This window comes from Tabrizicola caldifontis (genome assembly GCF_004762095.1).
GTDB classification, from domain to species: domain Bacteria; phylum Pseudomonadota; class Alphaproteobacteria; order Rhodobacterales; family Rhodobacteraceae; genus Tabrizicola; species Tabrizicola caldifontis.
The window spans coordinates 53429-161722 of the sequence record NZ_SIJH01000009.1 but is presented as its reverse complement, the minus strand read 5'-3'; the positions used below and the strand labels follow the sequence as shown (position 1 = coordinate 161722).

The window sequence follows — 108294 nt, the reverse complement described above, 5'->3', positions numbered from 1 at the left end:
CGGTCGGCTGAAAGACTGGCGCAGGGTTGCCACCCGCTATGACCGCTGCCCAAAGGTCTTCCTCTCAGCCGTCGCACTCGCCGCAACCGTCATGTTCTGGCTATGAATGGAGAACGAGTCCTGACCCGAGCGCATTCATGGTCTATTCTCCCGTCCGAGGAACGATCTCGCGGGCGGTCTCTCGTTATCGCGTGCAACAAGTGACCGCTCATCGACCGGACCATGTCTGATGATTTGCATTCAGAGTGCTTGCAGAAGTTACAGGCCACCGGACCCGGACAGGCGCTCTGCGCGTCTCCGGGACGAGTTGACACCTGTGATCAAATATTGACGTTCAGCCCACCGCACACAATTTGCGGAAGTCCTGTTTGCATTGGAAATTGGCCAAAATTTGAAACGAGCCACGCCGCAGACTTTCGCGACATTTATCTCTGCCTTTGGCCTCGTCTGACGACGGCCGGCCCCTCCCTGGCCTTCCCTCCACCCTCTTTGTCTTTTAGATCATTTTCAGAAAATTCTCAACTTTTTCGCCAATCAGAGTTGCCTCTTGGAAGAAAATGACAGGATAAGGCCAGTTTTGTTGAAGACCAACCGCCCAATGCCATCACCCCCCCGACACGCTTCACGAGACCGGGCAGACAACGAATTCATCTCAAGATTGAAGCGCCATGCAGCACAAGGCCGAATCAGCGGGCGTAACCCAAAAATGATGAATGTGTCAGAATCCAGGCCGCTTCGCGCCATCCTGGTGGCGAAGCGGCCTGGCGTTGACCGCAGATCATCCCAGGCAGGAACATCATGATCCTGCCCGACGATGAAGGTGCCCGTGGGGATGACGCCACCCCGCACCAGCCGATCCGTTGTCAGCCTGTTTGGCCCGATCGGTCTGGGCTGGACGGTGTCGGACTTCGGCACGCTCGGCCACCGCCAAAGAAACTTGAAGGTGAGCAGTTCCCGTCCTGGTTCGCATCGAGGCAAGATCGGTCTCGCCGCACGAAAGGGTGCGGTTCAAGGCACGATGGACACGGAATGCACTGACTTGGGCCTGACGGACAGACCCTTGCGCGCTGCGGCGGGCGAATGATCTGGCCTTGGATGATTATCCTTGCAGGCGGCGAGGCTGGCGCAGGCGGCAGCACCGGAGGGACCAGCCGAAAGCTGTGCGATGGGTCAAATGAGCTTGTCCTGACGCCGCGTCGCGTGGACAAGAAGGGCCCGCGATCAGGGCAAGGCGCACCTTGGGCTTGGGGTGCCCTGCCAGCCGGGACTGTGGGCAGCACGCGACGGAGGGCGCCGCCGCGCTGCTCGCATCGTCCAGCGCAGAGCCAGACGCGGATGACCGCAACCGCTCTGCACGCCAGACGGCAGACGGCGCGCCATGCGCCCGAAACGCGGCATTCAGATCGCAGTCAGGGCGAAGCCGAGATGCGTGGCCATATGGGCCAGGATGGCCGCTTCCAGCCCGTGACGCTGGAAGCCAACGCCATAGGCAAGACCGAGAAGCCCGTTCCAGATCAAGGTGCGAGCCATCAGGGCCGGCGTGATCGTGCCTGCCTCAATCATGACGGTCGGCAGATGCGCGACGGCGAAGGCCAGGGCGGCAAGGACGGCAGCCACCCAGAGCGACAGGGGCCGCGGCAGAAACCGCATCAGACCAAGGGCGAGCAGGCTCATCAGCCCCCAGCGAAGCAGCACCTCCTCGGTCAGTCCGCCGTAGATCACCCCGAGGGCGAGATCCGCCGCATCCCGCCCTTCGCGCAGGGTGGGAAGGGCGACCGTGTTCCAGACCGGTGCCGTCGCATGGTCCGAAATGGCGATGGCAGCGCCCATGATGATCCCCGCAAGGGCCCAGGCCGCCAATGCCCTGAGCCGCAGGGACGTGCCGAGGATCAGGGCGGAACCCAGCCCCGCCTTCGGGGCGGCCCATGCACCCGCAAGCGCCGCAAGGGTCAGCAGGCCCAGCGGGTTGACGACAACGGCGGCAAGCGGAATGCCCTCGGGAACCGGCAGGACGAAGGGAAGCAGGACCACACCTGGAAGACCAGAAAGCAGCGCGCGCCCGGCGCGGACCGTGTAGCGAGAGGCAAGAAGCATGGGGCGGGTCGCCTTTGATGAAGTGATTCGTATTTGACGGCGATCATTTGCTGTTTTACGTTAACTTCGTCAATCAAGAGATGAAGAAGTCCTGCCATGATCGAATCGCAACCCCTGGCGCGCGTGCAGCGCCTGTCCCGCATCTTGTCACGCCTGGCCCTGGTTTTCATGGCGCTCATCCTCCTGCTCGACCTGCTGCTCTGGATTGACCGGCCCGCACTGGAACGCAGCGCTGCGATGCTCTTGCCCGCTGGTACCCCGCACGACCTGACGACAACCGCGCTGATCGGCGGTTTCGTTGTGGCGCATATGGTGATGGGCCTTCTTCTCTACGCGCTCTGGCAGGCGCACCGACTGTTTGCGGCCTTCGCAGGGGGAGCGATCCTCGTGCCCGAAACGGGTCGTCGGCTGTTCCGCATCGGTCTTGCCTTTGCGCTGGTCCTGCCTGCGCAGCTTGCAGCCTCCGGGGCAACCTCGCTTCTGCTGACCTGGCGCAACCCGGCCGGAAGCCGCGCGCTGACGCTGTCGGCCGATCCGGTGCATGCGATGCTTGCGGTCGCCGGCCTGCTGATCCTGACGGTCGGCTGGGTCATGGCCGAGGCCGCGCGGATCGCCGAAGACAACGCACAGATCGTTTGAGGGCCGGCCCATGCCGATCAACGTGACACTGGATGTGATGCTGGCCCGCCGGAAGATGAAGTCGAAGGAACTGGCCGAACGCATCGGCATCACCGAGCAGAACCTGTCGCTTCTGAAGTCCGGCAAGGTGAAGGGGGTGCGGTTCGAAACCCTTGCCGCCATTTGCAGGGCCCTCGACTGCCAGCCGGGCGACCTGCTGGAATACCTGCCGGAGGACGACGCATGAAACCGCGCCCCTCTGCTCGCCTCCTCGTCGTTGATCCCGAGGACCGGGTGCTGCTGTTGCGGTTCAACCATCGGGAAGGGCCGCTGGCCGGGCAGGTCTACTGGGCCACCCCGGGCGGTGCGCTCGAGCCGGATGAAAGCTGGGAGGCGGCAGCCCTGCGCGAGCTGGCCGAGGAAACCGGGATCGTTGCCGCAGATCCCGGCGCACCGATCCATGCGCGCGACTTCCCGCAGCAGATGCCGGATGGTTCCTGGGTAGAGGCGCGCGAGAGGTTCTTCCTGATCCGCGTCCCGACCGCAGATGTGGACACCGACCGCCGCACGGCGCACGAGGTCGATGTGCTTGATCGGCAAAGATGGTTGTCGCTCCCGGAACTCGCCCGGACGGCGGACCTCGTCCATCCCGGTAACCTGCCGGACATCTTGCAGCCCCACCTGACTGCCGCCATCACAATCGGACTGCGCCCGTATAACGCCCTTCGCGACCTTGAGCGCTGCATGGCCCTGTGGCGTGCGGCATCCGAGGTCGGGCATCCTTTCCTGGATACAGCGACGCTCGTCGCCGATGCGGTGGTCGTGCGCGACAGCTACATGCCTGCTGCCGAGATCACCGTGGCAGAGCGGGCTGGCGCCGTGGTCGGCTTCATCGCACTTCTGGGCGGTCTGGTCGCGGGTCTGTTCGTCGATCCGGCTGCACATCGTTCGGGGGCGGGTCGCGCCCTGATCAGCGACGCGCTGCGTCGCAAGTGCCGGTTGGACGTCGAGGTCTACGCCGCCAACGCAGGCGCGCGCGCCTTCTATGCCGCCTGCGGCTTCGTCGAGACGGGTAGACGGGGCACCGACGATCGCGGACGTGCGCTGCCGCTGATCTGCATGACGCTGACGGAAGGAGGCCTGACATGACCGGACTGGACGCGCTCGATGCAGCCACCTGGCTGAACCCGCCGCCCGCCTGGGACCGGACACCCGAGGCGCTGACCCTCGAGACCGGAGAGGGCACGGATTTCTGGCGCGATACGCTTTACGGCTTCCGGCGCGACAGCGGTCACGCCTTTCTGGTGCCGGTGATGGGGGATTTCACGGCCCATGTCGGCTTCGAGGGTGACTATCGTGCGCTTTACGACCAGGCCGGTCTGATGCTCCGGCAGGATGAGGCCCACTGGATCAAGGCCGGGATCGAACTGTCAGACGGGGTCGCGAACCTTTCGATCGTGGTCACGCGAGGGGCTTCAGACTGGTCCACGCTGGCGCTCGGCGCGGAACCGGGGCCGCAACGGCTGCGGATGACACGGACGGGTGGCGCCGTGGTGATCCAGGCGCGCAACGCTGCAAACCGCTGGCAGCTTCTGCGCGTGACCCCATTCCCGCCGGGGCCAGCGCGAGTCGGGCCGACGGCCTGTTCGCCCGAGCGTGCGGGCTTCAGCGCCCGGTTCACGGAATTCACCTTGGGACCCGCCGTGGCCAAGGCGCTGCATGACGAAAGCCCTGCTGCATGAGCGAGACAATCACGGATCCGGCCGCGCTTCAGGCCCTGTATGGCCCCGCACTGCCGGTGGCGCGTGACAAGGTGACGGATCACCTGACGGATCCTGCCCGCGCCTTCATCGCAGCCTCGCCCTTCCTGATCCTTGCAACAAACGGTCCTCTTGGACCCGAGGCGAGCCCGCGCGGCGATCCTCCGGGCTTCTGCCGGGTCGTGGGCGACCGCCGCCTGCTGCTGCCGGACCGGCGCGGCAACAACCGGATCGACGGCTTGCGCAACATCCTTGCAGACCCGCGTGTGGGCCTGATGTTCCTGATCCCCGGGATCGGCGAGACCCTGCGCGTCCAGGGCATGGCGCGCATCCTGCGCGACGAGAGCCTTGCCCGAAGCTTCGCAATCGCAGGGACGCTTCCGGCCACGATCCTGGAAATCGAGGTGCGTCAGGTGTTCTACCACTGCGCCCGCTCGATCACCCGCGCGGCCTTGTGGAAGGCCGCGGCGCAGGTTTCCCGCGCGGTCGTGCCTACGGTGGGCGACTTTCTTGCCGCCGCGACCGCAGGGCGCCGTTCTGCCGCGGCCGAGAACGACGGCTATGCGGAACGGCAGCGCGATCTTTACTGAATTGACCCAAAGCCCCTCAGACCACCCGCCGCAGCAGGGCGGAGCGGCGCAGCCCTGCTGCCATGCCGGAGGCAATGGTCGCCGTTGCAGCCACGGATATGGGCAAGGCCGCGGCGCCCGGCGTGCCGACGGCATCAAGGGCACGGCTGACGGCCACAAGGATCGGCGCATGCAGGATGAAGGCGCCGTAGCTGTTTTCGGATGCCCAAGCCCAGAAAGCTGCCGCGCGGTTGTCGCGGCGCTGGCTCCAGCAGGTCAGCGCGGCGACGGCGCCAAGGGCGACCAGCGGCTCCCACAGGGCATAGACGACAGCGGCCGGCGAAAGGCCGGTCTCGAACCGGGGGGCGTCGGTCGACAGCAACGCCACCGGCAGGATCGGCAGCGCAACAAGACCCACCGCCATCGCCAGCCGCAGGCTGCGCGGCGGCAGGCGGTCAAGCCAGCCGTTCCGTCCGGCCCGCACGCCGACGGCAAAGAGCACGACGTAGGAGGCGAAATAGCCAAGCTGGAAGCCCGCAACCGTGAAGCCCACCGGCACGGCCTGCCGGATCAGCAGGGCCGCGAGGCCTGTGCCGAAAGCGATGGCGAGCCATTCTGCGAAGGGCGGCACGGGGCCGACGGCGACACCGTGCGCTGGCCAAACGGCGAGCACGACCGAGAAGACCAGCAAGGCCGCCGGGAACCAAAGCGGGCCAAGGATGAAGCTGCCGCGCAGGATCCGTGCGGCCGTGTCCGCGAGGATCTCGCCCACGGGTGCCGATGCCAGCGCGACGGTCAGCGGGCCGATGAGGAAGCCGAACACCAGCACCGGCACCCCGAGGCGGATCGCGCGATCGCCGAGGAAGGCCGTCGCCCCCTTGCGCTCCAACGATACTGGTGCGAGCGCACCCGAGATCAGGAAGAGCAGCCCCATGAAGAAGGCCTGGTTCACGGCGGCAAGGAAGGTCAACGGCAGGTTCGTCGCCTCGGTCGCTCTGAAGAACCAGCTGCCGCTTGCGCCGTGGGTGATCGCGGCGTGGTGCAGGATCACCAGCAGGGTCAGAACCATGCGCAGCCGGTCGATCCAGACGGCGCGCGGTCGGGCACTGGCAGGCTTGTCTGCGCCTTCGTCGGTCATGGTTTCGCTCGGCTTGTTGACTGGCCCGGTTCATGCACCGCAACCGAAGCTGCGAACAGAACCAGTTCACGACAATCTCAAGGGGCCGCCCGCCGGTCAGGGCTGGTCGCGGGCCTCCAGAAGCCGGGTAAGCGCCGCGGCAAAGCGGCGGGCATCACGCTCGGTCGCGGTGCCGAAGCCGATGACGAGGCCCTGTTCCGGCCGGTCAATGAAGTAGTCCGACAATGAGGACACGGCATAGCCCGCAGCATTCAGGGCGGCGCGCAAGGGCCCGTCGTCGGTGAGCTCCGGCAGGCGGGCCGTCAGTTGCAGGCCGCCGTCGGGGGTGGACAGCTGCACCCGGTCGCCCAGCGCCTCGGTCAGGGCCGCCCCCACGAACCCCAGGCGCTCACGATAGGCGGACGAGATCGCGGCGACATGCGCGCGCCAGGCACCCTGTGCCATGAACTCGGCCAGCGCCGCCTGGGCATGGACATTCGCCGCGAGGCCCAGCCGCCGCTGCACGGCGCAGAGCGCCTTGGCGCATCCCGGCGGCGCCACCATCCAGCCGATGCGCAGGCCCGGCAGCAGGCTTTTGGCGGCACTACCCAGATATACCACATGACCCGCGTCCGGCTGTGCGGCGAGCGCCGCGATGCCGCGCCCTTCCCAGACGAATTCGCTGTCGTAGTCGTCCTCTACGATCACGGCGCCGATGGCGCGGTCGGCGTCCAGCAGGGCAAGACGGCGGGCCATCGGCATCCGCACGCCGGTCGGATACTGGGTCGAAGGGGTGACGTAGATCAGCCGCGCCCCGGCCATCTCGGCGCGCGCGGGGTCGGCGCCGCGGGCATCCACGGGCAGCGCCCGGCAGGTCAGCCCTGCCGCCTGGAACGTCGCCCGGGCGCTCATGTAGCCCGGGCTTTCGACCAGTGCGACCTCGCCCGGATCGGCAAAGGCGGCGGCGGCGATCATCAGGCTTGCCTGTGTGCCTAGGGTCACGACGATGTCCTCGGGCGCGCAGACAAGGCCGCGGTGGCGGTGCAGCTGGTCGGCCAGCACCTGCCGCAGCTCGGGCAAGCCTTCGAAATGGGCATAGCCCTCGGCCCCGTCCTGCCGGTGGCGCGCGGCGCGCCGCAGCACCCGCCCCCAGGCATCGGCGGGAAACAGCGCCGGATCGGGCGAACCGGGGGCCAGCCGCCCCTCGGCCAGACCGCGCCGAAGGATGACGGCGGCCATGCCGGCGCGCTGCGACAGGCGGACGGGGGCGACCGCCCCCGGCGCCCTGCCGACCTCCAATGCCGCCACGCGCGGCGATGTGCCGGGACGGACCTCGATCACGCCTTCGGCCGCCAGAAGTTCGTAGGCGGCGTTCACCGTGTTGCGCCCCACGCCCAGAAGGGCCGCGGCCGCGCGGGACGAGGGGAGCGCCTCGCCCGGCACAAGCCGCCGGTCCAGCACTGCCGTGCGGATGCTGCGATAGAGCTGTGCGACCAGTGTCTCCGCCCCGTCCGGGTCGAGCGTCACGAGGCTGGCAAGGACGACTGGTTCCATGAAATCCCCCGCTACTGGCTCCTCCATGGGGCAGGATCATGCGGCAAAAGGCGCCCGTCCGACAGAGGAAGTTGCGCCATGACCGACCAACCCCGCTTCAACCGCGCCCGCAACGGCAAGCGCGCCCTTTATGACGAGGCGACCGTCCACGCGATCCTCGATGCCGGGCTGGTCGGTCATGTCGGCTTCGTCGCCGAGGGGCGGCCGATGGTGATGCCCATGGCCTATGCCCGCGGCCCCGGCTGCATCTGGCTGCACGGTGCCTCCAAGGCGCGGATCGTGAAGCTGGCCGAGGGTGCGGCGCTCACCATGACCGTCACGCTTCTTGACGGGATCGTGGCGGCGCGGTCGGGGTTCCACCATTCGGTCAACTACCGCTCTGCAGTCGTCCACGGCACGGGCCGGGCGGTGACCGACACCGACGAACTGGACACCGCCCTGCAGGCGATCACCGAGCATCTGCTGCCCGGCCGTTCCGCGGAAATCCGCCCGATGACCGCGCAGGAGCGCAAGGCGACCGGCGTCATCGCCCTGGCCGTCGAGGCCGCCTGCGCCAAGGTCCGCAGCGGACCGCCGGCCGACGACGCGGGCGACCACGCCCTCTGCCTCTGGGGCGGGGTGGTGCCGGTCGTCACGGCGCTCGGCCGCGGCGTTGCCGATGCCCATACCCCCGAGGGCCTGGCCGAGCCGCCCTCGATCAGCCGTGCCCGCGCGCGCTTTGCACTCTGACCATCCGAACCTTATTTCAAGGCCTTCCTCCCATGACCCTTGTCCTTCCGTCCCGCGCGCGAACCTCGCGACTCCGATCCCTGCGCCAGATCATCGCGGCCTTCCGGCGCCAGATCCGAATTCGGTCGGAGACCGCCCATCTGGACGACCACCTGCGCGCCGATATCGGCCTGCCGCCCCTGGCGGAACGACCACTGGAGCCGCACGAGGTCGCTGCGCGTCTTTTCCTGATGGCCGCGCGCTGAGGCCGTCCGATGAAGAGGCTTTCCGCGATGACCCGATGCCTGATCCCAGTCTGCCTCGCCGGTGCGGCCCTTGCCGCACTGCCGGTGGCCACCCTTGCCGAGGAAACCCCCATGCGCCCACGAACCGACCCCGCAGGCCGCTTCTCGCTGGTCGCGCCCGAGGGATGGCAGCGCGACGATGCCGGGCCCCTCGTGCGCCTGACCAGCCCCGAGGGCGACATCGCCCTGTGGTTCGGCCTGTCCGACATGAACGTTCCGGCCGAGGCCATCGCCGCCTGGACCGCCGCGGGCGAGCCTGCCCCCGCCCCGCAAGCCATCGTCCCCGCGCACCCGCGCCCTGGGTTCGAGGCCGCGACGGCCTTCGTCTATCCGGCGGAGGACGGGATCTTCCGGCAGGCCGTCGCCGAAAGCCACGGCGGCCGTCTGCATGTCACGCTGATCCGCGGCGCGTTGGCCGCGCTGGACCGGCGCGGCGCGCAGGTCAACATCGCGGTGACGGGGTTCCGTCCCGCGGATGCAGTGACCGAAACGCTTGCCGGTTTGTCCCCCGCCGCGCTGGAGGCCGCAGACCTCGCCGCGCTTTCTGCCTATGTCGAGGAGAACCTCGGCCGCTTCGACGTGCCGGGCGCCGTCGTCGCCGTGGTGCAGGGGGGTGAGGTGCGGATGCTCTCGGGCTTCGGCCGGCGCGCCCGCGGGGCGGACGATCCCCTGACGCCGGAAACCCGGATGATGATCGGCTCGGTCGGCAAGACCATGACGACGCTTCTGTTGGCGCGTCTGGTCGAGGAGGGGCGCCTGTCCTGGGACAGACCGGTGCAGGGCCTCCTGCCGCGCTTTGCCGTGGCCGACCCGGAACTCTCCGCGACGATCACCGTGCAGAACCTCGTCTGCGCCTGTTCAGGCGTGCCACGGCGTGACATGGAGTTCCTGTTCCACGCCAGCGACCTGGATGCCGAGGCGGTGATTGGCTCGCTGTCGGAATTCGAATTCTTCACCGGCTTCGGCGAGGCGTTCCAGTATTCCAACCAGCTCGTGGCTACGGGTGGCTGGGTTGCCGCGGCGGCCGACGGGGCCGCATGGGGCGGGCTGGATGCGGGCTATGCCCGCACGATCGAGGACCGCCTGTTCGCGCCGCTCGGCATGACGCGCTCGACGCTCGACTTCGTCGCGGTCATGGCCGACCCCGACCACGCCATGCCCCATGCGCCCCATGGGGCGGGCATCCGGGCCATCCTGCCGGTCGAGACCGAAGGCGCCCTGCTGCCCGTAGCCCCGGCGGGGGCGCACTGGTCCACCGGTGCCGACATGGCGCGCTATCTTCAGGCGCTGCTGGCCATCGGCGAGGGGAACGGCATCGTCTCGCCCGAAAGCCTCGCGCATCTGACCACGCCGCAGGTGCCGGTCAGCGCCACGATATCCTATGGCCTTGGCTGGTTCGTCGAGGACTGGCGCGGCCACCGCCTGATCCACCACGGCGGCAACACCTTCGGCTTCACGAGCGACCTTGCCTTCCTGCCCGAGGCCGGGGCGGGCATTGTGATCCTGACCAATGCGGGGCGGGCCAACGACTTCGTGCAGGCGGTCCGCGCGCGGTTCCTGGAACTGCTGTTCGACCTGCCGCAGGATCATCACGCAGGCGCGCTGCTCGCCCGCGCCGAGGCCGACCGCCGCGCATCCGACTGGGCGGCGGCCCAGCCGGTTCCCGCCGAAACGGCAGTGGCGGCCGAGGGGCGCTATCGCTCGCCCGTGCTGGGCGAGGTCGCCCTGCGCCGCACGGACGACCGGCTGATCTTCGACATCGGCGAGATGGCGGGCGAGATCCGGCCGGACCCGGCCCGACCCGGCCGCTGGATCGTCTGGGAGGGGCCGCTCTTCGCCATGCCGCTGGCGTTCGATGCGGCGAAGGGAACGCTCACCTTCGGCGAAGGCGCTGCGCAATATCTGTTCGAGAGGGTCGAATGATGACCGCCGGAAAGTCTGGTCTGCTGCTTGTCGTTCTTGCGCCGATGGCGTTCGCCTGGCTGGTGACCCCCGTCCATGCCGACCCGATCCGGCCCGGTGCCGAACACTGCGTCGTAGGCGTCGCGCCAGACGATCCGCTGAACCTGCGCGCAGGCCCGGGAACCGGGCATCGGGTGGCGACCCGTCTGCCTTACGCACGCTGCGGGCTGATCGTGACGGCCAGCTGCCGGGGAAACTGGTGCCCGGTGGAGGGTGGCCACCATGCCGGCTGGGCGCACCGCCGCTTCATCGCGGCGGTCTCGCCAGGGACAAACTGCCTGCGGCCGGGGCCGGCCGGGGCGCTGCGGGCCTGGCCCGCCGAACAGTCGCGCGCGCTGACCCGGCTGGCCCCGCAAGGCTGCGACATCGCCCTGCTACCCTACCAGGTGGCGGGCTGGCAGAAGATCCGACAGGGTGGATGGGAAGGCTGGGTGCGCCTGTCGGACCTGCTGTCCAACGAGTGACGACGCTCCTTGCGGCCCTGCGGCAGCTTCGCCGGGTTTGCGCACGGCGCACATTCGGGTTCGGGTCCGCAGCGGCACCACGGTCGATCTTCCTGGTATCCCCGGCACGGACCGGATGAGTACCGGTCTGCGAAAAGGAGGGGTGGATCAGGGATCCCACCGTCAAGCCTGATCTTGTCCGGATAGACCGTATCGACCTTGCTACAGGCGTGCCTGGCCCACTCCGACAAAGGTCCGTGGCCCTGCCACTCTTGAACCGCGGACAAGGCACCGTGGCTGAGCACCGCTTGCTGCGCGCGGCAGATCGCCTCGAGCGGCAGCAGTGCAACCCGCACATGTTGGCGCCTCGGTCCGGGTCGATTTCAAGGAGTGCCCTCTCGAGCAGAAGTCGATAGTCGCTCTCCCTCGCGTGCCGGCGGAAGACCTTGCAGTGGTAGCAATTGGCGCGGTCGACCTTGGCGGCGGCCTTCACTTACCCTGGCACTGTGGTGGAACCGGCCCACTGCCCCGACAGCGCCCGGTGGGAACCCGCGGCATCTTGCATCTGTCTTCCGTCCCACGAGCAGAGCAGAAACAAAAATCCCGGCGGATCCAGCCGGGCACCGGCAACGGTCTGCATGAACGCTATACGACCAAGCGAGGAAATCATGATGCAGCCTGAACCAGAACCTGCTGCCCTCCTGCCATGATCGAGGCCGTTCGGGCGGCCAGCTCCATCATAAGGGCCGAGTTCCATCGCCCCGTCGGTCCAAGAGGCTGCGGATCGAAGACGGCCCCGATCGACACGGAAGTCACGCTGGCCCTGAAGGACCGCCTGCCCGGCCTGGATGCCTGCGGCTTCCCCGGCCAAAAGACCAGGGCCATCCTGCCTCGGGCAGCGACATCTGGGGGTGGGCCCTCATGACGGGACAGCGGGCTTCCTTTCCGGTCGCCGGAGATCGGCCATCTCGGCCGGCTTGCTGCGTCCGGGGCGCGGCGATCATCCGGTGCCGGCTGCGACCTGATCACCTGCGGCAAAGCTACACCGCTCACGCACAACCGCGTGGTGTCGCGCTGCTTGCCTGTTCAGGGGCGCAAGGCGATCCCACCACCGTTGCACAACGCCGCACTGTCGTGCCGCCCCGTCGCGGCCCCCAGCATCTGCCATCCCTGCCCACAGGAATACTGGCCCGACAATGCGCTGAACCTGGCCGGGGCCCTGCTCGCCACCGGCGCGGAAATGGCAGCGGCGCCGGGCATCGGCCAGGAGGCAAGCACTTGATAACGACCTCGTTCCGGACAGGCCCGGCCGTCACGCGCAATCCGGCAGCCGGTCATTCCGCAGCCCCCAGGCTCTTGCGTGCAACCTCGGCGGCGTCGCGCAGATGGTCGTTCACGGCCCTTGCAGCCGCCGCCGCGTTGCCGGAACAGATCGCGTCGCAGATCCGTTCCATGTGCGCCTGACCCGAGGTGCTGCGGTCGCTGCTGGCCAGGGTCAACGCCCGAAGCCTGGAGATCCGTCCGTTCAGCCGCTGGACGATCTCCCAGGCGATGTCGTGCCCTGCGGCGGTGAAGATCACCTCGTAGAACGCGGTCGTCGCCGCCAGAAGTTCTGCCGGAGGTGCACCGGCGAAAGCCGCCCTTATGCGGGCAAGGGCAGATCGCAGACGTTGCTTCACGCTGTCATCTGCGCGCCGGGCGCAGGCGGCGGCGGCATCTGCCTCGAGCAGGCGGCGGATGTCGTAGATCTGGCGCGCGCGTGGCCAGTCCAGCGTGGCGACGACCGGGCCGACACGCGGCAGGATCTCGACCAGCCCCTCGGCCTCCAGGTAGCGGATCGCCTCGCGCACGACAGACCGCGACACGCCCAACTGGTCGCAAAGCGTCCGCTCGACCAGACGGTGCCCGCCGGGAAACCGCCCCTCGACGATCGCCTGCCTGAGCCGGCCGACCGCCAGTTCCCGCAGGGTGGTCGGCGCGTGGTTGATGCGAAGATCCAGAGTGTCGTTCATTCTTGCACTCTACGGGTCAATCGGGCACCGCCGCAAGGGATATTGACAGATGGTATTCTGGTATACCAAGCTTCGCAGCAAGATCGGAGACCCACATGCCCGCACAGATTCGCAAGACATGCACTTTCGTCGAGACGCTTCTGATCGAAGGCGGTCGCGCCGCACCTGTGCCGCTTAAGCTGATCGCCGCGGCCGCGGTGCTGCGAAACCCGTGGGCCGGCCGAGGCTTTGTCGTGGACTTGAAGCCCGAGATCCACCAGATCGCGCCCGAACTGGGCCAGCTTCTGACCGGCATGATCCTTGAGGCCGCCGGAGGAGGGAACCGGGTGGAAGGCTACGGCAAGGCCGCAGTCGTCGGCCTGTCGGGCGAGCTGGAACATGCCAATGCGCTGATCCATACCCTGCGCTTCGGCAATCATTACCGGCAGGCGGTCGGGGCCAGAACCTACCTTGCCTTCACCAACGTGCGCGGGCCGGCAAACTGCCCCGTAATGATCCCCCTTATGGACAAGCACGACGAAGGCCGCAGGTCACATTATCAGACCGTACACTTCTCGATCCCCGACGCGCCGGCCGCGGACGAGATCGTCGTCGCTCTGGGCGCCTCGACCGGGGGGCGGCCGCATCACCGGATCGGTGACCGCTACCAGGATCTCAGGGACCTTGGCCATGACGTCTCGAACCCTGCGGCTGTCTGACGGCCGCGCCGTCCGCGTGCTGGACCACGGCGCCGGACCGCCGGTCCTTCTTCTTCACGGCGTAGGCCTGCGGGCCGAGGTGTGGGAGCCTCAGATCGCCGCACTTTCGGCCACGCACCGCGTGATCGCTGCCGACCTGCCGGGCCATGGCGAAAGCGACGCGCTGGCAATCCTGCCCGACCTGCCGGACTATGTCGCCTGGGCCGCCCGACTGGCAGAGTCCATCGGAGGCCCCATCGCGGTCGCCGGTCATTCGATGGGTGCCCTGATCACCATGGGTCTTGCGGTCGAACGTCCCGACCTTCTGACGCGCGCCGCCCTGCTGTGCCCCGTCTTCCGCCGGACGCCCGAGGCCCGGGCCGCGGTTCTGGCGCGGGCTGAGGAGATCGCGGTCGGGCGCGGCGGCATCGACGGGCCGCTGTCGCGCTGGTTCGGGGATCAAAACGGCCGCCTGCGCACGCGTGTGGCCGGCTGGCTGCGGTCGGTGCCGCAGGCAGGCTATGCCGCGGCCTATCGCGCCTTTGCCACGGGGGATTCGATCTACGCCGACCGGATCGGCCTGATCAGGCGGCCACTTCTGGTGCTGACCGCCGATGGCGACGCGAATTCCAGCGCCGAAATGGCCCGCCAGATCGCCACGGCCGCACCAAGGGGGCGGGCCGTCGTGATCGAAGGTCACCGCCACATGGTACCCCTGACCGCCCCCGAGGCGGTAAACCTAGCCTTGATTGAGTGGCTGGCCACCGGACAGAAGGAGGCTGCGGCATGACCCCTTCTCCCCGCGCGCTGCGCGATGCCTTCGGCTGTTTCATGACCGGCGTCACGGTCGTCACGACGCTTGACCAGGACGGGCGGCCTCTGGGCTTTACCGCGAATTCCTTTGCTTCTGTATCGCTTGATCCGCCGCTGCTGCTGGTGTCGATCGCGAACAGTTCGGCCAATCGGGCAAGCTTTACCAAAGGCGCAGGCTTTGCGGTAAATATCCTGTCCGAGAACCAGAAGGATATTTCCGCCACCTTTGCCCGCCCCTCTGACGACCGCTTCGCCGGGGTTTACTGGAGGCGCGGCCCTGTCGGCTTTCCGCTGATCGCCGGTGCCTCGGCCTGGTTCGACTGTACGCTGCACCAGGTGATCCCGGCGGGCGACCACAGCATCCTGATCGGGCTGATCGGGGCCTTCGAGGCCACCTCCCACCCTGGCCTTGGCTACTATCGCGGTGCCTATGTCACCCAGGCTGCAACTGCGGCGCAGATGCCGGCAGGGCCGGATGTCGTGATCTCGGCCATTCTGGAGGCCGAGGGCCGGGTGCTTCTGGTCGATGACGGACGCGGCGGCCTTTCGGTGCCGATGGCTAAGGTCGGACAGAAGGGCGTGCAGGCCACGCTGATGGACCTGATCGACGGCCTTGGCCTTCAGGCAGAGGCCGGCATGATCTATGCGGTCTATGAGGACAGCAGGCTGGGCACCCAGCATATTGCCTTGCGCTGCCCCACTGTCCTGTCGCAGCCGAAGCGCGGCGCCTTCGTGGAACTGTCCTGCGACGGGGTCTCGGACATCACGGACCCGGCGCTGCGCATCATGCTGGAACGGCTGGCCGGGGAATCGCGCCTGGGCAACTACGGAATCTATTTCGGCACGCACGAAACCGGGCGTGTGCAACGCGGCTCAGAGGGGCTGATAGCATGAAATTCTCGCTTTTCATCCATATGGAGCGCGTCTCGGCCAAGGATGACGAGCGGCGGCTCTATGACGAAATGATCGAACTGTGCCACATCGCAGACGAGGGTGGGATGCATGCCATCTGGACGGGCGAACACCACGGCATGAGCTTCACCATCGCGCCGAACCCGCTGCTTAACCTTGTCGATCTGGCACGGCGCACGAAGAACGTCCGCCTTGGCACCGGCACGGTGATCGCGCCGTTCTGGCATCCGATCCGGCTTGCGGGCGAAGCGGCCATGGCCGACATCATCATGGACGGAAGGCTCGAGCTTGGCATTGCGCGCGGCGCCTACAGCTTCGAATATGAACGGCTCATGCCCGGACTTGACGCCTGGAACGCAGGCGGCCGGATGCGCGAGCTTATCCCGGCCGTCAAGGCGCTGTGGCAGGGCGACTATGCGCATGACGGGCAATACTGGCAGTTTCCCCGGACGACCTCGACGCCGAAGCCGGCCCAACAGCCCGGGCCGCCGATCTGGGTCGCCGCGCGCGATCCGAGCAGCCATGACTTTGCCGTGGCCAATGGGTGCAATGTCCAGGTCACGCCGCTGCATCTGGGCGACGATGAGGTCGTCAGCCTGATGGAGCGATTCAACACAGCCTGCGCCGCCCACCCCGAGGTACCGCGGCCGAAGATCATGGTCCTGCGCCACGCCTACGTCGCATCGGACGAGGCCGATGCACGCACCGCCGCCGAAGAAATGACCCGGTTCTATTGCTATTTCGGCGCCTGGTTCAAGAACGAGCGCCCGATCCAGCAGGGCCTGATCCAGGAATTGACCGAAGATGAGATCGCGGCCCATCCCGTCTATTCCGCCGCCGCAATGCGTCGCAACCAGATCATCGGCGAGCCGGACGAAGTGATCGCCCGCCTCAAATCCTACGAGGCACTCGGCTATGACGAATTCAGCTTCTGGATTGACTCGGGCATGAGCTTCGAACGCAAGAAGGCCTCGCTTCAGCGGATGATCCGCGACGTGATGCCGGCCTTTGCCTGAGGGGGCCGGTCATGGAACGGTTCCAGCATTACATCGACGGGCAGTTCGAGGACGGGAAGGACAGTTTCGCAAGCCTTGATCCCGCGACGGGCGTCCCCTGGGCCGAAATGCCGCTTGCCTCGGCCCATGACGTGGACCGTGCGGTTACATCGGCGCACCGGGCCTTTCTTTCTGCCCCCTGGGCAACGATGACCGCGACGGCGCGCGGCAAGCTTCTGTACCGGCTTGCCGATCTGGTGCAGGCCGCCGCCCCGCGTCTGGCGGCGCTGGAAACCCGCGACACCGGCAAGATCATCCGCGAAACATCAGCCCAGATCGCCTATGTCGCTGAATATTACCGCTATTACGCCGGTCTCGCCGACAAGATCGAAGGCGCGCATCTGCCCATCGACAAGCCCGACATGGAGGTGTGGCTGCGCCGCGAACCGGTGGGCGTGGTCGCGGCCATCGTGCCTTGGAACAGTCAGCTCTTCCTCTCTGCGGTCAAGCTGGGGCCTGCCCTCGCTGCCGGGTGCCCGGTGGTTCTGAAGGCATCCGAAGACGGGCCGGCGCCGCTGCTGGAATTCGCCCGCCTGGTGCATGAGGCCGGCTTTCCGCCCGGCGTCGTCAATATCCTGACCGGTGGGCCCGAAGCAGGACAGGCGCTGACCACCCACCCCAAGATCGCGCACATCGCCTTCACCGGCGGGCCCGAGACCGCGCGGCACATCCTGCGCGCCTCGGCCGAGAATCTTGCCCGCACCTCGCTGGAACTGGGCGGCAAGTCACCCTTCATCGTGTTCGATGATGCCGATCTGGACAGTGCGGCCAATGCCCAGGTCGCAGGGATCTTCGCCGCGAGCGGGCAAAGCTGCGTCGCGGGATCGCGCTTGCTGGTGCAGCGGAGCGTGAAGAAGCCGATGCTGGCCCGGCTGATCGCGAAGGCCGGGGCCGTCGCCATCGGCGCGCCGGACCGGATGGAGACCGAGGTCGGCCCGCTGTGTACGGCCCGGCAACGTGACCGCATCGTGCGCCTGGTCGAACGGTCAGTCGCGGCGGGGGCGCGGGTGGTGGCCGGCGGGGTTGCGCCGGATGGCCCAGGTTTCTTCTTTCCACCGACGATCCTTGATTGCTCTGACGCCCCCGAGGCACCGGCGCTGCACGAGGAATTCTTCGGCCCGGTCCTGTCCGTCGTGACCTTCGACACCGAGGACGAGGCGCTGGCCATGGCCAACGGCACCGATTACGGCCTTGCTTCGGGCGTATTCACCCGCAGCCTGACGCGCGCCCACCGCATGATCCGTGGCATCCGCGCCGGGATCGTCTGGGTCAACACCTACCGCGCCGTGTCGCCCATCGCGCCCTTCGGCGGACATGGGTTATCGGGCCACGGCCGCGAAGGCGGGATGGCGGCGGCATTGGATTACACGACGATCAAGACGGTCTGGTTAAGGACGTCGGACGATCCGATCCCCGATCCCTTCGTGATGCGCTGAACCACTGCCCGGGCGGCGGGGCAGCAAGGCGGCGGAAGACAGCGATCCGTCCCTGTCCGGGGCGGCACTTGGCCGGGGCAGCCGCCCCGGCGCTGACCCGCACCCATGCCGACAAGCGTCGCACCCACATGCATGGCCGGATCTGCTTCGGCCCCCATCCCGGTAGAGGCCACGCGCATCCTGGTCGGCACGAAGCCCGTGGCGGTCTGGTCCGGCTTTGATGCGCCCCCTGCCGCGGCGGCAGCTTCCCCCTAGACAGCAGCGGCCCGGCGATGCCCCTATGCAGGAAGGAACCCGGGCAAGCGATACGGCGTCAGGATCGCGACCAGCCCCGGACAGGAACTGCACACTTGCAGAAGGAGCCCTTCGCCTCGTGCCGGACACCCCCGCCTCTGCCAGACCGCCCTTTCTTGCGCCATTGTCCGCGCCAGGACTTCTGTTTGCGGCGCTGTTGTTCGGCCTGTCGATCACGCCCTCGATGGTGCCGCGCGCGCCCGAGATGCAGGGCATTCTTGGCGGGGTCGTCGCTGCAGTCGGCTATCTTCTGTGGTGGGGCCTTGCACGATCAGTGATCTGGCTGGGCCAGATCCCGCCGCGCGACCTGGCACCATCGGTGCGGCGGGGCATGCTGCTGCTGGGGGGCGGCGTCGGGGCGCTTTGCCTGTGGAAGGGTGCGGAATGGCAACAGTCGATCCATGACGCCTGGAACCTGCCGCCCGTACAGGCGACAGCACCGCTGCGGGTTGCGCTGATTGCTCTGGCCGTCTTCCTGGCCCTGCTGGCCTTGGCCAGGGTGTTCCTGATGCTGTCCGCCAGCTGGCAGCGGCGTAGCCGAAGGGTCCTGCCCCCAAGACTGGCGCATGTCGCGGGCATTCTGGTGGCGCTGGCCGTCTTTGCCGCCGTGATCGACGGGATAGCCGTGCGCGGGCTGCTGCGCGGTCTCGACAACACGGCGCGGCTGGCCGACAGTCTGATACCGCCCGATCTTGACGCCCCAGCCTCTCCACTGGTCGCCGGCGGCCCCGGCTCGCCGCTCAGATGGAAGGACATGGGCCGCTGGGGACGCAGTTTCGTGGCAACCGGACCCGACGCTGACGCCATCTCTGCCTTCTGGGGCAACCCGGCGATGCAGCCGATCCGTGTCTATGTCGGGCTGAACGCAGCCGACACGCCCGAAGCCCGGGCCCGGCTTGCCTTCGACGAACTGGCCCGACTGGGCGGGTTCGACCGGTCGGTGCTGGTCGTCGCGATGCCGACCGGGTCCGGCTGGCTGGACCCCGGAGGGATGGATACGCTCGACTATATCACCCGCGGCGACGTGGCGACAGTGGCGGTGCAGTATTCCTACCTGCCCAGCCCTGTTTCGGTGGTCGTGGACCCACGGAAGGGTGTGGCCGAGGCGCAGGCCCTATTCGACATCGTCTATAGCCACTGGACCACCCTGCCCGCCGGGAAACGGCCCAGGCTTTACCTGCACGGCCTCAGCCTGGGAGCCTTCCTGTCGCAGGAAACAGTGCCGCTGCTCGATCTTTACGCCGATCCGATCCAGGGCGCACTCTGGACCGGGTCGCCCTATCTCAGCGAGTTCTGGCGGATGGTGCAGACCCGCCGCAACGCCGGCAGCCCGGCCTGGCGACCGGCCTTCGGCAACGGGTCGCTGATCCGCACGATGAACCAGGACGGAGGTCTGGACAGGTTCCAGACCGACTGGGGCCCGATGCGTTTCGTGTTCCTGCAATACGGCAGCGATCCGATCGTGTTCTTCGACTGGTCGCTCGCCTGGTCGCGGCCGGACTGGCTTGCCGGGGATCGCGCGCCCGACCTGTCGCCGCGCATGCGCTGGCTTCCGCTGGTCACCCTGCTTCAGGTGGGTCTGGACATGGCTTTCGCCGTGGGCACCCTGGGTTACGGGCACGACTACATGGCCCGCCATTACATACCTGCCTGGGCTGCGACGCTGGACCCGCCAGGCTGGACGGTCGAGGACGAGGCCCGGCTGATCGCCCACCTCGACGGGCTAGTTCCGCGCTAGGCAAGACGCCCATGACCACGAGGGACTCACGGGGTTTCGGGAGCAAGGGCAGACGATCAGTCTGACGGCTGAAAGGCAAAGGGCGCGGCCGCCTCGAAACTGGCCGAGGATTCGCCCGCAAGGATCCGCTCCATGTCGACACCCAGATCCAGCTTCTTGACCGGCGCACCTTCCGACAGGTCGAGTTTTGCCAGATCGACCCAGAAGACGCTGGGCGAGGTCACTGACTCGACATAGTAGCGCAGATCCCGCTGGTCTGCGACGACACGCCAACGGGTCGTGGACAGGTTCGGCTGCTCGGCGATGCTGATGCCCCAGGGAACTGACACCTGCCGGATTACGCTGAACACCGAAGCCGCCGCCACGCGGGCATCGGCACTCTGCTCCACAGCATTGATGTAGAAGCTGGCGCGCACGAACCGGTCGGTGGCGCGGACGGTGCCGGGCATGAACTCGCGCGGGTTCACCCCCTGCCAGTATTCGCGGATCGCAAGCTGTCGATCAAAGGTCGGCTCGTTGGTCATCACCTGATAGCTGCGGTCATGCCAGATCACCATCTCGCCATCGACGAACTCGATGATCGCACTGTCCCCCGTCGCATCAGACATCGAGACATGCACCGTTGCGGCCTTTCCCGGCGGCCCGACCGGAACCTCGCCCCCCTGGACCAGAACCGGGTTGGCGCGCAGGTCGGCCACCGCCTCGGCCACGGTGCCATAGCGGTCAAGCAGATACTGCGGAAAGACAGAGAGCGAGATGCGCGGCGTCACGCCATCGTCCTCGGGATAGGTGGCCTCGACCTCCCACAGAAGGTTCACGACAAGGCCCGCCTCGTTCATGCCGTCGGCGGTCGCGATGTCATAGCCCGATACCACAAGGCTTCCGTACTTCGCGGTCCATTCCGCCGAACGATCACCCGCCGCGCCATTACGCACAATACCCCGTGGAAAGGCCCAGAGATTGCTGACCATCGGCAGTTTCCAGTCCATGCTGCGCCCGGTCAGGATGCGCCCCTCGGGGCCCAGATAGACAGCACGGGTGCAGGCTTCGGCCACGGGGGCCGCGGCCATGATCACCGCAGCGGCCATGGCGACGGCAGATCGCGCAAACCAATACATTCGGACCTCCCGACTCCTTTGGAAAAAGGGGCTGGCCTCAGTCGCCCCTGCTGATTTGCCCCAACCTCTCAGAACCTCCAGGTCGCGCCGAGCAGCGGCCCCGTCATGGAACCCTTGAACACGGTTCCGCCATCGGAATAGTCGACGTAAAGGTGGCGCCAGCCGACAGAGAGATAGAGACTGTCATTCATCTGATAGTTTGCGGTCACTGCCACCTGATAGGTGAGATCCGACCCCACCCCGAAACCGCCCAGGTCAAGATACCCCAGCAGGGACCAGCGGTCGGCAAGCGGGGTGTTGACCCTGAGGGCAAGGATCGGATCCACGAAATCGGCCGTCGGCGCGATGCTGATACCCACCAGCGGAACCGAAACCTGACCGTCCAGGCGCCAGGCGCGCAGACCTCCCATGGCATCCACTGTCGTCCCGCCACCTACGTCGAAACGCTGCCCTGCCGCCAGCGTCAGGGACCGGATCGTCACCTCTCCCGAGGCCGGCGCACCGACCGGCGGCAGCAGACCTTCGCGGGACGAGGCCGAGTAGGTGAAGTCTGCGAAGAGCACCAGGTCGCCGCGTCGGGCAAGCCCCGTGACGAAGAACGCGCCATCAAGATCCTGAAGCACCTCGGACAGCGACTTGTCGAAGGACAGTGTCGGCCCGCCGGTGAACGGCGTGAAGTCACCGGTGACGCCGGCACCCCAGCCATAAAGCGTGACCTGACCCGACCAGTCCTCCGCTGCGGCGGGCATCGGGGCGAGCGTTGCAGCACCGGCAAGCATGCAACCTGCAACCAGCGAGGCAAGAGAAATACTCGGTTTCCGGGGCATCACAGGGTCTCCTTGAACACGCGCCCGCCCTTCATGATGAGGCGCAGGTTGTTTGCGGGATCGCCGAGGAAAGCGAGATCGGTTTCGGGATCGCCATCCCATACGAGAATGTCGGCATGGGCCCCTTCGGCAATGACGCCGAGACGGCCCTGATAGGGGTCGCGGGGGCCAGAAAGGGCAAGAAGACCTCCGGCCTTGCCCGTGGCCATACTGAGCGCTTCCAGCGGAGACATGAAGCGCGCCAGCTTGGCAAGCTGGCGTCCCTGGCTTTGCGAAGCGCCGGGGTTCATCAGGATATCGGTTCCGAAGGCCATGTTGACCCCTTCGGACCTACCCATTTCGAAGGCGTTCACCGTGCCCCGCGCAACTTCCTCGGCCTTCTGCTGCTGGATGGGGTTGCTGCGAGGGTTGGAATCCTCGTCCTGAAGGAACGGCTGGATCGACCACCATGCCCCTTCCTCGCGCATCATCCGCACCGACTCGAGGTCCGCCAACTGGCCATGCTCGATCGATTTGACCCCGGCCCGCAGCGATCGCTGGATGCCTTCGGGCGTGTAGACATGCGCGCAGGCATAGGTGCCCCAATCGGCAGCGGCGCGCACGGCGGCCTCCATTTCCTCCTGAAGGAATTGGGCGGTGTCGAGAGGATCGTAGATCGATGTCACCCCGCCACCCGCCATGATCTTGATCTGGCTGGCCCCCTTCATCAGTTGCTCGCGGGTGCGGCGCAGAACCTCGTCCGCACCATCGGCGATGGCGGCAACCCCGGTCCTTTCGGTGTAGTCCGGCGCATCGCCCGGCATCCGGGGCAGGGTATTCAGAAGCCGGAAATCACCATGCCCGGAGGTCTGGGAGATCATCGCACCCGACGGAAAGATGCGCGGGCCGGTCACAACGCCGCTGTCGATGGCCAGTTTCAGCCCGAAGACCGGACCGCCCGTGTCACGCACGGTCGTGAAGCCGCGCATCAGGGTCGCGCCCGCCTCTTGCCCGGCGACAAGATGAACGAAGGCAATGTCCTGGGTCAGTGCCGCTATCTGGCTGACACTGACCAGCGTGGCGTGCCAGTGGCAGTCGATCAGGCCCGGCGTCACCGACCGGCCGCCGCAGTCTATCACATCGGCGTCCGCAGGGCCGGTGCCTGCCGCAGGGAGGCCGGTAATTCGGCCGCCTTCGATCACGATGTCGCGACCGGTCTGCATGGACAATGTGGAACCATCGAAAAAACGCAGATTAGTCAGCACCGTCGGGCGCCCCGGCGTCTGCGCCCGCACCTCGCGCGGGGCAAGGCCGAAGCCCGCAAACATGCCGATCACGGCGGCGCTTCCGCCAAGGAACTGACGGCGGGAAATATCCGCCTCGATCCGGTGCATGGCCGCCTGTGTCTTGGGCGCGCCGCAAAGACAGGGATTGATCGACGCAGCCCCGGTTTCGATCGCTTCGCAACACGCCATGCACATACGGAAAATTCCTTTCCCGAAGTAAAAGTTGCGTTAATGCTATATTGATCCCGTTGTCGGGCAACCGTTTTCCTGCCCGCGCCGACATTTTTTTGGTGATGGCGGGTTCCAGGCGGCCCGGAATGGGTGACACAGCCATCGGCCAGCCGTCAGGCAACTTGCGACACCACATTCGCAGGGGGTGCGGCATGGCCGCTACTGCGCGCCTGGCCGGACCAGGCCACGTTGACCCGTCGGCGGCGGCACGTTCCAAGGGGGTCGGCCAGAAATTCCCGCAACAGGGCCGAGCCGGGCAAGGTCGTTTCTCGCCCCGCTTTGCTACGGATCGGCCAGGCCCGTGGTGCCCGCGGCACGGCCCCGCATGGGCTGGCGTTCGCGCGGACCGGGCATAGACCACCACATCGGGTCAATCCGATCCCGGGTGCCGAACAGGGAACCAGCTTCAGATGCAACGGATCAGGGCATCACCTCGAACCGGTCCACATCCACCATCCCCTTGTCCGTGATCTTCAGATACGGGATCACTGGCAGGGCCAGGAAGGCCAGTTGCAGGAAAGGCTCGTCCAGCGTGACCCCTAGCGACCGCGCCGCCGCGCGCAGGGCGATCAGCTGCTCGCGCACCTCCTCGAAACTGCCAAGGCTCATCAGCCCCGCGACTGGCAGGGGCAGTTCGGCCAGAACCCGCCCGGCCTCGACCACGACAAAGCCGCCCTCGATCTCGCCCAGCCGGTTCGCGGCCAGAGCCATGTCGGCATGATCCACCCCGACCACGGCGATGTTGTGATGGTCGTGGCAGACGGTGGACCCGATCGCCCCTCGTTTCAGGCCGAAACCCCTGACGAACCCCGTCGCCCGGTTGCCGTTGACCCCGTGCCTCTCGATCACCGCGATCTTCACCAGGTCGCGGGCCAGGTCGGGCTGCTTGTCGCCGTCTTGCGGGGCGATGTCGAAGGTCAGGTGCTCGGTAATGATCTTGCCGGGCAGGATGCCGATCACTGGGGTCTCGACCCGGTTGCCGCCGGTGCGGAAGTGTTCTGGACGGACCGGGGGCGCCTTCACCGAATGCCGGGCAACGGGCGCTGTCGTTGCCCGTGCGGCAAAGGCCGCATCGTCGGCTACGACGCCCCCAGCCAGCACCAGGCTGGCATGGCAGCCCTCCAGACTGTCGATCACCGCGATGTCCGCCCGCTTTCCGGGCGCGATCAACCCACGGTCCTTCAGGCCGAACCCCTCGGCTGCGGAAAGGGATGCAGCCCGATAGACCGCGAGGGGCGGCGCCCCCAGCGCAATCGCAGTACGGATCATGTGGTCGAGATGCCCGTGCTCGGCGATGTCCAGCGGATTCCGGTCGTCGGTGCAGAAGGCGATGTAGGGCGAAAAGCGTTCGGTCAGCAGCCCGGCCAGCGCGTGCAGATCCTTCGAGACCGACCCCTCGCGGATCAGCACCCGCATCCCCTTGCGCAGCTTCTCCAGCCCTTCGTCGCAGGTGGTCGCCTCGTGCTCTGTGCGGATTCCGGCGGCGATGTAGCCGTTCAGGTCGTGGCCGCGCAGCAGGGGGGCGTGCCCGTCGATGTGGCGCCCCTGGAAGGCCTGAAGCTTCTCCAGACACCCCGGATCCTTCATCAGAACGCCCGGATAGTTCATGAACTCGGCCAACCCGATCACCTTGGGGTGGTCCATGAACGGCACCAGATCGGCCGCGGCAAGCCGCGCACCGGTTGTCTCCATGTGGGTCGAGGGCACGCAGGAAGATAGCTGAACCCGCAGGTCCATCACCAGCTGCACCGCCGAATCAAGGAAATAGCGGATGCCTTCCACCCCGCAGACATTGGCGATCTCGTGCGGGTCGCAGATCGCCGTGGTCACGCCCCGCGGGGTCACGCAGCGGTCGAACTCGTGCGGTGTCACAAGGCTTGATTCGACATGTAGATGTGTGTCTATGAAGCCCGGGACCAGCACCCGGCCTGCCACGTCGATCTCGCGTCGGCCGCTGTAGCTGCCGAAGACGCCAACGATCGTATCGCCGCAGATCGCCACGTCGCTTTCGACAAGATCGCCGGTGATCAGGTCGAAGACGCGACCACCCTTCAGCACCAGATCGGCGGGCATGACACCCCGGCCCTGATCAATTCTGTCGGAAAGCGGCGCTTTGGGCATGGCATTCTCCTTTCCGATCAGGGAACCTGAAACCGCCTGCGGCGTAAAGATGCCGCGACCTGCCCGGACCTTCCCATGCGCCCGTTGCGCGGAATTGCCCTGAAACTCGCCTCTGTCCTGGTCTTCATCGTCATGGCCTCGATGATCAAGGCCACTGCGCCGCATGTTCCCGCCGGGCAGTCGGTGTTCTTCCGCTCGCTCTTCGCGATCCCCGTGATCGTCGCATGGCTGGCCTGGCGGCGGAAACTGGCCACGGGGTTGAAGACGGCCAATCCGATGGGCCACCTGTGGCGCGGGATCGTGGGCACGCTGGCCATGGGCCTGGGCTTTGCGGGCCTTGGCTACCTGCCGCTGCCCGAGGTCACCGCCATCGGCTATGCCGCGCCGCTTCTTACCGTGATCTTCGCCGCGATGTTTTTGGGCGAGGAGGTGCGGGCCTTCCGCATCTCGGCGGTGGTTCTGGGCATGACGGGCGTGCTGATCGTGCTTGCACCCCGCCTGTCGCTGACCCCCGATGCCGCCGGCATGGCCGAGGCCTTCGGGGCCATGCTGGTGCTTGGCGGTGCGGTCTTTGCCGCTTTGGCACAGGTCTTCGTGCGCCGACTGGTACAGACCGAGGCGACGGCGGCCATCGTCTTCTACTTCTCGCTGACCGCCACCGCGCTGTCGCTGGTCACCCTGCCCTTCGGCTGGGTCTGGCCGACCCCGCTTGAGGCCACGCTGCTGGCGGGCGCGGGGCTTCTGGGCGGATTGGGCCAGATCCTGCTTACCTCAAGCTACCGCGAGGCCGACGCCTCGCTGGTTGCCCCCTTCGACTATGCCTCCATGCTGTTCGCGCTGGCGATCGGGTATTTCATCTTTGCCGAAGTGCCCACCCTGGCGATGCTGGGCGGTGCGGCGCTGATCGTGACCGCCGGAATCCTGATCATCCGGCGCGAACGCAAGCTGGGCCTGGAACGCGCGCGACAGCGGAAGGCGATGACGCCGCAGGGCTGAGAGGCCGCTTGTTCCGCGCATTCGACGTGTTCTCTCCGGGCGCGCGGCAAGGGAATGAAATGCCACGATGGCCAGTTCCTAGGCCTCGCGCACCGTAGCATTCTGATCGATCAGATAGCGCTGCGCCAGCGGGATCGCCGCAGCCCCCAGGGCCCTGGCTTCGGCCCCGACCGTGCCTTCCCGGATCACGGGTGGCTCGATCCCGGACAGGTCCAGGCGGTAGAAGGCAGCTTCCGTCCGCCGCACCACCTCGGCCCGGACGGATACGGGCATCCAGCCGTCGATAAGCACCGCCTGCATCTCCAGCAGCGTGGCGGCGCTGAGGATCGCGCTCGCCAGCCCCTCGGCCGCGCTGGTCATCCACTGGTCTAGCACATCTTCCGGCACCTCCCAGTGGTCGGGCCGTTCCCACAGCTGTTCGGCATCGCCGCCCGCTGCCTCGATCGCCCGCGCCAGAACCGACAGCGAGGCCATGGTCATCAGCCGCCGCATCCGGCCGTCCGGGCCCGGAACCGGCATCGGGCCCACGCCCGCGGCATTTCCGAACTGGCCGGTGAAAAGCTGGCCGTTCAGCACCAACCCGCCGCCGATGAAGTAGCCGAAGTAGAAATACAGGAAATCCTTGGACTTTTCGCCGGTTCCGAACACCAGTTCCGCCCCGCAGGCCGCAGTCGCGTCATTCTGGACAAAGACCGGCAGGCCCGACAGGGCCGCCAGTTCAGCCTGGATGTCGCGCTCGCGCCAGGCGTCCATCTCGGATTGCGGGGCGCCGATCTCCTGCACCCAGGACCAGAGCTGGAAGGGCATCGCCACGCCCAGCCCGCCCACACGGTCGCGGCGGTTGGCCGGCAGCGTCGCAATCAGGGCCGGCAGGGCCTCGGCAACAAAGGCAAGCACCGCGTCGGGCGTGGGATAACGGTAGATGCGCCGCCGTGCCCCCCGCACCCGGCCAAGGAAATCGACCAGCGCCAGATCAGCCGAGCGGCGCCCGATCTTCAGCCCCAGGAAGAAGGCTCCATCCGAATTCAGCGACATCGGCACCGAGGGCTGGCCGATCCGCCCCCGGATCGGCTCGCCGCGCACAAGAAGCCCGTCCTGTTCCAGCGAGCGCATGATCACGCCGATCGTCTGCGCCGAAAGCCCGGTCATCCGCGCGATGTCGGATTTCGCAAGTGCCCCGTGCTGACGCACCAGGCTGAGGACCAGCCTTTCGTTCCAGGCCCGCATCCCCGACTGGTTCGACCCGCGCGGCCCCGCGGCCTCGGGGCCCAGGCGGGTCTCAGGGCGGGCATCGGCGCTGGGATCGACAAGAAGTCGCAAGGGACAGGCTCTGCTAGCGAAGGCGGACCCTTTGCAGAGTGCTTAGGAAAAAGGCACTCTGTCAATAATAATTCAGAGTGATTTAATTATCTTGACGCAAGGAAGGGAATCGGCTTTCCTCGGCTGCGGCGCAGGACAGGCAACAGCCTGCGCGAAAGTTCGCTGCAGGGGCGCAAGGCCCCGATCCTTGGGAGGAACCACATGAAAACGATCACCAAAGCCCTTCTGGGCGCCGGTGCCCTTGCCCTGTCGGCAGGCATCGCTTCGGCCGAGACCTCGGCCTGCCTGATCACCAAGACCGACACCAACCCGTTCTTCGTGAAGATGAAGGAAGGCGCAGAGGCGAAGGCGGCCGAACTGGGCATCACCCTGAAAGCCTATGCCGGCAAGGTGGACGGTGACCATGACAGCCAGGTTGCCGCCATCGAAAGCTGCATCGCCGATGGCGCCAAGGGCATCCTGATTGCCGCCTCCGACACCAAGGCCATCGTCGGCCCGCTTGCCAAGGCGCGCGAGGCGGGGCTTCTGGTCATCGCGCTGGACACGCCGCTTGACCCGGCGGACGCTGCGGATGCGACCTTTGCCACCGACAACCTCGAAGCCGGCCGCCTGATCGGCGCCTGGGCCGCCGCGACGCTGGGTGACAGGGCGAAGGACGCCCGCATCGCCTTCCTGAACCTTACCCCGTCCGAACCCACCGTGGACGTGCTGCGCAACCAGGGCTTCATGATGGGCTTCGGCATCGATGTGAAGGATCCCAACGACATCGGCGACGAGGATGACCCGCGCATCGTCGGCCATGACGTGACCAACGGCAACGAGGAAGGCGGCCGCAAGGCGATGGAAAACCTTCTTCAGAAGGATCCGGGCATCAACGTCGTCCATACCATCAACGAACCCGCCGCCGTGGGTGCCTATCAGGCGCTGAAGGCCGTGGGTCTGGAAGGCCAGGTGCTGATCGTCTCGGTCGATGGCGGCTGCCCGGGCGTGGCGGCGGTGAAGGATGGCGTGATCGGCGCCACCTCGCAGCAGTATCCGCTGCAAATGGCCGCGCTGGGTGTCGAAGCCATCGCCAAGTTCGCCGCCGACGGCACCAAGCCGGAGCCGACCCCCGGCAAGGCCTTCTTTGACACCGGCGTGGCCCTGGTGACCGACAAGCCGGTGGAGGGCGTTCCCTCGATCGACACGACCAAGGGCACCGAACTCTGCTGGGGCTGAGCATCGCCCGACGCATCGCCCGCCGCTGACGGCGGACCGGGAAAGGGCGGCCAACGTGCCGCCCTTTCTTCAAGACACAGGTTGAGGCAGGATCGTTTCACGCCTTAGGGGAGGGGAAAAGGGCATGAGCCAGACACAGGATTTCGAAAGCGCCGCCAGAGAGGCCGATCAGACCGTGGCGCATTTCGAGGAACGCAAGTCACCGCTGGCGCGGTTGCAGCATGTGTTGCATTCGAATCCGGCGCTGGTGCCCCTGATCGTTCTGGTGGCGCTGATCGCCTTTTTCGGCATCTTCGCTGGCGAACGCTTCTTCCGCGCCTACACCCTGACGCTTGTGCTGCAGCAGGTGGCCGTCGTCGGTATCCTGGCTGCGGCACAGACGCTGGTGGTGCTGACTGCGGGCATCGACCTCGCCATTGGTGTCGTGATGGTGTTTTCCTTCGTCATCATGGGCAACATGGTGGTCAGCTACGGCATGCCCGCAGGCGTGGCGCTGCTTGCGGGATTCCTGGTCGCGGCCGGCTGCGGACTGGTGAACGGCCTGCTCGTCTCGCGCCTGAAGCTGCCGCCCTTCATCGTGACGCTCGGCACCTGGAACATCGTGATGGCGATCTGCCTGATCTACTCCCAGAATGCCACGATGCGCGAGGCCGACGTGACCGCCGCAACCCAGTGGCTGCATGTCTTTGCCATCAACTTCCGTGTAGGCCCTGCGGTGGTGACGCTGGGCGTCATCGCAATGATCCTGCTGTACATCGGGCTGTGGTTCATGCTGAACCATACCGCCTTCGGCCGCCACATCTATGCCGTAGGCGATGACCCCGACGCCGCCGAACTGGCCGGCATCAGCACCAAGAAGGTTCTGGTCGCCGTCTATACCCTTGCCGGCGTGATCGCCGGGCTTGCGGCCTGGGTCTCCATCGGCCGCAACGGCTCGATCTCGCCCTCGACGGTGGTCACGGACTTCAACCTTCAGGCCATCACCGCAACGGTGATCGGCGGCATCTCGCTTTTCGGCGGGCGCGGCTCGATCCTGGGGGTGCTGTTCGGAACGCTGATCGTCGGCATCATGTCGATGGGGCTGAACATGATGAACGCGGACCCGCAGTGGAAGGTGCTGCTGACCGGCATGCTGATCATCGGCGCCGTCGCAGTGGATCAGTGGATCCGCAAGGTTTCGGCCTGAGGGGAAGGAGAAAGCCATGGAACCCATCCTGACCGCACGCGGCCTGGTCAAGCGCTACGGCAAGGTTACCGCGCTGGACCACTGCGACTTCGACCTGATGCCGGGCGAGATCCTCGCCGTGATCGGCGACAACGGCGCAGGGAAATCGACGCTGATCAAGGCGATCTCGGGCGCCGTGATCCCGGACGAAGGCGAAATCCGCCTCGAAGGTCAGCCCGTCCATTTCCGCACCCCGATCGAGGCGCGGCAGGCGGGGATCGAAACGGTCTACCAGACGCTGGCGATGTCACCCGCGCTTTCGATCGCCGACAACATGTTCATGGGGCGCGAGATCCGCAAGCCAGGGTTCATGGGCAAGGTCTTCCGCCAGCTCGACAAGCCGAAGATGCAGGCCTTCGCGCGCCAGAAGCTGAACGAACTCGGACTGATGACGATCCAGAACATCAACCAGGCGGTCGAGACGCTGTCGGGCGGGCAGCGCCAGGGGGTGGCGGTAGCCCGCGCCGCCGCCTTCGGCTCCAAGGTGGTGATCCTCGACGAACCGACCGCAGCGCTGGGGGTGAAGGAAAGCCGCCGGGTGCTGGACCTGATCCGCGACGTTCGCGCGCGCGGCATTCCGATCATCCTGATCAGCCACAACATGCCCCATGTGTTCGAGGTCGCCGACCGGATCCACATCCACCGCCTCGGCCGCAGGCTCTGCGTCATCAGGCCATCGGATTACACGATGTCGGATGCGGTGGCCTTCATGACCGGGGCAAAACTGCCCGAAGGCGTGACCGAGGCCGCCTGACCCCGGCAGGCGCCACTTCACAGGCGGCGGCCAAATTGCGCGGCTGTCGCCGCAGGCCTTTGCGGCCACCTGAGCGCGCAAGGACCGCTTGTCCCTGAGTCCGTCGGTTGCCCGATCCCCTGTGCAGCCGCCGTTCCGGGCCCGACCGCAGGACGCCTACGGCGGGAGTATTGGGCAAGCAGCAAGTCAGGGGGCCAGGTTGCGCGCCCCACTCGACGAGACGGCGATCTTCAGGGCATGGTGTCCCACGCCGGGCGGGGCGCGACTTGCTCCTTGCGGTCATCGGGACTCCTCCCTGTACCGCGCGTCGATCCTGCCCGATTCGGGGTCAAGCAAGTCCCAATGGACTTGCTTCTTGCCCAATACTCCCGCCGGAGGCGAACACGCCCGTCGCCCGCGCCCGCCATGCCAAGCCGGGACGCGGCAGCGCTGTCCGCAGTGGCTCGATGCCCCAAGGACGGCATCCCTTTCGGAAAAACCACCGAATCCGGGGCCTCAGGCCTTGAAACCCTTGACGAAAGGCCCACATCGCCCGAAACCCGCCGCGACGCAACCAGCGCACCAGAACGCCAAGCCACGACGAGGAACGCCCCCGCATGTCCCTAGCCCTGATCGCAGCCCTGCCCTTCCTGGGCGCGCTGCTGCCCGGCCTGATGATCCGCGCGGGCCGCGACGCCTGCGCCGCCATGACCGGATCGGTCACGCTGCTTGCGCTTGTCCTGCTGGGCCTGCATGCCCCGGCCGTCCTGTCGGGCGAAGTTGTGCAGACCCGCATCGAATGGCTGCCCGCACTGGGCCTGAACGCGACATTCTTCCTGGACGGGCTGGGCCTTCTTTTCGCCGGGCTGATCCTCGGGATCGGCCTTCTCATCATCCTCTACGCCCGCTTCTACCTGGCGAAGTCCGACCCGATGGGGCAATTCTACACCTATCTCATGCTCTTCCAGGGCGCGATGGTGGGGATCGTCCTCTCGGACAACATCCTGCTGCTGCTGATCTTCTGGGAGCTGACCTCGCTCTCCTCCTTCCTGCTGATCGGCTACTGGAAGCACCTGCCCGAGGGCCGCCAGGGTGCGCGGATGGCGCTGGCCGTCACCGGCGGCGGGGGCCTCGCCATGATCGCCGGCATGCTGATCCTCGGCAATATCGCGGGCAGCTATGATCTGACGGTGATCCTCCAGCACAAGGACGCGATCCAAGCCTCGGACTGGTATCTGCCCGCGCTGATCCTGATCCTTCTCGGTGCCTTCACCAAGTCGGCGCAGTTCCCCTTCCACTTCTGGCTGCCCCATGCCATGGCCGCGCCGACCCCGGTCTCGGCCTATCTGCATTCGGCGACCATGGTGAAGGCGGGGCTGTTCCTGATGGCGCGGATGTGGCCGGTGCTGGCCGGCACGCCGGAATGGTTCTGGATCGTCTCGACGGCGGGCCTTGTCACCATGGTCATGGCCGCCAAGATCGCCTTCTTCAAGGACGACCTGAAGGCGCTTCTCGCCTTCTCGACCGTCAGTCACCTCGGCCTCATCACCATGCTCCTCGGCTTCGGGACGAAGGCCGCAGCGACCGTCGCCGTCTTCCACATCATCAATCACGCCACCTTCAAGGCCGCGCTCTTCATGACGGCCGGGATCGTGGATCACGAGGCGCATACCCGCGACCTGAAGCGCCTCGGAGGCTTGCGCACGCTGATGCCGATCACCTTCGGCATCGCCCTGCTGGCGAGCCTCTCCATGGCCGGCATCCCGCCGCTAAACGGTTTCCTGTCCAAGGAACTGATGCTTGAGGAAGCCGCCCACACCACCTGGATCACCCCCTGGGCGATGGGCGTCCTGGCCACGATCGGCGCACTGTTCTCGGTCGCCTATTCCTTCCGCTTCCTCGCCCACGGCTTCCTTGGCCCGGTGCGCAGCGACTATCCGCACAAGCCCCACGACCCCGGCCCCGCCCTCTGGGGCGCGCCTGCTGCCCTGGCCCTGCTGGTCGTCGTCATCGGCCTCTTTCCCATGGCCTCGGTCGCCTGGCTTGTGAACGCGGCTGCCTCTGCCGTCACCGGCGAGGCTGTCGCAGTGAAGATCTATCACTGGCATGGGCTGGAAGCCGTGGCATTGTGGATGTCGATCGCGGCCGTCGGTGGTGGCCTTGCCATGCTTGGAGCCTATCCTCGACTTCGGGCGATCTGGGACGCCGCCCCCCGCCCCGAGGCGAAGCACATCTTCGACGGCATCATCGGGTCACTCGCCGCGACCGCCCGTGCAAGCAACGATGCGCTGCACAACAGTTCTCTCTCCCGCGCCATCGCCGTTGCGGTCCTGGCCATCGCCGGGGCTGCGGCCTTGGCGTTCTCGGGCGGGATGCACCTGCCCGGATCGCGCGATCTGATGCCCGTTCCGCCACTGGTCGCAGTGATCTGGGCCGTGATGCTGCTGGCGGCCGTCGCCGTGCCCTTCCTGCACCGCGAGCGGGTGGTGGCCCTGATCCTGGTCGGGGTCGTGGGTCTGCTGATCGCACCGTTCTTCGTGCTGATGTCGGCCCCGGACCTGGCGCTGACCCAGCTGTCGGTCGAGGTGGTGACGATCCTTCTGATGCTGCTCGCACTGAACTTCCTGCCAAAGACCACGCCCGTCGAAAGCCCAGCGTCCCGGCGTCTGTTCGATGCCGGCATCGCGGGCATCGCGGGCACCGGCATCGGCTGGCTTGCCTGGGAAATGATGACACGCACCGCCGCGTTCGAGCCGATCTCGCATTTCCATCTGGCCCAGTCGAAACCTGGCGCGGGCGGCACCAACGTGGTCAACACCATCCTCGTGGACTTCCGCGGCTACGATACCTTCGGAGAGATCATCGTGCTGGGCATTGCGGCGCTGGCAATCTATGCGCTGTCGGAAAACCTGCTGCGCAGCCCAGCCGTCACCCGGCGCCTGGGCCTGATGCGCCCCGAACGAGAGGCCGGCGACCGCCATCCGATGATGCTGGTCGTCTCGACCCGCCTCCTGCTGCCCATGGCGATGATGGTCGGCGTCTACATCTACCTGCGTGGCCACAACATGCCAGGCGGCGGTTTTGTCTCGGGCCTTGTCTTCGCCATCGCTTATCTGATGCAGTACATGGCGTCGGGCTATGGCTGGAGCCATGCGCGCCAGCGTTACGATCACCATGTGCTGATCGGCTGGGGCGTGCTGATCGCAACGCTCTCGGGTGCAGGGGCATGGCTTTTCGGACTGCCCTTCCTGACCTCGGGCTTCGAGTATGTCCACCTCTGGCCGCTGGAGGAATTCGAACTGGCCACAGCAGCGATCTTCGACCTTGGCGTGTTCCTCTGCGTCCTGGGTGCGGTTCTGCTGGCGCTGGCTTCGCTGTCGCGGCTGGCGTTGCGCGCGGGCGAGGTGGTGAACACCCGTGCCTATGACATCGAAAACCCCGGGGAGGCCCGCTGATGGAAGCCCTTGTCGCAATCGCCATCGGAGTGCTGACGGCTGTCGGTCTGTACCTGACGCTGCGCCTGCGCACCTTTCCGGTGATCCTGGGCCTGACCATGCTGAGCTATGCGGTGAACATCTTCCTGTTCACCTCGGGTCGGCTGACGCAGAACCGGGCACCGATCATCGGCACAGGCGAAACCTATGCCGATCCCCTGCCGCAGGCGCTGGTGCTGACCGCCATCGTCATCTCGTTCGGGATGACGGCCGTCATCATGATCATGGCCATCGGCGGTTTTCTCGAATCCGGCCATGACCGTGTGAACATGGCGGAAGGCAACGACGAAGCGGCGGAGGATCGGGCATGATGGGTCACTGGATCATCGCCCCAGTCGTCCTGCCCGCATTCATCGCCGGCCTGATGGTCGTAGCCATGCGCAACGACCTGCTGCTCAAGCGCGTCGCGGGCGTGACCTCGATCGTGCTTCTGAACGCCATCGCGCTGGCGCTTCTCTGGTCGGCCTCGACCCACGGGCCGCAGGTCTATTTCCTGGGCGACTGGCCCGCGCCCTTCGGGATCGTGCTGGTGCTTGACAGGCTTTCCGCGATGATGGTGACGCTGCTGGCCGCGCTGGCCCTGCCGGTGGTGCTTTACGCCATCGGCTCGGGCTGGGACGCGAAGGGCGCGCATTTCCATCCGCTCCTGCAGTTCCTCCTGATGGGGATCGGCGGGGCCTTTCTGACCGGCGACGCCTTCAACCTGTTCGTCTTCTTCGAGATCCTGCTCATTGCCTCCTACGGGCTGATGATCCACGGCGGCGGGTCCGAACGCACCCGGGCCGGCATCCAGTATGTCGCCTTCAACCTTATCGGCTCGTCGCTGTTCCTGTTTGCGCTGGCCCTGACCTACAGCGTCACAGGCACGCTGAACATCGCCGACCTGGCTGCCAAGCTGCCCAGCCTGCCCGAAGGCGACGCGGCCCTGCTGCGGGTGACGGCGGTCCTTCTGATCCTCGTCTTCGCGATCAAGGGCGCGCTGGTGCCCTTGCAGTTCTGGCTGCCAGGCACCTATGCCAATGCGCCCGGGGTCGTCGCCGCCATGTTCGCGGTGATGACCAAGGTCGGCGCCTATGCCACGCTGCGCTTCGGCGCGATGGTCTTTCCGCCTGACCTGCCCGCGACCGGGATGCTGCTGCACGCTCTGATCCTGCCGGCGGGCCTTGTCACCCTTGTGGTCGGCGCCGTGGGGGTTCTCGGTGCAACCACGCTGCCGCGCCTCGTGGCCTTCGGCGGCATCGCCTCGATGGGCACAGCCTTCACCGCCATCGGTGCCTTCACCCCGGCCACGACCAGCGCGGCGCTTTACTACATCCTGCATTCCACGCTTGCGACCGCAGCGATGTTCCTGGTAGCCGACCTCGTGACCCGCCGACGCACTCATGCCCGGCTGAACGAGACCGCGCCCCCCATCGCGCAATCCGGCCTGATTTCGGCGCTTTTCATGGCCGCCGCGATTGCCATGGCCGGGATGCCGCCGCTTTCGGGCTTTCTCGGCAAGCTGCTGATCCTGGACGCCTTCCGCGGACAAGAGGCGCTGGTCTGGACAGTGGTGCTGGTCTCCTCGTTCCTGATGATCCTGGGCTATGCCCGCGCAGGCTCCACCCTCTTCTGGAAGGCGAGCGCGCTTGAGGCACAGCCGGAAGAGCCGCGCGCCGAAGGCCTGGCCTACACCGCCACGATCACGCTGCTGGTGGGCCTGGCCGCGCTGACCGTGCTTGCCGGGCCCGTCACCGGTTGGCTCGACGAAACGACCGGCAACCTCTATGCGCCGCAAGGCTACATCGCCGCTGCGCGGCTGGGCCAAGGGGGTTAAGCCATGCTGAAACGCCTGTTCCCGCACCCCTACCTGTCGCTCACGCTGATTGCACTGTGGTTCATGCTGGTGAACCAGTGGAAGCTGGGAAGTCTGGTGATGGCGATCATCCTGGCCACGATCCTGCCGCTGATGACCTCGGCCTGGTGGCCTGACCGTGCACGGGTCCGGCATCCTTTGCGACTGCTGGGCTATACCGCTCTGGTCTTCTGGGACATCATCGTTGCCAATTTTCAGGTCGCCTATGTCATCCTCTTCATACCGCGCGACAAGGTGCAGTCGCGCTGGCTGACCGTGCCGCTCGACCTGAAATCGCCCGAGGCAATCAGCCTTCTTGCCGGCACCATCACCATGACCCCCGGCACGCTGTCCTCGGACATGTCGGCCTGCGGCCGCGCGCTTCTGGTCCACGCGCTGCACGCCCCCGACCCCGACTCCGTCCGCGACCAGATCAAGTCCCGCTACGAGGCCCGCCTGAAAAGGATTTTCGAATGATCCTCGGTTACGCCCTGACCTTCATGTTCGCCTGCATCGCGCTGGCCTTCGTGCTGAACATCTGGCGGCTCTTCACCGCGCCCACCCTGACCGACCGGATCGTGACGCTGGACACCATGGCGATCAACGCCCTCGCCCTCGTGGTCCTCTACGGGATCCGCGCCGGGACCGGGCTTTATCTGGAAGTCTCAGTTCTCCTGGCGCTGACCGGCTTCCTCGGCACCGTCGCCTACTGCAAGTTCCTCCTGCGGGGGAGCATCATCGAATGACCCCTCTTCTACAAACCGCCGTCGAACTGATCGTCGCCGCGGGCCTCGTCGGCGGCGGCTTCTTCGCGCTGGTCGGCTCCTGGGGCCTGATCCGCCTGCCCCGCCCGATGCAGCGCCTGCATGCGCCGACCAAGGCCACGACGATCGGCGTGGGGGCGGCGCTCCTTGCCTCCTCGATCGGCGACCTGCCGCAGGGCGGCACCATCAGCATCCAGGAATGGCTCATCACCCTGTTCCTCCTGCTGACCGCGCCGATCTCGGCCCTGTTTCTCGCCAAGACCCTGATCCTGCGCGGCGAGGCGGACCCCGACATCCCCGACAGCGGCACCGGCCAGCCCTGGGCCACCCTGGGCCAGGAACGGCCCGACCCCTGATTTTTTGACCATCCGGTCAGAAATCAGCCAGCCCGGCCCTTGCCACTCAAGGGTTTCGCATGTCATCGTCCGCACAGGACCGCGTGCACCGCCTCGCGCCTCCCTCCCCCCTCCGTGGGGGAGGGATGGGGTGGGGGGGGGCACCGCGGGCACTGCGATGGATCCAGAGACGATGACAACCCTCTCCACCACGGCGACCGGCCTCCTGCCCCAGGTGACCCATCCCCGCAATCCGGGCATGGCGCTCGATCTCGACTGGGTGGCCTCGGTCCAGGCCAACACCTCGGCCATCGAGCGCCGCGCCGCCACGCTGCCCGGCCGGCGGTCGGTCAAGAAGGAGTATCAGGCGGCCTGGCTTCTGAAGGCGATCAGCCTGATCGACCTCACCACCCTGTCCGGCGACGACACGCCGGGCCGCGTCCAGCGTCTGTGCGCCAAGGCCCGCCAGCCGGTCGCGCCCTGGATGCTCGATAAACTCGGTATGCCCGGCCTGACGGTCGGCGCGGTATGCGTCTATCACGAGATGGTGGAAACCGCCGTCCGGGCGCTGGAAGGCACCAACATCCCCGTCGCCGCCGTCTCGACCGGCTTTCCGGCGGGCCTCTCGCCCTACCGCTTGCGCATCGCCGAGATCGGCGATAGCGTGAAGGCGGGCGCGAGGGAAATCGACATCGTCATTTCACGCCGGCACGTCCTGACCCAGAACTGGCAGGCGCTTTACGACGAGATGCGCGACATGCGCGAGGCCTGCGGCGATGCCCATGTCAAGGCCATCCTCGCCACCGGAGAGCTCGGCACGCTGCGCAACGTCGCCCGCGCGAGCCTCGTCTGCATGATGGGCGGGGCCGATTTCATCAAGACCTCGACCGGGAAAGAGGCCGTCAACGCCACCCTGCCCGTCTCGCTGACCATGATCCGGGCCATCCGCGACTACGAGGCGCGGACCGGCTACAAGGTCGGCTACAAGCCGGCGGGCGGGATCGCCAAGGCCAAGGACGCGCTGGTCTATCTCACGCTGATGAAGGACGAACTCGGCCATCCCTGGCTGCAACCCGACCTCTTCCGCTTCGGGGCCTCCAGCCTTCTGGGCGACATCGAGCGCCAGCTCGAACACCACCTCACCGGCCACTACTCCGCCGCCAACCGCCACGCGATGGGCTGACATGCCCACCCCGCACGCCGCCCGACACCTCGCGCCTCCCTCCCCACAACGTGGGGGAGGGGTGGGGTGGGGGGCGCGCTGCCAGCCATCCTGAGGACCCCATGACCATCAAGGAAATCTTCGACAGCATGGCCTACGGCCCCGCCCCCGAGTCCGCCGCCGAGGCGCTGGCCTGGATCGCCCGCCACGAGGACCGGTTCGGCCATTACATCGACGGCGCCTTCACCGCGCCAGGCGAGACCTTCACCACCTCGAACCCCGCCACCGGCAAACCCCTCGCCCAGATCACCCAAGGCACCGCCGAGGACGTGGCAAACGCGGTAAAAGCCGCCCGCCGGGCGCAACCGAAATGGGCCGCCCTCCCCGCCTTCCGCCGCGCGGAATACCTCTATGCCCTCGCCCGCCTCGTCCAAAAACACTCCCGCCTCTTCGCCACGCTCGAAACCCTCGACAACGGCAAGCCGATCCGCGAGAGCCGTGACATCGACATCCCCCTCGTCGCCCGCCATTTCTCCTACCACGCGGGCCTTGCCCAGCTCCTCCCCTCCGAACACCCCGATATGCGCCCCCTCGGCGTCTGCGGCGCCGTGATCCCCTGGAACTTCCCCCTCCTGATGCTCGCCTGGAAGGTCGCCCCCGCGCTCGCCGCCGGGAACACCATCGTCCTAAAGCCCGCCGAATACACCCCCCTCACCGCCCTCCTCTTCGCCGACATCTCCCGCGAGGCGGGCCTGCCCAGGGGCGTCCTCAACATCGTCACCGGCGACGGCAGCACCGGGGCCGCCCTCGTCGACGCCGAAGTCGACAAGATCGCCTTCACCGGCTCCACCTCGGTCGGCAAACGCATCCGCGAGGCCACTGCCGGCACCGGCAAGGCCCTCACCTTGGAACTCGGCGGCAAATCCCCCTATATCGTCTTCGACGACGCCGACCTCGACTCGGCCGTCGAGGGCCTCGTGGACGCCATCTGGTTCAACCAGGGCCAGGTCTGCTGCGCCGGCTCCCGCCTCCTCGTCCAGGAAGGCATCGCCCCCCGCTTCCACGACAAGCTCAAACGCCGCATGGACGGGCTGCGCATCGGCGATCCCCTCGACAAGTGCATCGACATCGGCGCGGTGGTCGATCCGGTCCAGCTCGACACCATCACCCGCCTCGTGCGCGACAACCCCGAGGGCGAGCACTACGTCGCCGCCACGCCCCTGCCTGCGCAGGGCTGCTTCTATCCGCCGACCCTCATCACCGGCCTCGGCACCGCCTCGCCGCTGATGCAGGAGGAAATCTTCGGCCCCGTCCTCGTCTCGATGACCTTCCGCACGCCCGAGGAAGCCGTGGCGCTGGCCAACAACACCCGCTACGGCCTCGCCGCCACCGTGTGGACGGAAAACATCAATCTCGCCCTCGACGTGGCCCCCAAACTGAAAGCCGGGGTCGTCTGGATCAACGCCACCAACCTCTTCGACGCGGCCGCAGGTTTCGGCGGGGTGCGCGAGTCGGGCTTCGGCCGGGAAGGCGGGTGGGAGGGGCTGATGGCCTATCTGAAACCCGCCCGGAAACCCGCCGCGTTGAAGCCTGCCGCCCCAATTCCTGCACCGGCGGAACCCGTGGTCGATCCGCTCGACCGCACGGCGAAACTCTACATCGGCGGCAAACAGGCCCGCCCCGACTCCGGCTACTCGCAGCCCGTCTACGGCCCCAGGGGCAAACTCCTTGGCCACGTCGGCATCGGCAACCGCAAGGACATCAGGAACGCGGTCGAGGCCGCCCACGCCGCCAAAGGCTGGGCGAAGACAACGGCCTACAACCGCGCCCAGGTCCTTTACTTCATTGCCGAGAACCTCTCTGCAAGGCACGCCGAATTCGCCGCCCGCCTGCGCGATCAGACCGGCCGGCCCGGCGAGGCCGAGGTGGATGCCTCCATCCAGCGCCTGTTCACCTATGCCGCCTGGGCCGACAAATACGACGGTGCGGCAAAGTCGGTGCCGATCCGCGGCATTGCCCTTGCGATGAACGAACCCGTCGGCGTGATCGGCGCCCTCCTCCCCGACGAAGCCCCCCTCCTCGGCCTCGTCTCGGTCATGGCCCCCGCCATCGCGATGGGAAACACGGTGGTCCTCGTCCCCGGCCAACGCCCCCTGTCGGCCACCGACTTCTACCAGGTGCTCGACACCTCGGACGTGCCGGGCGGGGTGGTGAACATCGTCACCGGCCCGGCCGAGGATCTGGCGCGGACGCTTGCTGGCCATCTTGACGTGGATGCGGTCTGGAGCTTCTCCTCCCACCCCCTCTCCGCCCTCATCGAGCGCGAAGCCGCAGGCAACCTCAAACGCACCTGGGTCAACCACGGCCGCGCGCGGAACTGGACGGGAGCAGAGGGCGAAGGCCGGGCGTTCCTGTCCCAGGCGACGGAGGTCAAGACGGTCTGGGTTCCGTATGGGGAGTGAGGGCGACACCATCATCGCTATCGTAGGGTGCTGTCGCACGCCCTGCGATCCGTTCACTCCTGCTTGCGACATAACGTGACAGGCAAGTTGTTCGCAAGGTTGCGGTTCACGGCCTCTGCTGGGGCATCGTTAGCCTTCCGAAACAACTCAATCACGTGGCAGTTTTTTGGCTTTCCTGGCGTTCATCTTGGCTGCCGTCTGGTTGGATCAGCTTTGGCCAACAGCCGGGAAAGAAGCCCTCAGATCCCGGGCAAAGCGTCGCAAGTCGCCGTAGGGTGCGCTACAGCGCACCGCACCGGCCAATCAGACGCGATTCGCCTCCCAAGGTTAACGCCCCACCCGCCCCCCAGCCCCACCCGCCCGCAAACCATCGGGACAGATGCTCGACACATGCCAGAGGGATGGCAGACCGTTAACCTCCCGGAAATCCCCCGGATTAACCCAGCGTTCCCAACCGCTTACCGAGTTCCTTGCGGCCCCCGTCAGGCCCGCCCCGCCGCCGCACTCAGGGTCAAGGGATCAATCCCCATCCCCCGCAGCGCCGCCGACCACTTGGCCCCGTCATCCGCCGCGAAGACCAGCCCCTCCGCCGCGGGGCAGGTCAGCCAGTCGTTCCGGGCGATCTCTGCCTCCAGCTGACCCGGTCCCCAGCCGGAATAGCCCAGCGCCAGAAGCGCCTTGCCCGGCCCCCGGCCCTGCGCCAGTGCCTGCAGGATATCGAGCGTTGCGGTCATGCCATAGCCGCCCGGCACCGAAAGCGTCGCAGGGCCCGGCTCCCAGTCGGGCGTGTGCAGGACGAACCCCCGCCCGCGCTCGACCGGACCGCCCAGGTGCACGCGGATGTCACGGCCATCCGGGGCCATGGGAATCTGCAGATGCTCAAGAAGGCCCGCGAACGTTAGGTCTTGCAGGGGCTTGTTCACGATCAGCCCCATCGACCCCTCTGCCGAATGGGCACAGATCAGGATCACGCTGCGATCAAAGCGCGGGTCGGCCATGCCCGGCATGGCAATCAGGATCTGTCCCGCAAGGTCCATTTGTTCACCCATGCTCTCAACATGGACCCGGCGGGCCGGGGGCTCAAGCCCCCGATGCAGGGAAACCACGCTCACGCCCTGTCGCCGCAAAGTGATTTCCATGCCCCGATCCAGCGCTTATCTTCGCGCCATGACCCGACTTTGCCTTGCCCTCGTCCTGGCGCTGACCACCGCCCCCGCCCTTGCCACGACGCAGGAGGATGTACTTTCGGCCCGGCTGCGCACCGGCTGGCAGATGGAGGGCGGACGGCACATGGCGGCGCTGGATCTGTCCATGGCGCCGGGGTGGAAGACCTACTGGCGCAGCCCGGGGGATGCAGGCATCCCGCCGGCATTCGACTGGTCGGGTTCGCGGAACGTGCGGTCGGTACGCATTCACTGGCCCGCGCCTAGCGTGTTCGAACTGAACGGGATGCAGACCATCGGCTACCACAAGCAGCTGATCCTGCCGCTCGAAGTGACGCCCATCGATCCGGCGCAGCCGGTCAGCCTGGCGGTCAAGGTCGATCTAGGCGTCTGCGACAAGATCTGCCTGCCGGCAACATTCGCGCTGCAGTCCGGTCTGACTGCGCCGGGGGCGCCCGACCCGGGGATCACGGCAGCGCTGGCGAACCGGGCAGCCACCGCCGGTGAGGCAGGCGTGACCCATGTCGGCTGCACCATCGACCCGATTGCCGACGGATTGCGCCTCACGGCACGGCTGCGCCTGCCCGATCCGGGCGTGCCCGAGGTGGTGGCCTTCGAAACGGCAGATCCCGAGGTCTGGGTGGCCGAGGCCACCACGACCCGCCAGGGGCACGACCTTGTGGCGGTCACGGAACTGGTTCCGCCGCAGGGCGCTCCTTTCGCGCTGGATCGGTCCGGCGTGACCGTGACGATCCTTGCCGCCGGCAAGGCTGTCGAGATCAGCGGCTGCCCCGCCCCCTGACCTGAACCGGCGCACGCATCTGCGCCAGGGCCAGCCCCGCCGCGACAAGCCACACCAGCAGCGCCGCCGCCAGGAAAAGGCCCACGGCGACAGGGCCGGCCGGCATCTGGGCAAGGCCGGGGGCAAGCGCGATCAGCCATCCCGGCAGCGCGCCGGTCAGCGCGACCCATAGCGGCAAGGCCAGTGCCAACAGCCCCATTACCCCCGCGGCCACGCCGAAGGTGGGACGAAGGCCACCCGCCCGCAGCGCCCGGCGCAAGGTGGCGAAGGCGCGGGAAATATCGGCCTGCGCCGCCATCAGCGCGGGCACCACCACAAGAACCAGGATCATCCCGAAGCCCAGCCCGAAGACCAGCGTGACGACCGTCGGCTTCAGGAACTCGGCCTGCGAGCTGCGTTCGTACAGCAGCGGCATCAGACCAAGCACCGTTGTTGCCGTGGTCAGCAGAACCGGGCGGAAGCGGTCGGCCACCCCGTCAATGATTGCAGCGCGAAGGGTGCGGGTCCGGGCATACTGGTCGATGGTGTTGATCAGCACGATGGAATCATTGATGATGATCCCGGCCATCCCGATCAGCCCGACGATCGAGAACATCGACAGAGGCATCCCCCAGACCCAATGGCCGAAGATCGCGCCGACCAGGCCGAAGGGGATGACCGACATCACCACCAGGGGCCGCGTCCAGTGCGCAAAAATCCAGGCCAAGGTCAGGTAGATGCCCACAAGGCACAGCACCAGCCCGAGCGCCGCACCGCTAAGAAACGCGCGCTCGTCGCGGGCCTGGCCCGAAAGCTCCCAGGTCAGGCCGTAGTCCTCGGCGATGCGGGGCAGGATTTCCTCGCGCAGCGCGCGTTGAACCTCGGTGGCGCGCGCCGGATCGTCCTCGGCCAGGCTGCCCGAGACCGTGACGGTGCGCAGGCCGTTCTCGCGCCGGACGGTCGAGAACCCGGCCTGGCGTTCGACGCTGACCACATCGGCCAACGGCACATAGACACCCGGACCGGTGCGGATCAGGTTGCGATCCAGGAAATCCGCCGTCAGTTCGCTTTCGGGCAGTTCCACCCGGATCGAAGCCTGACGCGGCCCCTCGGGGAAGGTTGCAGCCTCGATCCCGCCCAGACTGTTGCGCAGATGGCGGGCAAGCGCGGCGGTATCCAGACCCAGGCTTTCACCCTGGGGGGTCAGGGTCAGGATCAGCTCTTCCTTGTCGTAGGCCAGCGTGTCCTCAAGCCCTGAAACCTCTGGGTAGGGTGCAAGAGCGGTCTTTAGCGCCTCGGCCGCCGCCTTCAGCGTCTCGGCTTCGCCTCCGTAAAGATCAACCGACAGCGAGGCACCGCCGGGGCCGAAGAAGGCGTTGCGGAAGCTCAGTTCCTCCAGCAGCGGATGCGGCACAACCTCCTCCTGAAGCGCATTCAGGAAGGTCGAGGTCGGATAGGGCCGCAGGTCGGGGCTGATCAGCTCCATCGAGATCGAGCCCAGAAGGTCAGGCGACTTCGTTTCGGCCGAGGCCAGGCTGCGACCGATCGCACCGCCCACCTCGGCAAGCACGAAGGTTGCCGGGTTCATCCCGTATTCCGCCTCGAACCGCGCGGTGACCGCATCCGCCGCGCGCTGCAATTCGCGCATCATCGCCAGCGTATCGTCGCGCGTGGCGCCCGGCAGCATGGCGAAGGATCCGGTGACCGAGGCCTGTTCCGGCGGGGCGAAAAAGCGGAACTGCACCTCGCCGCGCAGAAACAGCGCTGCCTGCACGGCCAGGGCCAGCAGCGCCGCCGCCAGCACCGGATAGCGCGCCATAATGACAAGGCGCGTCGCAGGGCGCACGACCCGGACCCCGAACCACGCCATGCCGCGGTTCACCTGGCGCGAGGGCCAGTCATACCAGCGGTCCTGGCCGATGTGCGTCAGAGAATGCTTCAGGTGGTTCGGCAGGATCAGGAAGCACTCGATCAGCGAGGCGATCAGGACGATGCTGACCGTGATCGGAATCGCCATGATCATCTCGCCGAAGCGGCCGCCCACGGCCAGAAGGCCAAGGAAGGCGATGATCGTGGTCAGGGACGAGGCTATGACCGGCGCCGCCATCCAGCGGGCGGCATTCTCGGCCGCCATCGCCGGTGGCTCGCCCAGTCTGCGCACACGGAAATCGGCATGTTCGCCCACCACGATGGCATCATCGATGACGATACCCAGCATGATGATCAACGCGAACAGCGAGATCATGTTCAACGTCAGCCCCATGACATGCATGCCGGCCAGCGCCGCAATCATCGCCACCGGGATACCGGCTGCCACCCAGAAGGCGATGCGCGCGTTCAGGAACAGAAACAGAAGTATCAGTACCAGCGCCAGTCCGGTCAGACCGTTGTCGATCAAGAGCAGCAACCGGTCGCTGATCTGCTCGGCGCGGGTTCGGACCAGTTCCACCGTGACCCCCGGCGGTAGACCAAGCTGCATCTCCTGGGCGACCTCGGCAACGACGGCCTGCATGCGGATCGCATCGCCATCGCTGGCCCGGTCCACCCGGATCGTCATGGCCGGGTTCTCGCCCACGAAGGCCGCACGCCCCGAATTGGCGGCATTGCTTCGCACCGAGGCCACGTCTCCGACGGTCAGCGTTGCCCCGTCGGCAGACGAACGCAGCACGATGGCCGAAATCTCGGCCACGCTGCGCCGCTCGGTTCCCGTACGCAGCCGCGCGGCCTCGCCCAGCTCTCCAGCCGGGGTCTGCGCGGTGGTCGCGCCGATCGCCGCTGCGATGTCGGCCATGGTCAGATCGTGCTGCATGAGCGTGGCCGACGCGACCTCGACCACGATCTCTGCCGCGGCAAGGCCCGAGATCGTCGCCCGGGTGATGCCCTCCGCGAAAAGCCGTGCGGTGAATTCGTCGGCAAAGCGGGCAAGCTGATCGACGCCGACCGGGCCCGAGATCAGCACATCCGTCACCCGGTCGCGCCAGGCTGACGATGCGACAATCGGTTCGTCTGCGCCGTCCGGCAAGGTCGTGACGCTGTCGACGGCGGATTGCACCTCTTCCTCGGCGCGGGTCAGGCTGTAGTTCGGCTCGAACTCCAGCGTGACGACCGCCCGCCCCTCGCTGGCCCGGGAACTGACTGAGGCCACGCCGTCCAGCGTCTGCAGCGCGGGCTCCAGAACCTGAACGATGGCGCGGTCCACATCCTCGGCACCTGCACCGTCCCAGGGAACGGTCACGCTGACCTCGTTCACCACCACGTCCGGGAAATACTGCGCCCGCATCGTCACGGCCGAAGCCAAGCCCGCGACCAGCATCAGCACCATAAGCAGGTTGGCGATGGTGCGGTGGCGGGTGAAATAGCCGATCAGGTCCATCTCATCCGTCCGCCCGGCCTTCCAGCCGGTCAACAACCTGCAAAGGCACCGCCGGGGCCTGCAACTGTTGCAGCAGAAGCGCGCGTCCCTCGGGGCTGAGGCTTGTGTCGGCCTCGACAAGGGCGACCAGCTGGGCCCGGCGTTCGGGGGTCAGCGGAACCATCGCATCCGACGACTGGGGGCGAATCGGACGGATGCGGATGCCCTCGCCCAGAAGCGCCGAGCGTTCGGCCACGATCTCGCGGCCCGCCAGCGCCCCGACCCGCAGGATGACGTCGTCGCCCTGGCGCCGCAGCACCTCGACGGCGACCTCCTGCAAGCGGTCTTCGGGTCCAAGTGCCAGCACCGTGCCCTGACGACCGACCGCCGTTGCCGGCACCTGCGCCACATCGGTCAGGGGCGGCTCGGAAATGGCAACCGAGACGAAATCCCCGGGCTTCACCAGTTCCCGCCCCCGCGGCAGGGCATCCAGCGCAATATAGACAAGGCGTCCGGTCTGACCTGCGCCAACGGCCGGGCCCACGCGGTCAAGCCGGCCCGTCAGCGCCTCCAGACCCGGGGCCCCTTCCAGCCGCACATCGGCGGCCGCCGGCCGCAGAGCGCCCGCCTGATCCAGCAGCAGCGCGAACTGCGCCGTGGACAGGCGCACCACCACGTCGAGCACCGCAGGGTCGATGATCCGGCCCAGCACCTCGTTCGCAGTCACCACGGCACCGGGAACAAGGCCTACCCCGTCCACCAGGCCGCCGATCCCGGCGTGAATCTCGGTCTCTGCCAGGGCCCGCTCTGCCTCGCCCAGCGCGATCCGGGCCCGGGTCACGGCAACAGCTGTCTGATCGACCCGCGCCCGCGCGGAAGCCAGCGCCTGCTTGCGCGACAGCACCGCCTGTTCGGCCGCCGACACGGCCAGCTCTGCCGTCTCGACCGCCTGCGGCGAACCTGCGCCACGCGCAGCGATCTCTTCCTGCCGTGCCAGTGCCTGACGGCGCAGGGCAAGCTGCGCCTCGGCCGCAGCCAGATCCTCGATCAAAAGCCCTGCCGCCGCCTCGGCCTCGGCCGCCGACGCCTCGGCCTCGGCCAGGTTGGCCCGGGCCAGGGCCAGGGCCTCCTCGGCAGGCACCGGGTCCAGACGGACCAGAAGTGCGCCCGCCTCCACGCTGCCGCCGTTTCGGAAGCTGTCGGCCACCCAGACCACCGTTCCCGACTGCCGGGTGCGGATGTCGAGCGTCCGCCGCGCCTCGACCCTGCCGTAGGCGACCAGCTTCGGGGCGATCTCAGACGGGGCAAGGGTCAGGACATTCGCCGCCACCACCCGCTCCTGCGCGGGGCGGGCCGGGCCACCGGGGGCAAGGCTTTGGCGGACCGCATTGCCAAGCGTGATCGCTGCCAGCCCCAAGAGCGCCAGCGTCACCGCCAGCAGCAGAAGACCTAGAAGGCTTCGTCCGACAAATCGCATGCCTGCCCCGTGTTTGCCGCGCAAAGACTAGCGCATCGGACCCCAACCGCCAGTGCGGAAGGTCCAACCTACGCAGATGTTACGCAGAAGACGGCTATTTCCGTCGGAGATGCTCCTCGAGCCGGGGCATGATCTCGACAAAGTTGCAGGGCCGGTGCCGACTGTCCAGCTGGAAGGCCAGGATCTCGTCCCAGGCGTCGCGGCAGGCGCCGGGGCTGCCGGGCAGGGCGAAAAGGTAGGTGCCCCCCGCAACGCCGCCTGTCGCACGGCTTTGCACGGCGCTGGTCCCGATCTTCTGCATGCTGACAATGGTGAATACCGTGCCGAAGGCCTCGATCTCCTTCTCGTAAACCTCGCGGTGGGCCTCTACTGTCACGTCGCGCCCTGTCAGCCCCGTGCCGCCGGTTGTCAGGATCACGTCCACCTGCGGGTCCGCGATCCAGGCCCGCAGCCGTTCCACGATCAGCGCGCGGTCGTCCGCCACGATGCCGCGGCCTGCCAGAAAGTGGCCCGCCGCAGTCAGCCGTTCGACCAGGGCATCACCCGACCGGTCCGTCTCGGGCGTCCGCGTGTCGCTGACCGTGAGCACCGCTATGCGGACCGGGTGGAAGGGCAGGCTTTCGTCGATGCGGCTCATCTCTAGCTCCTTGGCATCAGCGCCAGCCGCAGGGCAAGCGCACCGAAGATGGTGGCGCTGATCCGGGACAGCCAGCGCGCCAGACCGGCCGACCGGGCAAGCCGCTGGCCGATGGACCCGGCAAACAGGCCCACCGCGCCGTTGACCAGCAGTCCGCCCAGACTGAACACCGCCCCCAGCATCAGGAACTGCGGCAGCATCGGGCGCGCTGGGTTCACGAACTGCGGCAGAAAGGCCAGAATGAAAAGGATCACCTTCGGGTTCAGCAGATTGACCGCCAGCGCCTGAAGGAACACCCGCCCGGCCGGGGCGTGCACCACCGCCACCTCGCCCGCGAAGGGCGATGCCCGCAGCGCCCCAACCGCCAGCCACGCCAGATAGCCGACCCCCAGCCATCGGATTGCCTCGAAGGCCGCCGGATGTGCCGCAACCAGCGCCCCCAGGCCCAGCGCCGCCAGCGTCACATGCACCATGCCGCCCAGCGCAATGCCGAAATTCGCCGCCATCGCCGCCCGCCGCCCGGCCTTCAACCCCTGGCCCAGGCAGAACATCATATCGGCCCCCGGCGTCAGGTTCAGCGCCAGCGCGGCGGGGATGAAGGCAAGAAGCACAAGCGGCTCGACCGGCAGCATCACCCGCGAAGCCTTTCCTGCAAGGACAGAAGATCCGCCCAGGCCTCACGCTTGGCAGAGGGATTGCGTAGCAGATAGGCCGGGTGGGTCATCGGCAGCAGTGGCCTGCCCAGGGCCTGCATCCAGTTTCCCCGCGCCCGCAGGATGCCGCGCTTGCCGGTCAGCGCATCCAGCGGCGTATTGCCCATGACCACGATCACCGCCGGATCGACCAGGGCTATGTGGCGCTCGACAAAGGGCCGCATCATGGCGATTTCCGCAGGTTCGGGGTCGCGGTTTGCCGGCGGGCGCCAGGGCATGACATTCGTGATGTAAAGCGCCGATTGCGGATCGGTGCTGGAGCGGGAAAGACCGATCGCCGCGAACATCCGGTCCAGAAGCTGCCCGGCGCGCCCCACGAAGGGCCGCCCCTCGCGGTCCTCGTCCGCGCCCGGCGCCTCGCCCAGGATAAGGACACGCGCCGCAGGGTTGCCGTCGGCAAAGACCGTGTTCCGCGCCCCCTTCTTCAGATCGCAATGGTCATAGGCCAGGATGGCCGATCGCAACTCCTCCAGTGTCCGGGCCCGCGCCGCCGCCGCCTGCGCCACCTGGACCGGATCGGCCGCGGCAACCGACTCGGGCAACGCAGGTGCTGCGGGCGCAGGGACGGAAGGTTTCCTTCCCTCGGCTGCAAGCTCATAGCGGTTCAGCGGGCCGTCGCCGATCACCTCGTCGGCACCGGCCTCGACCTGCCATGCCAGCGCGGCAAGGGCGGCGTGCCAGTCCCCGGCGATGTCTGCGGCGATTCCCATGGCCCGAGACTAGGCCCTGGGCCGATCCGGTGCCAGAGCGATCCACGCCGCCTTGCGCTTGCCCCCGCCCCACCGGTTTGCGATAGAGGGTCAAATCTGCAGGGACTTGCCCATGGCCTTCCGCGCCCGCCACCTTCTGGGGATCGAACAGCTTTCACCGCTGGAGATCACCACGGTCCTCGATCTGGCCGAACGTTACGTCGATCTGAACCGCCGCACGGTGAAGCAATCCGACGTGCTGGCGGGAATGACGCAGATCAACCTCTTCTTCGAAGCCTCGACCCGCACGCAATCCAGCTTCGAACTGGCCGGAAAACGGCTGGGGGCGGATGTGATGAACATGTCGGTCGCCAATTCCAGCGTGAAGAAGGGCGAGACGCTGATCGACACCGCGATGACGCTGAACGCGATGCACCCGGACCTTCTGGTGGTGCGTCACGGGGCAAGCGGGGCTGTCAACCTTCTGGCGCAGAAGGTGGATTGTGCGGTGCTGAACGCGGGCGACGGGCGGCACGAACATCCCACCCAGGCACTTCTGGATGCGCTGACCATCCGCCGGGCGAAGGGGCGGCTGCAACGCCTGACCGTGGCGATCTGCGGCGACATCGCGCATTCGCGGGTGGCACGGTCGAACCTGATCCTGCTGGGAAAGATGGAAAACCGTCTGCGCCTGATCGCGCCGCCAACCCTGATGCCGTCCGGCGTCGAGGATTTCGGCTGCGAGCTGTTCGACGACATGCGCGAAGGCCTGAAGGGCGCCGATGTCGTGATGATGCTGCGGCTGCAGAAGGAACGGATGGACGGCGGCTTCATCCCGTCCGAACGCGAATACTACCACCGCTACGGGCTTGACGCGGAAAAACTGTCCCATGCCGCGCCCGATGCCATCGTCATGCACCCCGGTCCGATGAACCGCGGGGTGGAAATCGACGGCGAACTTGCCGATGACATCAACCGGTCGGTTATCCAGGACCAGGTGGAAATGGGTGTCGCCGTGCGCATGGCCTGCATGGACCTTCTGGCGCGGAATCTCAGGGCCGAACGCGGGCGGAAGATCGTGGGGATGATGGCGTGACCCGTTGGCCCGCCTTTCCGAGGTCCGTTTCCCTTCCGCCCTGCAGCGAAGGGCGCAAGAGATGCGACAACCAGCAGAAACGGGGCGCGACGTGACCCCGGATCCCGACCGCAAGCCGACAAGGCAGGAACTGCGTCAGGGCGGCATGGTGGCTGCGGCCGTCCTTGTCTTTCTTGCGCTCTTCACCGCCCTCATCATCTGGATTGCCTGAGCATGTCCCGCATCGAACCCGACAGCATCATGGGCCATGCCACACCCCTGCTGGACGGCGAGACCGTGGTGGCAGAGTTCCGGGCCGACCGGCGCGCCTACTGGCAGGGACATCTGGTCATGGCGGTGGTTCTTGGCGCCGCGGCGGGGGTGATCCTCATGTGGCAGGGCAATCCCTACCCCGTCGCTGGGCCCCTTGGGGCAGCCATCGCGATCGGTGCAAGGGCGGCCTATCTGGCCTCGGAAGCCCTGAGCGAGACCTGGCGCCTGACGGACCGTCGCCTGCTCGGCCCCGGAGGCCGGGCGATCCCGCTGAAGCAGATCCGGACGGCCCGCCCCTTTCTTGGCGCGGTGCAGGTCGTGACGCTTTCGGGCGACAAGCATCTGATCAAGTATCAGTCCGATGCCGCAGCGGTCGCCGCGCGGATCGGTGCGGCCGCGAGCCGCGGAAGGTGACCAACCCATGACGACGCTGCACTTCGCCCATGCCCGCCTGATCGACCCCGAGGCCGGAACCGACGCACCCGGCAGCCTGACCGTGAAGGGAGGCGCGATCCTTGCCCGCGACGGAACTGCACCGAAAGGGGCCACGGTCATCGATTGCGCCGGCAAGTGCCTTGCCCCCGGCATCGTTGATCTGGGGGTAAAGATTGGCGAGCCCGGCGAACGGCACCGCGAAAGCTTCCGCTCGGCGGGGCTTGCTGCGGCGGCGGGGGGCGTGACCACGATCATCGCGCGTCCCGACACGATCCCGGCCATCGACACGCCCGAGACGCTTGAATTCGTGACCCGCCGGGCAGCCGAAGCCCCGGTGCGCATCCGCCACATGGCCGCGCTGACCAAGGGCCGCGACGGGCACGAGATGGTGGAGATCGGTTTCCTGCGCGACGCGGGCGCCATCGCCTTCACCGATGTCTTCCGCGTCTCGACCAATGCCAAGGCCCTGACTCGCGCCATGGCCTATGCGCGATCGCTGGGCGCGCTGGTCGTGGGGCACCCGCAGGATCCGTCGCTGTCGGCAGGCGCATCGGCGACCTCGGGCAAGTTCGCCAGCCTGCGCGGCATTCCCGCCGTGTCACCCATGGCCGAACGCATGGGGCTGGAACGCGACCTCGCCCTGGTCGAGATGACGGGTGTCGCCTACCACGCCGACCAGATCACAACGGCGAAATCGCTGCCCGCGCTTGCCCGCGCCCGCGCCGCCGGGCTGAACGTGACCGCCGGCACGTCGATCCACCATCTGACGCTGAACGAATTCGACGTGGGTGACTACCGCACCTTCTTCAAGCTGACCCCGCCACTGCGGTCGGAAGCGGACCGGCTGGCAATGGTAACTGCCGTGGCCGAGGGGCAGATCGACGTGATCAGTTCGATGCACACCCCCGCTGACGAGGAGTCGAAACGCCTGCCCTTCGAGGAAGCCGCCCCCGGTGCGGTCGCGCTGGAAACCTTCCTGCCCGCCGCGATGCGGCTTTACCACGCCGGACATCTTACCCTGCCGGCACTTTTCCGCGCCATGGCCCTGAACCCGGCCCGGCGCCTGGGTCTGCCGCAGGGACGCCTGGCCCCCGGCGCGCCGGCCGACCTGATCCTGTTCGATCCCGACGCGCCCTTCCTGCTGGACCGCTTCAAGCTGCGGTCCAAATCGAAGAACACCCCGTTTGACGGCGCCCGGATGGAGGGTAAGGTGCTGGCAACCTGGGTCGCCGGGACGCAGGTCTTCGCCGCGGACGACTGATCCATGCCCGACATCACCACCTCGCTCACGCTTCTGCTTGTGACTGCGCTGCTTGCCTATCTGCTGGGCTCGGTGCCGTTCGGCATCGTCATCACGCGGGCAATGGGTCTGGGAGACCTGAGGAAGATCGGTTCGGGAAACATCGGCGCGACCAACGTGCTGCGCACGGGGCACAAGGGCGCTGCGCTGGCGACGCTGGTGCTGGATGCGGCCAAGGGCGGGATCGCCGTCGTGATCGCACGCGCCGCCCTTGGCGAGGATGCGGCGCAGCTGGCGGGCCTTGCGGCCTTTCTGGGCCACCTGTTTCCAGTCTGGCTGGGCTTCCGGGGCGGCAAGGGAGTGGCAACCTTCCTGGGCATCCTTCTGGCACTCGCCTGGCCTGTGGGCCTTGCCGTCTGCGGCACCTGGCTGGTGGCAGCGCTGGTCACGCGCATCTCATCGATCGGCGCGCTGGTCTCGGCCGCCAGTGCCTCGCTATGGCTGTTCTGGTTCAACGAAGGGCGGATGCTGATCCTTGTCTTCTTCCTGACCGTCCTGGTCTATTTGCGCCATGCAGAGAACCTGAAGCGGATCAAGGCCGGCACAGAACCGAAGATCGGCCGGAAGAAAGCTGCCGACACCGGGGCCTGACCCGCGGCTCTTCGCTTTCGTGCGGCCGCCCGCGAGCGTCCGGCGAAGACCGACCGCAAGGAAGGGATAAGTGCCCCCTGGCGCCCCCAGGCTAAAGCGAGGCTGCCTCGTAAAGCGGCACAAGGCTGTGGCCCCACTCGCCCTCGTATAGCTCCAGCCAGCGGTCGGCCTGCACCTTTCCTGTCTTCAGGCTTTCGACCAGCGGTGCAAGCTGCGCCTCTTCACCCAGCCCGCGGGCCGCAAGGCCCGCATGGCTAAGCCCCAGGGCGGCGCTGGCCAAGTCCATCAGTTTGACGCCACCGGCCTCGCCCGCCAGAGCCCGCTCCGAGGCAGCGACCCGCAGCCCCTCGCGCGTCTGGGCATCGAAGCTCTTCACCAGATCCCAGGCGGCATCTAGCGCGGTCTGGTCATACATCAGCCCGACCCAGAAGGCAGGCAAGGCCACGATGTGCGCCTGATCCCCGCAATCGGCCCCGCGCATCTCGATATACTTCTTGACCCGGGCTTCGGGGAAGACCGTGGTCATGTGATCGGCCCAATCGGAAAGTGTGGGTCTTTCCCCCGGCAGCGCGGGCAATTCGCCCTTCAGGAAATCGCGGAACGACTGGCCCAGCGCGTCGATGTATTTCCCGTCGCGATAGACGAAATACATCGGCACATCCAGCACCCAGTCCACATAGCGCTGAAAGCCCATGCCTTCTTCGAAGGCGAAGGGCAGCATCCCCGTCCGGCTGTCATCCAGCCCCCGCCAGATGCGGCTGCGCCAGCTGCGGTGACCGTTGGGCCGGCCCTCGAAGAAGGGAGAGGAAGCGAACAGCGCCGTCGCCACCGGTTGCAGCGCCAGCGCCACCCGCAGTTTCTGCACCATGTCCGCTTCGGAGGCATAGTCCAGATTCACCTGCACGGTTGCCGTGCGATACATCATCTGCGTGCCATGGGTGCCGACCCGGCCCATGTAGTCGGTCATCAGCCGGTAACGCCCCTTGGGCATCACCGGCATCTGATCATGCGTCCACTCGGGCGGTGCACCGATCCCCATGAAGCGCACGCCCATCGGCTCGGCGATCGAGCGGACCTCGTCCAGATGGGTCTGCAATTCAGCGGCAACCTCGATGGTCGAGGCTAAGGGTGCCCCCGAAAGTTCGAACTGTCCGCCGGGTTCGAGGCTGATGTTGGCGCCATTCCGGGCCAGGCCGATGACGTTTTCGCCCTCGCGTACCGGCTGCCAGCCATAGCGGGCAACGAGACCATCGAAGATCGCCGAAATCGAGCGCGGCCCGGCATAGGGAAGTGGCGCGCGGGTATCGGTAAGCCAGCCGAACTTCTCATGCTCGGCGCCGATGCGCCACTGGTCCTTCGGCTTGCAGCCGGCCTCCATGTAGGCGGCAAGCTGGTCGAAGCTTTCGATGGGTCCGCCGCCGGACTGGGGAATGGACATGGTGCAAGCTCCGGGCTGGCGGGTCTTCTCCGGCACAAGGTGCCGGGCGCCAAGAGGTGTCAAGGGCAGAGGGCCAAGTCAAGAGGGGTAAGATCCCCTGCCTGCCTCGTGGACCACGACACCGCTGCCCCTGCGCGCCCAGATCAGCCGGTCGGCACCATCCAGCGCCAGGTTCCTGCCGTCCGATGCCGCCGTGGTCCCCAGGGCCGCCACAAGGGCCGCCGTATCCATGCCGGGCAGGGCCGCGAAAGCATCGAACAGCGCCTCGGCGCCCTCGGCCTCGACGGGGATGAAAAGCGTCTGTCCATCCCCCTGCCGCAGCCTCCAGACCCGGCGGCCGCGCAGGGTCAGCAGCCGCAGTTCGGCCAGGTCGGGAAGGCCGACAAAGCCGCCGACGCGCGGCCCCATGTAGGCGATCTGCGCCTCGGTCACGCGCACGATGCCCGGTGCCTCGCCCCATTGCCGAAAGCGCAGGCGGCGAAAAGCGTAAAGCGCCCAGCCCAGGCCGAAAAGCAGGATCGCGCCGCCGATCGGCAACAGGAAGAAGCCACCCTGCGCGGCGATCCAGCCGCCAAGCAGGACCACCGCCCCGGCGGCGATCACCTCGCGCCACCGTCCCAGCGCCAAACGCAGTTCGGGGCGGATGAAGCTCACCGCCAGTCTCCGCAGGCTGCCTGCCACAGGGTGATGGCGGCCACGGCAGCGGTATCGGCACGCAGGATGCGCGGGCCAAGCGACAGGGGCACCACGTCCGGTCGCGCGCGCAGCTTCGCTGCCTCGTCGCCAGAAAATCCCCCTTCCGGCCCGATCAGGATAGCGGCGGGGCCTTCCGCCGGTGCAAGTAGCACAGGACGGCCTGCCGCCGTCTCGTCACACCAGTAAAGCCGGCGTCCTTCCGGCCACGCGGCCAGCACCCGGTCAAGGGTGGTCAGATCCGCCACCTCGGGCACATAGGTCGCGCCGCATTGTTCTGCCGCCTCGACGGCATGGGCCTGCAGGCGGTCCTGCCGGACACGTTCGGAATTGGTGTGCCGGGTCTGCACCGGCAGGATGCGACGCACACCTAGTTCAACGGCCTTTTCCACGATGAAATCGGTCCGCGCCTTCTTGATCGGCGCGAACAGAAGCCACAGGTCGGGCGGCAGCACCAGGGGGCGGGTCATGGCCTCGCAGGTGGCAGTTGCCCCCCGTTTCCCTGCCGCGGTCAGCACCGCGCGCCATTCGCCGTCGCGCCCGTTGAACAGCACGACCGGCGCGCCCTTACCCAGCCGCATCACGCCCACCAGGTAATGCGCCTGGTCCGGGCTGAGGGCCACGGCTTGCCCCGGTCCCAGCGGCTGGTCTACATGAAGCCTGACATCCGACATGAGCGCGAACCTATGACCCCTCCGCCGCAAATGCCAGAGGCCGAACCCGCCGGGCGGGTGGCAGACGCGCCGAAGGACAACTGGGTGGACCGTCTGGCCCCGACAGCGACCCGGCCCTACCTGCGCCTTTCCCGCGCCGACCGGCCAGTGGGCACCTGGCTTCTGCTGATTCCCTGCCTCTGGGCCATCGCTCTGGCCGGGGGTGTCTCGGGCTTCAGGGCCTGGGATCTCTGGCTGGTCGTCTCCTGCGCGGTGGGGGCCTTCCTGATGCGCGGTGCGGGCTGCACCTGGAACGACATCACCGACCGCGAGTTCGACGCCGCAGTGACGCGCACGCGCAGCCGACCGATCCCCTCGGGCCAGGTCACGGTGCGGGCAGCTCTGATCTGGATGGTGGTGCAGGCGGCACTGGCTGCGGTGATCCTGTTCACCTACAACTGGCTGGCCGTGGGGCTGGGGGTGGCGAGCCTGGCGCTGGTGGCGATCTATCCCTTCGCCAAGCGCTTCACCTGGTGGCCGCAGGTCTTTCTGGGGCTAGCGTTCAACTGGGGCGCGCTGCTGGCCTGGGCTGCCCATGCGGGAACCGTGCCGCCGGCTGCCATGCTGCTTTATGCCGCCGGGATTGCCTGGACATTGTATTACGACACGATCTACGCCCACCAGGACCGCGAGGACGACGCACTGATCGGGGTTAAGTCGACCGCACGGCTGTTCGGCGACCGCAGCCGCCTCTGGCTTCGCGCCTTCCTTGTTCTGACCCTGCTGCTGTTCGCCGCCGCCGTCATCCTGGCCCATGTGGATCAGGGCCGGGTGCTGGCGCTGGTCGTGGCGCTGGGGGGTGTCTGGGCGATGGGGTGGCACCTCCAGTGGCAGATGCGGACGCTCGACCTGGACGACCCGGCCTCGTGCCTTGCAGTCTTCCGTTCGAACCGGGACGCGGGCCTGATCCCTGTGCCGTTTCTTGCCGCCGCGGCCTGGCTTGGTTGAACCCCGGGCGGCGAAGGCCTAGGAACCCTTGGGCGAATGCCCTGCCCCGAGTCGACCGGAACCCGCCTTGCCCCAGTTTCTTCGCCAGTTTTCCGCAACCACGCTTGCACTGCTTGCCTTCCTTCTGGCAGCGACCGTCATGGTCGGCGTCGCCTATGCAACCGCCCTGGTGATCGAGACACGTACCGCAAAGGTAGTGAGCGCCCGGCTGGCAGAACAGAAACTCGACTGGATCACGGTCACCACAGACGGGCTCCAGGTCCACCTGACCGGCACCGCCCCGAACGAGGCGGCCCGCTTCCGCGCCGTGAACATGGTCGGCACCCTGGTGGACAATTCGCGCATCCGCGACGGGCTGGAGGTCGCACCGACAGCCGCGATCAAGGCACCGGATTTTTCCGTTCAGATGTTGCGGACCGAAGACGGAATCCAGCTGTTCGGCCTGATGCCCGAAAACCCCGGCGAAAACAGCCTTTCCGAAGCCGAGCTTGCCGAAGCGGCGGGGCAGCTCACACCGGGAATCGAGCCGACCAACATGCTGGAACTGGCCGATTACCCGGCGCCCGAGACCTGGGGGACGGCACTGGCATTCGGGCTGGAGGCGCTGAAGCGTCTGCCGCGGTCGAAGGTCTCGGTCATGGCCGACCGGGTCGAGGTCACGGCAATTTCCGACAGTGCCGCCGAAAAGCGGCGACTTGAAAACGAACTGCGGGCGCTCGCGCCGCAGGACGTGCGGCTGGTTCTGGACATATCGGCCCCCCGTCCGGTGATCACGCCCTTCACCTTGCGCTTCGTTGTCGATACCGAGGGTGCACGCTTCGACAGCTGCTCGGCCGATACCGAGCGGGCCCAGCGCCAGATCCTTGCCGCTGCCACCGCCGCCGGCGTCACGGGCACGCCGAACTGCAGGATCGGCCTTGGCACGCCGACCCCGCGCTGGGCCGAAGCCGTGGTGCTGGCAATTCGTGCGGTCAAGGAACTGGGATCGGGATCGATCACCTTTTCCGATGCCGACGTGACGCTTCTGGCCGGCAGTGACGTGCCGCAGGCCACCTTCGACAAGGTCGTGGGCGAACTGGAAACCAGCCTGCCCGATGCCTTTTCGCTGACCTCGACACTGGAAAAGGCGGAAAGCTCGACCCAGGGACCAGCCGAATTCACTGCTGTCCTGACCGAGGCCGGCAAGCTGGACCTGCGCGGAAGACTGACCGACGAATTGCAGCGCCAGGCGGTCGATGCCTTTGCCCGCGCCGCTTTCGAGGGTGCCGAGGTGCGCACCGCCACCCGCGTGGACGAAACCCTGCCCGATGGCTGGCCGCTTCGGGTGCTGGCCGGCCTCGAGGCTCTGGCCGAGGTCGAATACGGCTCGCTTCTGGTGCGGGCCGACACGGTGGAAGTGACCGGCGTCACCGGCTCGCAGGAGACGCGGGGCCGCATCACCCAGATCCTGTCGGGCAAGCTGGGCCAGGGCCAGACCTTCAGGGTGAATGTCCGCTACGACAAGGCGCTGGATCCCGTCGCCTCGCTTCCCACGCCGGAAGAATGCGCGGCGGACGTGAATGCCGTGATCGCGCGGACGAAGATCACCTTCACTCCGGCCTCGGCCGAACTGGCTGCCGGTGCCCGACCCGTGCTGGACGAACTGGCCGCCATCCTGACCGCCTGCCCGCCCATGCAGATGGAGATTGCAGGTCATACCGACAGCCAGGGGTCCGAAGGCGGGAACAAGGCGCTCAGCCAGGCCCGGGCCGAGGCGGTTCTGATGGCCCTTCAGGGCCGGCGGGTGGACATCTCGGGCATGACGGCAGTCGGGTATGGCGAATCGACCCCGATCGCCGACAATGCCACCGAAGAGGGGCGAGAAGCCAACCGGCGGATCGAATTCGTGCTGAAGGGCGACCATGCCGCCATGGTGCAGGATGCGGGTGTAGCTCCGGCCGAAGGCACCGCAGTTGGCGCCGATGGCGCGGCGTTGCCCCCGGCCGGTACGGCGGGGCCTGGCGCAGCACCGGCGACCGGCGGCGAAGGACCGGATTTCTCGAATGACACCAGCCCCTCTGTCGCTCCGGCGGAAAAGACGATACGACCCTTGCCGCGGCCTGCCGACCTGAAGGCCGGGGAAGACCAATGAACCGCACGGAATTCGTCATCGCCACCGCCATCATCCTGCTTGTCGCCTTCGCGATGGGCTGGTTCACGCACTGGCTTCTGCACCGCTTCACCCGGGTCAAGGGTGGCGACATGGCCGAGATGGACAGGCTCGCCCAATCCCTTCACGAGGCCGAGGAATTGCGCGACCAGGCGCTGGCCTATCTGGAACAGCGCGAGGCCGAGCTCATGAACCAGATCAACCAGACAGAGGCCGAGCTGAAGGCCGCGATGGAGGGTCTGCGCGAGGCGCGCCATGAGGCCGAAGAGATGCGCGCCTATATCGAGCGGATGCACGCGAACGGCTGAGCGCGGGCGAGTTCATCGAGGAAATCACATCGGAGCTTTCAAAGGCTACGGGCCGGAGATTTCGAAAATGCTGGCGCTTCGGTCCAGACGCGGCCAGGTTTGATCAAATCCTGGCACAAGGCAGGCTTGGAACTGGACATACCCGGCCCCGCGTGGCACCTGTCGCCCAAAGCATAAGGAGGGCCCACCCATGCTCGATTCCGTCACCGATCTTGCATCGCTTCTGAAGGATCCGTCGCTTCTGGCGACCAAGGCCTATGTCGCCGGCGAATGGATCGCCGCCGACGACGGCACGACCTTCCCCGTCACCAACCCCGCGCGCGGCGACGTGATCTGCCAGCTGCCGAACCTTGGCCGGGCGGAAACCGCCCGCGCGATCAAGGCCGCCCATGCCGCGCATCGCGAATGGGCTGGCCGCACCGCCAAGGAACGCGCCCAGATCCTGCGGCGCTGGTTCGACCTGTGCATGGCCAACCAGGACGACCTGGCCACCATCCTGACCGCCGAGATGGGCAAGCCGCTTGCCGAGGCCAAGGGCGAGATCGCCTATGGCGCCAGCTACATCGAATTCTACGGCGAGGAAGCCAAGCGCACCTATGGCGACATCATCCCCGGCCATCAGCGCGACAAGCGCATCCATGTGCTGAAGCAGCCGATCGGCGTCGCGGCCTCGATCACGCCCTGGAACTTCCCCAACGCGATGATCGCGCGCAAGGTCGCCCCGGCGCTGGCGGCGGGCTGCGGTTTCGTCGCGCGCCCGGCGGCCGAAACGCCGCTGTCGGCGCTGGCGCTGGCCGTGCTGGCCGAACGCGCGGGCGTACCGGCGGGGCTGTTCTCGGTCATCACCTCGACCCATTCCTCGGACATCGGCAAGGAGTTCTGCGAGAATCCGCTGGTGCGCAAGCTGACCTTCACCGGGTCCACCGAGGTCGGGCGGATCCTGCTGCGGCAGGCGGCGCAGCAGGTGCTGAAATGCAGCATGGAACTGGGCGGCAACGCGCCGTTCATCGTCTTCGACGACGCCGACCTGGACGCGGCGGTGGAAGGGGCGATGATTTCCAAGTTCCGCAACAATGGCCAGACCTGCGTCTGCGCCAACCGGATCTATGTGCAGGCCGGCGTCTATGATGCCTTCGCCGAAAAGCTGGCGGCGGCGGTGAAGAAGCTGACCATCGGCGACGGGCTGAAGCCCGGCGTCACCACCGGCCCGCTGATCAACGAGGCCGCGGTCGAGAAGGTCGAGGAGCATATCCAGGACGTGCTGGCCGGCGGCGGAAAGGTCGTCACCGGCGGCCACCGGCACGAGCTGGGCGGAACCTTCTTCGAACCCACGGTCGTCACCGGAGTGAAGCCCGACATGAAGGTCGCGCAGGAGGAAACCTTTGGCCCGCTCGCGCCCCTCTTCCGCTTCGAGACCGAGGAAGAGGTCATCGCCATGGCCAACAACACGATCTTCGGCCTGGCCTCCTATTTCTACGCCCGCGACATCGGCCGCATCACCCGCGTTCAGGAGGCGCTGGAGTACGGCATGGTCGGCGTCAACACCGGCCTGATCTCGAACGAGATGGCGCCGTTCGGCGGAGTGAAGCAGTCGGGTCTCGGCCGCGAGGGCAGCCGGCACGGGATCGACGACTACATGGAGCTGAAATACGTCTGCCTGTCGATCTGACCGGTCTGACGCAGAGCTGGCAGGGGGCGGCGAGGTGCCGCCCCTTGTGCATTTTCGCAGAGCCAACCCGCCGTCGCGCCCCACTGGTGGCGCCGCAAGGGATGGACTAGCGTTGCGGCGAAACATTCTGCGGCAGCAAGAGCAGGCGTATGTCCAACGACTACATTCCCCCGAAGGTCTGGAAATGGGAGCAGCCATCCGGCGGCAGCTTCGCCAGCATCAATCGCCCCATCGCCGGGCCGACGCATGAAAAGGAGCTGCCTGTGGGGCGGCATCCGTTGCAGCTCTATTCTCTTGCCACGCCGAACGGGGTGAAGGTCTCGATCCTGCTGGAAGAGCTGCTGGAGGCCGGGCATCCCGCCGAATATGACGCCTGGCTGATCGAGATCTCGAAAGGCGACCAGTTCGGCTCGGGCTTCGTGAAGGTGAACCCCAACTCAAAGATCCCGGCGCTGATGGATCATTCGCTGAACCCGCCGCAGCGCGTGTTCGAAAGCGCCTCGATCATGCTGTATCTCGCCGAGAAGTTCGGAGGGGCCTTCATCCCCGAAGACCCCCGGCAGCGGACCGAGATGTTCAGCTGGCTGTTCTGGCAGATGGGATCTGCCCCCTTTGTCGGTGGGGGGTTCGGGCATTTCTACGCCTACGCCCCGATGAAGATCGAATACGCGATCAACCGCTACGCGATGGAAACGAAGCGCCAGCTGGACGTGCTGAACCGGCACCTGGCGGAAAACGAATGGATGGCTGGAATCTATTCGCTGGCCGACATCGCGATCTGGGCCTGGTACGGCAACCTGGTGCTGGGGCGGGCCTACAACGCGGCCGAATTCCTTGATGTGCAAAGCTACGCCCATGTCCTTGCATGGGCGAAACGCATCGACGCCCGCCCCGCCGTGATCCGGGGGCGCAAGGTCAACCGCAACTGGGGCGAACCTTGGGAACAGCTGCCCGAGCGCCACTCGGCAGCCGATTTCGACGCCCTTCCGAAAGCCCCGGGATGAACCGCGTCGCGGTCGCGATCGGCTAGGCCGGAGGCCCGGGCCGGGCCTTCACGGACCGGCTTCTCGCCGACGGGTTGCGTTGGTTGGCGTGATCCTCGACGACGGCGTGCTGTTGACCGTTACTGCCGCGTGCGAGCGCTTCTTTCCCTAAATCGTGGACCCGACCGAGAAAGACGCCATCGCCGGACTGTTCGATCGCCTGGCATCCCGCTTCGGCGGGCTGGATGTGCTGATCAACAATGCCGGAACATGCTTCATGTCGGGCTTTCCCGAGATCCCCGCGGCGAAACCGGAGCGGCAGAGGCGGATCAACTTCCGTTCCGCCTTCCAATACTGCCGGCAGGCGGTGAAGGCGATGGCGGGGCGGCCGGGCGCGCGCAAGATCGTGAACATCCGGTCGAACGGTGCCTGCAACTTCGACGCCCTCGACCCGGACACGCGGCAGGAAGACGGCCTGGACAGGGTGGGCTGCTGTCTGCCGATGCGACCGGCGTGACCCAAGGCTTTGAGATCTATTCCGTTATCCGATAACAAACAGACGTTCTTCCCTAACACACCAGCGTTTTTGCCTATCGCAGCGGCCATGCCCATACCTCGTGGCATCGCCCCGGACACTCCGGGTGCACCACGAAAGGAAACGCCATGCTGCCCGTTGCCATGACCGCGAAACGCAATCTGGTCGCCGCGCTGACCGCCGCCGCGATTGCGGCCGTCCCCGCCGCGCCCGCCCTCGCCTTGAACGACAAGGAAAAGGGCTTTGTTGCCGGTGTCGCCACCGCCGTCATCGTGGACGAGCTTCTGAAGATCAACCGCAAGGCCCGGCTTTACGACCGTGGCCATTCGGCGGCCCCGGCGCCCGTCTATGTCCAGCCTGCACCAGTCTATGTCCAGCCGGCCCCGGTCTATGTCCAACCCGCCACCTCGATCCATTCGACCCCGGCGGCGCTTGCCTTCAACCGGTACTCGCTGGCCGAACGCAAGGCGATCCAGCGCAATCTGCGGGCCTGGGGCTATTATACTGGCGGCATCGACGGCGCGTTCGGTCCCCGTACTTACAACGCGATCCTTGCCTATGCCCGCGACGAAGGGCTGAGCAACCGCCTGTCGGCCACCAACACCGCCTTCGCGGTCTACGACAGCCTGATCTTCTGATCCCTCTCCCCAAGTGATCGCACCCAAGATCAGGCACCCAACCCCCGGACCGGACCCTGACCGGACCGGGGGTCTTTTCGTCCGGGGCAAGGATTTCCGGGCGCGGCCCAAGAATTGCCGCCCGGCTTGCGTCGCAGATAACGTGATGCTGATGGACACACCCGACGAGATGCTTGCCTCTGCCGCCGCCAACGGCGACCGCGTGGCGTTTGCCACCCTGGTCGGTCGACATTACGAGCGAATCCATGCCTTGGCCTGGCGGCTGACCGGCAGCCGGACCGAGGCCGAGGATCTGGCACAGGACATCTGCGCCGCCCTGCCCGCCAAGCTGCGCAACTGGCGCGGCGAGGCGCGCTTCACCACCTGGCTTTACCGTGTCATCGTCAACGCCGCACATGACCTGCGCCGCCGCCAGGCCACCCGGACCCGCGCCGCGCTTGGCTGGGGCGACTGGGAACTGGCCCGCCAGGCCGAGATCGCCACCCTGGCCGAGGCGAACGACTGGCTGGCCCAGGCGATGACCCGCCTTTCGCCCGAACTGCGCGACACCGTGGCGCTGGTCCTGGGCGAGGAGATGACCCAGGCCGAGGCTGGGCTCGTTCTGGGCGTATCCGAGGGCACGATCGCCTGGCGGATGAGCGAAGTGAAGAAACGCCTGCGGGCCATGGCGCGGGAGGAGGCGAAATGACCGACGACCTCGAAACCCTCCGCGCTGCGCTGAAGTCGGCCCCCGCGCCGGAATACGACGCGAAGACCCGCGCCCTGCGGCTGGCGATGCAGAATTTCGACCGGCTGCACGACGCCTCCCAAGGATCGGCGGAGCCCGACCTTGCCGGTGACGATCCCCCGCAAGGGGCGGTCGCCTCGAACGGAGTGCGTCGCATGCTGGGCTTCCTAACCTTGCGCCCTGTCCTTGCTGTCACCACCTCGACCGCAGCCCTGGTGATCGGCGTGGCCGTGATCCTGCCCATGGCCGATCTGCGCCTGCCAGGTGGCAGCGGCCCGGTGACCCATCAGGCGCCCGAACCCGCGCTTGCCACCGACACCCCGACCGCCAAGACCGCTGCGGCCCCAGACGGCCTGACGGGCGAAGCGGACAGCCGCGGCCAGATCGCAGCGACCAAGGCAGAACCCATGGCCGAGGCGCTGGCCGCACCGTTAGCCGCAACCGATACGGTCGACGTGGTGCCACCCCCAGCCCCCACGGTCAACGCCCCTGGCGGTCTGTCACCGCTGCGGATGGCGGCGCCGGGCGGATCTGCCGATGGCACGGCCGGCGATATTGCCGCGGCCGAATCCATCGTCGCCCCGCTGCCAGACATGGCGCAGCCGGGACTGCCCGATACCGAAGCCCATGCCAACGTGGCGCCGAACCCGGTGAAGGTGACGGTCGAAGATTCCGTCTCGACCTTCCCGATCGACGTCGATACCGCATCTTGGGCGCTGATCCGCTCCAGCCTGAACCGTGGCAAGATGCCCGCACCCGACCGGGTGCGGATAGAGGAGATGGTCAACTATTTCCCCTATGCCTATTCTGCACCGACGCCCGAGGCCACCTTCTCGACCACCGTCTCGGTGATGCCCACGCCCTGGAACCCCGGAACCCGCCTGGTGACCATCGGCATCCAGGGCGCGCTGCCCGCCATGACCGACCGCCCGCCGCTGAATTTGGTCTTCCTGATCGACACATCCGGCTCGATGGGCGGGCCTGACCGTCTGCGCCTTCTGACAGGCTCGCTTGCCCTGATGCTGCCCGTGCTGCGGCCCGAGGATCAGCTCGCCATCGTCGCCTATGCCGGATCGGCAGGCCTTGTCCTGCCCCCTACTGCAGCCACCGACAGTGCCGCCATTCTGGCCGCGCTCGACAACCTGGCTGCCGGTGGCGCCACAGCCGGGGGCGCAGGGCTGGAACTGGCCTATCAGGTGGCCGAGGGGATGAAGGCCGAGGGTGAGATTTCACGTATCCTGCTGGCCACCGACGGAGACTTCAACATGGGCACCTCCGACCCCGACGGGATTGAGGCACTGGTTGCGAAGAGGCGCGAGACCGGCACCTATATGTCGGTGCTAGGCTTCGGGCGCGGCAATCTTGATGACGCGAAGATGCAGGCGCTGGCGCAGAACGGGAACGGCCGGGCCAGCCATATCGAAACGCTGTCCGAGGCGCGGAAGGCACTGGCCGATCAGCTCACCGGTGCGCTGTTCCCGATCGCGGACGATGTGAAGATTGAGGTCGAATGGAACCCCGCCAAGGTCGCCGAATACCGGCTGATCGGCTACGAAAGCCGCGCCCTGCGGCGCGAGAATTTCAACAACGACCGCGTGGACGCGGGCCAGATCGGCGCGGGCACCCAGGTCACCGCGATCTATGAGGTGACCGCGCCCGGCCCGGATTCGCTGTTGAACAACCCGTTGCGCTATGGTCCCGCGGCGGAGATCGGGGCCAGCACAGAGGAACTGGGCTTCCTGCGCCTGCGCTGGAAGGCGCCGGGGGCCGAGACCTCGACCCTGATCGAGACCCCGATCACCGGCCTGGAGGAGGCGACGGAGGAAACCCGCTTCGCTGCCGCCATCGCGGGCTTCGGCCAGCTGCTGCAAGGCTCGGCTCATCTGGGCAACTGGGGCTGGGACCAGGCGATCGACCTGGCGGCCCGGAACCGCGGCGACGACCCTTTCGGCTACCGGGCAGAGGCGCTCAAACTGATGCGGCTGGCGCAATCGCTGGCAGCGAACTGACCGGCCGGACCGCGCGCCGACCCCTTCGCCAGCCTCGCTTGCGGCAGGACGGCGAAAAGTCGAAGGCGGATCGGTCAGTCAAGCGCACGGCCAAGGTCTGCGATCAGGTCTGCGGGATCCTCAAGCCCCACTGACAACCGGAACGCCCCTTCGCCTGCCCAGTCCTGCCAGCGCCCAAGCGCCGCGCCTTCCATCCGGAAGGTGCTGCGCCGCCCGATATGGACGCAGATCGACCGCTGGTGACCCAGCGAAAAGGCATAGTGGATCACAAGGAAGCGTTCGGCCATGCGGCGGCCAAGCTCCGCAGGAACCTGCTGGCTCTGGAAGGCGATCATGGCGCCGCCAAGCGCCAACTGGCGCCGGGCCAGGGCGAGCTGGGGATGGTCCGCCGCGCCGGGCCACTTAACGCGGGTAACCGCGGGATGCGCCGTCAGCCAGTCGCAGATCCTGCCCGCAGTCTCGCAGGCCGTCCGCAGGCGCGGAAACAGCGTGTCGAGGCCACGCAGGATCAGCCAGGCATTCTGGGCTGACAGGGTCGCGCCCAGATAGACCCCGGCGCGCGACCGGATGGCAGAGATCAGATCCCGCCGTCCGATCACCGCGCCGCCAAGGGCATCGCCATGGCCGTTCATCAACTTGGTCAGCGAATGGATCACCAGATCCGCCCCGTGCTCCAGCGGCCGGGTGAGATGACCGGCGTCGCAAGCGTGCTGTCCACCGACAGAAGCGCCCCGGCCTCGCGTGCCAGGGCCAACAGGGCCGCAAGGTCGGTCAGCCGCGGTATCGGGTTGCAGGGCGTCTCGGCGTGGATCAGACGGGTCGTGGGTCGAAGCGCGGCACGCACCGCGGCGGGGTCGGTCAGGTCGCAGGGGGGTGACCTCGATACCCAGGTCGGGCAGGGCGCGGGTGGCAAGTTCGTAGTCACCGGCATAGCAGACTTCCGACACGATCAGATGATCGCCCGCCTTCAGAAGCGACAGGAAGACAGCAGCCACAGCGGCGAAGCCGGTGGCGGTGGCAAGCGCATCCTCGGCCCCTTCAAGACCCGCCAGGCGTTCCTCCAACGCGCGGACGGTCGCGTTCGTCCAGCGGGCATAAAGAAAGGGTTGCGCGGTCAGGTCGGCACCTTCAGCCGAGAAGCCGGCAGACCCGGGGGTGAAGATGTGGTTGACCTAGGCGACAATGCCGGGTGCGATGGCTTCTGTCACCGGGTCGGGCATCAGCCCGGCGTCGAGGGCGCGGGTGGCAGGCTGCATCTGGAACGGGGGCAGCTTGTGGTCGGACATGCGGCGGGCCTTTCCTTTGGCCCTTCATCCGTCGTGCGCAGCGCATGCGCAAGATGCAAAGAGCCCGGGCGCGAACCCGGGCTCCGGCAACAGATGATTGAGAGGGTCTAGTTGACCGATTCCGGCTTTGCCTCGATCACCGGGGTCGAACCGTTCGCGCGGACAATCTCGATCCGGCGGGGTTTCATGGCCTCGGGAACCTCGCGCACCAGATCGACGTGCAGCATCCCGTTCTCATGCACGGCACCGGTCACGCGTACATGGTCAGCCAGGGCAAAGCGGCGTTCGAAGGCGCGCGTGGCGATGCCGCGGTGCAGGTAGGTACGCTCGGTCTCGTCGGCTGCCTTGCGGGCTGCAATGTGCAGATTGCCGTCCTTGACCTCGACGCTCAACTCCTCGGGGGCGAAACCGGCGACGGCGATCGAGATGCGATAGGCATCCTCGGCGGTCTTTTCGATATTGTAGGGGGGATAGGTCGGCTGAGCCACGTCGCTGGACAGAACACGGTCCATCAGATCGGCGATCCGGTCGAAGCCGACGGTGGCACGGTAGAGCGGGGCGAAATCCAGATTGCGCATTGTCATCCTCGTGCAAGCGATGTCAGGGGCCCTCCCGTCAACGGGCAGGGCAAGGGTTCTTCCGGGCCCATTGTGGCACCCGGACGAAGTGAATCTGGGAAGCCTCAGAGTGGCTTTCAAGACCTCAGGTCAGGGCTTCACGAACCTTGCGCCGATGTCGCCGCCCTCGCCCACGGTGATCGTCTTTCCGGCCCTGCGCCGAGGCACTTCTTCAGGTACCGCCTCGCTTGAAACGCGACCGGCCCGCAAGGCCGCCTTCAACCTTGCCACGACCTCCGGCAGTTCCATGCCCACCGCGACGCGCCGACCTTCCCAGGTCGATCCGACCGAAATGATCGAGACGATCTTCGCCCGATATCCGGCAGAGCGGTCCAGCACCGGTGCGCCGGACGAACCGAAGCTCACATCGCAATCGACTGCGATCAGCCCGTCCTGCCGCCCTAGGACATTGCAGACCGGCTGCCAGGTCAGCGCCTCGGCTCGCCCGGAGGCATAGGAAACGACACTTACCTTGTCGCCCCGCCCTGGCAAGGCGATGGCGAAGGGCGGAATCTGCGTGGTCGGAACCGGTTCGGCCAGCTGCATCAGGGCCACGTCGCGCCGGATGATCTCGGGTGGCGCCGGACTGACCGGGCGGTATTCCGGGTCGATGACTGTGCGCGCGACCTGCGCCTCGACCAGCGACTGTCCGTCAGCCAGACCCGCACGGAAGGTGATCCGGCCTGCGGGAACCGGGTTGCCTTCCGTATCGACCACGCAGTGCGCCGCCGTCAGCACCAGATCGGCGGCGATCAATGTCCCCGTGCAGAACCCGCCATCCTCGATATCGACCCGGCCAACCGGCTCGAACCCGCGCAGATCCTCGCGCGTGGTCAGCCGGCTCTGGCCCGCGCCGTCCTGCGCCCAGGCGGGCCAGGCCAGCAGCAGGGCCAGAACCGCAACCCTCATGGCTTGATGAACTTGGCGCCGCCGCCCTTTTCGCCGGGCGGAACCGGACTGCCCCCCACATCCATTCGCCCGCGCAGCTTGCTTTCCGCAAGCGCCACCCGCAGCGCCTTCAACGGCGCGGCCAGTGGCACCGCCAGCGCCACCTTGCGCCCGTTCACCTCGGCCTTTGCTGAGATGATCGATACCACCCGAGACACCCCGTCCACCGACGAGAAGACCGGTGCGCCGGATGATCCAAAATCGACACTGCAGGACAGCACCAACGTATCCCGTCGCCCTGCCAGAACCTCGCAGGGCTCCTGGATCGAGGGGGCCTCGGCCCGATCCTGCGCATAGGACACCACGGCCACTGCATCGCCTTCGACCGGGGCGGCGCCCGTCTCGAACGGCAGGATCGACGGCAGGCGGATCGGCTGGCTGAGTTCCAGCAGTGCAAGATCCGCTGTCACCCGCTCCAGCTTGTCATTGCCGCTGTAGCGGTAGTCGGGATGGGTGACCGCCCGCTTCACGCTGCGATAGGCCACGGCCCGGCCATTACGCCAGCCTGCCTGGAACTGGATGTCTTCGGGCCGCATCTGCACACCGGTCTGCTTGTCATACAGGCAGTGCGCCGCGGTCAGCACGAGATTCGGTTCGATCAGTGCGCCGGTGCAGAAGCCGCGCCCGCCCAGGATCAGCTTGCCCACGGCATCCCAGCCACGGGAATCGTCGGCGGTCTGAAGGCTGACCATTTCCGCGTCCTGGGCGCGCGCCGTGCCGCCAGATGCCAGGCACATCGTCAGAAGGCAAAGGATCAGGCGACGCATGGAACCTCCCCTTCACATGACGATCGGCGCTATCCTGCGACTGTGGCGGATTTTCGCCCCTTCGCGCAAGCCTGCGCTTCAGTCGCGGCCCCGCAGCGCGCGCGGCTGTGGCCCGCCGGTCGCCCAGTCGAGCAATTCGACCGTATGGACGACCGGTATCGCCGTGCCCGACCCGATCTGCATCATGCAGCCGATGTTGCCCGCGGCGATGACCTGGGGGGCCTTCGCCTCGAGCGTCGCGACCTTGCGCCGCTTCAGCTCGGCGCTGATTTCGGGTTGCAGCAGGTTGTAGGTGCCCGCGCTGCCACAGCACAGATGGCTGTCGGCGGGCTCCACCACCTCGAAGCCCGCGCGTTTCAAGAGATCCTTCGGCGCGGTCTTGATCTGCTGGCCATGTTGCAGCGAACAGGCGGCATGATAGGCGACGCGCAGCCCTCGGGGCGCCCCCTCCGGCAGGCCGAGGCCGGTCAGAACTTCGCTGATGTCCTTCGCCAGCCCCGCGACCGTCGCCGCATCCTCGGCCAGGGCGGGATCGGTGCGGAACATGTGGCCGTAATCCTTGACCGTCGTGCCGCAGCCGGAGGTGTTTATGACGATGGCATCCAGACCGGCTTCGCGTTTCTCGGCCATCCAGGCCCGGATGTTGGCGGCGGCACTGGCATGGGCCAGGTCCGCCTTGCCCATGTGATGCGTCAGCGCCCCGCAGCAGCCCGCACCCCTGGCCACCACCACTTCGCAGCCCAGCCGCCGCAACAGGCGGATCGTCGCATCGTTGATGTCGGTGTTCAGCGCCTTTTGCGCGCAGCCGGTCAGCAAGGCCACCCGCATCCGGCGCTCGCCTTGCGCCGGGAACACCTGCGGGTCGTCGTTTCGACTGACCGGCGGGATGGTCTTCGGCGCCATGGCCAGCATCGACCGCAAACGCGCGTCCGGCACCATACCTGCGAACGGCCTGCCGATCTTCGCCGCCAGCAGCGCCAGCCGGAACCGCCTCGGATAAGGGATCACCCGCGCCAGCACCGCGCGCAGGACCCGGTCCATGAAGGGGCGGCGATAGGTCTTCTCGACATGGGCCCGGGCGTGATCGACCAGATGCATGTAATGCACGCCCGAGGGGCAGGTCGTCATGCAGGCCAGGCACGAAAGACAGCGGTCGAGGTGCTTCACCGTCTTCTCATCGGCCGGCCGCCCGGCCTCCAGCATGTCCTTGATCAGGTAGATGCGCCCGCGCGGGCTGTCCAGTTCGTCCCCCAGCACCTGGTAGGTCGGACAGGTCGCGGTGCAGAAGCCGCAATGGACGCAGGACCGCAGGATCTGGTTGGCCCGCGCGATGCCGGGATCGGCCAGCTGCTCGGGCGAGAAATTCGTCTGCATCAGCCCATCATCCCCCGGTTCAGGATACCCCTCGGATCGAACTTCGCCCGGATGCCCGCCGCCAGCGCCGCCACCTCGGGCGCCTCGGGCGGAAAGACTGGCCCACCCTGCCCCCGGACCAGCGTCGCATGGCCACGGCCCGCCACGGCGGCCACCACCTCGGCGCCGCGCCCCGGTTCGGCCAGAAGCCAGATCAGCCCCCCGCCCCAATCCCAGAGCGCCTCACCCCCGATGCGCGCAACCACCTCGGCCGCCGCAGTGGGCAAGGTCACGACCCGCCAGACCTCGCCCGGCCGGCCCTGCAGGGGCACCACATCCCGCACCGCCCGCCACAGCGCCGCCGAGGACTCGCCCTCCACCAACGAGACCTCGCCCCCGACCAGCGCGATCAGTCGTCTGACCCGATAGGCGACCGAGCCCGCCATCCCCTCGACCCGGATCAGACTGCGCCCGGAATGCCGCGCCGCCCCCGAGACATCGAAGGGCGAACCCAGCGCCGCCCGCAGACAGGCCAGCCCGGCCGGATCGTCCAGCCCCTCGACGACCAGCGTCGCCTCGGCCTCCGGCATCGCCTGCACCTTCAGGCTCACCTCGGTCATCACCCCCAGCACGCCCCGGCTGCCGGCCATCAGCTTCACCAGGTCATAACCGGTGACATTCTTCATCACCCGCCCGCCGTTGCGCACCATCGTCCCGGTGCCATCCACGAACCGCACCCCCAGTGCGGCATCGCGGGCCGCCCCCGCCTGCACCCGGCGAGGCCCCGAGGCATTGGCCGCGACCACCCCGCCGATGGTCGAGACGCCCTCGCGCCCGAGGATACCCCGCAGGTCCGGCGGCTCGAAGGCCAGCCGCTGCCGTTCGCCGGCAAGCACCCCTTCCACTTCCGCAAGCGGCGTGCCCGCCCGAACGACCAGCGTCAACGCGCCCGGTTCATACAGCTCGACCCCCGAGATCCCCCCGGTCTCCAGCACCTCGCCGACCGCATGGCCCAGTGTGCGCGTGCCTCCGCCCCGCACCAGCAAGGGTCTCATGGACCCTGCAACGGCGTCTGCCAGTTCCGCTTCGCTAGAAGGCCGCATGCCTTGCCCTTTGCTCAAATACTCTGCGGGGGTCCGGGGGTGCAAAACCCCCGGACGGTTCAGACCGCGCGCCGCCCGGCACTGGCCTCAAGCGGAAAGACCTTGGCCGGGTTCAACAACCATTTCGGGTCGAAGACATCCTTCACCCGCATCTGCGCCTCCATGTCGGCGGCCGAGAACTGCACCCCCATCAGGTCGCGCTTCTCGATCCCCACGCCATGCTCGCCGGTGAGGCAGCCGCCGACCTCGACGCAGAGCTTCAGGATCTCGGCCCCGAAGGCCTCGCATTTCTCCAGGTCGCCCGGCTTGTTGGCGTCGAACAGGATCAGGGGGTGCATGTTGCCGTCGCCGGCGTGGAACACGTTGCCCACGTCCAGCCCGAAGTCGCGGCTCATCTCGCCGATCCGCTTCAGCACATGCGGCAGGGAGGAGACCGGGATGGTCCCGTCGAGGCACATGTAATCGTTGATCTGCCCCATCGCACCGAAGGCCGACTTGCGCCCCAGCCAGATGCGTTTCGCCTGATCCTCGTCCTCGGCCTCGCGGAACTCCACCGGATCGTGGGCCAAGGCGATCTGGCGGATGCGGGCAAGCTGCTCGGAAATCTCGGCCTCTGACCCCTCGACCTCGATGATGAGAAGCGCCTCGCAATCCGGGTAGCCGGCATGGGCGAAAGCCTCGGTCGCGCGGATGCAGGGGCGGTCCATGAACTCGATCGCGACGGGCAGGATGCCCGCCTTGATGATGTCACTGACGCAGGCGCCCGCGACCTCGTTCGAGTTGAAGCCCACCAGCACCGGCCGCGCGCCCTCGGGCCTGGGCAGGATGCGGAGCCAGGCCTCGGTCACCACGCCCAGCTGCCCCTCGGACCCGCAGACGACGCCCAGGAGGTCAAGCCCGGCCGGCTCGCCCCAGGGCCCGCCCAACGTGACCACCGTCCCGTCCATCTGCACCAGAGTCACGCCCAGAAGGTTGTTCGTCGTCACCCCGTATTTCAGGCAATGCGCTCCGCCCGAGTTCATCGCGATGTTCCCGGCAATCGCACAGGCCAGCTGGCTGGAGGGGTCGGGGGCGTAGAAGAACCCGTCAGCCTCGACCGCGCCGGTGATCGACAGGTTGGTGCGGCCCGACTGCACCCGGATGAAGCGGTTCTCGTAATCGGTCTCCAGCACCGCGTTCATCCGCGCGACGCCCAGGATCAAGCTGTCCGCCGTCGGCATCGCCCCCCCGGCTAGGCTGGTGCCCGAGCCGCGCGGCACCACCGGAACGCCTTCCTCCCAGCAGACCCTCAGCACCGCCGAGACCTCTTCGGTCGTGCGCGGCAGGACAGCGGCCAAGGGCGGGCAGCGGTAGGCGGTCAGCGCGTCGCATTCGTAGGCGCGCAGCTCCTCCGGCGCATCGATCACCGCGTCCACCGGCAGGACGGCACGCAACCGCGCCACGATCCGCGCCTTTCGTGCAAGGACGCCCGCGTCCGGTTCCGGCATCTGCATGGGCGCCTCCCGCCTTGATTGGTAAGATAATATAACCAATCCCTCGGATCGCAAGCAAAAACCCCAACCGGTCGCCCCGTCCTCCCTGCCCTCCTTGCGGGCAGAGGATGAGAATGGGGCGCTACCGGCAAAACCGCCCCTTCCGTACGCCTTCGGGGGACACTAGTCTGCGGTCATGACGCTGCCTCTGGGCCCACTTGCACCCCTTGATGCCGCCGCCCTTCTGGCGCTGGTCATTGCGTGGACGCTCTCGGGCTGGCTGATCGAAAACCCGCCCCGCGGGCGCCCATCGGTCAGTTTTCTCATGCAGGAGTACCGGCACGACTGGATGCGCACCTTTGTCACCCGCCAGCCGAGGATCTTCGATGCGCAACTGATCGATTCGCTGCGCCAGGGCACCGCCTTCTTCGCCTCGGCCTGCCTGATCGCCATCGGTGGTGGGGTCGCGCTGATCGGCAATGCGGCCACCGTGCAGAACCTGGCCGACGATCTGCCGCTGGCCAGCCCCGGCCCGGATGTGGCGCTAAGGATGCTGCCGGTGATCGCGCTCCTGGCGAATGCGCTGCTGAAGTTCGTCTGGGCGCACCGGCTGTTCGGCTACTGCTCGATCCTCATGGCCGCGGTCCCGAACGACCCGGCCGATCCCCTTGCCTTCCACCGCGCGGGACAGGCGGCCGAGATCAACATCACCGCCGCGAAAAGCTTCAATCGCGGGCTTCGCTCGATCTACTTTGCGCTTGCCGCGCTCGCCTGGCTGCTTGGCCCCTGGGGCCTGCTCATAGGCACAGGGTTATCGACGGCAGTGCTTGTCCGCCGCGAATTCGCCAGCCATTCGCGTCAGGTCATCCTGTCACGCCAGCCATAGCGCCGTCTGCCCCGCCGCAGCCTCGCCCGACAGCCGCGCCACTGCGGCGGCCTGCTTCAGCCAGCCGGTGAGCGCCTCGCCCGCGAACCAGACGCGCGCGCCAACCGGTTCCGCCAGAACGTCGCGCGATCCGGCCCTTCCCGGCCGCGCTGCGGCATAGACGCCACGGACATACCGGTCGGCGCCCCCAGTTGGTCATCGTCCCGTGCCTGACCGCACGCCACACGTCCGACCCGAAGGTGTCCGCCAGCCGGTCGGTCACGAAATCCACCGCCGCCGCCCGACCCGCCGCCTCCATCTCCCAGGCGAAATCGCCGCCGACAAATCCCACCAGCAGGTCCAGGTCGAAGGGGAATGCCAGGAAATACAGGTCATGCCGCGCGTGCTGCTCGATCACCACATCGTCGAAAGGGGGGCCAGGTCCAGCCGTGCGCCTTCGGTCTGCAAGGGAATCTTGGTAAGAAGGCCCATCGGCAGATCGAAGATTCCTGGTGGCCAGGGGGCAGGTCGGGGGTGAAGGCGATCTCTTCGAAGGCAATAACCCCGATCGAAACGGTCACGATTGATGCGCGGCCCCGGAGAGCGCCGTGTGCCGTCTCGACCTCTACCCCCGGCCCGCCCCAGAAGATGCGACGAACCGGGCAACCGGTACATCCGCCCCCCAGCGGTGGATCAGCGCGCCATAGCCTTCCTTCGTGAAACAGTTCCGGTCCAGGTCCGCCGCTGCCCTGTGATCCGCGATCGAAATCTCGTCATGATCGGCGCCGAAATCCATCGGGCCGGCAAAGGTGGAATTCGCCTGCAGGCAATGGCAGTCGGCGATCAGGTCCGACAGCCGGTCGTCCGGCACCTCGTGTGCCTCAAGGCAGGCCTGCAAGGCCGCATCCGCGGCCGCGACCCGCTCCATCTCCTCGGGTGTGGCACGCCTCTTGGCGAACCACAGGTGATCCAGCCCCCAGTCATGGTGGTGCAAAGTCCAGCCTGCCGCCTGCGCCTCGGGACAGAACGGGTTGCGGCCCGCGGCATGCACCCAGGCACAGCCGATGTCGAAAGGCACCCCGGAATCGGTTGTCATGGTCCAGGCCCGGCCACCGATGCGGTTCATCGCCTCGACCACCGCAAAGCGTCGCCGCTCGGCCCGAAGCCGCCTGGCCGCTGCCAGACCGGCGCAGCCTGCACCGACGATCACCACATCGACATCCATCATCGCAAAATCCCCTGTCCTGAAATGCGGTCAGGATGCCGGCCCCGGGGTCTCGCGCCAACCCGAGCATGCGAGCCCCACCCGGATCTTGCTCCTTGGAAATACTGCCGTGGGTCCGGGGGTGTGCCCCCTGCGGGTGCGGCCTGCCGCTCATCGCTCCCTTCGGACGCTATTCGCTGCGCCCGGAGAATACCGATCGCAAGTAAGGTACGTCCCCTCAGGCCGCCTTTGCGCCCCTGCGCCCCTCGACCAGCCAGGCCGCCACGGCCAGACCGGCGGCAATCAGCAGCCACGCCCAAGCCGGCAGGAACGGGGCCACGTTCACATCGGTGGTCAGATAGGCCTCGCGCGGGGTGACCCCGATCCAGCCGCGCCCTACCGCCGGGCGACCCTCGGCCACCTGACGAATATCTGGCGTGCCGTCCTCCAGCCGCGTCACGCCACCCCGGCTTGCCTCGGCCAGCGGTGCCAGCTCGGCGCCAGAGGCGATGGTCTCGACGAACTCGCGCGGGGCGGCGGGGCCGACGGCGATCACCCGGGTCAGATCGTCCTGCTCCAGCCGGTAAAGGCCCAGTTCAGGTGCCTGCCAGACGGCCTCATACTTGCCGGGGCTTACCTCGGGCAGGTCCACCAACGCCTGCGCCCCGTCCGGTCCGATGACCTTCACCGGGCCGGGCGGTACCTCCTTCAGCGACCGGCGGGTGATCGTCATCGCCTCGCCTCGCACGGTTGCTGTCAGCGTTTCCTCTTCCAGGTCCGGCTCCTTCAGCATCCAGTGCGCCAGCCGCCGCAGCAGCTCCAGTTGCGGTCCGCCCCCCTCGTAGCCCCGCCCCCAGAGCCAGGCATGGTCAGAGGCGAGCACGGCCACGCGGCCCTGCCCCACCCGGTTCAGCACCAGAAGCGGCAGGTCGCGCGGACCGGTCATCAGCACCTGCCCGTCAAGAAGCTGCACCTCGATGGCCCGGAACCAGCGACCCCAGCCGCCTTCGGGAGCCTCGTCCTCCAGCCCCTCGGTCACCGGATGCCGGCGTCCAAGCTCGGTGAGCGCCGGGCGGAACCCTTCCTCGACCACCCGGGCCGTCGGCGCGACCGGCAGGATCTCGGCCAGGGGCGAGCGGTAAAGACTGTCCACCGCCCCGTATTCCGGCCCCGCCGCGACCAGAACGGTCCCGCCGTTGCGGACATAGTTCACGACGTTCTCGATGTAGGACATCGGCAGGATGCCCCGCATCCGGTAGCGGTCGAAGATGATGAGGTCGAATTCGTCGATCTTCTCGACGAACAGCTCGCGGGTCGGGAAGGCGATCAGCGACAGCTCGTCCACCGGCACGCCATCCTGCTTTTCCGGCGGGCGGAGGATGGTGAAATGCACCAGGTCGACCGCCGCGTCGGACTTCAGAAGGTTGCGCCAGACCCGCTCGCCCGCATGCGGCTCGCCCGAAACCAAGAGCACCCGCAGCCGGTCGCGCACGCCATTGATCTGGATTGCGGCGGCGTTGTTGCGGTCAGTCAACTCACCCGCCACCGGGGCCACGCTGAACTGCAGCACGTTCGCCCCTCCGTGCGGCAGCGTCACCGGCAGGTCCAGGTCGGTGTTCATGGGCACACGGTAGGTCGCCGGCGCCTCGGCATCGACCGAGATCGTCAGGTCAACCTCGCCACCGACCCCGGCCGGGACGGCGCCGATATCCTCGATGCGCAGGGTCAGATTGAATTCCTCGCCGATGATGGCAAAGGCCGGGGCATCGCGCACCACCAGGCGGCGGTCCCAGTCTGCGGCGCGTCCGGTCAGCAGCACCTGCAGGGGCGCCGGCAGATTGGGCACCAGGCCCAGATCATGCACCCGGCCATCGGTGATCAGGATAGCCCCGGCCACACGCGCCCGGGGTTCCTCGGCCAGGGCCTCGGCCAAGGCGGTCAGGGCCAGCGTTCCGGCATCATCGGCCCCGTCGCCCACCCGGCGGATGCGCAGTTCTGTGTTGGGTAGCGCCGCCACCTCGGCCTCGACCGCAGCAACAGCCGCAGCGGTCTGTGCCGCCCGGTCGCCCAGACCCTGGCTTGCGCTTTCGTCCACCACCAGGATCACGATGTCGGACAGGTTCGCGCGCTGTTCTTCTTGCAGCGCGGGATTGGACAGCGCCAGCACAAGCGCCGCAAGGCCAAGACCACGCAGCCACCAGCCCGCCAGGCCGCGCCAGACCGCCAAGATGACCAGGGCCACCGCGACCCCGGCCAGAACCCAGATTACCGGCCAGCCGACCAGCGGCGCGAAGACCACCGTCTGCGTCATTGCCCCAACCTTTCCAGAAGCGCTGGCACATGCACCTGATCCGATTTGTAATTGCCGGTCAGCACATGCATGATCAGGTTTATGCCGAAGCGATAGGCAATCTCGCGCTGGCGTTCGCCGGCCATGCCGCGCCCGATCGGCAAGAGCGGCGCGCCGATGTCGTCCACTGCCCAGGCCGCCGCCCAGTCATTGCCGCCGATCACGACCGGGGTCACCCCGTCATTGAGGTTGCGGAAGGGCATCCCCACGGGCGCCTCTTCCTCGGCAAGAGGCGCTGCCTCGACCCAGAGCCCCCCGCGCGGATGGCGGCCCGGAAATTCCTGCAAAAGATAGAAGGTGCGGGTCAGCACATGATCCGGGGGCATCGGCTCGAGGGGCGGGATGTCCAGCCCCGCCGCAATCCGTTGCAGCGCCTGCCCCTCGGGGGTCGCGCTGCCGAAGCCCGCCACATCCGCATCGCGCGTGTCGAACAGGATCATCCCGCCCGTACGCAGGAACTGGTTCAGCTTGGCATAGGCCTCGGGGCTGGGGGTCGGCTGATCGGCGGTGACGGGCCAGTAGAGGAAAGGAAAGAAGGCCAGCTCGTCGCGTTCGATGTCCACCCCGATCGGCAGCGCCGGCTCGATCGAGGTGCGCTGCCACAGCTTGTCGCCAAGCCCGGTCAGCCCGGCGCGGGCCACGTCGTCCACCCGTCGGTCGCCGGTCAGCACATGGGCCAGCACCACCGCCGTCGTCGCCTCCAGCGCCAGCGCGTCGTCGGGCATAGGTGCGTCCTGCGCCCTCGCGCCCTGCGGTTGCAAGGTCACCAGCCCCAGCGCAACCACCGCCACGACGCGGCGCAGGCCCGAAAGGCGACCCGCAACCCACAGCGCCGCCAGCACATCGAGCAGCAGGAAAGCCGCCGCCGCAGTCAGGAAGGCTCCCTTCAGCGCCTGCGCGGCACGTCCTTCCAGCCCCTCGACCGGCACGCTTGGCGGCCAGAGGGCAGGGCGCAGCTCGGTCTCGGCGCCGACAACGTTCAGTGCCACCCGGCGATCCGCCCCGGCATAAAGCCCTGGCGGCAGGTCAAGCGTCGGGCCGGCCTCCATCGCCGCGGCAAGCACCTGGCCCTCGACCCCCGGCAATTCGCCCGCATCCGTGGCCTGGCCATAGGCATCCAGCACGACCTGCGGCACCCAGGTCTGCCCGGCCAGCTCCGCCGTCCCCGGCACCGCCGCGCGGGTGGAAACCGCCAGCCGCTCCAGCATCTGCACGAACAGGCCCGACAGTGGCAGCGAGGACCATTCGGCATTCGCGGTCACATGCACCAGCACCACCTGACCGTCGCCCACTGCCTTGCGGGTCACAAGCGGTGTGCCATCCTCCAGCGCCGCGATCGTGCGGTCCGACAGGTTCGGGTCGGGCTGCGCCAGCACCTGTGCCCGCACTGCCACGTCGCCCGGCAGCGGCAGCCCGAAGAAGGGAGAGCCCTCGGGAAAGGGCGCCAGCGCCTTGGCGTCGCCCCAGCTCATCGCGCCGCCGACAGAACGCCCGCCTTCGCGCAGGCGCACGGGCATCAGGGGATCTTCCTGAAACCGGCTGACATCACTTGCCGCCAGCCGCGGCCCGGCAAAGCGCAGCAGCAGCCCGCCCCTCTCTACCCAGTCCAGCGTTGCTTCGGCCTCGGCATCGGTGAGGCGCGCCACATCGGCCAGCACCACCACATCGGGGCTGGCCAGAAGCACATCGGTCAGGCTGCCCTCGATGATCTCGGCCGTCGGCTCGAGGGCCTGGCGCAGATAGTGCAGGGGCGAAAGCAGTTGCAGCCCCTCCTGATCGGGGGTCGCCGCGATCAGCGCGATCTTGCGCCGCTTCAGGCTGTCATCGGTCAGGCTGACCGCGCCGGCCGTACGCGCGGCCTCTATCCCGAACCGGGTCAGGCGGTTGCGCAGTTCCGGCGGCAGGTCAAGCGTCGTCTCCGCGCGCGCGGCACCGGCGGCAAAGTCCAGCGTGGCGCGTGCCAGTTCCAGATCAATCCCATGCGGATCGGGCCCCCGCGCGATGACCTCGACGCTGGCCGGATCGTCGGCGGGCAGCCGGCTGGCGGCCAGCGTGACCTTGCCATCCTGAAATCCCGCCGGATGCAGCCCGAACAGCGGCCGCGGGCTTTCGATCACCCGCACCGTGCCGCGTCCCTGCAGGGCCGACATCAGATCGGCGCGCCCGGGATGGTCCAGGCCATCCGACAGCCAGACTGTTTCGAACCGCCCCTCGGGCAACGCCACCAGCCAGTCGGCCATCGCCGGGGCCCAGGCTTGCGGCTGCAAGCCTGCCGCCCGGCCCGCCCAGGCCTCGGCGGTCTGGAAGACCACGACCTGCGGCGCATCGGTCAGCCGGACAAGCGCGACTGGTCGCCCCTCGGCCCCCGCTTCGGCCACCAGTGCTTCGGCCCGCTCCACCCGGCGCGGCCAGTCGCGTGCGTCGGCCCAGGAACCATCGACCACCACGAGCAGAGGCCCAGAGCCTTCGGTCCGCACCTCGGGGTCAAGGATCGGCCCGGCGAACCCGATGATCGCCGCCGCCACCGCCAGCATCCTTAACAGCAGTAGCCACCAGGGGGTCTTGTCGGTCTCGGCCTCCGCGTCCTTCAGGCCCAGAAGCAACGCCACACCCGGAAATCGCCGCCGGATCGGCGCAGGCGGCACGGCACGCAAGAGAATCCAGAGGATCGGCAGCGCGGCCAGTGCTGTCAGCAGCCATGGCACCGCAAAGCCGATCGGGCCGACCATGAACATCTAGCGCCCCCCCTTCAGGGCGGCATAGGCCCAAAGCAGCGCCGAATGCGCCGGCTGTCCCGTGTGATGCGTGGTGAAATGCCAACCCACTGCGCGGGCCAGCCCCGCCAGACGGTCCTTCCGTTCGGCCAGGCGCGCCAGATAGCGCGCGCGCAGCTCGCCAGCCTGCTGCGTCTCGTGCCGCATCGTGCCGCCCATCGATTCAAAGATCGTGCGCCCGTCGAAGGGAAACTCTTCCTCCGCCGGGTCCAGGATCTGGATCAGCGCCCCCTTGACCCCCCGATCTGCCGCCCGCGCCAAGGCCGTCTCGACCGTCGAGAGATCGCCCAGGAAATCCGACAGGAAGACAGCCCGGCCATGGCTGACCATACCCTCTGTCTCCGGCGCGCCGTATTCGCCTGACGCATCCTCTCCCGCCAGCCGCGCCGCCAGGCGCAGAAGCTGCGCCCGACCCGCCCGCGGATGCGCCAGCCCCGCCAGCCCCACCCGCTCACCCCCGCGCAGCAGCAGCACCGCCAGCGCCAGCGCCAGCAGTTTCGCACGATCCGCCTTCGGCGCACGGGACTTGTCGCCGCTGAAGGCCATCGACTTCGACGGATCGACCCATAGCGTGACCGACTGCGCCGCTTGCCATTCGCGTTCCCGCACGAAATGCGCGTCCGACCTGGCGCTGCGTCGCCAGTCGATCATCCGGGCGCTGTCGCCCGCATGGGCCGGTCGATACTGCCAGAACTCATCCCCCAGCCCCGCACGCCGCCTGCCATGCTCACCCAGCATGACGGTGGCTGCCAGCATCTCGGCCTCGGCCAGAAGTGGCGGCAGCGTCTGGCCAAGCGCCTCGGCCCGCGCGCGAAGATCGGGGGCCATACTCACGCGGCGGCCTCAAGTCCCAGCGTCCGCTGCACCGTCCGCGCGATGATGCCTGACAGGGTCTCACCCCGCGCCCGTGCAGCAAAGGACAGGGCCATCCGGTGCACCAGTACCGCTTGCGCCAGGTCTGCCACATCCCCGACCGAGGGCGCCAGCCGACCGTCCAGCAGCGCCCGCGCCCGAACCGTCAGCATCAGGGCCTGCGCTGCGCGCGGCCCCGGCCCCCAGGACAGGCTGTCGGCCAGATCGCGCCCCTCGGGCTCGCCCGGGCGGCAGGCGCGCACCAGATCAAGGATCGCCTCGACCACCTGCTCGCCCACCGGCATCCGCCGGATCACGCCCTGCGCCTTGATCAACTCCTCGGCGGTGAAGACCTGATGCGCCTCGGCCTCTTCGGCCCCGGTGGTGGCGATCAGGATGTCGCGTTCGGTCGCGCGGCTGGGGTATTCGACATCGACCTGCACGAGGAACCGGTCGAGCTGCGCCTCGGGCAGCGGATAGGTGCCCTCCTGCTCGATCGGGTTCTGCGTGGCCAGCACGTGGAAGGGGCGTCCCAGCGGCCGGTGCTGGCCCGCGATCGTCACTTCCTTCTCCTGCATGGCCTGCAGCAGTGCCGACTGGGTGCGCGGCGAGGCACGGTTGATCTCGTCCGCCATGAGAAGCTGGCAGAAGATCGGCCCCTCGACGAAGCGGAACGCCCTGCTGCCGTCGGGCGCTGTCTCAAGCACCTCGGACCCAAGGATATCGGCCGGCATCAGGTCGGGCGTGAACTGGATGCGGTTCGCCTTCAGCCCCATCACCGTGCCCAGGGTGTCCACCAGCCGCGTTTTGCCCAACCCCGGCAGGCCGACCAGAAGCGCGTGTCCACTGCACAGCATGCTTGCCAGGACCAGGTCCACCACCTTCTCCTGCCCGATGAAGCGCCGGTTGATCGAGGCCTTCGCCTGCCCCAGGGTGGTGCCCAGCGCCTCGATTTCCGCCACAAGCGCCTTGGTGTCGGCCATGCCAAATGCTCCCTTCTGGGTGATCAGGTCCAGTAAAGCGAACTATCCCGCCCGGCACAAATGGCAAAAGGCGACTTGACACAAATGATCGTGAGACCGCCGTCGCCGCCCGCGCCGGACGCATCGGAACGCTTCCGCAAGCCCTTGTCGCACATGTTTACGCCCTGCCCGCCCGTTGCGCGCCCGGCAAAGGCCGCTAGACTGCACGCCATGTCGAAACCCACTGCCGACACCCTCGCTGCTGCCGCATCGGCCGCCACAAAGAAGGGCCCGCCCCCGGTCCATCTGTGGAATCCGCCCTTCTGCGGCGACATCGACATGCGGATTGCCCGCGACGGCACCTGGTTCTACCTCGGCACCCCCATCGGTCGGGCGCCACTGGTGAAGCTGTTCTCCTCCATCCTGAAACGTGAAGGCGACCGCTACTTTCTTGTGACACCGGTCGAAAAGGTCGGCATCCAGGTGGACGACGCCCCCTTGGTCGCCAGCGACTTCGAGGCAGAGGGCGAAGGCCGCGACCAGCGCCTGACCTTCACCACGAAGACCGAGGACCGGGCCACGCTTGGCCCCGACCACCCGCTGCGGGTGGAACTCAATCCCGCAACCGGTGAGCCGTCGCCCTACATCCTGATTCGGGCCGACCTCTGGGCGCTGATCGACAGGAAATCCTTCTACCGGATGATCGATCTGGGTTGCCACGAACGTCATGACGGGCAAGACTGGTTCGGTATCTGGTCCTCGGGGCAGTTCTTCCCGGTCATCCCCTCGTCGGAATTGCCCTGAACGCAAATGCCCCGCTTCGCCGCGAACCTGACTTTCCTCTTCACCGAAGTCGCGATGCTCGACCGGCCCGACTGGGCGGCCCGTTCGGGCTTTGACGGGGTCGAGATCCTGTTCCCCTATGACTACACGATGGCCGACTGGGAACGCGCGCTGAACGGCCTGCCGCTCGCCCTGATCAACACGCCACCTGGCGACTGGGCCAGCGGCGAGCGCGGCTTTGCCGCCGTTCCGGGGATGGAGACCGCCTTCCGCGACAGCTTCCTGCGCGGCGCCGACTATGCCACCCGGCTTGGCGCGCGGCGCCTGCATGTCATGGCAGGCGTCGCCAAGGGCCCGCAGGCCGAACTCTGCTATGCCGAGAACCTCGCCTGGGCGCTTGCCGCGGCGCCGGGGCTGACCCTTACCATCGAACCCCTGAACCCCGATGACATGCCGGGCTATTTCCTGAACGACTTCGACCAGGCCGCCCGGATCCTCGACGACCTCGCCAACCCGCGCATCGGGCTCCAGTTCGACCTCTGGCATGCCGCACGCCTGCACGGCGATGCTTCCCGGGTCTGGGCGGACCACCGTCACCGGATCAACCATGTGCAGATCGCAGGCTTCCCCTCGCGCAACGAACCCGGCGGCGGCGGCTTTTCGCTGCCTGACCTCTGCGACGACATCGATGCCCACAGCCCCGAAACCTGGATCTCGGCCGAATACCTGCCGGCGAAAGGCACCGCCCAGGGCCTCGGCTGGCTGGCCGCGCTGAAATCCCGCACCGCGCTGATCGGCGCCTGAACACTCAGCCTTGCCCCTTGCCAAATACTCTCGGGGGTCCAGGGCAGAAGGCCCCCCGCGCCGAGGAGGAGGCAGCGGGTCCGACGACGAGACGAAAGTCCTTCGGCCGCATGTAAGCCCCGTGAACGCGCCGTAGCCCCGATTCGCGCCGCATGGCTGATGCGGCCCTTGCCCACCCGACGAAAGGACGGAAGGTCGGCACCTGAAGGGCGGCAAAGCGCGCCCGATTCTGCCCGCACCCCCGACTTCGGGCAGGGATCAACCGGGGCCATCGGAATTGCGCGCACAGCCCGTCTTGTGCCCCGCCCCCCTCCGCCGCTACAAGCGCAAGCGGACAAGACAGGATCCCGCGCCATGCCCATCGAAGCCCCGGAAACCCAGATCGTCACCACCTGGAAAGTGGCCTGCGACGGCGGCGAAGGCGCGCTCGGCCATCCGCGGGTCTGGCTGACCATTCCGCGCGATACCGGCTGGGTCGAGTGCGGCTACTGCGACAAGCGCTACGTCATCGACCGCAAGCACGCCCACGACGATCACTGATCATTCGGCCGCGACACCCCAGGCTGGCGGCACATCCAGCGGTCGGGCCGCCCGGAAGGCCAGCACGGCCCCGTCGCAGCAGGGGTGCGTCATGATCGTGACGCCGGCAGCTCCGCAGAGCGCCGCCTCGGCCCGTGCCGCTGCGACCAGCGCGCGCCCGATACCCCGGCGGCGGTCAGGCTCCTGAACGTGAAGCTGCTCGACCATCCCCCAGTCCGCCCCTGCGATCATGTTCCTCTCGATCAGCAGCAACACGTGTCCGACCGGGTATGTCTGCGGGCTATCCTGCCGGACGGCCACGAGAATCCGCGCAGCCGGGCCCTGCGCGATTTGCGCCAGCAGCCGGGGCGTGATGGTCACCGATTGCCCGCGCTGCGCGGCCAGCCCGCAGATCATGCGGTGCACTTCGGGCAGGTCCGTCGCCCTTGCGGGCCGGATCGTGACGGGTAGATCCATGGTCGGGGTGGTCATCGCGTCTGTCCTTCGCTTTCGGCCCGCGAAGGGAAGCCCGCACCATCAGCCTTTCCCTTGCGGGCGGCTTGATGGGTTTGTTCCGGTCGTGAAACGCTGCCCTGCCGCCTATGTGGCGCAGGTCCAATAAAACGACTGAGAGGGCATCAGGTGCAGCATGACCGGCACCCTGTAACGCGTCGGCCCGCCCGTCAAGCCCCTTTCGCCGGACGGACCGGGTAGCCCCCAGCGCGGCTTTCTGCCAATAATCCCCCGACCAAAGGGAGCGACCCATGCGTTTCGGAAAAGGCCACCATCTGCACCTCATCGACGGCTCGGCCTATATCTTCCGTGCCTACCATGCGCTGCCGCCGCTGACGCGCAAGTCCGACGGTTTGCCGGTCGGTGCCGTTGCCGGCTTCTGCAACATCCTGTGGAACGAACTGTCCCGTGCCACCTCGAACGGCAAGGCCGCCACCCACCTGGCCGTCGTCTTCGACCATTCGGCTGAAACCTTCCGCAACGCGATCTACCCGGAATACAAGGCAAATCGCCCGGAACCGCCCGAAGACCTGCGCCCGCAGTTCCCACTGACGCGCGAGGCCACCCGCGCCTTCAACGTCGCCTGCCTGGAAACGCCAGGCTACGAGGCCGACGACATCATAGCAACCCTTGCCCGCCAGGCAGTCGAGGCCGGCGGCACCTGCACCATCATCTCCTCCGACAAGGATCTGATGCAGCTGATCCGGCCCGGCGTTGACATGTTCGACCCGATGAAGAACCGGGTGATCGGCCCCGACGAGGTGATGGAAAAGTTCGGTGTTCCCCCTGAAAAGGTGATCGACGTTCAGTCCCTGGCCGGCGACAGCATCGACAACATCCCCGGCGCGCCGGGGATCGGGCTGAAGACGGCGGCGCTTCTGATCAACGAATACGGCGACCTCGACACGCTCCTTGCGCGGGCGTCTGAAATCAAGCAGCCGAAGCGTCGCGAGGCGCTTTTGGAAAATGCCGAGAGAATCCGCATCAGCCGCGATCTGGTAACGTTGAAGGACGACACGCCCCTCGACGTGACGCTGGACGATCTGGAAATCCGGCTTCCCGATCCGGACAAGGTCATGGAATTCCTCACGAAGATGGAGTTCCGAACGCTGACGAAGCGGGTGGCCGAAAAGCTGGGCATCACGCCCCCTGCCCTGCCCGAGACATCGCAGCTCCAGACCGCCCCGCGCGAGGAGGCGCCGCAGGCGACCGAGGAGCAGCCCGCCTTCGACCACGCCGCCTACACCTGCATCCGCGACCGCGCCACGCTCGACCGCTGGATCGCCCGTATCCGCGACATCGGCCATGTCGCGGTGGATACCGAGACCACCAGCCTTGACGAGATGCGCGCCGATCTTGTCGGCATCTCGCTCTGCGTCGATCCGGGCAAGGCCGCCTACATCCCCCTTGGCCACACCACCGGCGGCGGCGACCTCTTCGGCGCGACCGCCCTTGCCGAGGGCCAGTTGCCGCTGGACGAAACCCTGGCCGCATTGAAACCGGTGCTCGAGGATCCGGCGATTCTGAAGATCGGCCAGAACATGAAGTATGACTGGAAGATCCTTTCCCGGCTCGGGATCCGCGTAGCGCCCTTCGACGACACGATGCTGATGAGCTATGCCATGCACGCCGGCCTGCACGGCCACGGCATGGACGAGCTGTCCGAACGCTACCTCTCCCACAGTCCGATCCCGATCAAGTCCCTGCTCGGCAGCGGCAAATCCCAGCTCACCTTCGACCGTGTCGCCATCGACGACGCGGTGAAATATGCCGCCGAAGATGCCGACATCACGCTGCGCCTCTGGCAGGCCTTCAAGCCGCGCCTGCACCGGGCGAAGGTCACGACGGTCTACGAGACGCTGGAACGCCCGCTGGTCCCCGTGCTGGCCGACATGGAGATGACGGGCATCAAGGTGGACCGCGAAACCTTACGCGGCATGTCCAACGTCTTCGCGCAAAAGCTCGTCCAGCTGGAAGAGGAGATCCAGGACATCGCGGGCGAGAAGTTCAACGTGGGCAGCCCCAAGCAGCTGGGCGAGATCCTCTTCGACCGCCTCGGCCTGCCCGGCGGCGAGAAGGGCAAGACCGGGGCCTATGGCACCGGCGCCGACATCCTGGAAGACATCACCACGCTGGAGGACAGCCACCCGCAGGGGGCGAAACTGGCCGCCCGCATCCTCGACTGGCGCCAGATCGCCAAGCTGAAATCCACCTACACCGATGCGTTGCAGACGGCGATCAACCCCGATACGGGCCGCGTCCACACCTCCTATTCCATCGCCGGGGCGAACACCGGGCGCCTTGCCTCGACCGACCCGAACCTGCAGAACATCCCCGTCCGCACCGAGGAAGGCCGCCGCATCCGCGAAGCCTTCGTCGCCCCCGAAGGCCGGGTTCTGGTCAGCCTCGACTACAGCCAGATCGAACTGCGCATCCTCGCGCATATCGCCGACATCCCGGAACTGCGCCGCGCCTTCGAGGAGGGCATCGACATCCACGCCCTGACCGCCTCCGAGATGTTCAACGTGCCCTTGGACCAGATGACTCCCGACATCCGCCGCAAGGCCAAGGCGATCAACTTCGGGGTAATCTACGGCATCTCCGGCTTCGGCCTTGCCCGCAACCTGCGCATCCCGCGCGCCGAGGCGCAGGGCTTCATCGACCGCTATTTCGAGCGATTTCCGGGCATCAAGGGCTACATGTCCGATACTGTAAAGTTTGCCCAGGAAAACGGCTTCGTTCAGACGCTTTTCGGTCGGAAAATTCATACTCCCGAGATCAACGCCAAGGGCCCCGGCGCCGGCTTCGCCAAGCGTGCGGCGATCAACGCGCCCATTCAGGGCACCGCCGCCGACGTGATCCGCCGCGCGATGGTCCGCATGCCTGCGGCCATCGCGGGACTGGACGCGAAGATGCTGCTTCAGGTCCACGACGAACTGCTGTTCGAGGTCGCCGAGGCCGACGCCGACCGCCTGACCGCCACCGCGAAAGAGGTGATGGAAGGCGCCGCTCACCCCGCCGTGAGCCTGAAGGTCCACCTCGCCGTCGAGGCCGGGCGGGGCCGCAACTGGGCCGAGGCGCACTGAACCGCGCCCAGGCCGCAAAGCAGGCAGAGGGCAGACCGCGCCCCGCGCCCCTTCCCCTGCATGATTGCCCTTTGCCCAAATACTCCGGGGCGCTCGAGGGGCAGCGCCCCTCGTCAGCTTCGGCCGCGCGCGCAAGGCGCGCGGCCGAGAACACGGGCTTGCGGCGCCAGCCGCTCCGCCCGGACCCTGCGGTCACGCGCGCTCGATCCGGCACTGGTAGCAATTGTTCCGGGCCGACCGCACATGCAGATAGGCCACCCGCGCGTCCGCCAGAAGCTCCGCCGCCCGCGCCGGGATCGCCGTGGTCGCAACCACGCCCCCGGTGCCATAGACGATCCGGTCGTCGTCCCCGTAGCCCCGCAGGATGTAGTCGGGCGCGGCCAGCATCTCCGGCAGCCCCGCCTCGTCCCCGGCCTCGCAGGGATCCGCGCACAGGAAGATCGGCCCCACCTCGGCATAGGGCAGCGGCGCCGGGAAGGGCCGGTAGGCGAGGACCAGCATCCCCGCCCCCTCCGGGATCATCCGCAGGCAATGCCGGCAGGGATTGCCGTCCCCCTCCGACCGCTTCCGTTCCGGCACCTGGCCATTGGCATCCGCAGCGCCAGCCTGAAACTCCCGCACCTGGTCGGTCGGGATTGCAAGAAATCGCATCGCATCCTCCGTATCTTACCGGAGGATGCCCCGCGACACCCCGTCCGGCGACCCGGATCCTGCCAGATCAGATGCGCTCCAGCATCCGGCCCAGCGGCCGCCCACCCAGGATATGCAGGTGGTAGTGCGGTACTTCCTGATGGCCGTTCACCCCGGCGTTGGTGATTGCCCGGAAGCCCTCTTCACCAGACAGGCCCAGGATCGCGCAGACCTTGGCGACCGTGCGGTGGAAATCGACGATTTCCTCTTCCGACGCCTCGGCCGAAAAGTGATCCAGGCTGACGTAGGCGCCCTTCGGAATCACCAGCACATGCACCGGCGCCTGCGGGCGTATGTCGTGAAATACCAGCGTGTGCGGGGTCTCCATCACCGTCTTGTTGGGAATCTCGCCGCGCAGGATGCGGGCGAAGATGTTGGTCGGGTCGTAGGTCCAGCCCATCGGGAGACTCCTTTCAATCCACGAACAGGTAATCGGTGGCCGCGATCTCGCGCGCCTGACTTGGCGACAGCCCCAGAAAAGCGGCCAGCGGGCCGGCATTTTCCTCTGGCGAAGCGGTTTGCCGGATACGGTAATGGCCGGCCAGGTTCATGTCGCGCAGGCGGTCGCTTTCGAACCGCGCGTCATAGCGGATCGTCGGCAGAAGCCGCCGCATCGCTGCATCAGGGGTGTGCGGGCCTGCCAGACCCACACGACGGGCGTGGCCAACCAGATAATCGTCGGTGAATTCGCAGCCGACCTCCAGCAGCCGCACCTCGCCCCGGTCGCTGTAGAAGTCCTGGATCAGTTCGGTCGAGGCCGGATCGACGCAAATCACCAGCCGGTCGCTGTTCCAGTAGTCGAACAGCATCCTGACCAGTGCGCGGCGGTGGCGCATGCGCTTTTCCAGCGTGGTCTGGATGCCGCCCAGATCGGGCAGCGGTGTAGCCGCCTCGTTGAACAGGTAGTGCACCGCAGGCACGCCCGTAACCTGGCTGATCCGGTCCGCAAGCCGCTTTGCGACATGCCATTTCTTGCAGGTCACCAGCATCAGCGTGCGGTCGCGGCCGATGCTGGCCTCGGTTTCCCAGAACCGTGGAGCGAAGCGGCGACCAATCCGCCCGCGCCCGGTCAGGAACGCGAACTGCCTGCGTCCGTCGCCGCTGATGTCAAAGTGGCGGCCGGTTTCGGAATACAACACCCCCAGCCTTTCCTTCAGCATCAGCGCCTCCGGGCTGATCTTGCGCGCAAAGAGGTAATCCTGCGCAAGAAGCAGATCGTGGTGGTCGTCATGGAACGTCACGGGCATGCCGTAGTCGGTGAACATCAGGAAGGTCAGCGTCCGCGACCGGATTTCCCGTTCCGGCACCAGATGGTAAACGATGGTCTGAAAGAAGCTCTCGTCCGGGATCCATGTGGTGCGGAAGAAGCGCACCACGTCGCGGCGACGGTCGATGAAGTCCAGCACCGCTTCCACGGTTCGGCGGCGGAGACACCACCATTGGCTGCCGATGCGGATCTTCAGATCCTCGGGCACCTTGCGGGTCAGCCCCAGCCGTTTCTGCAGGTTCAGCGATGCATAGAACAGCTTCTTGCGCCGCCTTTCGTTGAACCAGTGGCGATAGATCAGCCGCTCTTCCTTGATGCCGGTCTTGATCCAGTCCGAGCTGTGAAAATCGAAGCTTTCGATATAGTCGGCTTCGTCGCGAGACAGCCATTCCCGCGCAAACTCTGCCGTCTTGATAGGCATGCAGTCGCCTGAAAGCATGTAGAAATGCGTCGCACGCGGAAAGGCCGCCACGGCGGCACGGACGGCCTCCAGCGTGGCGGCGACAAGGCTCCATTCACCCCAACCGCATTTCACCCGTCGCCTGGCAAAGGTGATCTGCGGGTTCGCAGCCAGCGCCTCGCGAATGCGGGCGTAATCTGCCGGTTCCGCGCGCGCGTCGAAGTGGATAGAGACAAAGTCCCCGGCGGCGGTCAGCCGTTGCGCCTGCGCAATGATCCCCTCGGGATCCTTGTGGCACAGCAGGATATAGGCGATCTGCGTCATCCGGTTCGCATCTGTGCTGTGCGGGTCATCCCCGCTTCCCTAAACCGCAGCGCAGTTCCTTGAAAAGCCCGAATTTGTCTGCTTGACTGCTACGACGTTGGCCTTGGCCATGTCTGATATCGATTGGCCTTCGGAGGATTGCCGCATGGGGTTTCCCGGCACGTGGATGACGGAATCGGAAAGCGTCGTCTACCGGGTTGTTCCGAAATGCGCCTGTTCGACAATCGGACAGATCATGTATTTCTCGGACCATGGCCGGTTCTTCGACGGCGACATCCACGATTCCACCACCGGCCTGCACAAATGGGCGCAAGAGCATAGCCAAGCCCCGATCGAACGCGCGGTGCGCGGGCGCCAGGTCTACGCCTTTACCTGCGTGAGGAACCCCTATACGCGCATCCTGTCCTCTTTCTTCGACAAGATCTGCGGCATCCAGCGCAACGGCCGGCGCTATCGCGGCAATCTCGTGCCGCTGCTGATCCAGAAATACGGGATCGAGGTCGGGGGCGAGGACGGCAAGCAGGACTTCGACCAGATCGCCAGCTTCCGCCGGTTCCTTCTGTTTGCGCGCGACACGATCCGCTGGAAGAAACCGATGGAGCCCGACATCCACTGGTCGGCCATGTCGGGGCACATCTCGACCTTCATCGTCAACGGCGGGCGCTACAACCACATCTTCTTCACCGAGGATTTCAATCCCGGAATGCAGGTGGTGCTGGACAACATCGAGACGCGCCATCCGGTGGACCTGACGCAGATCCCCCGGTTCAACGAAAGCGAAGGCCACGGTCCGAAACGCGCCCACCCGGTAGAGGCCTATTTCGACGATCTCTCGATGCACCTGATGTGGGAGATCTACAAGCGGGACTTCCAGCTGTTCCGCTATGATTTCGAGAACCCGGCAAACAAGATGCCGAAAGGCCCGGTCGATCTTGACGAGGTGCATGCAAAGCTGGGCGACTGAGGCCAGCCCGCGGTCGGTTTGCCCCTTGCGCACTGACCGCTTCTGTCTATAACCCCCGGCAATTTGCGACATGGATGGGGGCAGGACATGCCGAAGCGGACCGATATCAAATCGATCATGATCATCGGCGCGGGCCCCATCGTCATCGGCCAGGCCTGCGAGTTCGACTACTCCGGCGCCCAGGCCTGCAAGGCCCTGCGGGAAGAAGGCTACCGGGTAATCCTGGTGAACTCGAACCCCGCGACGATCATGACCGATCCGGGGCTGGCCGACGCCACCTACATCGAGCCGATCACCCCCGAAGTCGTCGCCAAGATCATCGAGAAGGAACGACCCGACGCGCTTCTGCCCACGATGGGCGGGCAGACGGGCCTTAACACCGCACTGGCGCTTGCCGACATGGGCGTGTTGGAAAAGTATAAGGTAGAGCTGATCGGGGCCAAGCGCGAAGCCATAGAAATGGCAGAAGATCGCAAGTTGTTCCGTGAGGCGATGGAGCGGATCGGGCTGGAAAACCCGAAAGCGACCATCGTTGCCGCGCCCAAGCTCGCCTCGGGAAAGTATGACATTGCCGCCGGCGTGAAGCAGGCGATGGAGGCGCTGGAATACGTCGGCCTGCCCGCGATCATCCGCCCGGCCTTTACCCTCGGCGGCACCGGAGGCGGCGTGGCCTACAACCGCGACGACTATGAACAGATCGTCAAGCAGGGGCTAGAGGCCAGCCCCGTCGCCCAGGTGCTGGTGGACGAAAGCCTGCTCGGCTGGAAGGAATACGAGATGGAGGTCGTCCGCGACAAGGCCGACAACGCCATCATCGTCTGTTCCATCGAGAACGTCGATCCGATGGGCGTTCACACCGGCGATTCCATCACCGTCGCCCCGGCGCTGACCCTGACCGACAAGGAATACCAGATCATGCGCAACGGCAGTATCGCCGTCCTGCGCGAGATCGGGGTGGAAACCGGCGGGTCCAACGTGCAATGGGCGATCAACCCGAAGGACGGCCGAATGGTCGTCATCGAGATGAACCCGCGCGTCTCGCGTTCCTCGGCGCTGGCGTCGAAGGCGACGGGGTTCCCCATCGCCAAGATCGCGGCCAAGCTGGCAGTGGGCTACACGCTGGACGAGCTGGACAACGACATCACCAAGGTCACGCCTGCATCCTTCGAGCCCTCGATAGATTATGTCGTGACCAAGATCCCGCGCTTTGCCTTCGAGAAGTTCCCGGGAAGCGAGCCGAACCTGACCACCGCGATGAAGTCGGTCGGCGAGGCCATGGCCATCGGCCGCACCATCCACGAATCGCTGCAGAAGGCGCTGGCCAGCCTTGAAACCGGCCTGACCGGCTTTGACGAAATCGCGATTCCCGGCGCACCCGACAAGGCGGCGATCATCAAGGCGCTTGGCCAGGCCACGCCCGACCGGCTGCGAACCATCGCCCAGGCCATGCGCCACGGGCTTACGAACGACGAGATCCAGGCCGTCACCGCCTTCGACCCCTGGTTCCTCGCCCGGATCCGCGAAATCATCGACACCGAAGCGCGCGTCCGCAAGGAGGGCCTTCCCGTCACCGCCGAAGGATTGCGCGCGCTGAAGATGATGGGCTTCACCGATGCGCGTCTGGCGAAACTGACGGGCCGCGACGAAGCCCAAGTCCGCCGCGCCCGGCAGCGGCTGGGGGTCACCGCCGTCTTTAAGCGCATCGACACCTGCGCCGCCGAGTTCGAAGCGCAGACGCCTTACATGTATTCCACCTATGAAGCGCCTGCGATGGGGGACGTGGAATGCGAATCCCGCCCCACGTCGGCGAAGAAGGTCGTCATCCTCGGCGGCGGCCCGAACCGGATCGGTCAGGGCATCGAATTCGACTACTGCTGCTGTCACGCCTGCTTTGCCCTGACCGCGGCCGGCTATGAGACCATCATGGTCAACTGCAACCCGGAGACGGTCAGCACCGACTACGACACCTCCGACCGCCTGTATTTCGAGCCGCTGACGCTGGAACATGTCCTGGAAATCCTGCGGGTCGAGCAGGAGAATGGCACGCTGCATGGCGTCATCGTCCAGTTTGGCGGCCAGACGCCGCTGAAACTGGCCAATGCGCTGCATGCCGAAGGCATTCCTATCCTCGGCACCTCGCCCGATGCCATCGACCTGGCCGAAGACCGCGAACGGTTCCAGAAACTCCTGCACGACCTTGGCCTGAAGCAGCCCAAGAACGGCACCGCCCGCTCGCGCGAAGAGGCGTTCCGGGTGGCGCACGAGGTCGGCTATCCGCTGGTCATCCGCCCCTCCTTCGTCCTTGGCGGCCGCGCGATGGAAATCGTGCGTTCCGACGAACAGCTCGACCGCTATATCTCCACCGCCGTCCAGGTTTCGGGCGACAGCCCGGTTCTGCTCGACAGCTACCTCTCCGGTGCCGTCGAGGTTGACGTCGATGCGTTAAGCGACGGCAAATCCGTGCATGTCGCCGGAATCATGGAACATATCGAGGAAGCCGGCGTCCACTCCGGCGACTCGGCCTGCTGCCTGCCGCCGCACCAGCTTTCGGCCGAGACCGTGGCCGAGCTGAAGCGGCAGACCGAAGTGATGGCCCGCGCGCTGAATGTCGTCGGCCTGATGAACGTGCAGTTCGCAATCAAGGATGGGGTGATCTACGTTCTCGAGGTCAACCCCCGCGCCAGCCGCACCGTGCCCTTCGTCGCCAAGGCCACCGATTCGGCCATCGCCTCGATCGCCGCCCGGCTGATGGCCGGCGAACCGCTTTCGGCCTTCCCGGTCCGCCCGCCCTACCCCGAGGGCGTCGGCCCCGACAGCCCGCTGCCGCTCGCCGACCCGCTGACGCTGGCCGATCCGCAGACGCCCTGGTTCAGCGTGAAAGAGGCCGTCCTGCCCTTCGCGCGCTTCCCCGGCGTCGATCCGGTGCTGGGGCCCGAAATGCGATCCACCGGCGAGGTAATGGGGTGGGACCGCACCTTCCCGCTGGCCTTCCTGAAGGCCCAGATGGGCGCAGGCACCATCCTGCCGACCGAGGGTCGCGTCTTCCTGTCGGTCAAGGATGCGGACAAGACCCCGGCCCTGGCCGCCGCCGCGAAAGATCTGGTGGCGATGGGCTTCACCATCGTTGCAACCCGGGGCACCGCCCAATGGCTTTCCTCGCAGGGAGTACAGGCCGAACCCGTCGCCAAGGTCTATGAGGGCCGCCCCAACATCGTGGACCGTCTGAAGAACGGCGAGATCGCCCTGGTGATGAACACGACCGAGGGCACCCAAGCCGTCAGCGACAGCCGCGACATCCGTCGTGTCGCTCTGATGGACAAGATTCCCTACTTCACCACGGCAGCCGCGTCGATTGCTGCGGTCGCGGCAATGAAGGCCCGCGACGAGGGATACGGCGTTCGCACCCTGCAAGGCTGACCGCTGCCTGGTGCCTTGGCACAACGCCGCAGGGTGTCTGCAGAACGCTTGCCGGGGCAGGTCTCAGGCAAAGCCTGCCCTGACCCGGCAACGGGTCTTTCCGCGTGCTAGGCCGCCAGACCGGTTTCGGACACGGCCTCCTGCCACTTAAGTCCTGGGCGGTACCGGGCGGCAACCCGGCCATTCTGCAACGCGAACAGGTGTAGCCAGCCGTTGTCGAACAGCTGGCGCACTGCATCATGCTTGCGCAGGACTTCGGTCATCGCCTCGGTCGGGGCCTCGATCATCACCGAAAGCCGCAGCGCGTCGTGGGCGGGGCGTTCCCCGTCATGCACGGTCTGGACCGGCAGACCGGGGCGCAGCAGGCCCCCGTTCCCTTCAACAACGCCGATGCCGCCGACGACATTGTGGATCAGCTTGTTCCCTCCACCAAAGACCTGCGGCGCTAGGGTCGAGCCGTAGTATTGCAGACTGATCCAGCTGGCGACCACCACAGGCGCGGTGAGGATCAGTTCCAGCGTGGCAAAGCCCTTGTCCTGGGCCCAGTCGTAGCTGTGCAGGAAGGCCCGGCCCTTCAGATCGCGTCCGGCCGTCACGCCCCGTGGCGCAGCGATGAAGGCGGCGCAGCCGGCAAGGCCCCATTCCGGACGCACCTCTGCCCAGTCCCTTGCGCGCCGCATGAGGGTGTCGGGCGTAGCACCGGGCAGCCTTGGCGACCGCTCGGCCCGCGCCTCGTGTCCGGCGGCGGCTAACCAAGCCCGGGCCTGGGCCAGATCCGCGGCATGGCCCGGCGCCGGCGTGTCGAGATAGAGCGTGACCTTGTCGGTCACCGTGTCATGCAGGCCGGCAACGAAAAGGGTGTCGTCCGGCAGGCTCAGGCCGAGGCCCGGCAATCCGGCGCGGGTTTCCGGGTGGTTCAGCAGCGCGGCCAGCAGCCGGGAGGAAACCTCGCCCGTCTGGCCCGAACAGGCGCCGCAGTGATAGGCGCTTTCGTGCGGATTGTTCGTGACCTGCGCCCCATGTCCAACCAGCAGGACCAGCCTGGCGTGGCCCTCGGTCAGGCTCATCGCCCGCAGGACCGTCGCCGCCGTCTGCGCCTTCTGTTCAGGTGTCAAGCCGCCCTCGATCCTCGGCATCGGCGCAGGTTTCAGCCCCTCTGCCCCCAGCCCCAGCACATCCCGCATGAGCTTGCCGCCATAGACCGGACCGGCCGCTTCCACGAATGCGAAAGAAGAAACTGCCGCCTGCCGGAAACGCCCCCAGGCCCGCCTTGCCCTTGCGGCGATCCGTCGTGTGGCTTCCTCGTCCTCGGCCCCGTGGCTGGTAGAGGTAAGCGCCGGGGTCAGCAGGGCAGGCAGATGGGCCTGCAGCTCATCCGTTCCCGCAGGCCGATGCGCAACCGGAAGGCCGAAGAAGCCGGCGAAGCCCAACGTCTCGATCGCCTCGTCCTGCGCTTCAAGAGCCCGACGCAGGACTTCGGACCGCACGTCGATGCAGAAGGCAGCCTGAAGCCTGGCCCGTCCCCCGCGCGCGACGGTTCCAGTCAGTTGCGCGCCAAGCCGGCGCTGATGCGCCCGTTCGGCAGCATCCTGAAGGATCGCGTCAAGCACCTGATCGGCCGTCGGCTGCACGGGTTCGGCATGGATGGCGACAATGGCTTGCCAGTCGGCTGCAACCGCGGGACAATGAATCAGCAGCGCCTCTTCCCAGACCAGGCGGATTGCAAGCAGGTCGGTGATCGTTGCGTCGGTTCCACCCGCAAGTTCGGCCTGCCACAGCATCCAGCGCGCGTGCATCGGCCAGCCGCCAAGGTCGATGAGCAGCCGGTGGAATGCGGTTTCTGCGGCACCGGGTCCAAGCCCCAATCTGTCAGCCGCGCGCAGGATGGCGCGGTCGGCGGAATCGGGTGCCTCGGCCACATGGGCAGAGAACCCGGTCAGTCCGGCGATTTCCGGTGTCAGGTCATGCGTCGCCCATTCACGCCAGGCGGCGTAGGCACCAGACCCCGGGCGTGGTGTCCACAGGGCCTGCCCCCGGTCGAAATGACCCGCTGCCCACAGGCCGACGGTGCGGGCAATGATCGCCGGCCAGTCCGTCCCGGTGGCTGCAGCGGCCAGTTCCGCAACCGTCGGCAGCGCCTGCGGTGCCGGCGCCGGACAGTGCATCCGCGCCTTCAGCATGGCAAGATCCCGCGGCTTGACCGGCGAGGGCGATGCGATCAGGGCGGCGGCAAGGTCATCTTCGGTGATCTCTCCCGCTGACACCTTTGCCGTCAATTCGGCGCGCGACCGGGTGAGGCAGACCCCAGCCACCCTGGCCAACCGGGCCGATGCGGTTGCAAGATCTTCACCGGTCTGCCCGAGGAAGGGGTTAACGGCGACGGTCGCATCCAGCGGAAAGGCGGGCGGGATGGCCCTGGCTGCGGCATCGGCGGCGACCAGCAGCTGCGAGGCCAGGGTCGGGGCGATGTGCGTGTGCTTGTGGAACATGAAGGGTCTCCAGGATCAGGATTTCGTTGGTGCCCGGTAGCCGCCGATCAGGCGGTCAAGCAGCGCATTCAGGTAAAGGCCGTTCGCCAGATGCACGCGCAGTCCTGCCGTTGCGGGATGATGCGCCCAAAGCGGGAAAAGCGCCTGGGCAAAGGCAACCAGGCCGAAGCTCAGGACCGCAAGAACGATCAGCGCCCATTCCAGCGGGCCAGCCAGCGGTGCTGCGGGAAGCGACGGGCCCCAGACGGCCTGCGCCAGAACCTGGAAGCTGAAGTAGGCCAGGGCCGCGGCCAGCGAGGCAGCGACGGTCCGCCGGGTCAGGGCTCCGGGCGCGGCATCTGCCAGCCCCTGTGCGACAAGGTAGGAGACTCCGAAGATCAGCATGGCCCCCAGCGCAAGTGCCTGCGGCGCCTTTTCGCCCACCAGCGCCGTGAACGCGACCGCCACCGCGGCATAAAGCGCAATGGCCAGTGCGAATGACCTTGTCACGGCCGAAAGGTCGGGCACGGCTACTGGCCCCGGCTTGCGGATGGCGTTGACAGCCCCGACCGCGCCTCCCGACGACAGGAATGCGTGCGCCTTGTAAAGCGAATGGGCGACGATGTGCAGCAGCGCAAGCGCCCAGAGGCCCAGCCCGCATTGCAGCAGCATGAAGCCCATCTGCGCCACCGTCGACCAGGCAAGCGAGGTCTTGACCGCGGCCTGGGTCAGCATGACCAAGGCCCCGAACAGCGCGGTCAAGCCGCCGATCATGACCAACGCGGCCATCGCTCCGGGGCTTGCCTGGACCAGACCCGACAGCGTGATCAGCAGAACGCCGCCCGAGTTGATGATGCCCGCATGCAGCAGGGCCGAAACCGGCGTCGGCGCTTCCATGACTTCGGTAAGCCAGCCGTGCAGCGGAAAGGCGGCCGTCTTCATCGCCGCAGCAAGAACCAGCAGTCCGACAGCGGCCTGCGCCGGCATCGGCAGGGCCTCGGCCCGGGTCAGCGCGGCGATCTCGACGGTCCCGAAGCTGTGCCATAGAAGAACGGTTGCCGCTATCAGTGCCAGATCGCCCGCCATCCAGACACGGGTAAACTTTGCCGCCGCGCGCCGTGCCTCGGGCCTGTCAGGGTAGAACAGAAGAAGCTGCCGCAGGACCAGCCCGGTTGCCATGAAGGCTGCGACAAGAACGGGCAGGCTTGCAGCCTGGACAAGGGCCAGCACGCTGGCCGTTGCAGCCAGGGTCAGGCCATGGAACCTGCCTTCCCTGGACTCTCCGTCCAGATACCGGCACGAGAAGCGCACGACCACCCAGCCCACGAAAGACACAAGCAGCGCAAGCGTGACGCTGACGGCATCAAGCCGGAATACGGCAAGACCACCTGGGTTCAATGTCAGCGGACCGGCCGTCAGAAGCTGGACAAATCCTGCCAGTCCGAGGGCCAGGGCGGCAAGCATGGCGGCCTCGGCCATGACAAGCAGGGCGCCGGGACGGCGACCGGGGCGTGCGGCGAAGGTGACTGCTGCGGCAAGCAGCACGAGCGGGGCAAGGACAATCAGCGGGAAATCTGGCATGGCCAACTCCGGGGTTTGGATCACGCCCAGTCATCTAGCGCTTGCGTTAATTCTAAAAAATTACATATATTATGCGTAAATGTTCTATTTGTTAGAACCATGGCCCTGCTGAACCTTCACCACTTGCGCCTGTTCCGGGCCGTTGCGATCGATGGCACCCTTACAGGTGCCGCACGGCGCCTCAGACTTTCGCAATCGGCCCTGTCCAGCCAGCTGAAGGCGCTGGAAGCGTCGCTGGGCCAGGATCTGTTCGAAAGGCGCGGCCGGGGTCTGGCCCTTACCGAGGCCGGGCGCATCGCCCTTGACCATGCAGAAACGATCTTCCGGACGGCAGATGACCTGACCGCGACCCTGCGCGAGACAGGACGCGCGCGGCGGGCCCTGCGCGTCGGGGCCCTTGCCACGCTGTCGCGCAACTTCCAGATCCAGTTCCTGCACCCCCTGATCGGGCGCCCTGATGTCGAGGTTGTCCTTCGCTCCGGCTCGCAGGACGAGCTGCTGCGCGGGCTAGAGGCGCTGGCGCTGGACGTGGTGCTGACCAACCTTGCCCCCGCGCGCGATGCGGCCAGTCACTGGCTGGTGCATCGCATCGACGAACAGCCGATCAGCCTGATCGGCACGCCCGCGCGACTTGGACCGGATAGCCGGCCACTTCGTGCCCTGCTTGGCGAAAGCCCGCTCGTCCTGCCCACCCGCGAGACTGCGCTGCGGTCGGCCTTCGACGCCCTTGTCGATCGGATGAACGTGAGCCCGGTCATCGCGGCCGAAGTCGATGACATGGCAATGATCCGGCTTCTGGTGCGGGCGGATGCCGGGCTTGCCATCATTCCGCCGATCGTCGTGCAGGACGAACTGCAAGCCGGCACACTGGTCGAGGCAGCCCGGCTGGACGGAATCAGCGAAACCTTCCTGGCGGTGACCAGGGAACGGCGATTTCCCAACCCGCTGCTTGCGGATGTCCTGTCGCGCTGACAGGACGACGCGGCCTATTTCGCCATTCCCGAGGTCCAGCCCCGCGTCTTGCCTGGGTTCATCAGCCCGTAGGGATCGGCCTCGCGCTTGAAGTCGATCTGGACGGTGTCGATCGCCTTCATGCCGCCGTCCTCGATCGTGATCGCATGGGGATCGTAGATCGCGCAGCCCTCGGCCTCCAGCTCTGCGATGATCTGATACATCCGTTCTTTCGTCGTCCAGCGCACGATGGGCAGCGCGAAGAAATGCACCTCGCCGGCCATGCGGGCGGTTTCGTGGTGCCAGTAGATTTCCTCGCCATAGCGGTCCCGTTGCCGGGCGCAGAGCGCATAGTCCAAGGGGGGCGCGTAGGCGACCTGAAGATAGGTCCAGATGCCGGGCTCGACCTTCAAGGCCTGCAGCGTGGTATGGTTCCAGCCGCATTCCCAGACCGGGGGCAGGCCAGCCGCGCCCATCTCGGCGTCGGTCTTCACCAGCACGATCTTGCCGCCGTGAGCCGCGACCAGTGCCTCGAAATCGGCAAGGCTTTCGGGGCCGATCATGGCGAAGACAGCGTCATGGGTGTGGGGGAAGATGTTCGCGAGCTTCTTGTAAAAGCGCGAGAAGCGGCGTTCGCAGACCGTCAGCAGGAAGCTTTCGATTCCCGCTTCAGCCGCCGTCACCGTCGCCTTCAGCGCGGTGTCGTAGCCGTCGAACAGCGCCACCACCTGGCGGTAGTCGATCTTCGGCGTCAGGCCATAGTCCATGGCCGTGATGATGCCGTTGGTGCCGTAGGCGTGCTGGACCTTCAGGATATCCGGCCCCTGCAACTCGATCACCCTGGGGGTTTCCTCGAGCGTCACAAGGCGGATCCAGGTGATATTCGTGCCATCCCGCAGCATCCCGTTGCGCAGCGACCCGATGCCTCCCGACCCGCCCGAAACGAAGCCCGCCATCGTCGCCAGCCGCTTGGTCGAGGGGAACATCGACAGCATCTGCCCGGTCTCGGCGACGGCATGCTCGACCCGCTCGATCCGCGCCCCGGCCTCGCAGACGACGCGGCCGGGGGTGATCTCGATGATCCGGTCGAGCTTCGTCATCTCCATCACCACCCCGCCTTCCAGGGGCACGCACTGGCCATAGTTGCCGGTGCCGCCACCGCGCAGGGTCAGCGGGATGCGCAGGCGCGCGCAGGCGGCTGCAACCGTGATCACCTCGGCCTCGGTCCGGGGCTGGACGACCAGCTGGCCGCTCAGCGGGTCAAGCTGTTCCTTCAGGATCGGCGAATACCAGTAATAGTCGCGCGACTTGGCCTGGACGTATTTCGGATCGTCCATCGCCGGCACCTCGCCGATCATGGCACGGAAGGCGGTCAGTTTTTCCATCGGCACGGTCATGGCGCTACCCCTTCGGCATGGGGACAACCCGCGCGCCAGACCTGACGCGGCACGCCCGGGCGGGCGAGTGCGGACAGAAGGTCTGGGGCGGGGAACAAGAGGAAATCGGCAGGCTCGCCCACGGCCAGCGGCTGAGGTGCAAGGCCCAGGGCGCGGGCGGGGGCCTCGGTGATCGCGCCCAGCCATTCGGCAGGGTCGAGATGCGCGGCCAACGCCGCCAGACGCAAGGACTCCAGCGGGTCATGAACGCCCATCGGATAGAACGGGTCGCGCACGTTGTCGGTACCCAGGAGGACCGGCACCCCGGCGGCGCGCAACTCCTGCGCCGGGGCAAGGCCGCGCAGGCGGGGGCTGCGGCCGGGGGTCATGTCCTGGAGGTAAAGGTTCGTGGTCGGCATCACCGTTAGCGCCACGCCCGAGGCCGCCAGCGCGTCGATGGCGCGGTCGGCGTCGGACCGGATCGAGAGCGAGCAGGCATGGCCGCAAAGCACCCGGTCCCCCATGCCGCGCCGCGTCGCCTCGGCCGTGATCAGATCCAGCGCGGCGGCTTCGACCTCCAACCCTTCATCGACGTGGAAATCAAGCCACAGATCGTGCCTTTCGGCCAGGTCGAAGACGAAGGGAATGCCGTCCTCCAGCCCCGGATGACGGTAGATGAAGGCCCCCAGCACCTGCCCGTCGCGCGCAACCCTTTCGGCGATCTTCGGCCCGTGGCCGGGGTCGCCCAGCAGGTCGATCGGCGAAAGCGAGGCCCGCACCAGCATCATCCGGTCGGCCCATTCCTCGGCGACCTCGGCGGCGACCTCCCACGCCAGCGGAACGGCGGGTTCGGTCCAGTCAATATGGGTGCGAACCGCGCGGCAGCCGGCGGCCCACGCCTCGGCCATCCCGTCCTCGATCCGCGTCAGCAGATCAAGCGGCGTCCAGCGCGCCTTGTCCGCCGCCATTGCCTCGATCGCGCCGAAAAGGCCGAGCCGGTCAGCCCGGGCGCGGTGGATGGTAAAGGCCTTGTCGAGGTGGACATGCGGTTCCACCGGCAGCGGGATCGCGGTCTGCGTTGCCGGGCCGGGCATGGGCTCGATCGCGGCGATGCGGCCATCCTCAAGCACGAGGCGCACGGTCGCGCCGTTCAGGTTGACCGCATCAAGGATCATGGCGCGTCAAGGTCCGGGCTTCGGGAAAGATGATCCAGCGGCATCCGGTCCACCTCTTGCAGCAGCGTCACGATCTGCCGGGCGGCGTGGTCGATGACCTGTCGGCCCTTCTCTGCCGTCGCAAGGCTTGCGTTGCCGCAGGCTCCGGCCGGGTGCATGTCCTGCGCGGCCCAGGCAAGCTTGCCCGCGGGCGCCAGGCCCAGGTGCCGCGTGCCGAGGTCGGCAACCAGCGGGCGGAAGTCGCGGGCGTGGTCCATGCGCACGAGATCGGGGTGCAGCGCACGCATGACCGAGGTCTCGATATCGCCGGCATGGATGCCGAAGCGTTCCTCTTCCGGCGTGAACAGACCCGGCGGCATGCCCATGGCAAACCAGTTGGCGGCGACGACCAGCATCCCGTGGCGCAGCCGCAGGTCGCGGGCGACGATGTCCATGGGGGCGATCTGGCCGCCATGGGAATTCAGGATCACCAGCTTGCGCACACCCGCGCGCGCCACCGAGTCGCCGATCTCGGACCACATGGCGATCAGCGTAGCGGCGGAAAAGGTCAGCGTGCCGGGAAAGGCGGAATGTTCGTCTGACTTTCCTACCGGAAGTGTCGGCAGGATCAGCGCGGGCAGATCGTCAGGCAGCAGCGGGATCGTCGCGGCAATGATGCCGTCAAGGATCGCCTGATCCACTCCAAAGGGTAGATGTGGCCCGTGCTGTTCGATGGCCCCCACCGGCAGGACGGCGATCAGCCTGTCGCGCGGCAGGGCGGCAAAATCGCGGGCCGTGAAGTCGGCCCATAGACGGTGTTGCATCGGTCCTCTCCCCCGGTCACGGGAAGGTTGGCGCGACAGGCGGCGAAGTCAAACGCTTTGGCGCGACAGGGGGATCAGTTCGATGGCCTTGCCGCCTTTCCGCGCGACAGGACGGGCCACGCACCGAATTTCCACCGTGACGCTCAGGATTGGACAGGTCGCCCAGACGGCTTCGCCCGGGCGCCGGTCAGGGCAACAAAGGCATCGTATTGCGACTTGAAGACCTTTCCCGTCAGGTGCTGAAGGAAATCGGTGGTCTGCAACCGGTCCATCACCGGGCCCTTGACCTCGGACAGGTGCAGGCGGATGCCGCGGGCCTGCAATTCGCGTTGCAGTTCCTCCAGCGTTTCCAGCGCCGAATAGTCGATCGAGTTCACGGCCGAACACATCAGGACCACATCGGTCAGCTGCGGGTCACCGGAAATGCGGTCGAGGATCATGCCTTCAAGAAAACGGGCGTTGGCGAAATACAGGCTTTCGTCGATGCGCAGGGTCAGCAGCGTCGGGCAGGTTTCGACCCTATGGCGATGGATATTGCGGAAATGTTCGGTACCGGGGACAAGGCCCACTTCAGCCACGTGCGGTTTAGCCGTGTTCAGCAGGTGCAGAAGGATCGACAGCGCCACCCCGACCGAGACGCCGGTTTCCACCCCCAGCGCCAGGGTGACAAGAATGGTCGCCGCCACGGCGGCGAAGTCACGTCGCGAATAGGCCCAGGTGTGGCGCAGGATCTTCAGGTCCACCAGGCTCAGGACCGCGACGATGATCGTGGCAGCCAGCGTGGCCTGCGGCAGGAAGTAGAGCAGCGGCGTCAGCGCCAGCGCAGCCAGTGCGAGGCCGACCGCGGTGAAAGCCCCTGCGGCAGGCGTCTCGGCCCCGGCATCGGCATTGACGACCGACCGGGCGAAGCCCCCGGTCACCGGCAGGCCCCCGGTGAATGAGGCCCCGATGTTGGCGGCCCCCAGTCCCAGAAGTTCCTGATCCGGGTCGATCCGCTGGCGGCGGCGCGAGGCCAGCGTCTGCGCGACCGAGACGCTTTCGACAAAGCCGATGATCGAGATCAGCGCCGCCGGGATCAGCAGGACCGAGACCAGCGATGGCGAGAGGTCGGGAACCGTGAAGGGTGGCAGTCCTTGCGGCACCTCTCCCACGACCTTGACGCCCCGGTCGGCAAGGCCCAGCCCCCAGACCAGTGCGGTGGTCGCTGCTACGGCGAAGACCGGGCCGGCCTTGGTCAGGATGTCCGCAACCCTGGTCGGCGTGCCCAGCGCCAGCAGTGCCGGCTTCATACCCTTGCGCACCCAGAACAGGAAGGCCGTGGCACCTGCCCCGATCGCCAGCGTGACCGGGTTCGTCTCACCGGCGTGCAGCCACAGCGCGTGCAGGATTTCGGGCAGGGTGTCGCCTGACCCGGACACACCCAGAATGTGCCGCACCTGCCCAGCCGCGATCAGCACACCGGCGGCGGTGATGAAGCCCGCGATTACCGGATGGCTCAGGAAATTGGCCAGGAACCCCAGCTTCAGCATACCCATCGCGAACAGCATCAGACCGGACAGCAGTGCCAGCGTCAGCGCAGCCGCGGCATAGCCCGCCGTGCCGGCCTCTGCCACCTGGCCCACGGCGGCGGCGGTCATCAGCGAGACCACGGCCACCGGCCCCACCGCCAGCACCCGGCTGGAGCCGAACAGGGCGTAAAGGATGATCGGCAGGATCGAGGCATAGATCCCCGCCTCGGGCGGCAGGCCGGCCAGCAGCGCATAGGCCAGCGACTGTGGCACCAGCATGATGGTGACGATCAGCGCCGCCATAAGGTCGGCGCCAAGCGTCGCGCGGGAATAGCTGCGGCCCCAGTCGAGGATGGGAAGCCGTCTGGCAAACGGGGACATGGATCAGGCTTTCGGTTGGGTCGGGGGGCGCATTTCCCTGCCTTGCGGCCGGTCTTCTGTGGCGAAGAGCAACCGCAAGGACGCGATGAGCAGTGGGCTTACAGCGCGTTGATCGGCACCTTGAGGAAGCGCTTTCCGCTTTCGTCAGGCGGCGGCAGGTCGCCGCCACGCATGTTCACCTGCAAGGACGGGATGATCAGTTTCGGCATGGCCAGCGTCTTGTCGCGTTCGGTGCGGAACCTGATGAACTCTTCCCGCGTCTTGCCACCGCCGACATGGATGTTGTGGGCCTTTTCCTCGGCCACAGTGGTTTCCCACCGGATGTCGCGGCCGTTCGGGCCGTAGTCATGGCACATGAAAAGCCGCGTCTCGTCGGGCAGCGCCAGCACCTTCTGGATGCTGTCGTAAAGCGTTCCGGCATCGCCGCCGGGGAAGTCGGCGCGGGCCGAGCCGCCGTCAGGCATAAACAGCGTGTCCCCCACGAAGGCCGCGTCGCCCATGATGTGGGTCATGCAGGCCGGCGTGTGGCCTGGCGTGTGCATGGCGTAGCAAGTCATCGTGCCGACCTGATAGGTGTCGCCATCATCGAACAGACGGTCGAACTGCGACCCGTCACGCTGGAACTCGGTCCCTTCGTTGAAGATCTTGCCGAAGGTGTCCTGTACCACGGTGATGTTGCGGCCGATGCCGATCTTTCCGCCCAGATGCTTCTGGATGTAGGGCGCGGCCGAGAGGTGGTCGGCATGGACATGGGTCTCGATCAGCCATTCGACCTTCAGACCCTTCTCCTTCACATAGGCGATGATCTCGTCGGCATGGTCATAGGTGATGCGCCCGGCGGCATAGTCGATGTCCATCACGGAATCGACGATGGCGCAGGCGTTGGACCCCGGATCCTTCACCACATAGCTGATGGTGTTCGTAGCAGGGTCGAAGAAGCCCTTCACCTCGGGCTTTACGGTCAGATCGACCTTGACGGTCATGTCGTCCTCCATTCGGTCAGGCCGGCTTGCGGGCCAGAATGCGGCGGGCTTCGATCGCCCGCGCCAACAGAAGGCCGCCGATCAGGGCAGCTACGAAAAGGAACACCTCGATCCGGCCGGTGCCGAGCGCGGGCAAGGCACCACCCGGGCAGAAGCCCGAGATGCCCCAGCCCACGCCGAATGCAGCCGAGCCGAGAACGAGGCGACGGTCGATCACCCGGGTCTGCGGCAGGTCGAAGCGGTCGGCCATGACAGGAGCCGGGCGGCCAAGAACCAGCCGGTATCCGGGGATCGCCACAGCCAGCGCACCCCCCATGACGAAGGCAAGGCTGGGATCCCAGGTTCCGGCAAGGTCGAAGAAGTTCAGCACCTTGGCCGGGTTCATCATGCCCGAAAGCGCGATTCCCGTGCCGAATATCACACCGATCAGCAGGGCGGACAGCAGGCGCATCTCAACCTCCGATCACATGGCGTATGACGAAGACCGTGGCAAAGGCCGTCGCCATGAAGGTCAGTGTCGCCACGATCGACCGACGCGAGAAGCGGGCGTTGCCGCAGACCCCATGGCCCGACGTGCAGCCGCCCCCGTAGCTGACACCTACACCGACAATCAGCCCGCTCAGCACGACGGCAAGGGTCGAAACCGGAAGATCCACGGCCGGCACCTGCCCCGTCAGCCCCAGCATCACCAGCGGCCCGGCTGCCATGCCCGCCAGCAGGGCGGCCCGCAGGGACCAGTCCGCCAGGTCGCCCCACCGCATGATACCGCCCAGGATGCCGGTGGCCCCCATGATGCGGCCATGCAGCGCCATCAGCAGCACTGTGGCCAGACCGATCAGTACGCCGCCTGCAAGCGACGCCAAAGGTGTGAACTCTGTTTCCATGAACTCCTCAGGTCTTGCAGGTCTTGATTCCGATCACGCCATAAAGCGGGCAGTTCCCCAGCGCCGACGTCGCCAGCATCACCACCCCGACCACCGTGGCCACCCAGACCACCCAGCCCGAGAACCAGCCGAAAACGAAGGCCCCAAGAAGCGCGAGAATGCCCACGATGGCGCGCAGGCCGCGGTCGATCGTTCCCATGTTCTTCGTCATGTCGCTCTCCTTTCGAGAATCACCCACCCCGACACCATGCCACAGCCGGATGGCCGCGCATGGTGATTACGTCACAGACCGCGCATGCCGGTCCAGAGCTTCGCGATTCAGAACCCGGATCAGCCCGCGGGATTGTTCCACCCAGCCCCGGCGCTGGAAGTCGCCCAGCGTGCGCGAGACGACCT

Annotated in this window: 98 protein-coding genes and 2 pseudogenes (1 of these 100 running past the window's edge); 51 read left to right on the top strand and 49 right to left on the bottom strand. The window is 67.0% G+C overall.

Annotated features, from left to right (window positions below):
• Positions 1-106: pseudogene (locus EYB42_RS09560) on the top strand (IS5/IS1182 family transposase); the annotation flags it as partial.
• A 1292-nt stretch (positions 107-1398) separates the two neighbouring features.
• Here the strand turns inward: EYB42_RS09560 and EYB42_RS09555 are convergent.
• Entirely contained in the window at positions 1399-2094 is a 696-nt protein-coding gene (locus EYB42_RS09555; RefSeq protein WP_135449865.1) for a CPBP family glutamic-type intramembrane protease, read from the bottom strand.
• Positions 2095-2190: 96 nt separating this feature from the next.
• On the opposite strand from EYB42_RS09555, the gene EYB42_RS09550 reads away from it, so the two are divergent.
• From EYB42_RS09550 to EYB42_RS09525, 5 genes are read left to right on the top strand one after another with little or no spacing between them, the layout of a single operon-like run.
• Positions 2191-2733 (top strand): DUF2975 domain-containing protein, encoded by a 543-nt coding sequence (locus tag EYB42_RS09550; protein ID WP_135449864.1) that lies wholly within the window; start codon positions 2191-2193, stop codon positions 2731-2733.
• A 10-nt stretch (positions 2734-2743) separates the two neighbouring features.
• Positions 2744-2959: a helix-turn-helix domain-containing protein gene (locus EYB42_RS09545; protein ID WP_135449863.1), complete on the top strand. Its 216-nt coding sequence runs from the start codon at positions 2744-2746 to the stop codon at positions 2957-2959.
• Positions 2956-3861, top strand: coding sequence for a GNAT family N-acetyltransferase (locus EYB42_RS17605; protein WP_240784063.1), 906 nt, complete (start codon positions 2956-2958; stop codon positions 3859-3861). The genes EYB42_RS09545 and EYB42_RS17605 overlap by 4 nt, the downstream gene beginning before the upstream one ends.
• Entirely contained in the window at positions 3858-4454 is a 597-nt protein-coding gene (locus EYB42_RS09530) for a DUF1349 domain-containing protein (RefSeq protein ID WP_135449862.1), read from the top strand. Before EYB42_RS17605 ends, EYB42_RS09530 begins: the two co-directional genes overlap by 4 nt.
• Positions 4451-5062, top strand: coding sequence for an MSMEG_1061 family FMN-dependent PPOX-type flavoprotein (locus EYB42_RS09525; RefSeq protein ID WP_135449861.1), 612 nt, complete (start codon positions 4451-4453; stop codon positions 5060-5062). The genes EYB42_RS09530 and EYB42_RS09525 overlap by 4 nt, the downstream gene beginning before the upstream one ends.
• Positions 5063-5078: 16 nt before the next feature.
• Here EYB42_RS09525 and EYB42_RS09520 read toward each other — a convergent pair whose 3' ends face one another.
• The gene (locus EYB42_RS09520) at positions 5079-6179 is read right to left on the bottom strand and encodes an acyltransferase family protein (RefSeq protein WP_135449860.1); all 1101 of its coding nucleotides are present in this window, start codon (positions 6177-6179) and stop codon (positions 5079-5081) included.
• Positions 6180-6275: 96 nt separating this feature from the next.
• Positions 6276-7712 carry a MocR-like pyridoxine biosynthesis transcription factor PdxR gene (gene pdxR / locus EYB42_RS09515; protein WP_167850974.1) on the bottom strand — a complete coding sequence of 479 codons (1437 nt, stop codon included), beginning with the start codon at positions 7710-7712 and terminating at the stop codon, positions 6276-6278.
• Positions 7713-7790: 78 nt separating this feature from the next.
• Here pdxR and EYB42_RS09510 point away from each other — a divergent pair, with 78 nt between their 5' ends.
• The 4 genes from EYB42_RS09510 to EYB42_RS09495 are packed head-to-tail and all read left to right on the top strand — an operon-like array spanning position 7791 to position 11151.
• Entirely contained in the window at positions 7791-8441 is a 651-nt protein-coding gene (locus EYB42_RS09510) for a pyridoxamine 5'-phosphate oxidase family protein (protein ID WP_135449858.1), read from the top strand.
• A 32-nt stretch (positions 8442-8473) separates the two neighbouring features.
• Positions 8474-8686, top strand: a complete 213-nt coding sequence (locus tag EYB42_RS09505; RefSeq protein WP_135449857.1) for a DUF1127 domain-containing protein — start codon at positions 8474-8476, stop codon at positions 8684-8686.
• A gap of 9 nt (positions 8687-8695) precedes the next feature.
• The gene (locus EYB42_RS09500; protein WP_135449856.1) at positions 8696-10648 is read left to right on the top strand and encodes a serine hydrolase domain-containing protein; all 1953 of its coding nucleotides are present in this window, start codon (positions 8696-8698) and stop codon (positions 10646-10648) included.
• The gene (locus EYB42_RS09495) at positions 10645-11151 is read left to right on the top strand and encodes an SH3 domain-containing protein (protein ID WP_135449855.1); all 507 of its coding nucleotides are present in this window, start codon (positions 10645-10647) and stop codon (positions 11149-11151) included. Before EYB42_RS09500 ends, EYB42_RS09495 begins: the two co-directional genes overlap by 4 nt.
• A 1313-nt stretch (positions 11152-12464) precedes the next feature.
• Here the strand turns inward: EYB42_RS09495 and EYB42_RS09490 are convergent.
• Positions 12465-13142, bottom strand: a complete 678-nt coding sequence (locus tag EYB42_RS09490) for a GntR family transcriptional regulator (RefSeq protein WP_135449854.1) — start codon at positions 13140-13142, stop codon at positions 12465-12467.
• A gap of 95 nt (positions 13143-13237) precedes the next feature.
• Between EYB42_RS09490 and EYB42_RS09485 the strand changes: the two genes are divergently transcribed.
• The 6 genes from EYB42_RS09485 (at position 13238) to EYB42_RS09460 (ending at position 20067) form a co-directional block, all read left to right on the top strand.
• Positions 13238-13840: an amino acid synthesis family protein gene (locus EYB42_RS09485; protein ID WP_135449853.1), complete on the top strand. Its 603-nt coding sequence runs from the start codon at positions 13238-13240 to the stop codon at positions 13838-13840.
• The gene (locus EYB42_RS09480) at positions 13812-14609 is read left to right on the top strand and encodes an alpha/beta fold hydrolase (RefSeq protein ID WP_135449852.1); all 798 of its coding nucleotides are present in this window, start codon (positions 13812-13814) and stop codon (positions 14607-14609) included. The genes EYB42_RS09485 and EYB42_RS09480 overlap by 29 nt, the downstream gene beginning before the upstream one ends.
• The gene (locus EYB42_RS09475; RefSeq protein WP_135449851.1) at positions 14606-15526 is read left to right on the top strand and encodes a flavin reductase family protein; all 921 of its coding nucleotides are present in this window, start codon (positions 14606-14608) and stop codon (positions 15524-15526) included. Before EYB42_RS09480 ends, EYB42_RS09475 begins: the two co-directional genes overlap by 4 nt.
• Complete coding sequence (locus EYB42_RS09470) at positions 15523-16560, top strand: LLM class flavin-dependent oxidoreductase (protein ID WP_135449850.1); 1038 nt, start codon at positions 15523-15525, stop codon at positions 16558-16560. The genes EYB42_RS09475 and EYB42_RS09470 overlap by 4 nt, the downstream gene beginning before the upstream one ends.
• An 11-nt stretch (positions 16561-16571) precedes the next feature.
• A complete protein-coding gene (locus EYB42_RS09465) occupies positions 16572-18035 on the top strand; it encodes an aldehyde dehydrogenase (RefSeq protein WP_135449849.1) in 1464 nt (487 codons plus the stop codon).
• A 373-nt stretch (positions 18036-18408) separates the two neighbouring features.
• Entirely contained in the window at positions 18409-20067 is a 1659-nt protein-coding gene (locus EYB42_RS09460) for an alpha/beta hydrolase (RefSeq protein WP_240784061.1), read from the top strand.
• A gap of 56 nt (positions 20068-20123) precedes the next feature.
• Here EYB42_RS09460 and EYB42_RS09455 read toward each other — a convergent pair whose 3' ends face one another.
• From EYB42_RS09455 to ade, 4 genes are all read right to left on the bottom strand, one after another.
• Complete coding sequence (locus tag EYB42_RS09455) at positions 20124-21185, bottom strand: linear amide C-N hydrolase (protein WP_135449847.1); 1062 nt, start codon at positions 21183-21185, stop codon at positions 20124-20126.
• Between the two features lie 68 nt (positions 21186-21253).
• Entirely contained in the window at positions 21254-22012 is a 759-nt protein-coding gene (locus tag EYB42_RS09450) for a hypothetical protein (protein WP_240784059.1), read from the bottom strand.
• Complete coding sequence (locus tag EYB42_RS09445; RefSeq protein ID WP_240784057.1) at positions 22012-23385, bottom strand: metal-dependent hydrolase family protein; 1374 nt, start codon at positions 23383-23385, stop codon at positions 22012-22014. The genes EYB42_RS09450 and EYB42_RS09445 overlap by 1 nt, the downstream gene beginning before the upstream one ends.
• A gap of 543 nt (positions 23386-23928) precedes the next feature.
• Positions 23929-25629: an adenine deaminase gene (gene ade / locus EYB42_RS09440; protein ID WP_135449845.1), complete on the bottom strand. Its 1701-nt coding sequence runs from the start codon at positions 25627-25629 to the stop codon at positions 23929-23931.
• 75 nt (positions 25630-25704) lie between these two features.
• On the opposite strand from ade, the gene EYB42_RS09435 reads away from it, so the two are divergent.
• Entirely contained in the window at positions 25705-26625 is a 921-nt protein-coding gene (locus tag EYB42_RS09435; RefSeq protein ID WP_135449844.1) for a DMT family transporter, read from the top strand.
• Between the two features lie 78 nt (positions 26626-26703).
• Here EYB42_RS09435 and EYB42_RS09430 read toward each other — a convergent pair whose 3' ends face one another.
• Entirely contained in the window at positions 26704-27852 is a 1149-nt protein-coding gene (locus EYB42_RS09430) for an ROK family transcriptional regulator (RefSeq protein WP_135449880.1), read from the bottom strand.
• A 294-nt stretch (positions 27853-28146) separates the two neighbouring features.
• Between EYB42_RS09430 and EYB42_RS09425 the strand changes: the two genes are divergently transcribed.
• The 11 genes from EYB42_RS09425 (at position 28147) to EYB42_RS09375 (ending at position 41172) form a co-directional block, all read left to right on the top strand.
• A complete protein-coding gene (locus EYB42_RS09425) occupies positions 28147-29163 on the top strand; it encodes a sugar ABC transporter substrate-binding protein (RefSeq protein ID WP_135449843.1) in 1017 nt (338 codons plus the stop codon).
• A 124-nt stretch (positions 29164-29287) separates the two neighbouring features.
• Positions 29288-30349 (top strand): ABC transporter permease, encoded by a 1062-nt coding sequence (locus tag EYB42_RS09420; RefSeq protein WP_135449842.1) that lies wholly within the window; start codon positions 29288-29290, stop codon positions 30347-30349.
• 16 nt (positions 30350-30365) lie between these two features.
• Positions 30366-31142, top strand: coding sequence for an ATP-binding cassette domain-containing protein (locus tag EYB42_RS09415; RefSeq protein WP_135449841.1), 777 nt, complete (start codon positions 30366-30368; stop codon positions 31140-31142).
• Positions 31143-31738: 596 nt separating this feature from the next.
• The gene (locus tag EYB42_RS09410) at positions 31739-34576 is read left to right on the top strand and encodes a monovalent cation/H+ antiporter subunit A (RefSeq protein WP_135449840.1); all 2838 of its coding nucleotides are present in this window, start codon (positions 31739-31741) and stop codon (positions 34574-34576) included.
• Complete coding sequence (locus tag EYB42_RS09405; protein WP_135449839.1) at positions 34576-34926, top strand: Na+/H+ antiporter subunit C; 351 nt, start codon at positions 34576-34578, stop codon at positions 34924-34926. Before EYB42_RS09410 ends, EYB42_RS09405 begins: the two co-directional genes overlap by 1 nt.
• A complete protein-coding gene (locus EYB42_RS09400) occupies positions 34926-36431 on the top strand; it encodes a monovalent cation/H+ antiporter subunit D (protein WP_135449879.1) in 1506 nt (501 codons plus the stop codon). Before EYB42_RS09405 ends, EYB42_RS09400 begins: the two co-directional genes overlap by 1 nt.
• 3 nt (positions 36432-36434) lie before the next feature.
• Positions 36435-36926, top strand: a complete 492-nt coding sequence (locus tag EYB42_RS09395) for a Na+/H+ antiporter subunit E (RefSeq protein WP_135449838.1) — start codon at positions 36435-36437, stop codon at positions 36924-36926.
• Positions 36923-37195 carry a K+/H+ antiporter subunit F gene (locus EYB42_RS09390; protein WP_200833899.1) on the top strand — a complete coding sequence of 91 codons (273 nt, stop codon included), beginning with the start codon at positions 36923-36925 and terminating at the stop codon, positions 37193-37195. The genes EYB42_RS09395 and EYB42_RS09390 overlap by 4 nt, the downstream gene beginning before the upstream one ends.
• The gene (locus tag EYB42_RS09385; protein WP_135449837.1) at positions 37192-37569 is read left to right on the top strand and encodes a cation:proton antiporter; all 378 of its coding nucleotides are present in this window, start codon (positions 37192-37194) and stop codon (positions 37567-37569) included. Before EYB42_RS09390 ends, EYB42_RS09385 begins: the two co-directional genes overlap by 4 nt.
• Before the next feature lie 172 nt (positions 37570-37741).
• A complete protein-coding gene (gene deoC, locus EYB42_RS09380; RefSeq protein ID WP_135449836.1) occupies positions 37742-38731 on the top strand; it encodes a deoxyribose-phosphate aldolase in 990 nt (329 codons plus the stop codon).
• 101 nt (positions 38732-38832) lie between these two features.
• Positions 38833-41172, top strand: a complete 2340-nt coding sequence (locus tag EYB42_RS09375) for an aldehyde dehydrogenase family protein (RefSeq protein WP_135449835.1) — start codon at positions 38833-38835, stop codon at positions 41170-41172.
• A gap of 482 nt (positions 41173-41654) precedes the next feature.
• Here the strand turns inward: EYB42_RS09375 and EYB42_RS09370 are convergent, their stop codons facing one another.
• Positions 41655-42209, bottom strand: coding sequence for a YqgE/AlgH family protein (locus EYB42_RS09370; RefSeq protein WP_135449877.1), 555 nt, complete (start codon positions 42207-42209; stop codon positions 41655-41657).
• 100 nt (positions 42210-42309) lie between these two features.
• Here EYB42_RS09370 and EYB42_RS09365 point away from each other — a divergent pair, with 100 nt between their 5' ends.
• Positions 42310-43137, top strand: coding sequence for a protein-disulfide reductase DsbD domain-containing protein (locus EYB42_RS09365; RefSeq protein WP_240784056.1), 828 nt, complete (start codon positions 42310-42312; stop codon positions 43135-43137).
• Here EYB42_RS09365 and EYB42_RS09360 read toward each other — a convergent pair.
• The 5 genes from EYB42_RS09360 to EYB42_RS09340 all read right to left on the bottom strand — a co-directional run bounded on the left by EYB42_RS09360 (position 43115) and on the right by EYB42_RS09340 (position 50005).
• Positions 43115-46489, bottom strand: a complete 3375-nt coding sequence (locus EYB42_RS09360; RefSeq protein ID WP_135449876.1) for an efflux RND transporter permease subunit — start codon at positions 46487-46489, stop codon at positions 43115-43117. The two genes, EYB42_RS09365 and EYB42_RS09360, sit on opposite strands and share 23 nt — an antisense overlap.
• Position 46490: 1 nt before the next feature.
• Complete coding sequence (locus EYB42_RS09355) at positions 46491-47945, bottom strand: efflux RND transporter periplasmic adaptor subunit (protein ID WP_135449833.1); 1455 nt, start codon at positions 47943-47945, stop codon at positions 46491-46493.
• Between the two features lie 94 nt (positions 47946-48039).
• Complete coding sequence (moaB, locus tag EYB42_RS09350) at positions 48040-48582, bottom strand: molybdenum cofactor biosynthesis protein B (RefSeq protein WP_135449832.1); 543 nt, start codon at positions 48580-48582, stop codon at positions 48040-48042.
• Between the two features lie 2 nt (positions 48583-48584).
• Entirely contained in the window at positions 48585-49214 is a 630-nt protein-coding gene (locus EYB42_RS09345; protein WP_135449831.1) for a LysE family translocator, read from the bottom strand.
• On the bottom strand, positions 49214-50005 hold the full coding sequence (locus EYB42_RS09340) for a uracil-DNA glycosylase (protein WP_240784055.1): 792 nt from the start codon (positions 50003-50005) through the stop codon (positions 49214-49216). The genes EYB42_RS09345 and EYB42_RS09340 overlap by 1 nt, the downstream gene beginning before the upstream one ends.
• A gap of 112 nt (positions 50006-50117) precedes the next feature.
• Here EYB42_RS09340 and EYB42_RS09335 point away from each other — a divergent pair, with 112 nt between their 5' ends.
• The 5 genes from EYB42_RS09335 (at position 50118) to plsY (ending at position 53658) form a co-directional block, all read left to right on the top strand.
• Entirely contained in the window at positions 50118-51080 is a 963-nt protein-coding gene (locus EYB42_RS09335) for an aspartate carbamoyltransferase catalytic subunit (protein ID WP_135449830.1), read from the top strand.
• Between the two features lie 61 nt (positions 51081-51141).
• Positions 51142-51291 (top strand): preprotein translocase subunit SecE, encoded by a 150-nt coding sequence (locus EYB42_RS17345; protein ID WP_167850972.1) that lies wholly within the window; start codon positions 51142-51144, stop codon positions 51289-51291.
• Between the two features lie 2 nt (positions 51292-51293).
• Entirely contained in the window at positions 51294-51746 is a 453-nt protein-coding gene (locus EYB42_RS09330) for a DUF4115 domain-containing protein (protein ID WP_240784054.1), read from the top strand.
• A gap of 7 nt (positions 51747-51753) precedes the next feature.
• A complete protein-coding gene (gene pyrC, locus EYB42_RS09325) occupies positions 51754-53028 on the top strand; it encodes a dihydroorotase (protein ID WP_135449829.1) in 1275 nt (424 codons plus the stop codon).
• A gap of 3 nt (positions 53029-53031) precedes the next feature.
• Positions 53032-53658, top strand: coding sequence for a glycerol-3-phosphate 1-O-acyltransferase PlsY (plsY, locus tag EYB42_RS09320; RefSeq protein ID WP_135449828.1), 627 nt, complete (start codon positions 53032-53034; stop codon positions 53656-53658).
• A gap of 91 nt (positions 53659-53749) precedes the next feature.
• Here plsY and EYB42_RS09315 read toward each other — a convergent pair whose 3' ends face one another.
• The 3 genes from EYB42_RS09315 to EYB42_RS09305 all read right to left on the bottom strand — a co-directional run bounded on the left by EYB42_RS09315 (position 53750) and on the right by EYB42_RS09305 (position 56463).
• Complete coding sequence (locus EYB42_RS09315; protein WP_135449827.1) at positions 53750-55096, bottom strand: glutamate--cysteine ligase; 1347 nt, start codon at positions 55094-55096, stop codon at positions 53750-53752.
• Positions 55097-55174: 78 nt separating this feature from the next.
• Positions 55175-55750: a hypothetical protein gene (locus tag EYB42_RS09310; RefSeq protein WP_135449826.1), complete on the bottom strand. Its 576-nt coding sequence runs from the start codon at positions 55748-55750 to the stop codon at positions 55175-55177.
• On the bottom strand, positions 55747-56463 hold the full coding sequence (locus tag EYB42_RS09305; protein ID WP_135449825.1) for a 16S rRNA (uracil(1498)-N(3))-methyltransferase: 717 nt from the start codon (positions 56461-56463) through the stop codon (positions 55747-55749). The genes EYB42_RS09310 and EYB42_RS09305 overlap by 4 nt, the downstream gene beginning before the upstream one ends.
• Positions 56464-56475: 12 nt before the next feature.
• On the opposite strand from EYB42_RS09305, the gene ubiA reads away from it, so the two are divergent.
• From ubiA to EYB42_RS09260, 9 genes are all read left to right on the top strand, one after another.
• Positions 56476-57450, top strand: coding sequence for a 4-hydroxybenzoate octaprenyltransferase (gene ubiA / locus EYB42_RS09300; RefSeq protein ID WP_135449873.1), 975 nt, complete (start codon positions 56476-56478; stop codon positions 57448-57450).
• A gap of 67 nt (positions 57451-57517) precedes the next feature.
• On the top strand, positions 57518-59581 hold the full coding sequence (locus EYB42_RS09295) for an OmpA family protein (RefSeq protein ID WP_240784053.1): 2064 nt from the start codon (positions 57518-57520) through the stop codon (positions 59579-59581).
• Complete coding sequence (locus tag EYB42_RS09290; protein ID WP_135449824.1) at positions 59578-59907, top strand: hypothetical protein; 330 nt, start codon at positions 59578-59580, stop codon at positions 59905-59907. Before EYB42_RS09295 ends, EYB42_RS09290 begins: the two co-directional genes overlap by 4 nt.
• A gap of 190 nt (positions 59908-60097) precedes the next feature.
• Positions 60098-61576: an NAD-dependent succinate-semialdehyde dehydrogenase gene (locus tag EYB42_RS09285; RefSeq protein ID WP_135449823.1), complete on the top strand. Its 1479-nt coding sequence runs from the start codon at positions 60098-60100 to the stop codon at positions 61574-61576.
• Between the two features lie 149 nt (positions 61577-61725).
• Positions 61726-62580 carry a glutathione-dependent disulfide-bond oxidoreductase gene (yghU, locus tag EYB42_RS09280; RefSeq protein WP_135449822.1) on the top strand — a complete coding sequence of 285 codons (855 nt, stop codon included), beginning with the start codon at positions 61726-61728 and terminating at the stop codon, positions 62578-62580.
• 154 nt (positions 62581-62734) lie between these two features.
• Complete coding sequence (locus EYB42_RS09275; protein ID WP_167850971.1) at positions 62735-63076, top strand: SDR family oxidoreductase; 342 nt, start codon at positions 62735-62737, stop codon at positions 63074-63076.
• Between the two features lie 146 nt (positions 63077-63222).
• Positions 63223-63732: a peptidoglycan-binding protein gene (locus EYB42_RS09270; protein ID WP_135449820.1), complete on the top strand. Its 510-nt coding sequence runs from the start codon at positions 63223-63225 to the stop codon at positions 63730-63732.
• Positions 63733-63883: 151 nt separating this feature from the next.
• A complete protein-coding gene (locus EYB42_RS09265) occupies positions 63884-64420 on the top strand; it encodes an RNA polymerase sigma factor (protein WP_135449819.1) in 537 nt (178 codons plus the stop codon).
• A gap of 194 nt (positions 64421-64614) precedes the next feature.
• The gene (locus tag EYB42_RS09260) at positions 64615-66468 is read left to right on the top strand and encodes a YfbK domain-containing protein (RefSeq protein WP_449342967.1); all 1854 of its coding nucleotides are present in this window, start codon (positions 64615-64617) and stop codon (positions 66466-66468) included.
• Positions 66469-66542: 74 nt separating this feature from the next.
• On the opposite strand, the gene EYB42_RS17720 is transcribed toward EYB42_RS09260, so the two are convergent.
• The 9 genes and pseudogenes from EYB42_RS17720 to EYB42_RS09225 all read right to left on the bottom strand — a co-directional run bounded on the left by EYB42_RS17720 (position 66543) and on the right by EYB42_RS09225 (position 74035).
• A complete protein-coding gene (locus EYB42_RS17720; protein ID WP_276605857.1) occupies positions 66543-67124 on the bottom strand; it encodes a PLP-dependent transferase in 582 nt (193 codons plus the stop codon).
• Positions 67121-67399 carry a PLP-dependent transferase gene (locus EYB42_RS17715; RefSeq protein ID WP_276605856.1) on the bottom strand — a complete coding sequence of 93 codons (279 nt, stop codon included), beginning with the start codon at positions 67397-67399 and terminating at the stop codon, positions 67121-67123. Before EYB42_RS17715 ends, EYB42_RS17720 begins: the two co-directional genes overlap by 4 nt.
• A 1-nt stretch (position 67400) precedes the next feature.
• Positions 67401-67532, bottom strand: a pseudogene (locus EYB42_RS17825) (PLP-dependent transferase); the annotation flags it as partial.
• Between the two features lie 329 nt (positions 67533-67861).
• Positions 67862-68332 (bottom strand): Hsp20 family protein, encoded by a 471-nt coding sequence (locus EYB42_RS09250; protein ID WP_135449871.1) that lies wholly within the window; start codon positions 68330-68332, stop codon positions 67862-67864.
• Positions 68333-68461: 129 nt separating this feature from the next.
• Entirely contained in the window at positions 68462-69280 is an 819-nt protein-coding gene (locus tag EYB42_RS09245) for a trypsin-like serine peptidase (RefSeq protein ID WP_135449817.1), read from the bottom strand.
• Positions 69277-70086, bottom strand: coding sequence for a trypsin-like serine peptidase (locus EYB42_RS09240; RefSeq protein ID WP_135449816.1), 810 nt, complete (start codon positions 70084-70086; stop codon positions 69277-69279). Before EYB42_RS09240 ends, EYB42_RS09245 begins: the two co-directional genes overlap by 4 nt.
• Before the next feature lie 78 nt (positions 70087-70164).
• Positions 70165-71460, bottom strand: coding sequence for a glycolate oxidase subunit GlcF (glcF, locus tag EYB42_RS09235; RefSeq protein ID WP_135449815.1), 1296 nt, complete (start codon positions 71458-71460; stop codon positions 70165-70167).
• Positions 71460-72542: an FAD-binding protein gene (locus tag EYB42_RS09230; protein ID WP_135449814.1), complete on the bottom strand. Its 1083-nt coding sequence runs from the start codon at positions 72540-72542 to the stop codon at positions 71460-71462. Before EYB42_RS09230 ends, glcF begins: the two co-directional genes overlap by 1 nt.
• A 59-nt stretch (positions 72543-72601) precedes the next feature.
• Entirely contained in the window at positions 72602-74035 is a 1434-nt protein-coding gene (locus EYB42_RS09225) for an FAD-linked oxidase C-terminal domain-containing protein (RefSeq protein ID WP_135449813.1), read from the bottom strand.
• A 175-nt stretch (positions 74036-74210) separates the two neighbouring features.
• Between EYB42_RS09225 and EYB42_RS09220 the strand changes: the two genes are divergently transcribed.
• Positions 74211-74900 (top strand): DUF599 domain-containing protein, encoded by a 690-nt coding sequence (locus EYB42_RS09220; protein ID WP_135449812.1) that lies wholly within the window; start codon positions 74211-74213, stop codon positions 74898-74900.
• Here EYB42_RS09220 and EYB42_RS17470 read toward each other — a convergent pair.
• From EYB42_RS17470 to EYB42_RS09195, 7 genes are all read right to left on the bottom strand, one after another.
• Positions 74878-75297, bottom strand: a complete 420-nt coding sequence (locus tag EYB42_RS17470; protein WP_205909969.1) for a hypothetical protein — start codon at positions 75295-75297, stop codon at positions 74878-74880. The genes EYB42_RS09220 and EYB42_RS17470 overlap by 23 nt on opposite strands.
• Entirely contained in the window at positions 75272-75529 is a 258-nt protein-coding gene (locus EYB42_RS17820; RefSeq protein WP_394346491.1) for a hypothetical protein, read from the bottom strand. Before EYB42_RS17820 ends, EYB42_RS17470 begins: the two co-directional genes overlap by 26 nt.
• The gene (locus EYB42_RS17465; protein WP_205909968.1) at positions 75505-76107 is read right to left on the bottom strand and encodes an FAD-dependent oxidoreductase; all 603 of its coding nucleotides are present in this window, start codon (positions 76105-76107) and stop codon (positions 75505-75507) included. The genes EYB42_RS17820 and EYB42_RS17465 overlap by 25 nt, the downstream gene beginning before the upstream one ends.
• Positions 76108-76321: 214 nt before the next feature.
• Positions 76322-78394: a hypothetical protein gene (locus EYB42_RS09210; RefSeq protein ID WP_135449811.1), complete on the bottom strand. Its 2073-nt coding sequence runs from the start codon at positions 78392-78394 to the stop codon at positions 76322-76324.
• Positions 78391-81168, bottom strand: a complete 2778-nt coding sequence (locus tag EYB42_RS09205) for a DUF4159 domain-containing protein (protein ID WP_135449810.1) — start codon at positions 81166-81168, stop codon at positions 78391-78393. The genes EYB42_RS09210 and EYB42_RS09205 overlap by 4 nt, the downstream gene beginning before the upstream one ends.
• Complete coding sequence (locus tag EYB42_RS09200) at positions 81169-82035, bottom strand: DUF58 domain-containing protein (RefSeq protein WP_135449809.1); 867 nt, start codon at positions 82033-82035, stop codon at positions 81169-81171.
• A gap of 2 nt (positions 82036-82037) precedes the next feature.
• Entirely contained in the window at positions 82038-83042 is a 1005-nt protein-coding gene (locus EYB42_RS09195) for an AAA family ATPase (RefSeq protein WP_135449808.1), read from the bottom strand.
• Positions 83043-83252: 210 nt separating this feature from the next.
• Between EYB42_RS09195 and EYB42_RS09190 the strand changes: the two genes are divergently transcribed.
• The 3 genes from EYB42_RS09190 (at position 83253) to EYB42_RS09180 (ending at position 85148) form a co-directional block, all read left to right on the top strand.
• Complete coding sequence (locus tag EYB42_RS09190; RefSeq protein ID WP_135449807.1) at positions 83253-83825, top strand: DUF1285 domain-containing protein; 573 nt, start codon at positions 83253-83255, stop codon at positions 83823-83825.
• Between the two features lie 6 nt (positions 83826-83831).
• Entirely contained in the window at positions 83832-84608 is a 777-nt protein-coding gene (locus EYB42_RS09185; protein WP_135449806.1) for a hydroxypyruvate isomerase family protein, read from the top strand.
• 354 nt (positions 84609-84962) lie between these two features.
• Entirely contained in the window at positions 84963-85148 is a 186-nt protein-coding gene (locus EYB42_RS09180) for a zinc-finger domain-containing protein (protein ID WP_135449805.1), read from the top strand.
• Here EYB42_RS09180 and EYB42_RS09175 read toward each other — a convergent pair whose 3' ends face one another.
• Complete coding sequence (locus EYB42_RS09175; RefSeq protein WP_135449804.1) at positions 85149-85619, bottom strand: GNAT family N-acetyltransferase; 471 nt, start codon at positions 85617-85619, stop codon at positions 85149-85151. It lies immediately after the preceding gene.
• Between the two features lie 272 nt (positions 85620-85891).
• Here EYB42_RS09175 and polA point away from each other — a divergent pair, with 272 nt between their 5' ends.
• On the top strand, positions 85892-88726 hold the full coding sequence (gene polA, locus EYB42_RS09170; protein WP_135449803.1) for a DNA polymerase I: 2835 nt from the start codon (positions 85892-85894) through the stop codon (positions 88724-88726).
• 192 nt (positions 88727-88918) lie between these two features.
• Here polA and EYB42_RS09165 read toward each other — a convergent pair whose 3' ends face one another.
• From EYB42_RS09165 to EYB42_RS09155, 3 genes are all read right to left on the bottom strand, one after another.
• Complete coding sequence (locus EYB42_RS09165) at positions 88919-89377, bottom strand: DUF1203 domain-containing protein (protein ID WP_135449802.1); 459 nt, start codon at positions 89375-89377, stop codon at positions 88919-88921.
• A 67-nt stretch (positions 89378-89444) separates the two neighbouring features.
• Positions 89445-89816, bottom strand: a complete 372-nt coding sequence (locus EYB42_RS09160) for an HIT domain-containing protein (RefSeq protein ID WP_135449801.1) — start codon at positions 89814-89816, stop codon at positions 89445-89447.
• A gap of 13 nt (positions 89817-89829) precedes the next feature.
• Entirely contained in the window at positions 89830-91407 is a 1578-nt protein-coding gene (locus EYB42_RS09155; RefSeq protein ID WP_135449800.1) for a DUF5928 domain-containing protein, read from the bottom strand.
• Positions 91408-91552: 145 nt separating this feature from the next.
• On the opposite strand from EYB42_RS09155, the gene EYB42_RS09150 reads away from it, so the two are divergent.
• Both EYB42_RS09150 and carB read left to right on the top strand, forming a co-directional pair.
• Positions 91553-92371, top strand: a complete 819-nt coding sequence (locus tag EYB42_RS09150) for a sulfotransferase family protein (protein ID WP_135449870.1) — start codon at positions 91553-91555, stop codon at positions 92369-92371.
• A gap of 87 nt (positions 92372-92458) precedes the next feature.
• On the top strand, positions 92459-95788 hold the full coding sequence (gene carB / locus EYB42_RS09145) for a carbamoyl-phosphate synthase large subunit (protein ID WP_135449799.1): 3330 nt from the start codon (positions 92459-92461) through the stop codon (positions 95786-95788).
• Between the two features lie 107 nt (positions 95789-95895).
• Here the strand turns inward: carB and EYB42_RS09140 are convergent, their stop codons facing one another.
• The gene (locus tag EYB42_RS09140) at positions 95896-98277 is read right to left on the bottom strand and encodes a YbcC family protein (RefSeq protein ID WP_135449798.1); all 2382 of its coding nucleotides are present in this window, start codon (positions 98275-98277) and stop codon (positions 95896-95898) included.
• 15 nt (positions 98278-98292) lie between these two features.
• Complete coding sequence (locus EYB42_RS09135) at positions 98293-99837, bottom strand: proton-conducting transporter transmembrane domain-containing protein (RefSeq protein ID WP_135449797.1); 1545 nt, start codon at positions 99835-99837, stop codon at positions 98293-98295.
• Between the two features lie 99 nt (positions 99838-99936).
• On the opposite strand from EYB42_RS09135, the gene EYB42_RS09130 reads away from it, so the two are divergent.
• Entirely contained in the window at positions 99937-100809 is an 873-nt protein-coding gene (locus tag EYB42_RS09130; protein ID WP_135449796.1) for a LysR family transcriptional regulator, read from the top strand.
• A gap of 14 nt (positions 100810-100823) precedes the next feature.
• Here EYB42_RS09130 and EYB42_RS09125 read toward each other — a convergent pair whose 3' ends face one another.
• The 9 genes from EYB42_RS09125 to EYB42_RS09085 form a co-directional block, all read right to left on the bottom strand.
• Positions 100824-102185: an FAD-binding oxidoreductase gene (locus EYB42_RS09125; protein WP_135449795.1), complete on the bottom strand. Its 1362-nt coding sequence runs from the start codon at positions 102183-102185 to the stop codon at positions 100824-100826.
• A complete protein-coding gene (locus tag EYB42_RS09120) occupies positions 102182-103339 on the bottom strand; it encodes an amidohydrolase family protein (protein ID WP_135449794.1) in 1158 nt (385 codons plus the stop codon). Before EYB42_RS09120 ends, EYB42_RS09125 begins: the two co-directional genes overlap by 4 nt.
• On the bottom strand, positions 103336-104142 hold the full coding sequence (locus tag EYB42_RS09115; RefSeq protein ID WP_135449793.1) for a creatininase family protein: 807 nt from the start codon (positions 104140-104142) through the stop codon (positions 103336-103338). The genes EYB42_RS09120 and EYB42_RS09115 overlap by 4 nt, the downstream gene beginning before the upstream one ends.
• A 143-nt stretch (positions 104143-104285) precedes the next feature.
• The gene (locus EYB42_RS09110) at positions 104286-106031 is read right to left on the bottom strand and encodes a SulP family inorganic anion transporter (RefSeq protein ID WP_135449792.1); all 1746 of its coding nucleotides are present in this window, start codon (positions 106029-106031) and stop codon (positions 104286-104288) included.
• Between the two features lie 98 nt (positions 106032-106129).
• Positions 106130-107014: an MBL fold metallo-hydrolase gene (locus EYB42_RS09105; protein WP_135449791.1), complete on the bottom strand. Its 885-nt coding sequence runs from the start codon at positions 107012-107014 to the stop codon at positions 106130-106132.
• Between the two features lie 16 nt (positions 107015-107030).
• Entirely contained in the window at positions 107031-107465 is a 435-nt protein-coding gene (locus tag EYB42_RS09100; protein ID WP_135449790.1) for a DUF6691 family protein, read from the bottom strand.
• A 1-nt stretch (position 107466) separates the two neighbouring features.
• Complete coding sequence (locus EYB42_RS09095; RefSeq protein ID WP_135449789.1) at positions 107467-107898, bottom strand: YeeE/YedE family protein; 432 nt, start codon at positions 107896-107898, stop codon at positions 107467-107469.
• Positions 107899-107905: 7 nt separating this feature from the next.
• On the bottom strand, positions 107906-108109 hold the full coding sequence (locus tag EYB42_RS09090) for a YgaP family membrane protein (protein ID WP_135449788.1): 204 nt from the start codon (positions 108107-108109) through the stop codon (positions 107906-107908).
• Between the two features lie 66 nt (positions 108110-108175).
• Positions 108176-108294, bottom strand: the end of a protein-coding gene (locus EYB42_RS09085) for a Crp/Fnr family transcriptional regulator (protein ID WP_135449787.1). 538 nt of this gene lie beyond the right edge of the window; only the last 119 of its 657 coding nucleotides appear in the window; its start codon lies off the right edge, out of view; its stop codon occupies positions 108176-108178.

What these genes read in the sequence shown, in the direction of transcription:
- ade (WP_135449845.1), bottom strand. Translation starts at nt 25,629, where the DNA reads ATGCCCAAAGCGCCGCTTTCCGACAGAATTGATCAGGGCCGGGGTGTC.
- EYB42_RS09555 (WP_135449865.1), bottom strand. Translation starts at nt 2,094, where the DNA reads ATGCTTCTTGCCTCTCGCTACACGGTCCGCGCCGGGCGCGCGCTGCTT.
- EYB42_RS09435 (WP_135449844.1), top strand. Translation starts at nt 25,705, where the DNA reads ATGCGCCCGTTGCGCGGAATTGCCCTGAAACTCGCCTCTGTCCTGGTC.
- EYB42_RS09330 (WP_240784054.1), top strand. Translation starts at nt 51,294, where the DNA reads ATGTCCCGCATCGAACCCGACAGCATCATGGGCCATGCCACACCCCTG.
- EYB42_RS09175 (WP_135449804.1), bottom strand. Translation starts at nt 85,619, where the DNA reads ATGACCACCCCGACCATGGATCTACCCGTCACGATCCGGCCCGCAAGG.
- EYB42_RS09120 (WP_135449794.1), bottom strand. Translation starts at nt 103,339, where the DNA reads ATGATCCTTGATGCGGTCAACCTGAACGGCGCGACCGTGCGCCTCGTG.
- EYB42_RS09510 (WP_135449858.1), top strand. Translation starts at nt 7,791, where the DNA reads ATGACCGACCAACCCCGCTTCAACCGCGCCCGCAACGGCAAGCGCGCC.
- EYB42_RS09500 (WP_135449856.1), top strand. Translation starts at nt 8,696, where the DNA reads ATGAAGAGGCTTTCCGCGATGACCCGATGCCTGATCCCAGTCTGCCTC.
- EYB42_RS09410 (WP_135449840.1), top strand. Translation starts at nt 31,739, where the DNA reads ATGTCCCTAGCCCTGATCGCAGCCCTGCCCTTCCTGGGCGCGCTGCTG.
- EYB42_RS09115 (WP_135449793.1), bottom strand. Translation starts at nt 104,142, where the DNA reads ATGCAACACCGTCTATGGGCCGACTTCACGGCCCGCGATTTTGCCGCC.
- EYB42_RS09130 (WP_135449796.1), top strand. Translation starts at nt 99,937, where the DNA reads ATGGCCCTGCTGAACCTTCACCACTTGCGCCTGTTCCGGGCCGTTGCG.
- EYB42_RS09480 (WP_135449852.1), top strand. Translation starts at nt 13,812, where the DNA reads ATGACGTCTCGAACCCTGCGGCTGTCTGACGGCCGCGCCGTCCGCGTG.
- EYB42_RS09395 (WP_135449838.1), top strand. Translation starts at nt 36,435, where the DNA reads ATGCTGAAACGCCTGTTCCCGCACCCCTACCTGTCGCTCACGCTGATT.
- EYB42_RS09090 (WP_135449788.1), bottom strand. Translation starts at nt 108,109, where the DNA reads ATGACGAAGAACATGGGAACGATCGACCGCGGCCTGCGCGCCATCGTG.
- EYB42_RS09200 (WP_135449809.1), bottom strand. Translation starts at nt 82,035, where the DNA reads ATGGCCCCCGATCTTCGCGCGCGGGCCGAGGCGCTTGGCCAGACGCTG.
- EYB42_RS09530 (WP_135449862.1), top strand. Translation starts at nt 3,858, where the DNA reads ATGACCGGACTGGACGCGCTCGATGCAGCCACCTGGCTGAACCCGCCG.
- EYB42_RS09265 (WP_135449819.1), top strand. Translation starts at nt 63,884, where the DNA reads ATGGACACACCCGACGAGATGCTTGCCTCTGCCGCCGCCAACGGCGAC.
- pyrC (WP_135449829.1), top strand. Translation starts at nt 51,754, where the DNA reads ATGACGACGCTGCACTTCGCCCATGCCCGCCTGATCGACCCCGAGGCC.
- EYB42_RS09210 (WP_135449811.1), bottom strand. Translation starts at nt 78,394, where the DNA reads ATGACGCAGACGGTGGTCTTCGCGCCGCTGGTCGGCTGGCCGGTAATC.
- EYB42_RS17605 (WP_240784063.1), top strand. Translation starts at nt 2,956, where the DNA reads ATGAAACCGCGCCCCTCTGCTCGCCTCCTCGTCGTTGATCCCGAGGAC.
- EYB42_RS09225 (WP_135449813.1), bottom strand. Translation starts at nt 74,035, where the DNA reads ATGCAGATGCCGGAACCGGACGCGGGCGTCCTTGCACGAAAGGCGCGG.
- EYB42_RS09230 (WP_135449814.1), bottom strand. Translation starts at nt 72,542, where the DNA reads ATGCGGCCTTCTAGCGAAGCGGAACTGGCAGACGCCGTTGCAGGGTCC.
- EYB42_RS09505 (WP_135449857.1), top strand. Translation starts at nt 8,474, where the DNA reads ATGACCCTTGTCCTTCCGTCCCGCGCGCGAACCTCGCGACTCCGATCC.
- EYB42_RS09400 (WP_135449879.1), top strand. Translation starts at nt 34,926, where the DNA reads ATGGGTCACTGGATCATCGCCCCAGTCGTCCTGCCCGCATTCATCGCC.
- EYB42_RS09485 (WP_135449853.1), top strand. Translation starts at nt 13,238, where the DNA reads ATGCCCGCACAGATTCGCAAGACATGCACTTTCGTCGAGACGCTTCTG.
- EYB42_RS09425 (WP_135449843.1), top strand. Translation starts at nt 28,147, where the DNA reads ATGAAAACGATCACCAAAGCCCTTCTGGGCGCCGGTGCCCTTGCCCTG.
- pdxR (WP_167850974.1), bottom strand. Translation starts at nt 7,712, where the DNA reads ATGGAACCAGTCGTCCTTGCCAGCCTCGTGACGCTCGACCCGGACGGG.
- EYB42_RS09355 (WP_135449833.1), bottom strand. Translation starts at nt 47,945, where the DNA reads ATGCGATTTGTCGGACGAAGCCTTCTAGGTCTTCTGCTGCTGGCGGTG.
- EYB42_RS09195 (WP_135449808.1), bottom strand. Translation starts at nt 83,042, where the DNA reads ATGGCCGACACCAAGGCGCTTGTGGCGGAAATCGAGGCGCTGGGCACC.
- carB (WP_135449799.1), top strand. Translation starts at nt 92,459, where the DNA reads ATGCCGAAGCGGACCGATATCAAATCGATCATGATCATCGGCGCGGGC.
- EYB42_RS09550 (WP_135449864.1), top strand. Translation starts at nt 2,191, where the DNA reads ATGATCGAATCGCAACCCCTGGCGCGCGTGCAGCGCCTGTCCCGCATC.
- EYB42_RS09365 (WP_240784056.1), top strand. Translation starts at nt 42,310, where the DNA reads ATGCCCCGATCCAGCGCTTATCTTCGCGCCATGACCCGACTTTGCCTT.
- EYB42_RS17715 (WP_276605856.1), bottom strand. Translation starts at nt 67,399, where the DNA reads ATGCCGGTGACTACGAACTTGCCACCCGCGCCCTGCCCGACCTGGGTA.
- EYB42_RS09140 (WP_135449798.1), bottom strand. Translation starts at nt 98,277, where the DNA reads ATGTTCCACAAGCACACGCACATCGCCCCGACCCTGGCCTCGCAGCTG.
- EYB42_RS17345 (WP_167850972.1), top strand. Translation starts at nt 51,142, where the DNA reads ATGCGACAACCAGCAGAAACGGGGCGCGACGTGACCCCGGATCCCGAC.
- EYB42_RS09340 (WP_240784055.1), bottom strand. Translation starts at nt 50,005, where the DNA reads ATGGGAATCGCCGCAGACATCGCCGGGGACTGGCACGCCGCCCTTGCC.
- plsY (WP_135449828.1), top strand. Translation starts at nt 53,032, where the DNA reads ATGCCCGACATCACCACCTCGCTCACGCTTCTGCTTGTGACTGCGCTG.
- EYB42_RS09160 (WP_135449801.1), bottom strand. Translation starts at nt 89,816, where the DNA reads ATGGGCTGGACCTACGACCCGACCAACATCTTCGCCCGCATCCTGCGC.
- EYB42_RS09455 (WP_135449847.1), bottom strand. Translation starts at nt 21,185, where the DNA reads ATGTATTGGTTTGCGCGATCTGCCGTCGCCATGGCCGCTGCGGTGATC.
- EYB42_RS09290 (WP_135449824.1), top strand. Translation starts at nt 59,578, where the DNA reads ATGAACCGCACGGAATTCGTCATCGCCACCGCCATCATCCTGCTTGTC.
- EYB42_RS09190 (WP_135449807.1), top strand. Translation starts at nt 83,253, where the DNA reads ATGTCGAAACCCACTGCCGACACCCTCGCTGCTGCCGCATCGGCCGCC.
- EYB42_RS09335 (WP_135449830.1), top strand. Translation starts at nt 50,118, where the DNA reads ATGGCCTTCCGCGCCCGCCACCTTCTGGGGATCGAACAGCTTTCACCG.
- EYB42_RS09305 (WP_135449825.1), bottom strand. Translation starts at nt 56,463, where the DNA reads ATGTCGGATGTCAGGCTTCATGTAGACCAGCCGCTGGGACCGGGGCAA.
- glcF (WP_135449815.1), bottom strand. Translation starts at nt 71,460, where the DNA reads ATGCAGACGAATTTCTCGCCCGAGCAGCTGGCCGATCCCGGCATCGCG.
- EYB42_RS09165 (WP_135449802.1), bottom strand. Translation starts at nt 89,377, where the DNA reads ATGCGATTTCTTGCAATCCCGACCGACCAGGTGCGGGAGTTTCAGGCT.
- EYB42_RS09345 (WP_135449831.1), bottom strand. Translation starts at nt 49,214, where the DNA reads ATGCTGCCGGTCGAGCCGCTTGTGCTTCTTGCCTTCATCCCCGCCGCG.
- EYB42_RS09240 (WP_135449816.1), bottom strand. Translation starts at nt 70,086, where the DNA reads ATGCGTCGCCTGATCCTTTGCCTTCTGACGATGTGCCTGGCATCTGGC.
- ubiA (WP_135449873.1), top strand. Translation starts at nt 56,476, where the DNA reads ATGACCCCTCCGCCGCAAATGCCAGAGGCCGAACCCGCCGGGCGGGTG.
- EYB42_RS09180 (WP_135449805.1), top strand. Translation starts at nt 84,963, where the DNA reads ATGCCCATCGAAGCCCCGGAAACCCAGATCGTCACCACCTGGAAAGTG.
- EYB42_RS09205 (WP_135449810.1), bottom strand. Translation starts at nt 81,168, where the DNA reads ATGTTCATGGTCGGCCCGATCGGCTTTGCGGTGCCATGGCTGCTGACA.
- EYB42_RS09270 (WP_135449820.1), top strand. Translation starts at nt 63,223, where the DNA reads ATGCTGCCCGTTGCCATGACCGCGAAACGCAATCTGGTCGCCGCGCTG.
- EYB42_RS09445 (WP_240784057.1), bottom strand. Translation starts at nt 23,385, where the DNA reads ATGCACCGGATCGAGGCGGATATTTCCCGCCGTCAGTTCCTTGGCGGA.
- EYB42_RS09495 (WP_135449855.1), top strand. Translation starts at nt 10,645, where the DNA reads ATGATGACCGCCGGAAAGTCTGGTCTGCTGCTTGTCGTTCTTGCGCCG.
- EYB42_RS09525 (WP_135449861.1), top strand. Translation starts at nt 4,451, where the DNA reads ATGAGCGAGACAATCACGGATCCGGCCGCGCTTCAGGCCCTGTATGGC.
- EYB42_RS09490 (WP_135449854.1), bottom strand. Translation starts at nt 13,142, where the DNA reads ATGAACGACACTCTGGATCTTCGCATCAACCACGCGCCGACCACCCTG.
- EYB42_RS09285 (WP_135449823.1), top strand. Translation starts at nt 60,098, where the DNA reads ATGCTCGATTCCGTCACCGATCTTGCATCGCTTCTGAAGGATCCGTCG.
- EYB42_RS17465 (WP_205909968.1), bottom strand. Translation starts at nt 76,107, where the DNA reads ATGATGGATGTCGATGTGGTGATCGTCGGTGCAGGCTGCGCCGGTCTG.
- EYB42_RS09420 (WP_135449842.1), top strand. Translation starts at nt 29,288, where the DNA reads ATGAGCCAGACACAGGATTTCGAAAGCGCCGCCAGAGAGGCCGATCAG.
- EYB42_RS09470 (WP_135449850.1), top strand. Translation starts at nt 15,523, where the DNA reads ATGAAATTCTCGCTTTTCATCCATATGGAGCGCGTCTCGGCCAAGGAT.
- EYB42_RS09385 (WP_135449837.1), top strand. Translation starts at nt 37,192, where the DNA reads ATGACCCCTCTTCTACAAACCGCCGTCGAACTGATCGTCGCCGCGGGC.
- EYB42_RS09370 (WP_135449877.1), bottom strand. Translation starts at nt 42,209, where the DNA reads ATGGACCTTGCGGGACAGATCCTGATTGCCATGCCGGGCATGGCCGAC.
- polA (WP_135449803.1), top strand. Translation starts at nt 85,892, where the DNA reads ATGCGTTTCGGAAAAGGCCACCATCTGCACCTCATCGACGGCTCGGCC.
- EYB42_RS09095 (WP_135449789.1), bottom strand. Translation starts at nt 107,898, where the DNA reads ATGGAAACAGAGTTCACACCTTTGGCGTCGCTTGCAGGCGGCGTACTG.
- deoC (WP_135449836.1), top strand. Translation starts at nt 37,742, where the DNA reads ATGACAACCCTCTCCACCACGGCGACCGGCCTCCTGCCCCAGGTGACC.
- EYB42_RS09110 (WP_135449792.1), bottom strand. Translation starts at nt 106,031, where the DNA reads ATGTCCCCGTTTGCCAGACGGCTTCCCATCCTCGACTGGGGCCGCAGC.
- EYB42_RS09185 (WP_135449806.1), top strand. Translation starts at nt 83,832, where the DNA reads ATGCCCCGCTTCGCCGCGAACCTGACTTTCCTCTTCACCGAAGTCGCG.
- EYB42_RS09315 (WP_135449827.1), bottom strand. Translation starts at nt 55,096, where the DNA reads ATGTCCATTCCCCAGTCCGGCGGCGGACCCATCGAAAGCTTCGACCAG.
- moaB (WP_135449832.1), bottom strand. Translation starts at nt 48,582, where the DNA reads ATGAGCCGCATCGACGAAAGCCTGCCCTTCCACCCGGTCCGCATAGCG.
- EYB42_RS09135 (WP_135449797.1), bottom strand. Translation starts at nt 99,837, where the DNA reads ATGCCAGATTTCCCGCTGATTGTCCTTGCCCCGCTCGTGCTGCTTGCC.
- EYB42_RS09100 (WP_135449790.1), bottom strand. Translation starts at nt 107,465, where the DNA reads ATGCGCCTGCTGTCCGCCCTGCTGATCGGTGTGATATTCGGCACGGGA.
- EYB42_RS09155 (WP_135449800.1), bottom strand. Translation starts at nt 91,407, where the DNA reads ATGACGCAGATCGCCTATATCCTGCTGTGCCACAAGGATCCCGAGGGG.
- EYB42_RS09220 (WP_135449812.1), top strand. Translation starts at nt 74,211, where the DNA reads ATGACGCTGCCTCTGGGCCCACTTGCACCCCTTGATGCCGCCGCCCTT.
- EYB42_RS09415 (WP_135449841.1), top strand. Translation starts at nt 30,366, where the DNA reads ATGGAACCCATCCTGACCGCACGCGGCCTGGTCAAGCGCTACGGCAAG.
- EYB42_RS09430 (WP_135449880.1), bottom strand. Translation starts at nt 27,852, where the DNA reads ATGCGGGCCTGGAACGAAAGGCTGGTCCTCAGCCTGGTGCGTCAGCAC.
- EYB42_RS09465 (WP_135449849.1), top strand. Translation starts at nt 16,572, where the DNA reads ATGGAACGGTTCCAGCATTACATCGACGGGCAGTTCGAGGACGGGAAG.
- EYB42_RS09245 (WP_135449817.1), bottom strand. Translation starts at nt 69,280, where the DNA reads ATGAGGGTTGCGGTTCTGGCCCTGCTGCTGGCCTGGCCCGCCTGGGCG.
- EYB42_RS09150 (WP_135449870.1), top strand. Translation starts at nt 91,553, where the DNA reads ATGGGGTTTCCCGGCACGTGGATGACGGAATCGGAAAGCGTCGTCTAC.
- yghU (WP_135449822.1), top strand. Translation starts at nt 61,726, where the DNA reads ATGTCCAACGACTACATTCCCCCGAAGGTCTGGAAATGGGAGCAGCCA.
- EYB42_RS09450 (WP_240784059.1), bottom strand. Translation starts at nt 22,012, where the DNA reads ATGCCCCGGAAACCGAGTATTTCTCTTGCCTCGCTGGTTGCAGGTTGC.
- EYB42_RS09250 (WP_135449871.1), bottom strand. Translation starts at nt 68,332, where the DNA reads ATGCGCAATCTGGATTTCGCCCCGCTCTACCGTGCCACCGTCGGCTTC.
- EYB42_RS09360 (WP_135449876.1), bottom strand. Translation starts at nt 46,489, where the DNA reads ATGGACCTGATCGGCTATTTCACCCGCCACCGCACCATCGCCAACCTG.
- EYB42_RS09405 (WP_135449839.1), top strand. Translation starts at nt 34,576, where the DNA reads ATGGAAGCCCTTGTCGCAATCGCCATCGGAGTGCTGACGGCTGTCGGT.
- EYB42_RS09475 (WP_135449851.1), top strand. Translation starts at nt 14,606, where the DNA reads ATGACCCCTTCTCCCCGCGCGCTGCGCGATGCCTTCGGCTGTTTCATG.
- EYB42_RS09545 (WP_135449863.1), top strand. Translation starts at nt 2,744, where the DNA reads ATGCCGATCAACGTGACACTGGATGTGATGCTGGCCCGCCGGAAGATG.
- EYB42_RS09390 (WP_200833899.1), top strand. Translation starts at nt 36,923, where the DNA reads ATGATCCTCGGTTACGCCCTGACCTTCATGTTCGCCTGCATCGCGCTG.
- EYB42_RS09125 (WP_135449795.1), bottom strand. Translation starts at nt 102,185, where the DNA reads ATGACCGTGCCGATGGAAAAACTGACCGCCTTCCGTGCCATGATCGGC.
- EYB42_RS09260 (WP_449342967.1), top strand. Translation starts at nt 64,615, where the DNA reads ATGCTGGGCTTCCTAACCTTGCGCCCTGTCCTTGCTGTCACCACCTCG.
- EYB42_RS09520 (WP_135449860.1), bottom strand. Translation starts at nt 6,179, where the DNA reads ATGACCGACGAAGGCGCAGACAAGCCTGCCAGTGCCCGACCGCGCGCC.
- EYB42_RS09105 (WP_135449791.1), bottom strand. Translation starts at nt 107,014, where the DNA reads ATGACCGTCAAGGTCGATCTGACCGTAAAGCCCGAGGTGAAGGGCTTC.
- EYB42_RS09375 (WP_135449835.1), top strand. Translation starts at nt 38,833, where the DNA reads ATGACCATCAAGGAAATCTTCGACAGCATGGCCTACGGCCCCGCCCCC.